This window comes from Sutcliffiella horikoshii (assembly GCF_008180725.1).
In the GTDB taxonomy this organism is placed as follows: Bacteria; Bacillota; Bacilli; order Bacillales; family Bacillaceae_I; genus Sutcliffiella_A; species Sutcliffiella_A horikoshii_B.
On record NZ_VTEV01000010.1, the window covers coordinates 1 to 115,343 of the forward strand.

Genomic DNA, 115,343 nt, shown 5'->3' on the forward strand with positions numbered 1-115,343 from the left:
CCGTAGGAGTCTGGGCCGTGTCTCAGTCCCAGTGTGGCCGATCACCCTCTCAGGTCGGCTACGCATCGTCGCCTTGGTGAGCCGTTACCTCACCAACTAGCTAATGCGCCGCGGGCCCATCTGTAAGTGATAGCCGAAACCATCTTTCAATAAAGAACCAGGAGGTTCCTTATATTATCCGGTATTAGCTCCGGTTTCCCGAAGTTATCCCAGTCTTACAGGCAGGTTGCCCACGTGTTACTCACCCGTCCGCCGCTGACCTTTCAAAAGCAAGCTTTTGAAAGGTCCGCTCGACTTGCATGTATTAGGCACGCCGCCAGCGTTCGTCCTGAGCCAGGATCAAACTCTCCAATAAAGAGTCTGAGCTTTTGCTCAAAATTTGCTAGCTTGTGTTACTTAAATCATTTTGTCGTGTTCCGTAGAACCGACGTTATGACGCTGTTGTTTTGTTTAGTTTTCAAAGATCATTCAATATTATGGAGCGGGTGATGGGAATCGAACCCACGACATCAGCTTGGAAGGCTGAGGTTTTACCATTAAACTACACCCGCAATATTCAATATCGGGAAGACAGGATTTGAACCTGCGACCCCTTGGTCCCAAACCAAGTGCTCTACCAAGCTGAGCTACTCCCCGTTCACTTTAAAAGTAATGGCGCGCCCGAGAGGACTCGAACCCCTAGCCTTTTGATCCGTAGTCAAACGCTCTATCCAATTGAGCTACGGGCGCTTTGTATAAGTTGTTTATTTGATGTCCCTCTCAGAGGCGACTTAACTATAATATCAAATCTAGTATTTCATGTCAACACTTTTTCGAAATTATTTTTTCGGTGTTTTTGGTGCGGCCGAGAAGAGTCGAACTTCCACGGGGTTGCCCCCACTAGGCCCTCAACCTAGCGCGTCTGCCATTCCGCCACGACCGCGAAAATGAATGGCTAGTGTAAATGTATGGTGCGGGTGAAGGGACTCGAACCCCCACGTCAAAGACACTAGATCCTAAGTCTAGCGCGTCTGCCAATTCCGCCACACCCGCATACATTTTATAAAGTTGGCTGGGCTAGCTGGATTCGAACCAACGCATGTCGCAGTCAAAGTGCGATGCCTTACCGCTTGGCTATAGCCCATCGAAGATGTGTAAATAATAAGTTCCCTCTGGTGGAGGATGACGGGATCGAACCGCCGACCCCCTGCTTGTAAGGCAGGTGCTCTCCCAGCTGAGCTAATCCTCCAGATAGAAATGGGAAACAAAACAAGAATGTTTTGCATCCCACTTTGTAGTGACCCGTACGGGATTCGAACCCGTGTTACCGCCGTGAAAGGGCGGTGTCTTAACCGCTTGACCAACGGGCCATATAATATGGCGGAGAAGGAGGGATTTGAACCCTCGCGCCGCTTACACGACCTACACCCTTAGCAGGGGCGCCTCTTCAGCCACTTGAGTACTTCTCCATATGGCTCCACCAGTAGGATTCGAACCTACGACCCTTCGGTTAACAGCCGAATGCTCTACCGCTGAGCTATGGTGGAATAATGTTGCGGTATGTCGGATAACGTTGTCTTTCGTCGCAACCGACTGCTTTTATTTTAATAAGCTTGTACTTAAAAGTCAAGTTTTTTTGGAACAAAAATGATATATTATCATAATTGCCAACCAGCCGCTATTTAAAACAGCGACTAGAATAATTTATCATATTTTATAGTTGTGTGTCAACACGCTTTTCTATTTCTCTTAACTTCCCTCTACATTTTCCACATCTATACTTGTTTGTATTCACCCTTCTTACTCTTTTATATTGGAGGTGACAATCTACACATTCATATATACGAAAAGTTTTCTGCTTGGATTCTTGGGTATGGATTGGTGTGCAAAATCTTGGAGCCCCCACTTTTTTCAATAGTAATCGGAAATCAGCATCTCTGTGTTTGTATCCTTTACCTTGAATGTGCAGGTGATAGTGACATAGTTCGTGTTTGATGATACCTACTAGTTCGTCCATACCTAGTGCATCGTAATACTTCTTGTTGATTTCAATGTTGCTAGTGGAAGTGAGGTATCTCCCTCCGGTTGTTTTCAGGCGGTGATTGAATGATGCTTTGTGAAGGAACGGTCTGTTGAAATGCTTTAGTGAGATTTCTTCTATTAACTTCTGTAGATCTTTGTCGTCCATTTTCGTCCCCCACCTTTCATTCGAACCCTCCCCATTATACTGCATAGTATAGAAAAAAATAAGTCATTTATGTTTGGCTGTTTTCTAAGAGATTGTTGTTTACTCTTTGGAGTTTTGCCGTTCCTTTCCGCTGCAGGCACTCTCTTTCCGCGGGGCGGTGCTTGAGCCTCCTCGGCTTCGCCTGTGGGGTCTCAACCTACCGCTTTCTCCCGCCGGAGTCGAGTACCTTCCGCTCCAATCCACTCATACTCTCACTATATTGGTCATTAAACAATCTTTTGTTAAACAGCCCCACATTATGAGCCTTCAAGTAAAAGATTGAAGGGGGTAGTGAAAAGATGCCGACTTGGTTTAGGAAGCAGATGCAACGCGCATACCTGGAGAAAGATCGATATCAGATAAAAATGTTGAATCAGTGCTGGTTTTTCTATCATAAAAAGAATAGTTGAATGTAGAAAACCCCCACACAGTTTTTCCAGCTGTGCGGGGGCTATTTTAGCTTCTTATACTTCTTGCTTTTGTGGTTGTAGCATCGTCAGGGAAACGCGCCCTTTGTTTACTTCTACTCCGTCGACCCAGACTGTGACAATGTCACCGACAGAGACAACGTCAAGCGGATGTTTCACAAAACGATCGCTGAGTTTTGAGATATGGACAAGGCCGTCCTGCTTCACTCCGATATCAACAAATGCGCCAAAGTCCACAACGTTTCTGACTGTCCCTTCTAGTTCCATTCCCTTTTGAAGATCTTCCATTTTCAATACATCCTGCTTAAGAAGCGGGGTAGGCATGTCATCACGAGGGTCTCTTTCCGGTCTGATGAGAGAATCGATGATGTCCTGAAGTGTAATAGGACCGATATTCAAATCCTCGGCAAGCTTTGCGACATCTACACCTTTTAAAGCCTGCTGCAACTTTTCGGTTCCAATTTCTTTTTCAGATGTCCCCAATTGCTTCAATAACTTTTTCACATCACTATACGTTTCGGGGTGGATGCCCGTTCTGTCTAATGGTTGTTTTCCGTCAATGATTCTTAAGAAGCCGATACATTGTTCATAGGTTTTTGCCCCAAGCCTTGGAATGCCCTTTAAGTCAGACCTGCTAGCGAACTTCCCTTCTTCTTCACGTTTCTTTACGATGTTACTAGCAACCGTCTTGGATAACCCTGCTACATATTGCAATAAAGAGGAAGATGCAGTGTTCACATTCACCCCTACTTGGTTTACAACTGTTTCTACAACGAAATTCAAGGATTCCGCTAAGCGCTTTTGCGCCACGTCATGTTGGTATTGGCCGACTCCGACTGATTTTGGATCTATTTTCACAAGCTCCGCCAACGGGTCTTGCAGTCTTCTGGCAATAGAGACGGCACTTCTTTCTTCTACTTGTAGGTCAGGGAATTCTTCTCTCGCCAAATCAGAGGCCGAGTACACACTTGCTCCTGCTTCATTAACAATCAAGTAAGAGATGCTCTTCCCACTTTGTTGAATGACATCAGCGAGTAATTGCTCCGTCTCCCTAGATGCAGTTCCGTTTCCTATAGCCACTACTTCAATTTCAAATGTAGATAGTACGCCCAATAGCTTTTGGATGGACTCTTCTCGTTTCTTCTCCCCTGAAGTATGCGGATAGATAACACTTATATGAAGGACTTTTCCTGTTTCGTCGACAACTGCAAGTTTGCAGCCTGTTCTATATGCAGGGTCTACTCCTAGTACCACTCGTCCTTTAAGAGGCGGTTGAAGAAGGAGGTTTCTTAGGTTTTCTGAAAAAATATGAATTGCTTGTTCTTCTGCTTTTTCTGTAAGCTCTTTTCTAATTTCACGCTCGATCGCAGGCTCAATCAACCGCTTATATCCGTCCTCCACCGCTTCTTTTATAAGAGGTGTTGCAATGGAAGATTCTCGTTTAATCACTTGTCTATTAAGATATTCAACGATTCTTTCTGTCGGAGCAGCGATGGAGATTCGTAAGACTTCTTCTTTTTCTCCTCGATTTACTGCTAGGATTCGGTGTGGAAGAATTCTTGAGATCGCTTCTTCATACTCATAATACATAGCAAAGACTTCTTTTTCGTCTTTTTCCGCTTTCTTAACCGCTGATACAACCTTGCCTTGCTTAAAGGTAACGTCACGAATATATTGGCGATAAGCTGGTTCATCAGAAAAAGTCTCTGCAAGAATATCCTTTGCTCCTTCTAACACCTCTTCAACCGTCGCCACTTCCTTTTCCTCAGAGAGAAAATCTGCAGCTTTTTCCTCGAGTGAAGGAATGGACGGGAACGTGAGAAGCCACTCGGCATAAGGTTCCAATCCTTTTTCTTTTGCAACTGTCGCTTTCGTGCGGCGCTTTTGTTTGTATGGTCGGTAGAGATCCTCTACCTGTTGTAGTTTGGTTGATTTTAAGATGCTGGCTTTTAGTTCTGGTGTAAGTTTCCCTTGTTCCTCTATCAGACGGGTAACTTCTTCTTTTCTATTTTCAAGGTTTTGTATGTATTGCCATTTTTCCATGACGGCTCTAATTTGTACTTCGTCTAGTGAGCCTGTTTGTTCTTTTCGGTATCTGGCGATAAAAGGAACGGTGTTGCCTTCTTCTAAAAGTGCAATTACTTTTTTCGCTTGTCCTTTTGTCACTTCTACGTCTTTCACTAATAGGTTGACCAATTGCTCGTTTTTATCGTTCCATTCCAATTTTGTAGCCTCCCAACATATTAACCCATCTTCTATTTTAGCAAATTATTCGGACAAAGAAAAAAGACTAACATGGAAATGTCAGTCTTGGAATTTGAAAGTTGTATCAATTTGTTGATCTTCGTTCCAGGCAATTCGCTTTTCGCTGGCGGTCCGGAAGCCTCCTCGGCAAGCCTGAGGCCACTGAGAAATCTTTGATTTTAAAATTTTTTTAAACACCGCTGTTAATTTCCGCAAAATTCTCCCTAGTGGATTTCACCTGAGATGATAGTGACGTCGTCCATGCCGTTGCTTGTGAACATCGCTGCGATTTCTAGCAGGGATGTAGCGGATGGGATGTCTTTGATGTATTTTTTTACAGACGGTATATTTAATCCATCTGAGTAGATGAAAAACTTCATATTGGAACTGTAGGGAAAACGATGGGTTTTGAGTGTTTGAGGTCTCCCAGATAAGTAGCCTTTGACTGGAAGTGGGTAAATTAGCTTTTCTGTCGGAGGATATAGGAAAAATCGAATATTCCCAACACAGCTGTACACAACTTCTTGCTGGTCATAGTTGACTTTCAACACAGATACCGCTGCCCCACGCTTATTTCTCATCGCTTCATTACAAGCTTTCATGATCACGGAAACGTCTTCTGTTTCATGGTCTTTGGCAGCGGAAATAACTGCCTGAGATGCGTCGTGGGCATATTCTCCGCTACCTAAACCATCTGCTACTACACATAAAAAGTAGTCATCTGTTGTACTCACATAGTAGCTGTCCCCACAGAAATACATTCCGTTTTTCGCATTCTGGTAGGCATTCACGTTCGCTCTTTCATGTTTGAACTGTTCAATCATGAAAAAATCTCCGTGTTTGCATTATCTTCCAAAAACGCTTGTTTGAGCTTGGTCAGCGCTTTACGTTGCAGCCTTGAGACATGCATTTGCGAAATACCCAATTTTTCCCCTGTTTCTTTCTGACTCATATTCTTAAAAAATGTGCAATCGATAATCTGTTTTTCTCTTTCTGAAAGCACATGGAATATTTTTTGTAGTAGAAGCTGCTGATCCACCTGATCGAATCCAGCATCCTGGTTTCCTACGATGTCCAAGATGGTTACTGTACTTCCATCAGAGTCAGCCTCGATTGCATTATCGACAGACAGAGCTTGATAGTTTTGGCTCATCTCCATCGCTTCCAATACTTCTTCTTCGGTTACTTCCAAGTAATCAGCAATTTCAAAAACTTTTGGTGAACGTTGAAGTTCATTTGTCAGTTCTTCTACGGCAGATTTTATCTTCGGTCCAATTTCCTTGATTCTACGCGGAACGTGGACGCTCCATGTTTTATCCCGAAGGAAACGTTTAATTTCTCCGATAATTGTCGGAACAGCAAATGCTTCAAAGCTTCGGCCAAAACTAGCATCAAAACGCTTCATGGCTCCAAGCAAACCGATCATCCCTACTTGGGAAAGGTCTTCGTGAAAGGCTTTGCCTCTCGAATATTTACGAGCGATGGATTCAACAAGTGCAGTATAATGCTCTACTAATTGCAACTGCGATACTTCACAACCATCTTGTTGGTACCGCTCTAATAGCATATTAACATCCAGCTTACTGGACGGAGATTGATTCTGCATCCCTTTCCACCTGCTCTCCTTGTACATACTTTGTCATGAAGACTGTAACGCCTTGATTGCTGTGCACCTTCACATCATCCATCAGCGTTTGGATTAAGAATAATCCTAGCCCTCCTTCTGGCAAAGTTTCTACTGGTTGCGACTCGGTGTATGGACCCAGTTCTTCCCTTACTTTGTCAAAATCAAAGCTTTGTCCATTGTCAGCTACGACTAACTCGAGTCGGTCTTTATAAATACCGAATCCGATTCGAATATTTCCTTTTTCGTCTTGCTTATAAGCATGCTCTACCGCATTGGTACACGCTTCACTTAATGCAATTTTAATATCTTCAATTTCATCGTATGAGAAGCCCATTCGATTCGCAATTCCAGATAAAGTAAGACGGATAACTCCTACGTACTCCGCTTTTGCTGGAAAAGCCATTTCTATATAGTCATAAGCCCGGTTCATTGTTCCCCCACCTTTAAGTGAACTTATTTAACGGCTGCTAAAAGAGCCTATTTAATTTCCATGATTCCTGCTAAACCAGTAATATCAAACAATCTCTTTAATCGATCCGATAAACCTACCAGACGAAAGACACCGTTATTTGCTTTTACGGTTTTAAAGAAACCTACAAACATCCCTAAGCCTGTGCTGTCCATATAATTAACATTGGATAAATCAAATACTAGTTCCCCAGTAAATCCTTCTAATAGAGGGGCGACTTTTTCCTTTACCTTCGGAGCAGTATAGGCGTCTATTTCCCCTTCCAGGACGACAAGCGTCTGATTTAACTCTTCTTTTATTTGAATGTCCATATTCATTCTTTCGTCACCTCAAACATGAATTAGAATTCCACTTTTAGGTCATCCCAATACTAAATACCCGCTTCTCAAACATTTAAACCTTTCTTTTTAAAATAATTAAGGTAAAGTCATCTCTGAGCTGAAAGTCCTGAATTTTCTCCAGATCCCTGTATACAAGCTCAACAATGGCCTGAGGGGGTAAGTCAATATAAGACCGGATTAAATCTATTATTTTATCAACCTCGATAAATCCTTCATCTGTACGGCATTCTGTTACTCCATCTGAGAAGAGAATCACCATATCATCAACTTCAATTCTTTTTTCATACTGTTGATAGGTTGCAAGTCTGTCAATACCAAGAACAAGCCCTCTGGCATCCAGCTCATAAAATTCATTTCTCTTCGCATCGAAATACAACGGTGGTTCGTGCCCCGCAGAAGAGAATGAGAAGAGGTGTTTGTGAAGGTCATACATCCCGTAGAACATCGTGATGAACATGCTGGCATCCACATTTTGTTCCACCACTCTATTTAAGTTCCCAAGTACATAGCTTGGAGCAACTCTAGTATCTGGTAAACTATCCATTGCATATTTGATCATACTCATACACATCGCAGCCGGGATGCCTTTACCGATAACATCTGCAATAGCCACACTGAACGAATCTTTCTCGTTATGGACAAAATGGTAGTAATCTCCGCTCATATGTTTAGCAGGTACACTGATCGCACCAATCTCTACTGAGTCCGTTTCAGGAATCTTTGTTTCGAGTAGCGTTTGTTGGACATTTGCTGCAATTTCAATCTCCGTCTGAATTTCCTGTTGTCGGTGGCGCAGGCTTTGGTGTTCCCGGTAAGCAACCCCATAGCCAATCATCACTTCAAGTAGAAAGTCCAAGGAATGCAATATATTGTCCGGGATGTCCGGAGAAAGATCTTGCAACATGGATTTATGCACACTGATAATTTCTTCCGGAGAAACTTTCTCCCCAAGCAATCTGCGACTGAACTCCTGCCCCTTATAGAGAGCTTCCTCGGACTGACGGTTTAAATAGGCAGAGAGTATTTCTTTATATTCTGATTCGAATTTATCGTAATTCATGGGTTATCCCCCCCTCTAGCGAACCCACTTTACGGCATGGATTGTCGTTCCTTCCCCAGAAGTCGAATCAATTTGAAACGAGTCCATTAACCGCTTAACTCCAGGTAATCCGGCACCAAGGCCTCCTGATGTAGAATAACCATCCTCCATCACTTGTCGGATGTCGGAAATTCCAGGACCATCATCTGTAGCTATCACTTTCAGCCCTCTTTTTCCGTAATCATCCATTTCTTCTACACAAATTTGACCTGTACCTGCATACAAATAAATATTACGAGCCAACTCCGAAATAGCGGTAGTTATCCTCGCTTGGTCTACTGTTCCGAAACCCAGATCTTTGGCAACATTCCTACCCATTTGCCGGGCAGCTACGATGTCCCATTCGTTTCTTATTTTTACACAGGATTGGACAGTCATCATTTACTCCCCCAGTTCCTGTTGTAATTTCTCTAGACCCTTTTCTAAATCTAATGCCGTGAACACTTCATCTAATTGGATTCCAAGTTCAACTAAAGTGATGGCTACAGCAGGTTGAATACCTGTCAGAACGACTTGCGCTCCCATAAGTTTTGACATGCTGATGACATCTCCAAGCACTTTTGCAATAAATGAATCAATCATATCAACGGAGGTCAAGTCAATGACAACTCCATTTGCACCTGTTTCATGTATTCTATTTAGAAGATCTTCTTGAAATTGCAACGCAGTTTGATCATCTAGTTCCCATTGGATAGATATTAAAAGGCAATTGTGAAGCTTTAGTATAGGTATTCTCACTCTTGATCCCCCACAGTCACAATTTGTCTGTTTGTCATTTCAAGCGCTGTTTCAATCCCTTTTTTCAAGGAATTTTTCGTAATAATTTGGTCTAGATTAATTCCCAAATTGACAATAGTTTGGGCAATTTCAGGACGAATGCCAACCAACAAGCATTTCGCACCGACAAGTCGAACCGCTTCTGCAGCCTGAATAATATGGTGAGCTACCATGGTATCGACAACAGGTACACCTGTAATATCAATGAGAACCACTTCTGCACGATGTTTCACCACACCTTGAAGGAGGTTTTCCATGATTTGTCTTGCACGTTCTGTGTCAATAGTTCCTACAAGCGGCATGACAGAGATCTTGTCAAATACCGGGATAAGAGGCGCCGCTAATTCTTGCAACGCAATTTTTTGCATGGAAACCGTGTGCTCCCATGAACCTGTATACGATTTTAAAATTTCATTACCTACCGGACGAAGCCATTGATCAAAATCGTAAATTAAAGAGACTTTACGGCTGTCTTCGACCTGATCTGTCATCCCTTCATATACGATTTTCCCAAAAAGCGATAAGCCTTCTGTTACATATACAAGCGGCCAGCCAAAACGAACAATCTTCTCAGCAAAGTCCGTCAACACATTCGATAGGTCGTCGGAGTTTTTGCTAATATTGTTCAAAAGCAAATTGATGTATTCACGGCTTGTACTTAAATAGACCTTATCAGAGATAGCTTTAAACTCTTTCTTTTCGCCGATCTCGTCCATCCCATCAATCCACTGATTAAAGATTGTTTCGCGATTTTCCTCAATGTAATTAATTATCTCTTGATTCATTATCCCGGCTCCTTTATTCGGTAATAGATATATTTTAAAAATTGACAATAATTATAGCTATACTAATACCACTATAAAATTTTATCATTTTAAAAGTCAAATATGTTTAATCCCATTTCACCCATAATTGTGGTTTATTTACCTATTTTTGGTGGTACCTTTGTAGGAAAGGATACTACATATAACGCATCTGCAAAATAAAAAAGCTACTCACGCGCTTGTGAATAGCTTCTTATCGATAAAACGGATTCAACATATTAAAAGTCAATAAGTCCTAAGCTTATTTGAAGCGCCTCATCCACTTTGTCCATCATCTCTTCGTCAAGATGAGTGATTTTGTCCGTTAATCTTTGTTTATCAATTGTTCGAATTTGTTCGAGCAGAATAACAGAGTCACGTTCAAAACCGTAACGCTTCGCATCGATTTCTACATGTGTTGGAAGTTTGGCTTTTTGGATTTGAGCAGTAATGGCAGCTACTATAACGGTCGGGCTAAATCGATTTCCGATATCATTTTGGATGACAAGTACTGGTCGAACGCCTCCTTGCTCAGACCCAACAACCGGGGATAAATCAGCAAAATAAACGTCACCGCGTTTGACAATCAAATGATTACCCCCCGCTAACTAAGCGTTCAACCGTATGCTCCGCCTCATATTCAGCCAAGAAAGCTTCAGATGCAATGTTTAGATTAATTTTAGACATTTCCATGTAGCCACGTCTCATGGACTCGCGAATCTGACGCTTTTTGCGCTCGCGAAGGTACATCTTTGTTGCTTGAAAGATTAATTCATTTCGATTGCCGTTTTCTTGTTTTACCAAACCATCTAATTCCGACACTAAGTTTTGAGGTAATCGAATCAAGATTTCAGTTGTTGCGCTGGATTCAGACACAGCATACACCTCCAAGAACTACAGACACATAATACTATTCCATATTCCATAATACCATCATTGCTGTTAATTGCAAAGTCCATTTAGCGAATTCTTCTCTATTATCACTATATAATCCCTTTTTTATGCAGAAAATTACCATTTACTATTCTAATGGTTTGTCTTGCAAATAGTTTCTCACTTCCATTATACTCCCTTTGCGCCAAAACATGCGGGGTACACGGTAACTGATCATACACGGCACCTCGTAGTTAATGGTATCTAGCTTTGCCGCTACATCGTTGGAGCTGATCTTCTTCCCGTCCTGCTCGCCGATAAGTGTCACTTTGGTACCGATTGGAAGTTCATGAGGCAATTTAATCATAAATTGATCCATGCAAATTCTTCCAACAATTGGAGCGAGTTTCCCGTCTACAAGAATGTTCATCCCTTGCAATTTTCTGATCCAACCGTCTGCATAGCCAACAGGCACCGTTCCGATCCACTCTTCTTCTTTTGTTGTGTAGGTAGCTCCATAGCTGACACTTTCGCCAATCGATAATTTTTTGACATGTACGAGTTTGGTATGCAAGGAAAAGGCCTCTTTTAATGGAAAAGGTAATTCTGGTTCCATCTCCGGTGATGGTGTTAATCCATACATAGCAATTCCTACACGCACCGCGTTGAAGATCCTCTTTGGAAATCTTAGCGTTGTAGCACTGTTACCGCAATGGATCATTGGGATTCTGTATTTGTTTGTGATTTGATTTAACAGAGTGTGAAACCTCTCAAACTGCCGTTCCACATAATCTGATTGCAACTCATCCGCGGTGGCAAAGTGCGTGTATATCCCTTCCATTTGCAGGTTAGGGGCTTTATCAATCAACTCTAATATTTGCGTTACTTCTTCTTGTGTTCTCGCACCGATTCTTCCCATGCCAGTATCGAGTTTCAGATGAAGTTTCACCACTTCAATGCCGTGATATGCAATACTAGCTTCCTCTATCCATTCTTGACGGAAAACCGTGAGCGTAATGTTTTCCTTAGCAGCAAGCGGCAGGTCGGAAACCCTTGAAGCACCAAGCACAAGGATCGGTGCGGTTATTCCTTGCTGCCTTAAAGACATGGCCTCATCCAAAAAGGATACAGCAAGATACTTCGCACCGGCTTCCAAAGCGACATTGGCAACTTGCGCATCTCCATGCCCATATGCATTCGCCTTGACGACCGCAATCACCGTGACATCCTTTGTCACATGCTCCTGTATCGCTTGCACATTCTCATAAATACAATCCAAATCTACCTCAACCCACGTATCCCTATGAAAGCTCGACATCTACCTAAGCACTTCCTTTACCAATCTACAACCTCAAATTAATATGTTCCTATCATAACGAAAAAATCCCCGAAAGTCATGTGAAGAACGGCCCCTTCGACACGGAGAGCGAAAATCCTTTGGGGGTCTGACCCCTTTTCACAAAAAATACAGGCCCGTCTGCAACGGGCCTGCTAGGTTGTTATTTGGTTATTTGATGGCTGCGCCTTGGACGGAGCGGGCGACCATGAGCATTTCTTCTTGGGAGAGGTCTTTGGATGCAAGGGTGAAGTCGACGCCTTGGTAGGTCCAGGTTAGGCTGTTTTCTGTCATGGCGCCGACTGTGAAGCCTAGGTCAGCTGGGTTACCATTGACAAGCTGCGATGTCGGTACTTCCGAGTTACGCGCTTTCTCTTGGATCAATGTGAAGGTCTTCGTGCCTTCATATGTCATCACAACACGTTTTCCGTTCGCTGTTTCCACGACGGTTTCTTCCTTAAGGTCCGTACCAGCAGGCGTATCAAGCGGTGTCATGGCGGAAAATTCATCCGATTCTTCCGTAACAGGTCCAGATGCAGGCAGCTCTAAGCTTGCACGAGCACCAGTCATATTCTTTTTCACATCAAATGCATCAGCATCAAAGCTTGCATCAAATTTGAAATCAGAGAACTCTACTAAGACAAGCGGCTTTTTATCCGGATCCATCACTTTTACTGATACAGGTGACAAATCTTTTTTGCTCAATGTAATTTCCTGAGTCGGAAGGAGCTTATTATTTTGATAATTCGTTTTCGTTTCAAATACATAATGTTCTTCTGTTGCAGTGAACGTTGCTTCCGGGTCATTCTTGATGTCATTCACAAGTGATTCAAACAGATAGGCTTGGCTGCTGTTTTGCGGCCATTCGCTGTGGAAACGGAAGCTTTTGTTGAGCGCCGGCGTCAAAACGAATACACCCTCATCATTACGGATAATGATTTGACTTTGATCCTTTTCCGCATTTTTCAAATTCACTTTGTAGTAGTTCGGTTTGTTATGCCCAATTTGCACCTCGTACACTTGTGGTTCCGCGCCAGTTTGAAGGGTCATTTTCGCATTCGATTCATACCCTTTCATCTCTTCTACTTTCGCACTAAGAGAAGCTGTTACATCTTCTTTCGATTTTGTACCGCACCCTGCGAGAACAAGGATACTCACAAGGCCAACCACTACCAATAGCCATGCTTTTCTCAAATTATTCATCCCCTTTGCCTTCATTACATGATTATCTTAGAGAAAAGTGAGAGTGCAGAGATACCGGACCATCCTGTAGTACGCAGGTTGTCTGGAGCTCTACTTGTACACCTTGTCTCCTTTCTGAACTATGTATATGAGCAAGCTTTGGGGAATATGCAGACTAGCTTGACAAGCTTTCGATAATTACTTGCGCGATGGCGTATTGTTCACTATGAGATATGGACAGATGAACATTCCTGTCTGCCATTTGGGGCTCAGAAAAATACGGCCTCCCTTTTTCTGTTGACACTATCGTCATGTCCTGAAAACTTAATTCTTTTCCAATCCCGGTTCCTTTCGCTTTAGAAAAGGCCTCCTTTGCAGCAAAACGACCTGCAAGGAATTCCACTTTTCGTTTCTCACTAAGCGTAGAAAACCTCTCTTTCTCTAGCGATGTGAGGATACGGTTCACAAAGCCGGGCTGGCGATTCATCAATTTCTCAATGCGGCCAAGCTCCACAATGTCTACTCCAGTTCCGATAATCATACTTTGACCAACCTCTTTCATATAGTAATGATATATTTTCTAATTCTCCTAAAAAGACTTTTCGGTGCCAACATGGTAATCTGAAAAGAGCCTATTTAAAGAAGAAGGGGTGAAGCGGATGTTCGTCCGAACGGAAAACTTTCGTGCTTTTAGAAGATTATATCCTATTATTACCACAATTGTTGCCATCCATCTTATTCTTTGGCTGGTTGTCCAATTCTCTTCAACCGTTCTTAATCTCACAATCGGGTTCAATTTGCTTGTATGGCAAGGAGAGTGGTGGCGGCTAGTTACTCCTATTTTCCTACACGCAAGTCTGACTCACTTCTTATTTAACTCCCTGTCGCTCGTCCTGTTTGGACCTGCCGTGGAGCGGATGCTAGGGAAAGTGAAATTTATCATTTTTTATTTACTTGGTGGAATTCTAGCAAACGTCGCCACCCTACTTTTAAAACCTGACATTTACAGTCATCTTGGAGCTTCTGGTGCCATCTTTGCGATATTCGGCCTCTATTTTTATATGGTGTTCCTGCGACCAGACCTATTGGATCGAGCAAATTCCCAAGTTATCTTAACCATTTTGGGAGTCGGGCTTGTGATGACCTTCCTGAACTCCAATATCAATGTGATTGCGCACTTATTCGGATTCTTTGCCGGTACCGTTTTAGCGCCTTTCTTCTTAGGAAGAGGGCATGCTACCTCACCAAGGTCGTTACGCGCCATATTTCCTAACATCGGCAGACCGAGCGCACCGAGGAGCGGGAAGCAAAACATCTTTTGGATTGTGATAGTGGTATTAGTGCTGTTCGGGATCCTTTCAAGGTTTATGTAATTCCATATTCAAAAACAAAAGCAAGGGTTGTCATATCACATGACATCTCCTTGCTTTTTTTCATAAGAATACCACTCATAGATTTGTTCCCCGTCATCCTGCTCCACATCCACCACTTGAAAGTTCTTCCCTCCAAGTCCAGTTTTAATGGCAGCTTTGATTGTAAACAGCTTTCTTTTTCCCTGAAAGAAAGATTCCCTCAGTTCAAAAGACTGTATCCTTTTTTTCCGGACGAGGACAGTATTTTTACTCAGATGGCGGTAAGAAAGTTGCAATTGCTCCTTGCCGACAGCCCAACCCGCATTTTTATATTGGCTGTATCCTAATAAACCGCCAATCGCTACAGAAAGAAAGGCAACATATCCATATGGCTGAAAAAAATAGGCAATCGGAACAGAAAGCAGTACTGCCGGCACCATCAGGCGGACAAGATAGCGAATCATTGACCTCTTCGGAAGACCGTGAACACTTTGTGTAAGCATGTACGACGGGACGAACTCCCCCAAGTGCGCTTCCACATCAGAGACCTTCAACAACGGAAAAAGAATCGTGGAAAAATCAGATTCCTTTCCTCCCGAACTCCCTGCACTCTCCACAAAAACGGTGGCGTATCCGAAAGGTTGTCTTAAGGGGTTTTGTGAAATCCTTATCGCCTGTATTCTTTTCAGAGATATCGTTAATTGACGTTTTTCAATAATCCCCCTGGAGATCAATAGCTCATCGTCATTTTTGACAACAGTGAAGTTACCATATTTAAACATGGTCATGACAATAGAAATTAGCCAAGACAAGAACAATACCACAAAAACGATAGAAGCAATCAAGTACACACTCGTTTGCAAGACCATTCCGAAACGGTTGATAATATCCTCATAGGGGACAAACTGATCGAATTGGGAAGTAAACGCGATGACTGCTGACAGCACAACACCAATCCCCCCTGAAGTTGTTCCCACAATAAAGAGTGTTTTCCAGGATGCTTTATATGTCGGTTTTTCTACAGGTTCCACGCTTGATTCTTGCTGAACTCGCAGCTTCGATCCATATACATCAGCGTTTTCTTCTTTATTTTTGTAATACAATAAAGCTTCCCTCAGTCTGCTTGCCTCTTCCTTTGTCACGGCCGTCAAACTTGCTTCCGCTTCTGTTCCCCCACCAGCTGTTTCAATTTGCACCTTTACTAGTCCGAAGACCCTTTGCACAAGCCCTTCCGAAGTATCCAAAGTCTGAATTCTCTCTTGCGGAATGAAACGGCGTTTTCTTACAAAAACTCCATATTCCATCCGGAGCTCTCCATCTTCTATCCAATAGTAAAATCGATACCAAGAAACCACGCCGATTGCGATTAACCCTGCAAACCACAAAACCATCACAGCTATGTAAATAATCCCAAAAAAACCTTCCCCAGAACTACTTCCAAAAAATACGAAAATAATAATTGGAAACAATAGCTCACGCAGTTGTTTGAAAAAAGCTACAACAATGGCCGCAGGATGCATCCTCTTTTTTTCAGACATCATCTTCTGTCACCCTCGCAAGCCTTGATATGTAATCCCTGACCTGGTCTGCCTGCTCTTCATCAAGAGCCGGTATTTCATGAATGGTCGCCGCTGTTGAAATGAGAACGGTTGATAGGTGAAACTTTTTTAAAATTGGGCCCTGACGCGTATCTACATGCTGCACACGAACCATCGGCACCAAGGTTCTTTTTTTGATAAAAATGCCATGTTGCAGATCAATCTCATGTTCATGCACTTCGAATCGCCAGCGCTTCCACTGCATGGTTGGGAAAATAACGACGGTAAATAAGAAGATAAGTACAACAAGCGCTCCCGCTATCAGCAGTGTCCACCAAGGGAATTCAAAGGAACGTTGTATAAACCAAAAGCCCCCAAAAAGCAGGACGTAAAATAAGGAATTCAGTGCTGCGGAGATCCTCCATACCGACAAAGCTTTTCTATCTATCATCTGTTTAGGCTCCGGCCTCATTCGCTCTCCCTCCACATCGTGTTCTAGTTGTCGCTTTTCCTAGTATACTATGGATGTCCTCTGTTGGAAAATTCTATTTAATTCTGAAGGAAGCTCCGTCGATAATTTCTATTTCAGCATAATTTTTCATCTCTTCCATCAGCTGAAATAGTGCTTCATCCTTTTTCTTCGCCTCAATCATGCAATGAATCTCCGGCACACTTCCTTTTATAGGCTGGAGAAAATCCATAAACATTTTTGGATCCACATAATCTGCATGAGCACGGAAGTTTTTTTCGTCCCTCGGGCTTGAAATATGCATCTTCACAGGTAGCGGAGAATGCTCCCAAGTCTGCACCACTCGCCCCCATTCATTCTCCCACCCCTCTGCTTTCTCTTCAAAGTGAGCAAGGTGATGATGGTAATCAAAAACTAGCGGTACATTCAGTTTTTCACAAACATATAAAGCATCCCGCAAGTGAAATGTTGTATCATCATTTTCAAGAATCAGCATTTCCTGGATTGGTTGTGGGACAAGCGCAAAATTATGAATGAACTGCTCAAGCGCCAGCTCTCTATCATCATAGCCCCCTCCAATATGCAGGACACAACGATGCTGAGTGGGTACCCTCATTCCTTTTAAAAGAGAACGGTGCATACTGAGCGTCTTGATGGTCTGGTTGATGATATCTTTGTTTTTAGAATTGAGCAGCACAAAATGATCGGGATGAAAATCTACCCGCATCGGGTTTTCATCAATATAGTCACCTATTTCGGACAGAATTTCTTTAAGCGGCCGCATGAACTTCCAGTCTTTCACTTCTTCATGGTTTGCGAGTGGAATTAGTTTGGAGCTGAACCGGAAAAACCGAATGTCGTTCGCGACATTGTGCTTAAGCAAACGCAGACAGTTTTCTAGGTTTTCGATTGAAATGCGTTCAAGCTTTTCAATCGCCGCTTCCCGATCCTTGATCTTGCTGAACTGGGCATAGGTCATCGTTTTGGACGGGGAGGCATTGGTGAGCTGCACGCTCATGGCGACGTAGCCGAGTTTGACGATGGTCATGGGTGGGGGAACCTCCTTTTGGTTGAGAATTGGTTAGAGGTAGTATGCCCAAGTGTGGTGGGTTTTGTTCTTTTTTGGGGATTGGTTGGGTGAAATGGAGTATATGGAAAATATTAGAATTCCATTGCTCAGTTTCCTTGATCTCTGTGGTCGTTCGGGTTAATAGAGACGGGCTATTAGACATTTCACCACTTTTCCGCAGCTGTTCGGGCTTATAGAACCGTTCTATTAGACAYTTCACCACTTTTCCGCAGCTGTTCGGGCTTATAGAACCGTTCTATTAGACATTCACCACTTTTCCRCAGCTGTTCGGGCTTATAGAGCACCAACCACCCAGCCCCTAAACCCAAGCTCCCCCACACACAACAAAAAAAGCCCGAAAACCAACCAGTTATCCCAGTCAGTTCTCGAGCATTCTCAAGTGAAAGTTAATTATACGCGCTCTTTACGAGAAGAGCGTTTGTAGCCTTGGCGCTTAGCGTTTGCGTCTCTTGAACCAGATCCGCCACCGGATTTGCCGCCACGGTTATCGGAGCGTTTGTTCCAGCCGCCTTTTCCGCCGCCGCCATGACTCTTTCCGCCACCACGGTTACGGTCGCCGCCACGGCCACCGCCACCACCGCCACGTCTTGAGTGCATTGGTGCTTCTTCAGTAAGACGGATTGGAGTTTCATCCGGCTCTTTTGTGAACAATTTCAGCGCTGCAGATACAAGTGTTACTGCATCGTGCTCTTCTAATAATTGTTCTGCTGCATTGCGGTAGAAACCAAGGTTTTTCGCTTCAACAGCTTGCGTTAATTTTTCCATAGACATTTTTTGTTGGCCTTCTAGTGCTTCGTCTAGAGTTGGTGCCTTCATTTTGTCCATTTTACGTTTTGTTACACGTTCTACATGGTGCAAGTAGCTAACTTCACGAGGGCTAACGAATGTGATCGCCAATCCGCTCTTACCAGCACGACCTGTACGTCCAATACGGTGAACATAGCTTTCAGGGTCTTGTGGGATATCGAAGTTGTATACATGTGTAACACCAGAGATGTCAAGTCCACGAGCTGCTACGTCTGTTGCAACAAGTACATCGATGGAACCTTCTTTAAACTTGCGAAGTACGCTCATACGCTTCGCTTGAGAAAGGTCACCGTGGATTCCTTCTGCAGAATATCCGCGCACGTTCAATGCATCAGAAAGCTCATCCACACGACGCTTTGTACGACCGAAGATGATCGCAAGTTCTGGAGATTGAATGTCAAGAAGACGAGTCAATGTGTCGAACTTCTTCTTTTCTGGAACTTCCACGTAGTATTGTTGGATGTTAGAAACTGTTACTTCTTTCGCTTTTACCTTTACACTTACAGGCTCGCTCATGAAACGCTCAGCGATCGCACGGATAGGTGCAGGCATTGTAGCAGAGAAAAGTAATGTTTGTTTTTGTTCTGGTGTTTCAGCAAGGATCTTTTCAATATCCTCGATGAATCCCATGTTTAGCATTTCATCTGCTTCATCAAGAACAACCGTGTTCACATTTTGAAGACGAAGAGTCTTACGGTTGATATGGTCAAGTAAACGACCTGGCGTACCAACAACGATGTGAGGGTTCTTTTTCAATGAACGGATCTGTCTGCTAATGTCCTGGCCTCCAAATACGGAAAGAACACGAGCACGTTTATGATATGAAGCTTTATAAATTTCTTCAGCAACCTGGATAGCTAATTCACGAGTCGGTGCAATAACGATACCTTGGATAGAGTCGTTTGTTACATCTACATTTTCAAGCAATGGAAGACCGAATGCAATCGTTTTACCTGTACCTGTTTGAGCTTGACCGATAACATCTTTACCAGTTAACGCAACAGGAATTGTTTCCGATTGGATTGGGGTAGCTTCTTCAAACCCCATTCTGTCAATAGACTTCATTATATCTTCTGATAAACCTAATTCTTTAAATAACGCCAAATTATTCCTACTCCTTTATCTATACAAATTAATAAATTAGGCACGCGTCTGAGCGCTTGCCTAATCTTTATAAGTAGACATTATTAAACACATTACCTGTTATCATAACACTTCGGTTGCTAAATAGCAATAAAGGTTAATGCCAACTTATAGGAGGTTACGCTTTCAATCGCGCTCCTCTGCCGAATAAATCGGCGAAACTTTTTTCTCTCCGTACTATTCTTAGCAAATGCAGCACGCTTACTTCTAATTTTCTCATTTTAAGAACTTTGTATTCCTTTGAAAATGGATATTTATTTTATTGCTTCAATAACCTCTTCTAGTTTCATGCCACGAGAACCTTTTACCATCACCACATCACCGGACTCTAAAACAGGCAGCAATTCACGTGTTAACTCCTGCTTGTTCATGAACGGTTTAACATGAGAAGCATCCATTACTTCTTGAGCCCCTTTAGCAATCTCCATAGCGAGGGCACCAAATGTAAATACATAATCGACATTTTTCCCTTTTACATATTGACCAACTTCATGGTGAAAAGTCTTTTCCATGTCACCAAGCTCAAGCATATCACCAAGCACCGCAATCTTTTTCCCATACCCATCCAGGCTGCCCAATAGATCCAACGCTGCTCTCATGGAAGTAGGGCTTGCGTTATAGGCATCGTTGATCACTGTCCACCCACCAGATGTCTCCACCACTTCATTTCTCATGCCCGTGATAACAAGTTGCTCCAAGCCTTTTTTTCGGTTCTCTTCTGACACGCCGAATAACTCCCCGACAATGATGGCAGCAAGGGCATTGGTCACATTGTGGGCACCAAGTACCGGGATGAAATACTCTGTTTCTTCTATTATAAAATGAGTGCCTCTGCCTTTTAAAGTAATGTCACTTGCTTGATAGTCGTTGGTAGATTTTAGCCCAAATGGAATGACATTTGCATTCCCCCCAACTCTATCAGTTAAAAGCGGCTCATCTCCATTGATGATTAGCTTGCCGTCTTCTTTCAGGCCAGCTGCAATTTCAAGTTTAGCCTCCGCGATCCCTTCACGTGAACCGAGGTCCTGCATATGAGATTCCCCGATATTGGTGATAACGGCAGCATCGGGCTTGGCAATGTTAGAAAGCAACTCGATTTCGCCTCGACCGCTCATCCCCATTTCCAACACAGCAACCTCCGTGTCCTCTTTCATAGAAAGAATCGTTAGCGGCAATCCAATATGATTGTTGTAGTTTCCTGCTGTTTTGTGCACGCGGAAGGTGGTCTCTAATACAGAAGTGACCATATCTTTGGTGGTGGTTTTCCCGTTGCTTCCGGTAATGCCCACAACTTTCATGCCGATTTCCTTTCGATAACTGCTTGCCAGGTGCTGCAATGCTTCGATGGTGTCGTCCACCATTATCAGGTTCAAGTCTGCCGGTGGTTCTGGTTGATCTTTTTGCCAGAAGGATGCGACTGCTCCTTTTTTCTCGATGGCATCACGGACAAATGCATGGCCGTTAAAATTCTCCCCGATAATCGGTATGTACAATTTTCCGCTCATATCCTCGCGTGTGTCTTTTGAAACGCCTTCCACGACGATGGCGTTGTATTCGGATGAGATCGGCTGTCCTTTAGCCATTTCTTGTATTTGTTTAAGTGTTCTTTTAATCATTTTGGGTTTCCCTCCTATTCTTTTTACACAGAGAAGGGGCTGACATCACTTGTTTAACCTTTTCTCGTGATGACCCAACCCCTGCCTTGTGTGTATGATTTAACTTCCTGTATATTTCCGTTCCAGGTGTTCGCTTTTCGCGGGACGGTGCTTGAGCCTCCTCGGCTTCGCCTGCGGGGTCTCAACCTACCGTTACTCCCCCGCTGGAGTCTCACACCTTGCACTCCAATCTACAGGAGAAATCTTTTTCATTAGAATGTATGCTTAATTTTTTGTTTTTCTTCGTGGCGTTGTTGTGCGTATCCTACTAGTTTTTCGATTAGTTCTGGGTAGGAAACATCAGTATGCTGCCATAATAGTGGGAACATGCTGAATGGAGTGAAACCTGGCATCGTGTTCACTTCGTTGATGTACAGTTTACCCTCTTTTGTTAAGAAGAAGTCTGCGCGCACAAGTCCTGCTCCATCAATAGCCTTAAAAGCAGTGATTGCCATTTCTTTTACTTGCTCATAGATGTCATCACTGATCTCCGCAGGGATAATCATGGCCGTATCGCCATCTTCATACTTTGCTTTGTAGTCATAGAACTCTGTCTTAGGAGCAATTTCTCCTACAACAGAACATTCTGGCTCATCGTTACCAAGTACGCCAATTTCGATTTCACGAGCACCTTCCAAGCCTTGTTCCACAATGATTTTGCGATCATAGTCGAATGCTTCGCGGAATGCCGCTTCCAATTCTTCACGATTTTTTGCCTTACTGATCCCGACACTTGATCCTAAGTTTGCAGGCTTAACAAAGCATGGATACCCAAGCTCTGATTCTACCTTTTCATAGGTTGCATCTGCAGCCTTTTCCCACTCAGAGCGCAGGAAGTGTGCATAGCCGACTTGTGGCAGCCCTGCTTGGTCGAAAAGGTTTTTCATAATAACTTTATCCATCCCTGCAGATGATGCTAAAACGCCGTTCCCTACATACGGAAGGTTTAAAAGTTCCAACATACCTTGAACTGTTCCATCTTCCCCGTTCGGACCGTGTAAGAGAGGGAATACAACTGTTGGCGTTTCTTCCGACTCTTCCTCATTAGTCAATGCAAGGGGAGCGATTGTTGTACCGCCACCTTCAAGCTTCAATTGGTGTACGCTTTCTGCCGGCCCATTTAACAAGCCACCGCGTTTCCATTCCCCTGATTCCGTTATGTATAACGGATATACTTCAAATTTATCTGTATCTAATGCCTTTGTTACAGCCAATGCTGTTTGTAAAGAAACTTGATGTTCTGCTGATTTCCCGCCGTACAATAAATGCAATTTTGTTTTCATATTGCTTCCCCCTCAAAGAGATGATCTATTTTATATTTTTAGTTTAAATGTCCTTACTTCAATTATTTCATTATAGCACCTACATACAAGAATTCGAAACTGCTTCGTCCATTTAAGTAGGTGGAAAATATAAAATCTTTTTCCTTAATATATGAATGTCATTCCACAGGCGTGTAGAACGCAAACCTAATTGCCTAGATTATTTTCGACAGGTTTCTTTTCCTAGGAAATAAAATGCCGGCGAATGTTGTCATTATTTCCTGCATTTTCGTAAAAAAAGAGAGCGGAATGACTCGCTCTCTTGCAGCTTACCTACCATGTAATTTTGGTCGCCTTTACTTCTTTTGGTGTAACGGTGTACAGGTGGTCATCGATATACAGGATTCGTTGGACCATGTTCTCCCAGTCTTCATATAAAGTGTTTTCTTGCTGATGCGTTATTTTAGTGTGCAAGGTAAATCCTTTTTCCGGGTCAATTCCATAAACCATCGCACCTTCAAAGTCGAGACGGTAGCTTCCATCTTTTTGATTTTCATTGTACTTTGTGATTGGGAATGCGAAAACATCCTTATCCTTGTAGAAAAGAAGGGCTTTATGATCGTGATTTAATGGGGAGTGTGTGGACTGACCGCCGATAATTTCCGTGTGTTTTTCCAACGGATTTGTCGGGTCACTCACATCAAACAAGGATATTTTAACACCGTTTGTTGTCACTCTGGTTCCCCATTGGTCTTTTTCCACTTTTGTATCATAACCAAAACCAATAAGATGATTTTCATCATACGGGTGCAGGTAATTACTGAAGCCAGGTATCTTTAATTCCCCAAGCACTTTCGGTTCATTTGGATTACTCAGGTCAAAGACGAAAAGCGGATCTACTTCCTTAAACGTGACCACATATGCTTTATCCTGCATGAAGCGGACAGAATAGATGCGCTCGCCCCTTGCCAAGTCTTCTACACTACTGATTACATTCATTCCTTCATCCAAAATAAAGAGGTGGTTGCTTGACGGAGAGTGTTTATCCCAAGCATGCCCCTTGGTTGCCGCCACTCGGAAATGCCCCTTATACTCATCCATGGAAAATTGATTTAAAAGATGACCAGGGATTGCTCCATTTGCACGAAACTCGACACGCATGCCATCTACAGCAAATTTATAAACTTCTGTACTTTCATTATTTGTCCAATGTGGCCCATACCCATAGTTTGGTACCGCGACATATAGATTTTCTTTTGACATATAAATTTGGTTTCCGCTACCTACATACGTGGTAATAGACGCATCTTCTTGAGGTTGGTTTAGGTCGATTGTGGCAATCGTCATAAAATTATCTTCTGTTGAGTCAGGGAAATAACGGATATCCTCATACGGGACTCCTTTCAATTCTCCTTCTTCCTCACCTTGTGTATCGGATACTCGCGGTCTTAAGTCTGCCTCAGGATGTTCCTCAAGCATCCAAAAATCTGCGTACTTATTTGTGATCAAATAAACACGGTTATCAATCTTTCTACTGGAAACATAACCCCCTTCTAAGGTGACTGTTTTTTGGACAGTTGGGTTGGATCGGTCCGTAATATCATAAATGATGGCTTTTGTTGCTTCATGCATTGGCATGATCATTTCGCCTTCACTACTTTTATTTTCGCCATACCCGCCATACATCATCTTTTCATCCCAATAATAACCGATGACCACTAGTTGATTGCCATCCAAAAACAGTTGATACGGATTAAAATCCTTATAACGGATCTCTGTCACAACGGTCATTTCCTCTACAGGTTCTGCCTTAGTGATTTTTAACTTTTGGTCGGTTGCTTGGTAAATGAAGTTTCCATCTGTTTTCACAATGTCCGCTTCATCTACTCCTTGAACCTGGACGTTTGTTTCTGAATGGCCACCTGCACTACCATTCGATTCACTTTCAGTTGCCATATCGGCACTTGCAGCCCCATCACTATCGTCAGAGCCTGAAGTCGATTCATCTCTACCAAAGCTAAACAGCTGTTTACTTTCTTCCCTCTCTTGTTGCATTTGTTTGAGACGGGCGGTGAACAATGAATTTAGTTCTTTATTGGAAGCAACCGTCGGCAATTGTTTCATAGCTGTGAACTTAATTTTCTTTTGTTTTCCGAGCGTTTTGCCGTCCACCGATTCAATATCCCCGCTGATGTGAAGCTCATACGGCCCTTTGCTTGGATCATAGCCACCCTCAGGAGGAGAAAGCGATACAAAGTCTTTGGAAACCTCAAGCACTGTCTCTACCTTATTACCGTCTTTATCCGTAACATAGATAGACTCATTCTCTTTGATGCTGTCCTGCTGAAACTCTTTGGTAAAAGTCAGTAACCATTTTTTATCTGACAGTACTGTTTGTGTGTCTTTTTCAGAGTAGGGATTGCCGGTGCCATTGACCGCAAAAGGTTCTCTTGATTGGTAGATGAACGCGAAGATGATGGCCAGGCCTACTATAATAGAAGAAAAGATAATTACCTTTTTTTTCATGTAACTGCCCCCTTTTATACGGTTAGACGAGGGAGATGTTAAAAGGTTACATAGGAGGGGGAATTGTTTATGAGTTGGTCAACTGAGGCTTCTCTGTGACGTGATGGGGGGTTTTTATAGAAAATAGGTGAAAATGCTTGTGAAATACCTACCTTTTGAGCCAAAAAAAAATGGTTCGGACACTTTTAGAATTGCTTCGGCCAATTTCCTTATTTGGATAGGGTTTGTTCAGACAAATTAAGACTCCGTTTGGACAACAATTCGATGGGTTTGGTCATTTTAAAAATTGGTTCGGTCACTTTCGGGGAAACTTCGGTCAAAAACACAAAATCTTCGGCCAACTTTCCCAAAACTTCGGTCACTATCGGAAAATCTTCGGACATTTGACTTTCTCCCCCAAACCCCTCTCACTGCCGCACCGAAAATCAACCAAAAACAAACCAGCAACCCATTTTAAAAGCACAAAAAGCCAGCAGATTATCAAACTCATCCGCTGGCTTCCAGGGCACCCATATCTCCCAAACCCCTATGCCATTATCTGCTCCTTCAACTCATCAAGCCCGTAACGGCCGACAAACTTGGCAAACTGCTCACGCTTCTTGCCCTCTGCTGCATATATATCTATCAATCTATCAATCAACACATACAGTGCGCCTTCCTCCAACCCACTTGCAAACAATACTCCTGTTCTGGCGTCGAGCCCCTTTGCTTTGCCGCCCACATAGAGATCGAATCGTTCACCGTGTTGCTTGATTACGCCAATATCATTAACCAACGGCTCCCCGCACCCAACCGGACACCCTGTATAGGCCGGTTTCAAAGTAAAAGGGACCGCTCTTCCAGCAATGCGGCGGTTGATTTCTTTAGCCACAGGCATTCCTTCTTCCAGCTCCCCTTTACAGAAGTTGCAGGTGCGAAGGCTTTTGACATAATTGCCGACCGGATAGCAGCTCAGACCAACGCTTAAAAAGTCGGCCTTCGCTTCTTCTAGCTGCCCTTCTGGAACATCCACATACAATTGTTGAAAAGTGGTGACTTCTAACTCCTGGTCGTCTCCCATATAGCGCGCAAGCATCAATAGCTGTTTGCCGTTCAATTTGGCGCCAAAATTTATTCCACCGTTGACCGCGAGCTTAATTAGTTTTTCTCCCATATCACCAATTCCCCTTTATTCCGTAATTTCCAACACATAAGGGAAGGCATATACTTTCCCGTCCAGTTTGAATTCTGCCCACAGTTTATACATGCCAGGCTTGCTAAAGTGGGCCTCAAACACAGGTTCTTCTCCTTCGCGCGGATGTACGTGGATAAATTCATCTAACCCTTCATCCACTACAACCACATGTCCTAAGGCACCAAGATAATCTTCAGGCTCTGCTCCTTCAATATCAAAAGAAAGGACCACGTTTTCTTTTACGGAAAAATTGTTCACATCAAGTGTTACGGAATAGCCCTCTTGTACCTTCGTCCATTGTGTTTCTGGATCTAAATGGACATGAGCATCCTCGTGACTGTCATGTTCTCCAACCATCACTGGGTGGGCTTCATTTACATACTCCAGCTCACTCGGCTTGATATCTACAAACGCCTGATACATGCCTTCTTCCAAATCGGCCTTCGCTGTGAAAACACCCTCAGAAACCTTTTCTGGATGTAAATGTTGGAACTGTTCCAGGTCTTCACTGATTACAATTAGATGCATCAATTTTTCATGATTCATTTCAAGGCTATCCATTGCATTGCCATCAAGGTCTGTCAGGGTAATGGTCATTTTTTTACCATCCAGCTTAACGTCTACTTGAACTTCACTAGTAGACTCGCCTTCGTGGTCGCCGTGCCCACCGTCATGACCTTCTCCTTCATGCTCACCATGTTCCACTTCCTCACCGTGCGCCTCTTCACCCTGATGCTCCTCATGACTGCCTTCATCACCTTGAGATACACCTTCACCTGCATAAAACGAATACGCTGTGTAGCCTCCGACAATCAACAACAGATAAACAAGCGCAGATCCAATCCATTTTTTCATCGTGTTCCCACCTTATTAAAATTTCACTTTTTGCAATCTGAGTGCATTCAATACAACCGATACAGAGCTAAATGCCATCGCTGCTCCTGCTACCCATGGGGCCAAGAAGCCTAATGCCGCAATCGGTATTCCCATAGAGTTATAAGCAAATGCCCAGAACAGATTTTGCTTGATGTTCTTAATTGTTTTTTTGCTCATAACAATGGCATCTGCAATGCTGTTCAGGTCTCCGCGCATCAACGTGATGTCGGCTGCTTCCATCGCGACATCTGTTCCCGTTCCAATTGCCATTCCGATATCTGCTGTTACCAATGCTGGTGCGTCATTTATGCCATCGCCGACCATCGCGACTTTCTTGCCTTGCTTTTGAAGCTTTGCTACTTCTTCCGCTTTTTGTTCTGGAAGTACTTCAGCAATGACCTGATCAATTCCGGCATGTTGGGCAATTGCATATGCTGTGCGTTTGTTATCTCCTGTCATCATGACAACTTCCAGACCCATATCTTTCAGTCGTTTAACGGCTTGTTTGGAAGTATCTTTTATGGTATCTGCAACCGCAATAATGCCTTTGTACTCTCCGTTCACTGCAATAAGCATTGCCGTTTTACCATTCGTCTCAAGCTCACGGACCATTTCTTCTGCATGCTCGACAGCTATATGGTGCTTGTTCATCAATTTACGTGTACCAACCACCACTGTGTTTTCTCCTACGACCGCTTCGATCCCATAGCCAGGTATCGCTTCAAAAGAATCCACAGTGCCAAACTTGACCCCTTTTGCTTGGATTCCTTCCACAATCGCTTGCGCCAGTGGATGTTCGGATTGCTTCTCTGCCGCTCCCACCATTGCAAGGATTGCTGCTTCATCCTCACCAGGCTCCAGTTGTACATCTGTTAAAACAGGCGCCCCATTTGTCACTGTCCCTGTTTTGTCCAGCACAACAGTGGTAATGCGGTGTGTCTGCTCTAAGTGCTCTCCGCCTTTAAAAAGGATGCCAAGTTCCGCTGCCCGACCGGATCCCGCCATGATGGATGTCGGCGTTGCAAGGCCAAGCGCACACGGACAAGCAATGACCAGAACTGCAATCAAGTTCACCAACGCTTGTGCGAAGTTTCCAGGATCGACGATAAAGTACCAAACTAAAAACGTCAGGATTGCAATTCCGACGACGATTGGAACGAAGATGCCCGAAATTTTATCTGCCAGTCGCTGAATTGGTGCTTTGGAACCTTGTGCCTGCTCTACAATCCGAATGATTTGTGCAAGAGCTGTTTCTTTTCCGACTTTTGTCGCTTTCACTTTTAAAAAGCCATTTTTGTTAATAGTAGACCCATAGACAGAGTCCCCATTCTTTTTGTCAACAGGGATACTCTCTCCAGTCAGCATGGACTCATCCACAGCCGATTGTCCCTCCACAATTTCCCCATCCACAGGTACTTTTTCCCCTGGCTTAACGGAAACAATATCTCCTACAAGGACTTCTTCTAATGGAATTTCTATCTCTTTTCCATCCCGTAAAACGAGGGCTGTTTTCGCTTGCAGGCCCATCAATTTTTTAATTGCTTCTGATGAACGCCCTTTCGCTCTCACTTCAAAAAGTTTTCCTAAAATAATAAGGGTAATAATCACTGCACTCGCTTCAAAATACAACTCGACCATATGGGCATCTGAGCCAATGGATTCAATCGATAAATACAAGCTGTACACATATGCGGCTGTCGTTCCAAGTGCAACCAATACATCCATGTTCGCGCTTTTATTTTTCAGCGCTTTATATGCACCCGTGTAAAATTGCCAGCCGATGAAAAATTGCACAGGGGTCGCAAGTGCGAGCTGCACCCATGGATTCATCAGCATATCAGGCAGATAGATAAAGGATGTAAAGGAAAAGTGACTCACCATTGCCCAAAGCAGCGGGATTGTGAGAATTAACGAGAAAACAAATTTCCCTTGTTGCTTTTCCAATTCCTTTTGACGGAAGCTCTCGGCACTTTCACTTTTCTCTACTTTTTCCGTAGCACCGTAACCCGCTTTTTCAATGCGGGCAATGATGTCAGACGGCTTTAGCTTGGAGGGATTATATTCTACTGTTCCACTTTCCAGGGCAAGGTTCACATTAGCTGAATTTACGCCTTCCATTTTTCCGAGTACTTTTTCAATTCGACTAGAACAAGCGGCACACGTCATGCCGGTGATAAGAAACTCTACTTTTTCTTTTACCACATCATAGCCAAGATCCTGAATTTTTTTCTCTATTTCTTTTTCAGATACTTGTTCCGGGTCATAGGTGACAGATGCATTTTCAAGGGCAAGGTTCACATTGGCCTTTTCGACTCCAGCCAGTTTGTTCAGCCCTCTTTCCACGCGTGTGGAACAAGCCGCGCATGTCATTCCCGTTATCTGCAACCTGGTTTCTTTTTTCTTTTGATCACTCATCACGCTGACCTCCTTTATACCTATAGGGGGTATGTCATTTTTCAAATAAAACGTGCTGTTCTCGTAAGAAAAGCACGTATCTGACTTTGGTTAATTATGCTACTTCATAACCTTCTTCGTCGATTGTTTCCTTAATTTTATCCACTGTTACTTGCTCGCTTTTGTATTCTACTGCAACAGTTCCAGATGCAAGATCCACTTTAACCGAATTCACGCCTTCCAATTCTCCAACGCTTCCTTCCACTGCTTTTACACAATGACCGCAACTCATACCATTTACTTTTAACGTTACTTGTTCCATTTTAATCTCCCCTTATTTCATCAGTCTTTTAACTGTTACTAATAATTCATCTATCACTTCTGTATCGCCATCTTGAATTCTCTCCACGATACAGGATTTCATATGTCCCTCTAAAAGCATTTTTCCAAGGCCATTTAGAGCAGACTGTACTGCTGAGATTTGAGTGAGCACATCGTCGCAATAAGTGTCCTCTTCAATCAAGCGTTTTACTCCTCGCACCTGACCTTCAATACGGTTCAAGCGTGAGATCAACGCCTTCTTTTGCTCTGCGGAATGGTGACTCTTCCGTTCACCCTTGTCTGTATGGCAACACGCTTCATTTACTGTTTCAACTGGAAGGTTTTCCATTGTTCTTGACCTCCTATCCCTTATAAAGTAACATACCCCTATACGGTATGTAAAGAAACTGAATTTATAATTTTAAAATAATTTACGAGAGGGACTTTTTCATGTGGAAGGATCAAGTGTTGGAATGGTTTGCAGCAGTGGGACCGTTTGCCATTCTACTTAGTATTTTAATCAACACCATCATAAGCATACTAGCTTTTATGCCAAGCGTTTTCCTTACGGCTGCCAACCTGGCATTCTTCGGCTTTTGGCGGGGAACGTTGATTTCTTTTTTAGGGGAGTCGTTTGGGGCAGTCGTAAGTTTTTGGTTGTACCGAAAAGGCATAAAGAAATTTGCCCCGGATGCGTTGATGAAAAATAAATGGCTGATAAAATTGCAGGAGACTGGTGGCAGGGAAGCTTTTTTACTGGTTCTAGCTTTGCGGTTATTCCCATTTGCGCCGTCTGGACTTGTGACGCTCGCTGGGGCAACAAGCCGGATCAGCTTGGTCGGGTTTGCAGTCGCAAGTACAGTCGGAAAGATACCAGCATTGATGTTAGAAGCATTCTCTGTGTATCAGGTACTTCAGTGGAATACGGCTGGGAAGGTCATCTTGGCTTTGGTTGCGGTTGGCGTTGTAGTGGCTGTATTACGTGGGCGATTGAAGAAGTAGCAGCGAAAGGCAGGGCAATTTTAATTGGTTAATCGACGCTGTTCCTTTCTCCCCCGCTGGAGTCTTCGCCATTTGCTCCAATTCACAGCTAGAAACTATGTTAAAGAAGCGTTACTGGTACTTCAGTAACCTCGATTTAGATAGCTTTTTTTGACTAATGTGAATGAAGTCACCCAGTTGATTGGAGTGGAAGGCGCGCAGACGCCCGCGGGAGGAAGGGACAGGGAAGACCCCACAGGGCGAATGCCCGAGGAGGCTTCCGGACCGCCCGCAGGCAAGCGAAGCGCCTGGAACGGAATCAACCGGATTATAAGTTTTCCTATCTTAATAAAAACAGAGCCTCTTTTAAAAAGGCTCTGTCTCATTTCTTTTATTCTTGTATTACAAACTTCCCACCTGAGACATGCCCAAGCAAAAAATCTCCTATGTCGTTTCCGTAAAAGCTTAAATGATGCAGTGGCCGTGTCATCGCCACATATAACAGCTTTACGTCAATTTCGGTTTCTGTGAAAACTTCATCTAGCGTACACAACAGCACTGCGTCAAACTCCAGTCCCTTTGCCAACTGGGCATGAACGATGACGACATCCTCTTGGTTGATTTCTTCATTTTCCAAGAGCAATTGCACCTTTAAGTCTGTATACTTGCGGAGCATCCCCTCGATTTTCTTACACTCTTTCTCGGTTTTGCCGATCACCGCAATTGTTTTTCGACCATCTTTATATAACTTCTCTATTTCTGCTTCTAGCATGTTCGCCATTTCAGCTGCACCACCAAGTGTAGACCATTTATGGAAGGTTGGTTTCGCACCATGTCTCACCACAGGCTCCACTTTCGGCAGTTCAAAAGGCAATAGCTTTAATACGTCATTGGCTGTTTCCATAATTTCCACTGTTGTACGATAACTTTTTTGCAACGTAGTGTAAGCAGCCCTTGGGAAAATTGCTTCCTTCACCTTGTTCCAATCCTGAATGCCACGGTATGAATGAATACCTTGCGCCAGGTCTCCCACGATAGTGAACATATCAGTTTCCAACGCACTTTTCAAAGCTGCCAGCTGAAAATAGCTATAATCCTGCGCTTCATCAATGACCACATTTCGAGCACGCAGATCTTTATCTATTCCGTACAAATGATGTTGCAGATAAAGTAGTCCCGCCAAGTCTTCTAGCTCATACTGCTTCTGTCTATGCAATTTCACTTGATAGTCAACAAAGTACTTAATCTGATAGTCATCCAAATAATCACTAGCATACTTCGCAAAGGTAGCCCGATCTGTTACTAGCTCTTTAAAATAGTGAAAAAGAGTGTGCTTTGGAAGCTTGCGGATGAAGGCGTTAACGGCGGTTCTGGATTCCCGTTTTATCTCCTCTATCATCGCATCCTTTTTATCCATTGCTTTTGTCACATAACTTTTTCGTTTAGCAGGATCAAGGTTCATGTTGAATAGAGCTTTGTCTAGTTTGTTGTCGTAGAATCTCTCCACTTTATGCAAGATCACTTTTTTCTCTGTACGCACATAGTTTTGCAGTACACTTTTCACCTTTTCTACTCGGCGATAATACGGGAGGTAGGTATATTCGTTGCGAATCAGGTTTTCCATTTTTTCAGCGGTGTAGAGTTTGAATTTAGAAGTCAGGTAGAAATCTTCTGTTGGAATGAGTGTTTCTAAGATGTCAGATAAATAGCGGTCCATGATTTCCTTGAATTCTAGCGAACCTTTGAAGCTTGCCAGCCATTGGACCATTTCAGGATCCTGATATTCATGGTTAATGAAGCCCATCAATTTCTCCGACGGAGGTCGCAATTTCACCTTTTTGCCGATGCAGCTTAAGACAAAGTCAATAAAGGTCGTCTGTAAGATCCGGTCCACCCCAAGCTCTGGGAGCACTTCAGAAATGTAGTCGATGAATAGATTGTTCGGTGCGAGGATCATCAGTTGTTCCGGTCGGAATTGATCCTGGTAGGTATAAATAAAATAAGAAATTCGGTGAAGCGCAATGGTAGTCTTTCCGCTTCCTGCCGCTCCTTGCACAATAATCGGTTTATTTAAGTCAGCCCGGATGATTCGGTTCTGCTCCTCCTGAATCGTAGAGACGATATCAGTGAGGCGGTTGCTGGAACTGCCCGAAAGTGATTCTTGTAACAGCTCGTCCGTCGTCGTCAAATCAACATCCCTTATATCTTGGAGCTCGCCGTCTTCCATAATATATTGCCGTTTCAGAGAGAGGTAGCCGTCATACGTTTCCCCTTCCGCCTCGTACTCTACTTCACCAAGTCTGCCGTCATAGTAGAGGTTGGCTATTGGGGAGCGCCAATCGACAATGATCGGGTCTTGCGTTTCCCTATCAAAAAGCGATGCTTTACCAAAATAAAGGATCTCCTCTTCTTCTTTGCCTGCCCGCTTATAGTCAATTCTGGCAAAGTAGGGCTTATGGTAGATTTTCTTGAGGCTGCGGATCTCTTCGTTCGTCCGCTGGAGCATGTTCGCATTGGTGAGCATGTTTAAATAACTTAAACTACTGTCTGAAAAATCAGTTCCATCCAACGCCTCTTTAAAACTGGATTTAAACGATTCCTCATCCAACTCTGTTGCTTTGATGACAATGTCCATATACTTTTTGGTAAAGATAAGCCGTTCCACTTCCTGATCAAAATCAGGATGCCTTTTCTTCATTTCTGCCAAACTCTTCACACTCCCGAGGTTTATGTAGAGACGCAAAAAACCATGAACTAGAGTTTTCTCCATTCATGGTAACTATCCCTTTAGGAACCTTTTCAAAGTACGCAACGGTTTTCTGTTCTTTTTGCCGGAAAAACAATTATAACCGCTTACAAAACAATTTGCAATTTTCCATCAGATTTAGCTCTTTTCCTTGTCAGTTTCTATTTTTATATGTAAACTTTTGTTGTTGGTAAGTTTACATATAAATTACACAGTAACATTGTTGATTGTAGTGGAAGGCGCGCAAACTCCTACGGGAGGAAGGGACAGGGGAGACCCCGCAACGAAGTGAGGAGGCTCCCGGACCGCCCGTGGAAAGCGAAGCGCCTGGAACGGAAATCAACAGTTCATCCAAAAACTCAGTAGGAGTGATTATTTTGACTTGGAAACAGCTTGCAGAAAAAGTGGTAGAGGGCTATCACATAACACCAGAGGAAGCCTTACAAATTTTAAACGAAGACGACGACAACGTATTAGAACTCATCCAATCAGCCTTTCAGATCCGAAAACACTACTACGGAAAAAAAGTAAAACTGAACCTGATCATCAACGCCAAAAGCGGCTTATGCCCAGAAGATTGCGGCTACTGCTCCCAATCCATGAAAGCCGACACCGAAATTGACAGCTACCCGCTTGTCAGCAAAAAAATTATTGTCGACGGAGCCAAAGAAGCCAAGAAGAATAAAATTGGTACCTACTGTATCGTCATGAGTGGCCGCAAGCCGACAAATCGAGACGTGGACACGGTGGTTCAGGCCGTCCAGGACATTAAAAAAGATGTGGAAAATATGAAGATTTGCGCCTGTCTGGGTCTTGTAAACGACGCACAAGCGAAACTCTTGAAGGAAGCCGGCGTGGACCGTTTCAACCATAATATCAACACAAGCAAAGGACACCATAGCGAAATCACTACGACACACGATTACGAGGATCGCATCCGCACACTCGAAACATTGAAAAGTGCAGGAATCTCCCCTTGTTCTGGTGTGATTTGTGGAATGGGTGAAACGCTTGAGGATATTGTAGAAATGGCATTTTCGCTGAAAGAATTAGATGCCGACTCCATTCCAGTTAACTTTCTTCACCCAATAGAAGGAACGAAGCTTGCCGGCATGGATGATTTAACTCCATTAAAATGCTTGAAGATCCTAGCCATGTTCCGATTTGTGAATCCCACAAAGGAAATCAGGATTTCCGGAGGCCGTGAATACAATCTTCGAACACTTCAAAGTATGGGGCTTTACATGGCAAACTCCATCTTTGTTGGGGACTATCTGACCACTAGCGGTCAAGCATCTAACCAGGATTACCAAATGATCCAGGACCTTGGTTTTGAAATTGAAGAAAATGCATTTGAAACTGAAAGCCAGCAATTTGCAGGGGTATAAGCGGAGATAATAATCATGGACAGTGGTACATTACGAGCCACTGTCCTTTTATTAAACACCTATAGAAAACTTTTCATTCATTAACGCAAGGCGGTAAGGAGACAATTCCGCTGTCATAATTTCGCTTAATACAGCGGGGTCGTTATTCATAAACCTTTCTGCTTCCGCTTCGTTTCTAGCCAAAAATATAACGATTCCAAAACCGGTTTCATCCGTCTGTTCGGTTCTTCCCGCGAGGACGACTACTCCCTTTTCTACATTCTTTTTTAAGTAGGTGAAGTGCCGAGATACGATGGTCTTTTCCTCCTCTGTCCACCGCTCCGGGTCATATAATCTTTCAGGCAACCTAAGTAAATAAATATACGTTTGCAGGCTCATGGATTTCCCCACTCCTTTCCTTCCCTTAAATTTCTACAAATTCTGAGGAAATCCTTTTATAGAATGAAGAAAAACATTAAGGACTTCATATTGGTGATGAGGACCTCTCTCCTCCATTTTCCTTGTCACTCAGGTCTTCATACCGGCGATGAGGACCTCTCTCCTCCTTTTTCCTCGTCACTCAGGTCTTCATCCCAACGAACACGAATGAATCTAAAGACTATTCCAGCATTCCATTATTTTATAATTTCATAAACAACGAAAAAAGGGACAGTTCGCACTGTCCCTGAAAATAAGTAGTATTATCCGTTCACAACCGTTCCGCCGTTAATGTGCATCATTTGTCCGGATACATAAGAGGAATCCTCCGATGCCAAATAAACATAGGCCGGAGCCAATTCAGCAGGTTGGCCCGGACGCCCCATCGGAGAATCGGTACCGAACTCCTCCACCTGTTCTCCGTCAAAGGATGCTGGAATAAGCGGAGTCCAAATGGGACCAGGAGCTACACCGTTCACCCTGATTCCGCTGCCAACGATATTCTCTGACAAGGAACGCGTTAACGCTACAATTGCTCCTTTGGTTGCGGAATAGTCCATTAATACAGGCATTCCTTTATAGGCCACCACAGAAGCCGTGTTAATAATAGAACTTCCTTTATCCAGATAAGGCATGGCCGCCTGGATAAAATAAAAATAGGAAAAGATATTAGTCTGGAACGTACGCAACAATTGCTCTTCGGAAATATCCTCGATCTTCTCCTGCACATGCTGTTCAGCGGCATTGTTCACGAGAATATGTAATCCTCCCAGTTCTTCCGCTGTCTGCTTCACAACATCTGTGCAGAAATCCTTTTGACCAATGTCGCCAGAATACAACAGACATTTGACGCCATATTGCTCTACCATTTGTTTTGTTTCTTTTGCATCCTCATGTTCGTCAAGGTAGACAATGCTGACATTTGCTCCTTCTTTTGCATAGGCAATGGCGACTGCCCTGCCAATCCCGCTGTCCCCGCCAGTGATGATGGCATTTTTACCTTTTAGTTTGCCGCTTCCCTTGTAGTTTGGATTGTCGCAGATTGGTTCTGGAATCATTTCGTTTTCGTCACCAGGTTGTTTGCCTTGTTCTTGTGGTGGTTGGCCTTCTGTTTGTACGGTATAAAATCGTTCTTCACTCATTTTTCCCACTCCTTTTTTTGGGGTTTTATAAACGACGCTGTTGATTTCCGCAAATGGCTTCGCTTTCCTAGGGGCTGACGAGAGCCTCCTCGGCTTCGCCTGTGGGGTCTCCACCTAGCGCTATCCCCCTCAGGAGTCTTCGCCATTTGCTCCACTCCACAGCTGAGAATCTATTTCTAAATGATAAAGAGCAGCCTTTGTTTAATCGGCTGCCCTTATGGTTCTTATCTATGGTTGTGGCACATGTTAATTTGAGTTCGAGTTGTTACCGCCTTTTTGCCCGATCTCTTCGAAGTGCTCCTTGCCATGTTCGTTCAGCGTCTTGTTACCGCCTTTTTGGCCGATTTCCTCGAAATGCTCTTGACCATGCTCCTGTTTTGTCTTCTCTCCACCCATTCGTCCGCGCTCCTCATACGTCATTGTGGAGCTGTTAGAGCTACTGTTGTTTGAGTTATTAGAGTTGTTGCTGCTGTTATTATTGTTATTGTTGTTATTGTTGTTGTTAGCCATCTTAAATCCTCTCCTTTAAGTAATTTTTAAAAGATGCTTAAGTACTGACCTACATCCAACCGTCTACTTCACGTTCCGCCTCTTCCCTCGACTTCCCGTGGCGTTCCTGAATTTTGCCTACCAGCTTATCACGATCTCCTTCAATTTGTTGAAGATCATCATCCGTGAGATTTCCCCATTTCTTCTTGGCGTCACCTTTCATCTGGTTCCACTTACCTTTCATGGTTGTCTGATTCATAATCAACATCACCTCCCACTTCAATTTGTGACATCTGATAGCTCGTCACTAGTTACTTCATTCCTTTTCTACATAATTTAAAACCTAATTTTTGGAACAAACTTTTTTTCCAACTTTCGTCCTAATCTACACCTTTAGAAACAATTAAAAAAATTATTGGTTTAACATTTTTCACGCTAGGGAATTACCTTCTGTGTAGACGTTGAAAAAAATACCAAAACAATAGAGGAGGAAAATCACATGTTATGGACAATCTTTGTTGTACTTTTAGTTCTATGGTTACTTGGTTTCGCAATGGAAATTGGCGGAGGACTTATTCACATTCTTCTAGTGCTGGCTGTACTGGCTATCGTGTTTAACCTTTTCGGAAGAAGACGTGGCGTCAGGTAACGAATAGCCAATCATTAGCAGGAATACCAGGAGTGGCTGAAGGGCATACCAAACTTACAGCTACTATGTCAGATGTTTAGGAGGCATTTCACTATGTTATGGACAATCTTTGCAGTCTTACTTATTCTTTGGTTACTTGGATTCTCTTTTGATATCGCAGGGAACCTCATTCACATTATTCTTGTGTTAGCACTAATCGCATTAGTCTTTAACCTATTTGCTGGTCGCAGAAGGCCTTAGGTATAGAAAATAAAGAAGAAAGCTGGAAAGAATCAGTGTTGTCACTGAAACTTCCCAGCTTTTTTTTGTGGAGAGCTTACTTTGAAGCCGCTGTTGATTTCCGCAAATGGCTTCGCTTTCCTAGGGGCTGACGAGAGCCTCCTCGGGCTGCGCCCTGTGGGGTCTCCACCTAGCGCTATCTCCCTCAGGAGTCTTCGCCTTTTGCTACAATCAACAGCTAGGATAACTTTGCTACTTCAGTATCCTTTTTGCTTCGAAGAAACGTTGAAGGCCGGTTATTATTTCTACTGCTAAGAAGATTAAGGTGGTCCAGAGGACGAATGCAGGGAGCAATATCATGAGGGTAAGTAAGATAAAGCCTTCTGTTCGTTCCGCAAGTCCGGCCTGATAGTAAAAGGACTTCATTCCCTGCTTTTCCGAAACCGCTCCAACAGTTAAAAAGACTGTAATTGAAAAAATAATGGACACGCTTAACAATAATAACGCCCACTGTATTTCCGGGTAGACAAAGGCCACGCCGAGGATGACACTAATCTCAACCAGCCGGTCAAACGTGACATCCATCACCGTTCCCCATGGAGAAGACTTGGTTTTGCGGGCCATGGTGCCATCTACCGCATCAAGAAAGCCCGAAATCCACAAAACCAATACTGCTATAATTGGCAGACCAAAATAGAAAAATGCTCCAGATGACACGCCGATACAAAATGAAATGACCGTGACCTGATTTGGTGTCAATCCGAACTTCAACAATTGCTCCGCCGTATTAGATATCAGTGGTTGTACATATTTTCGGGCATGTGTATCAAGCATAAAAACCTTCCTTTATAGGGGGAGTATTTTCTAAATCAATTCTTAAAATGAATAAGATCATGTTCTTTTTGCACCGTTACCCATACTTTTTGGGATAGGTTTAAATCTTCCGTTGAAGGAAGGGTGAGCTTTTGATTGAGTTCTTCCATCTGAATATCATAAAAAAGACTGCCATGTTTTACTTTTTTCTGTACTATTGAGCCTTTATATGACTGGTAGCTGGACTCTGAGTGTTCTTTTGTTACTTTTAACTTTTTTGAATGAACAAAGGAACGCTTACCTATCAGAAGACCATCAGAATAAAATTTTGCGACAAAAGGTGTTGCCGGCTCCTCATACACATCCATCGGCGCGCCAACCTGTTGGATTTTCTGTTCGGCAAAAACTACAACCCGATCCCCCATCAACATCGCTTCTTCTATATCATGAGTGATAAAAAGGCTTGCAATACCTTCTTCTTTCAATAAATTTCGCACCCATAACCGTAATTCGTCCCTTTTCTCATTATCGATACTGCTAAAAGGTTCATCTAAGAGCAATAGTTGCGGATTAGTGATTAGTGCCCTAGCCAACGCAACCCTTTGCTGTTGTCCGCCAGAAAGCTCGTAAGGATAATTTTTTCCGTATCCATCAAGTCCGACTTTCATTAAGAAATTGGTAGCCAACTCTTTTCGCTTGGCCTTTGACCCTTTTCTTTTAAAAGATAAACCAATCATGACATTTTCCAAAACGGTCATATGTGGAAACAAAAGGGGCTGTTGAAACATCATGACAATCGGACGCTGATTGGCCTGCATGGAGGTGATATCCTTTTGCCCCACTTTGATGGTCCCAGCTGAAACTGGTTCCAGCCCAGCAAGACACTTCAATAACGTGGATTTTCCGCTTCCTGAAGGACCGACAACACTGATGATTTCACCTTGATTGATGGTCAAATTCATATGACGGATGATGCTTTTCTCTCCATATTTTTTTGATACGTTTTCTATCACTATTTTTTCACTCAATCTAAAAACACCCTTTTCTGATAAGGAATCACCAGTCGAAACACTAGTTCAAACCCGATCATCACACAAATAGGAAGCAATGCAAACACGATGGAAAAGCTCGCAATGACTGCTTCGTCCACTGACGACAGGAACGGAAAGTATAACATAGCCAACGTCAATACGTTTCCGCCACCGATGATGGACGTGAGCGCATATTGACTTAAGGAAATAACAAAAATTAAAAACACCATACTACGGAAGCTTGGCAATAATTGCGGCAAGTAAATTCTGTAGAGGATTGCGCCTTTTGTGCCTCCGAGCGAGCTTGCTTGTTCTTCCCACTTCTGTCCAAGTCTTTCAAAGCCCGATCTTAAAATTTTTATTGAATATGGTACCGTCGGAATGAGGTGGACGAACACAACACCAAGCCACTGGTCCGCCAAACCCAATCGTATCATGGTTATATGAATCCCCATCGCCACTGCTAGACTCGGGATGAGGATTGGGAGGAGAAGTACCACTTCAACCAGCGCTTTTCCTCTGAAAGAGTGAAAGGCAAGTGCCCTTGCGGCTGGTACTGCAATGGCCAAGTTGAGGAGAATAACGACCATTCCAATCAGAAGCGTCATTCCAATCGCTGAGTAAAAACGCGCATCATTAAGCAGGACGGTGAAGCCTCTTCCAGAAAAAGAAGTGGGGATGATTTCCCCCCACCGCCAACCGTAGGATACACTTTTCACCAGCAATAGCAGGACAGGTAGAAAGAGAACGAACGCAAAAATTATATACCATAAGCTCCAGTTTCTATTCCTACTCATCTTACATCCCGTTTCCTTTCATCATCCGATACCTTGATCTTGAAACCAAACTTAATAGGATGATAAGCATCCCAAAGATAATCGCAGTCACTGTCATCATCACAGCAAATGATTCAGGCCTTTTCGTCCAATCTCCTTGGTAAAACCACTCATAGGCAAGGACAGAGACCATTTTTGGATAGGTCGTGCCAAGTAAATAAGGCACCTCAAATGCCGCCAAAATAAAGGCAAAAACAATGAGCCCCGCTTCCATCAGCACTGGAAACAACCATGGCCATTCGACTGTTTTAAACACATGCCATTTGTTGCCGCCAAGCGTCTTTACCACATTCGGCAAATCGCGGTTCAGCTGTGCATAAACAGGGAGAAGCATAAGGACGACAAAGGGAATCTCTTTTAGCGTGTAAGTAATGATGATGCCGATCCCATAGCGGTCATTTGTCAGGACTGGAAACTGATCTGGACTATTTATAATGGACAGTTCATGGAGCAGGGTGGAAAACCAGCCAGTCTGAGAAAAAAGCAAGATCATCATATATCCCCAAACAAAGTGAGGAAATAACAATGGCAGCCAAACAACGGTTCGTGCCAATTGGTTTTTCAAGGTTTCAAATAGAAATTTTGTTAGAAAAAGTCCCAATAAAAGAGACAGCATTGTGGAAACGAAGGCAATCCTGAGACTATATTTCAACGATTCAAGGAATGCCTCGTTACCGAATATTTTTTTATAGGCATCCAGCGAAAAACCGTTCAAGGTTGTCACACTCTCCTGTGCCGCCATAAAAAGTCCATATACGACAAGGCAGAATGTAAAAAGAAAAGCCGGAAGGAGTGCAAGACTCCAGCTATTGCTTTTGAACCACTTCATTGACCCAATGCTCCTTCAACCAGTTCACATATTCCGCATCCACTTCCGGTAACAGGCTTTCACTCAGCTTTTCAGGTGGAAGGACAGATGCTCCGCGATCCATGTTAGCCAGCTTTTCTTTTTGCTCTTCTGGCAGCTTTGTCGGATCCAGTGCCATATTTTCTCCCCAATAGGTGGATTCATACTTGGCAAGCTGCGCATCAGGGGACATCAAGAAATCAATGGCCGCCATCGCACCTGCTTTATTTGGACTGTTAAACGGGATAGCCAGAAAGTGCGTGTTTCCGATGGAACCTGAATCAAACACAAAGGATTTCGTACTTTCAGGGAATACGCCGTCCTTGATAAGACTTTCGGCCCTCGCTTCGTTATACCCCATCGTCATCCACACTTCCCCTTGGCTATAGAGGCGATCCAGATCCGTGAGAGTTGCTGGATAAGTTTCCCCTTTTCTCCATAGGGAGGGTTGGATGTCACGGAGGTAGTTCCACATGTCTTCTTGGTTCTCTGTTAAAATCTCTTCACTGTAGCCGTCTTCTAATAATTTCTCCGGTCCGCCGACCGCATTATACAGGACATGCCTTAAGAACGCGTTGCCTGTAAAATCATTGGCGTCAGGATATGTGAATCTTCCTGGATTTTCTTTTATCCAATCTTTTAGCTCTTCTAGGTTTGCTGGTGGGGTCTGCACTTGTTCTTCGTCATAAAGGAAAACAAATTGCACTTTGCCCCATGGTGCCTCCAGTCCATCTACCTCTGTACCGAAGTCATATTGAATGTCGAGGCTTTCGGTGTCCACAAAGTTTTGGTAGTTCGGGAGTTTTTCACTGAAAGGTCCGTAGAGGAGCTCAAACTCCTTAGCATTCTTGAAGTTTTCCCCGTTGATCCAGACAATGTCGATGGTTCCTTCTTCTTTGTTTGCACGCTTTTCCGTGGACAATTTTTGGAGGATTTCATTGGTATCCATCGGGACTCGCTCTAGTTCGATGTTATGGGCTTCTTTTAAATTTGGTGCGACCCATTCATCCATATAGCGGTTGATCCCTTCATCTCCGCCCCACATGAAAATTCGGACCTTGGAGCCGTTTGCAAGGTCGGTGATGTCGCTCCACTCTTTTTCATTTAGTTCTTCGCCTGCGGTGTCGCTGTTGTTTGAGTTTGTGTTCGAGCAGCCAGCTGCGGCAACTAATAGAACGATTATTAATGATACTGCCAGTAACCTTATCTTTATCATGTGCGTCCCTCTTCTCTCTTTATCGAATCAATCTCTATCTATATATATAACACTATCCTTTTGTACTTTAAAATGTTGGTATGTTTGTGGTGGGTTTAGGTTCTTTAGGAACCTAACGTTTCGGGTGAAGATTTGGATCACTTTTGGGGTAACTTTTAGGTGGGAGGGCTGATGGACGAGGGGCCAGCGGGATGAACTTACTTCCATTTTAGGAAAATGTCCAAAGATTTTCGTTTTTTGGCCGAAGTTTTGACAGAAGTGGCCGAAGATTTTCCGAATTTGACCGAACGAAATTTTCAAATGACCGAACGTCTCGAAATGTTGACCGAACCCGACTATGAAATTGTCCGAGCCATAGCCAAAAAGCTGCTAAAATTGTCCGAAGCATCCACTTTATTGACCGAACGGTTTAAAAGCATCTAAAAACACATAAAAATCATCTGAAAAACTTTCATATTCCCCAAAAAACTAAAAAACGCATGGACCAACTCACCAAAAGAATCAATCCATGCGTCCATCTATCCGAAGATACGTATTATTTTGTTAAAGCATCCGTCAACACAGGAACAACTTGCTTCTTTCGGGATACAACACCCTTCAATAAAGCTGTGTTGTTTTCAAGAGTTACATTGTACGCTTTCTCCACAACTGGCGCTTGGGAACCAAGTGCAAGTGCAACAGAATCATTTTCTAAAATATCCGTCACGACAAGTAGGAATAAATCTAGATCCTTGTCAGCAACGTTGGCTGTGATCACTGCTTCCAACTCTTCCTGTTTTGCAAGAACGTCGTTTGTATCAACCGTGTTTACTTGCGCGATTTCCACTTTGTAGTTGCCCATTTGGAATTCTTTCGCATCTAAGGAAATCAGTTGTTCTACTGTTTTGTCGCTCAGATCCGCTCCTGCTTTTAACATGGCAAGGCCGTACTCTTCTGCATTCACTCCCGCGATTTCCGCAAGTTCTTTTGCAGCTTGTACATCTTGCTCTGTGCAAGTCGGGGATTTGAACAACAGAGAATCAGAAATGATAGCAGAAAGCATTAAACCAGCAACAGGCTTAGAGATTTCCACACCATTTTCCTTGTATAGCTTGTTTAAGATTGTCGCAGTGCAACCAACAGGCTCTGCACGGTAGTATAAAGGATCAGTTGTTTCAAAGTTTGCGATACGGTGGTGATCAATTACTTCCAGCACGCGAACTTGATCGATATCACTTACGCTTTGTTGGCGCTCGTTGTGGTCGACTAAGATTACTTCTTTGACTTCATTTGCAACAGTTTCTACTAAACGAGGCACTTCGCTATTGAATTCTTTTAACGCATATTCTGTTTCACCGTTTAACTCACCTAAGCGAACAGGCTCTGCATCCATGCCTAATTGCTTTTTCAAATCTGCATAAGCGATTGCCGAGCAGATGGAATCTGTATCTGGGTTTTTATGTCCTAGTACTAAAACTTTTGTCATGAGTACTCTCCTTGCGTATATGTTTTATCGAGCTAATTCTACTAACTCTTCCACTTTGTATATTACCTTAAAATATCTTCTGATTCAAAATGAAATTCCTTTTGAAATGTTTCTCTATAAGGTTTTAATGAAAAATACAGAAAAAAGGAACGCCTCCACTGAATGAAGACGCCCTTACGTTTTCCAATTGTTGTATTTAATCTAGTTGCCTAACAGCCGTGTCTTCCGTCATCCTTAACTGACCACGTTCTTCCACACAAGGCTCAACGGTCCGCACTTCCTGGCTCTCTTTTTCATTTGTCAGCACCAATATCCTGCCGTTCTCCACATCAGTTGCATACATTGGCGCATCGCGGTCTGAGAGGCCTAGTTCAAGCAATTTGTTGCCCACTCCTCTTGGTGCATGCGCCTCATCTGGCAAGAAAAGCTTGTCGACCATGGAATCGTCTTCTTCAGATGTAATGTGTTCTACCCTCGTGCCTGTGGGATAGTTGGAACCAATTTCATCTCCAAGCGCAACCACGACAATCTCTTCCGCCCGGTACCCCTGGACAATCAAGCCTTCCACTACATTTCTGGCTTTTTTCTCTGTATCATATACACCTAATATCGTTTTTTTCATTATCGTTTCCTCCTAGGAAAAAGAATAGCTCTTTTCTCTATACATTCCCCCTTGGAAACAGTTGAAACACCCTTACAAAAATTTCCTAACACTTAACCAAACTGGGCATGATGCAATCTGCTATAGATTCCTTCTGCTTCAATCAGCTCTTCATGTCGGCCTTGTTCTGCGATGCCATCTTTTGTCACGACCATAATACGGTCTGCATTTTTGATGGTGGCAAGGCGGTGTGCAATGACCAGCGTTGTCCGGTCTTTAGAAAGCTCCGTTAACGATCCTTGGATAGCGCGTTCCGTTTCCGTATCAAGTGCGGAGGTCGCTTCATCTAAAATCAGGATTGGCGGGTTTTTCAGGAAAATCCTTGAAATGGCAAGACGCTGCTTCTGCCCGCCAGACAGTTTCACCCCGCGTTCACCGATAACGGTATCAAGTCCCTGTGGCTGTGTGGAAATGAATTCATCCAGCTGAGAACGTCTTGCCGCCTCCATGATTTCTTCGTCTGTTGCATCAAGTTTGCCGTATGCAATATTTTCTCGGATCGTTCCTGAAAATAAAAACACATCCTGCTGCACGATTCCGATTTGGCTTCGCAAGGATTCAAGCTTGAGTTCGCGTGTATCATAGCCGTCAATGAGAATGCTGCCTTCTTCTAGTTCATAGAACCGTGGCAAAAGACTGCACAGCGTGGTTTTCCCGGCACCTGATGGACCAACAATCGCAACTGTTTCACCCGCTCTGACGGTGAGGTTGATGTTTTTCAATACTCGCTCGTTACCCTCATAACCAAATGATACATTTCGGTAGTGAATCTCTCCCTCTAATTCGGCATGGACAGCATCAGGTGCATCTGCAATATCCGGTTCCGTATCCATGATTTCTGTATACCGTTTGAACCCCGCAATTCCCTTTGGATAGCTCTCAATCACTGCATTTATTTTCTGAATAGGTCCTAGTAAAATATTAGAGAGCAGGATGAAAGCAACAAATTCCCCATAGCTAAGCTCCCCGCGTATAACGAAAAAGGTTCCGAATAGCAGCGTAAATAATGTCACAAGACGCATTAGCATATAGTTAGCCGTGACATTCTGAGCCATAATTTTATAAGAAGCCAGTTTCGTAGAACGATAGCTTTCATTGTTCACCGCAAATTGCTTCTGTTCGTGTTTTTCGTTCGCAAAAGCCTGCACCACGCGGATTCCCCCGATGCTGTCTTCCACTCTTGCATTTATTTCTGCCACGTCACTGAACATTCTGCGAAACGTACGTGTCATTTTTTTATTAAAATGGATGGCAAGAATCATTAACAGCGGAATGACTAAGAATGATAGAATGGCAAGCTTCCAGTTGATGGTGAGCATGATGAAAAACGCCCCGATAAGCGTCATCAAGGCCACAAACACATCCTCAGGTCCATGGTGGGCAACTTCTCCGATTTCCTCTAAGTCCTTAGTAAGCCTAGAGATAGAGTGCCCTGTTTTATTATTGTCATAATAGCCGAATGAAAGCTTCTGCATGTGCTGAAATAACTTTCTGCGCATGTCGGTTTCAATATTAATCCCAAGCATATGGCCCCAATAGGTAACCACATAATGGAGTCCGGTGTTGATGGCATAAATGGCAAGCAGCCCGATGCACGCCCAGACGATAAGCGTCCAATTTTCCTGTGGCAAAAGTTTATCAATCACCTGGTTTACGGCAACCGGAAACGCCAGTTCCAACAAACCTACTAAAACGGCGCAGGAAAAATCCAAAATAAACAGCCATTTATATGGCTTATAATACGAGAAAAACCGTCGTACCAATACTTTCACACCCTTTTTCAATTGTTATGTATACTGATTGTTTTTATTTCGACCCTCTAATGATAATCATTATCATTTAAACTCTACTATACTATTATTTGCTGATGCACGTCAATGTAATTTATGTTAGAAGTGTACTTTTAGGATGGGAAGGGAACTCTTTGGGATGAACGAGGCAACTCCAGGAGGTGAAGAAGGTTTTTAGCAAATTAGATTTTGGATTTTTGGTTTTTAATTGATTTTGGCGTAAAAAGAAGGGAAAATGATCAACTTTTGAGTGGTAAAAAACCATTCGGACAACTATCCTCCTTGGTTCAGACATTTTATTACCTATTTTGGTGGGGGTTCGGACATTTACAGGCGGATGTTCGGTCAAATATTTGGGGCCTTCGGTCATTTGAAAAATTCGTTCGGTCAAATTCCTCAATACTTCGGTCAACTTTGGAAAATCTTTGGACAACTTCGCGAAATCTTCGGTCAACTTTTCCAAAACTTCGGACATTTGTCATAGCACTTCTATTGATCAAAGCAAAAAAGCCGCCCAAGGGACTACAAACTCCCCCTAGACGACCAAGCTAAAGCTAAAACCCCTCACTTACATAAAAACGCTCTTCTCAATCTCTTTCATCTCATAAAAATACCCTTTCATCCTCATCAGCTCATCGAATGTCCCTGCCTCTACGACACGGCTATTCTCCATGACAATGATCTGATCCATCTTCTCTAAGCCCGTCAAGCGGTGACTGACCAGCACCACTGTATCCTCTGCGGCCGCGTCAAAAAGCTTCTCAAAAATTGCCGCTTCTGTAACAGCATCCACAGAGGAAGTCGGCTCATCCAAGAGCCACAAACGTTCCGCCTTCAACAATGCACGTGCTATAGCAAGGCGCTGTTTCTCCCCGCCGGAAAGGTTCTCCCCTTTTTCCAACACCTCATCATCCAAGGAAAAGCCGTCAAGCTTCACCGCGCCTAATGCTTCCAACATCTCTTCATCACTCAATCCATCCTTGGCAAGCGCAAGATTCTCCCTAATAGTGCCATAGAAAAAGTGATTTTCCTGCAGTACGACATTTGCCTTACTCCACAAGTCCTCTTGTTCCACTGCAGCATAGTCCCACTCACCCAAAGAGACAATCCCTTCCTCTGCCTCATATATCTTCAACAGCAACTGCAACAATGTAGATTTCCCAGAACCGCTTGGGCCGACAATGGCCGTTTTGGATCCAGCAGGCAAACTAACACTCACTTCGTCCAGCGTTGGACGGGATTCTCCAGGATAGCGGAAGGTAACATCCTTCATTTTAAAAGAAAATGCCTGCTGTTCAGGTAGTTTCACAGTTGTCCCAGCAGTCGCGGCACCTACAACCTGCGCCACGTCCACCACATCATCCAACCTAACAGCAGCCCTTCTACTCTCCTCATAATGATTCGGGAAAACAGCCATCGGTGCTGCATTTTCAAACACAGTCAAGGAAATCATCACAAGCATCGCCAGAAACAGTCCGTCAAACTGTCCTTCCACCGTCAGATACGCGCCGAGTGCAAGCAAGGTCCACGAAACAAGCAACGTAATAAACGTGTTCACTGATTGATTGAACATCGCCTGTTTCCCTTCTCGCTCCTGCTCTGCAACATATGATGCCGCCGCTTCCCCCAGCAACTTCTCCTTATCATTCAGTTGCTGATAAATTTTCAAATCGCGGAATCCATAAAAAAGCTCCGTCACCTCTGTCGATAGCGCCCCTCTTTCTTCTCTCACACGACTTTGCAATCGGCGTTGTCCTACTGCAAAGATAGCCGGCACTACAAATCCAGTCAAAATCAATCCGATGAACATCACCAATGCCAGATAAATAGAGAAAAAGGAAATGAAAAATATTGTGCTTAAAAAGACTAGTACCAACACTACCGGCGGGTAAAACACGCGTAGAAAGAAGTTCTGTAAGCTTTCCACGTCCCCCACAATCCGTGCAAGCAAATCACCGCTGCGGTACTTTTGAAAAATCTGCGGCGCAAGCGGCTCGATTTTTTTATAAAAAGAAACACGCAAATTACTTAATATCGTAAAAGTCGCCCTGTGCGAATACAAACGTTCGCCATATCTACTAAATGCCCTCGCGAAGCCGAATAGCTTCAACACAGCAATCATTACAGTCAAGGTATAAATCGGCGGAGCCAAGGCCGCTTTGGAGATAAGATAACCACTAGAGGCAAACAGCCCAACCGCCGTAATCCCTGCTGAAAATCCAAGCAAAATGGAGAGGAGAATATCCTTCTTTTCCAGCATGACTAGTTTCACTACATGTGCTAATTCTCTCATCCCGCACTCCCTCCTTGTTGGACAGAAACCATATCATTGTAAGCCGGCACCGTTTCAACCAGCTCCTCATGCGTTCCTTGGGCAATCAACGCGCCTGATTCAAGCAGTAAAATCGAGTCCGCCTGTTTAATTGTGTGCAATCTATGCGCAACCGTTATAACCGTAGACGTCTTGGCCAGCTCCTTTATAGAAGCCTGCAAAATCCGCTCCGTCTGCAGATCAAGTCCTGTAGTCGGTTCGTCAAACAGGATGACTGATGGCTTTTTCAAAAAAGCCCGCGCCAATGCCAACCGCTGCTTTTCACCGCCAGACAAACCTCTCCCCACTTCACCTATTTTCGTTTCAAAACCTTCTGGTAACGACTCAATCAACGGAAGGATACCTGCTTTCTCCGCAGCATCTCTTATTTCTTCTTTTGTCGCTTCCGCCTTTCCGCCAATCGCAATGTTATCGGCAATCGTTCCGGAAAAAAGATATGGATTTTGGGAGATATAGCTGACGCGGTCAAACCACGCTTTTTCCACATATTCAAATAACGGCTTTCCTTCTACCAAGACTTCCCCTTCTGAAGGACGAATCAACCCTGCCATCAGATTGAGAAGTGTCGATTTTCCTGCACCACTTCGTCCAATCAAAGCAAGCTGCGTATATGGCGGAATATCCACTGTTATATTTTCTATGGCAAAGCCTTTATCTCCATAACGGAAGCCAAGGTTTTTCAGTTGTATTGCAGGAGGACCCTGCTCCACTTGAAATGTTGAGCCTCCCCATTCAATAGGATTCTCCTCTTCTGCCAGCTCATCTGTCACCTTTTTTGCCGCTCCCATACTTCCACGCCCGGTATGAAAGGCGCTTCCAAGCTCTTTCAGGTATAGATAGAACTCAGGTGCCAATACCAATACAAAAAATGCAGTGAAGAACGTAACATTTTCAAAAACAACAAGCTGCAAGCCTACTTCAAGTGCAATCAATCCAATGGCAAGCATGGAAATGAATTCCAGCATTAAAGACGAGAGAAATGCGATTCGCAACACTTCCATCGTCGCATCACGGAAGCTTAAGCTACTGTTTTCGATCGTTTGCTGCTGTTTGGCTGAGCGACCGAAAAGCTTTAATGTCGTGAGCCCTTGCAACGTATCAAGAAACGTTCCCGAAAAAGCATTCAGTTTATCCATCTGCTCTTCTGATTTTTTCTTTGTTTTCAAGCCAACCACAATCATGAAAATGGGAATGAACGGCGCCGTAATCAGAATGATCAAACCTGTATTTACATGCTGGCTGAATGCCGCGATCAAGATCATGATTGGAATGATGCTCGATTGGATGACCTGTGGCACGTATCTGCTGAAATACGGATCTATTTCATCTACCGCATCCATCATAACGCTAACCTTTTGGCCGGACTGACCCTTAAGGGAAGCTTGAACAGGACTGTTGGAAAATTTCTGTAGCAACGCAATCCGGAATTCACGTTTTACTTTGGCAGCAAGCTTCACACCTGTCAAACCGCTCCAATAGGTTAAAGCCGCTCGTGCAGCCAATACTGCTAGAAGTCCCCCCAGGAATGGCAGGATTTCTTGAAAAGTGTGGCCCCTTAGGAACACGCGGTCCACAATGGTGACAAAGAAATATGCCTGCCCGATGACCGTCGCCCCTGTAAGTATAGCAATTAAGATCAGCGTCATCCTTGTGCCTCTATGAGATTTTGCGATTGTTTTTAGATCAGTCATATAGTTAAATCCCTCTTTTCTATTAATGAAAATCGGATTAAAATAGTTAGTTAGTGAAAAGTTTCACATACTTTATAGTTAACATTATATAACACGCTCGGTGGAATTTCCTCTTTTGGGATTGACCATTTTATGACAAAAAAAATTCTTTGCACTCTTCACTTCTACCCCACTCCTTCACCGCATAAAATAATTCATCCAGAAAAAAACATTGCATTTCACCTTGAGCTGTTGTAAATTAGTAAAATAATTAAATTGTTCTGATAATTAAATAGTGAACTTTCTTATCCAGAGAGGTTGAGGGAATGGCCCGAAGACACCTCAGCAACCAGCAACGCCCTATTAAAAGGACGTTGAAAAGGTGCTAATTCCAGCAAGCTGTGATGCTTGCAGAGATGAGAAGAATGTACTTTTCGATAAAAGTCTTCTTCTTATAGAAGGCTTTTTCTTTTTATCCAATAAAGCATTAAAGCCTCTCTCCCTCTGGAAATTAATTGTCACTTACCATATAGGAGGCCACTTCATGTATAAAACGGAAACGAAGCTTGCGCAAATTGGAAATCGTTCAGAAACTGCCACTGGAACAGTGAATCCACCTGTTTATTTTTCCACCGCCTATCGCCATGAGGGCATCGGACAATCGACGGGCTATGACTATACAAGAACAGGGAATCCCACGCGCCATGTGTTGGAAAAAGCCATTGCGGATCTAGAGGGGGGCGATCAAGGATTTGCCTGCAGCTCCGGAATGGCGGCAATTTTGACCATCCTTTCCCTTTTTAAGTCGGGTGACCACCTCATTGTATGTAAGGACCTGTACGGCGGTACGTACCGCCTTTTTGAAGAAGGCTATAAAAAATGGGGACTGTGTTGTAGCTATGTGGACACAACCGACCTTTCAGAGATTAAAAAAGCCATTACTCCACAGACGAAGGCTATTTTTGTGGAGACTCCCACCAATCCCCTGATGGTAGAAACAGACTTAGAAGCAGTCTCTGAGATAGCGAAAGCGCATGGACTTCTATTAATCTGTGACAATACGTTTTACACTCCTGTTCTATTAAACCCCATAAAATTAGGCGCGGACATCGTCATTCACAGTGCGACCAAATATCTTGGCGGGCATAATGATGTGCTTGCAGGGCTCCTTGTCGCAAAAGGCGCAGAACTTTGTGAATTACTGTCGCTTCACCATAACGCGGCAGGTGCGGTACTCAGTCCGTTCGACTCGTGGCTGTTGATCCGCGGCATGAAAACCTTGTCCCTTCGCATGGAACGCCATGAAAAGAATGCGCAGATAATCGCGGAATATTTGAATCAGCATGACTCCATCACGGACGTCCTGTATCCGGGAAGAGGCGGCATGCTCTCTTTTCGCATCCAAGACGAAGCATGGGTCAATCCCTTACTTCAAAGCTTAAAGCTGATTACTTTTGCCGAAAGCCTAGGGGGCGTGGAAAGCTTCATTACTTATCCCGCCACCCAAACGCATGCGGACATTCCAGAAAAGATTCGCATGGAGACCGGAGTTTGCAACAGACTGTTACGCTTTTCAGTCGGCATTGAAGACGCAGAAGACTTGATTCAAGACTTAGAGGCGGCACTGAAAGCTGCTTCCATCCAAAGGGAGGTCCTATCATGAGCCATTCTTTTCAAACGAAGCTGTTACACAACCGCCATAAGTTTGATAAAAGCAATGGAGCAGTCAGTGTGCCCATCCAACACGCATCCACTTTTCATCAGCCTGATATCGATTCCTTTGGCAAATATGACTATGGACGGTCCGCCAATCCGACCCGGGAAGCACTCGAAGAAACAATCGCACACTTAGAAGAAGGAACCAGAGGCTTTGCTTTTTCATCTGGGATGGCGGCGATTTCGACTGCTTTTCTCCTTCTTTCACAAGGTGATCATGTCCTAATCTCAGAAGACGTTTACGGCGGAACCTACCGAATGGTTTCAGAGGTTCTTACCCGTTACGGCGTGGAGCATACGTTTGTGGACATGACCAATTTAGAAAAAGTGAAAGCAGCCATCCAAGCTAACACGAAACTGTTTTATGTGGAAACACCATCCAATCCGTTGTTAAAAGTAACAGACATCGCAGCTATTTCCACACTCGCCAAATCAATCGATGCATGCACATTCGTCGACAACACTTTTTTGACCCCAGCCTTGCAAAAGCCACTGGAACTTGGTGCCGATCTTGTCCTACACAGCGCAACCAAGTTTCTCTCTGGACATAGCGATGTCGTGGCCGGCCTTGCGGTGGCAAAGAATCCTGTGCTTGCCGACCGTTTAGCCTTTTTGCAAAATTCCTTCGGCGCGGTGCTTGGTGTCCAAGATGCATGGCTGGTTTTAAGAGGGCTCAAAACCCTACATGTAAGGCTGGAGCAGTCCCAAAAATCAGCCTACAAGATCGCAAGTTACCTAGAAAAACACCCTGCCGTTAAAAAGGTTTATTTTCCAGGATTGACGACACACCCTGGCTTCACGCTCCAACATAGACAGGCGCAGGGACCTGGAGCTGTCCTTTCTTTTGAACTTCACAGTGAGGAGGACCTCAGAAAGTTTGTCGGCAAGGTCGAGATCCCAGTGTTTGCTGTCAGTTTAGGGGCAGTAGAATCCATCCTTTCCTTTCCGGCGAAAATGTCTCATGCGGCAATGCCGGAAGCAGAACGATTAAAACGAGGCATCTCCAACTCCCTACTCCGCCTGTCTGTTGGACTTGAATGTGCGGAGGATCTTATAGAAGACTTTGAACAAGCATTTCAACATACCAGTACAGCAGCAAGTGAAAACCAAGAGCAACGGAGGATAATCCATGGGAATCTTAGATAGTTTAGCGCAAGACAACATTTTAATTGCAGACGGTGCGATGGGGACCCTCCTCTATTCCTACGGCTCTGATTGTTGCTTTGAAGAATTAAATTTATCGCAACCAAACCAAATCTATAATATTCATAAGGCGTATCTGAATGCCGGCGCTAACCTTATCCAGACTAACTCGTATGCGGCCAACTACCACAAGCTCGAGCGCTATGGACTGCAGGATCAGGTGAAGGAAATAAACAGTGCGGCGGTCAGGCTGGCGAAAAAGGCCGTGGCGAATCACCCTGATGCCCATGTGGTGGGTACAATCGGCGGAATCCGCGCCATCAAGCCGGAAGCCATTCCGCTCGAGGAAATCAAACGCACCTTCCGTGAACAGCTTTACTGCCTGTTGCTTGAAGGAGTAGATGGTATCTTACTAGAAACTTTCTATGATCTGGAAGAATTAGAGACAGTCCTAAAGATTGCTAGAAAAGAAACGAACCTGCCTATCATTGCACAGGTGTCGCTTCAAGAGGTTGGATACTTGCAGAACCGCGTGCATATCACGGATGCCTTAAACCGCTTGGAATTACTTGGTGCTGATATTGTCGGACTAAACTGCCGCCTTGGCCCATATCATATGATTTCCACTCTGGAAGAGGTGTCGATTCCAAAGAAGGCTTATCTTTCGGCTTATCCGAACGCAAGTCTTCCCTCTTATGTGGATGGAAAACTAGAGTATGACAGCGACGCGGAATATTTTAAAGAAACCGCATTAGCTTTTCGAGACCAAGGCGTAAGATTATTGGGAGGCTGCTGCGGAACAACGCCTGCTCATATCCAGGCATTTTCCCGAGCACTTCAAGACGTGGCCCCTGTAAAAGAAAAACAGGTAAAACGAAAAGAACGAACCATCATCATCCCTTCAAAAAAGAAGGAAGTGCCAACACCTCTTTTCGAAAAAGCAAAAAAAGAACGGTCCATTATCGTGGAGCTCGATCCTCCACGCAAACTGAACACAGATAAATTCATGGCCGGCGCTAAAGCTTTGAAGGACGCAGGCATTGATGCGCTCACGTTAGCGGACAATTCCCTTGCCTCTCCTCGGGTCTGCAACACCGCACTCGGATCCATCGTGAAATCAGATATTGGATTGCGCCCGCTGATCCATATTACCTGCCGCGACCGAAATTTGATTGGCTTGCAGTCACATTTGATGGGACTCCATCAGCTGGGCATTCACGACGTACTGGCAGTAACAGGCGACCCAACAAAAGTTGGTGATTTTCCGGGAGCCTCGTCTGTCTATGACGTCACCTCGTTTGGTCTTATCAATATGATCAAACAGTTTAACCAAGGTGTCTCCCTTACCGGAAAAGAACTTGGCGAGCATACCAGCTTTTCTGTCGGCGCTGCCTTTAATCCGAATGTCCGCGTCATTGATAAGGCAGTTGAACGGTTGGAGAAAAAAATAGAAGCCGGCGCCGATTATTTCATCAGTCAGCCTGTTTTTTCCGAAGAAAAACTACTTGAAGTCCATCAGGCTACCAAACATATTGATGCCCCTATCTATATTGGGATTATGCCACTCACAAGCAGTAGAAACGCAAACTTCCTTCATCATGAGGTTCCGGGGATCAAGCTGACTCCACAGGTGCTTGAGGCGATGAATCGTCACCAAAATGATCCACAGCAGGCAAGTCTTGAGGGATTAAATATAGCCAAGGGGCTGCTGGATGCCGCACTTGAACTATTCAATGGTATCTACCTGATCACCCCGTTCATGCGTTATGAACTGACAGTCGAGCTTGCCAACTATGCAAAAAAATACGGTCGGTTCCATTCATCCAGGAGGGTTCAAAATGTCTAAACCTATCACACTACTAGAACAGCAGTTACAAAAGAAGATTCTAATTATGGACGGCGCAATGGGAACGATGCTGCAGCAGGCAAACCTCACGCCAGATGACTTTGGCGGCGAAGAGTATGACGGCTGTAACGAGAACCTGAACATCACCGCACCCGATGTCATCGAGCACATCCATGTGGAATATTTGAACGCCGGTGCCGATATCGTGGAGACGAATACGTTCGGCGGGACTGACCTTGTTCTTGATGAATATGAGCTTGGGTTCAAGGCCTATGAGATTAATAGACTCGGCGCGGAAATTGCCAAGCGTGCGACCGCTCAGGTGTCCACCCCGGAGTGGCCACGTTTTGTTGCAGGCTCCATCGGTCCGACTACGAAAACACTGAGTGTGACAGGCGGGACCACCTTTGATGCTTTAACAGATTCCTATGAAGAGCAGGCTCGCGGATTGCTGGACGGCGGCTCTGACTGTCTTTTAGTAGAGACGAGCCAAGACTTATTGAACGTAAAATGTGCCTTCCTTGGAATCCAGCGTGCTTTTGAAAAGACGGGTGTCACGGTTCCTGTCATCATCTCCGGAACCATCGAACCGATGGGAACCACCCTTGCAGGTCAGGCAATCGATGCCTTCTACGTTTCTGTAGAGCACATGAAGCCCCTTGCAGTCGGTTTGAACTGTGCGACCGGTCCGGAATTCATGCAGGACCATATCCGGACACTTTCCAACTTGTCCAAAAGTGCGGTCAGCTGCTATCCAAATGCAGGCCTCCCGGATGAAGAAGGCCATTATCATGAAACACCACAGTCCCTTGCCACAAAGCTTGGCGGATTTGCAGAACAAGGCTGGCTGAATATCGTCGGAGGCTGTTGCGGTACAACGCCAGATCATATTCGTGCGATTTCGGAAGTGATGAAGGATTACAAACCTCGTGCTTCTGCCTCTGTTCCAGAGCATCACAGCGTTTCCGGAATTGAGTCATTCATTTATGACGACCCTTCCCTCCGTCCAATCATGGTCGGGGAGCGCACCAATGTCATCGGATCCCGCAAGTTTAAGAGACTGATTGCGGAGAAAAAATTTGAAGAGGCAGCTGAAGTGGCCCGTGCCCAAGTTAAAGGCGGCGCCCACGTCATCGACATCTGCCTTGCCGACCCGGACCGCGATGAGCTAGAAGACATGAAAGCTTTTGTACAAGAGGTCGTAAAAAAAGTGAAGGTCCCGCTTGTCATCGACTCCACCGACGAACAGGTCATTGAGGCGGCGTTGAAATACTCGCAGGGAAAAGCGATCATCAACTCCATCAACCTCGAGGATGGCGAGGAGCGCTTTGAAGCTATTATTCCATTGGTTCATAAATATGGCGCCGCGCTTGTCGTCGGAACCATTGACGAAGAAGGAATGGGCGTCAGCGCTGAACGAAAACTTGAGATTGCCCAGAGGTCCTATGATCTTTTGGTAAACAAATACAAGGTCTCCCCTACTGACATCATATTTGACCCGCTTGTTTTCCCTGTCGGTACAGGTGACGAGCAGTATATTGGATCGGCGAATGCAACGGTTGAGGGAATTCGATTGATAAAAGAACACTTCCCTGCCTGTCTGACGATACTTGGTGTCAGCAACGTATCTTTCGGACTCCCACCTGTTGGACGTGAAGTGCTCAACGCTGTTTACCTCTACCACTGCACACAAGCAGGCCTAGACTATGCAATCGTGAACACAGAAAAGCTGGAGCGTTTCGCATCCATCCCAGCCGAAGAGGTCAAGATGGCAGAAAAATTGCTGTTTGAAACGACCGATGAATCGTTGGCAGTGTTTACGGACTTTTACCGTGGCAAAAAGAAAGAAGCGAAGTCCAATATCCCGGATTTGCCGCTTGATGAGCGACTAGCCTACTATGTGGTGGAAGGGACCAAAGAGGGGCTCCTCCCTGACCTTGAGCTTGCGCTTGCCGCTTACCCTACACCACTGGAAATCATCAATGGTCCTTTGATGAACGGGATGAAGGAGGTCGGCCGTCTGTTCAATGATAATCAGCTGATCGTTGCGGAAGTGCTGCAAAGCGCAGAAGTTATGAAAGCGTCTGTTGCCTTCTTGGAGCCGCATATGGAGGCAAGTGATACCTCCTCTTCTAAAGGGAAAGTTCTGCTCGCAACTGTGAAAGGCGACGTGCATGACATCGGAAAAAATCTAGTCGACATCATCTTGAGCAACAATGGATACAACGTAGTCGATCTCGGAATCAAAGTGACTTCCACCGACTTGATTCAGGCTATAAAAAAAGAAAAGCCGGATATCGTAGGCCTATCCGGACTACTCGTAAAATCCGCTCAACAAATGGTGTTGACGGCGCAGGATATGAAGCAATCCGACATCTCGGTTCCTATTTTAGTAGGAGGGGCTGCGTTGTCTCGTAAATTCACAGACAACAAAATTTCCAAAGAATACGAAGGGCTTGTCTTGTATGCGAAGGATGCGATGAACGGCTTGGCGCTTGCTAACCAGTTGCGCTCACCTGAGGAGTTTGAAGTGTTGGTGAATGAGCAGGTGGAGAAACAGAAGCGGTTGCGGGAGGAGGAGGCAGCTGCAGAGAGCGCGCCTGGTGCTACTGAGGACAGCAGTGCTATTGCGACGGCGGTTAAGGTGCGCTCCAATGTCTCTCGGGATGTACGGGTATTCATCCCAAGTGATACAAAACGCCACCTACTGCGGAACATTTCCGTCTCCCATGTGGAGCCGTATATCAATATGCAAATGTTGATTGGCCACCATCTTGGGGTAAAAGGAAAGATTGAGAGATTGATTGCTGAGAAGGATGAGCGCACCCTGCAAGTGAAAGGTGTGGTAGATCAGCTCCTGTCAGAAGTTAAGCTGAATAAACTTATTACTCCAGCTGCCGTGTATCAATACTTCCCGGCTCAGTCTGAGGGCGATACCCTGTTCATCTATGACCCGGAGGACACAAGTAGAGTAATTGAGCAGTTCAATTTTCCAAGACAGGCAAAAGCACCTCACCTTTGCTTGGCCGATTATGTGAAGCCCCGTGAAAGTGGCGTTATGGATTATGTGGGACTGTTTGCCGTAACGGCCGGCCGCGGAATTCGTGAATTGGGTGCCACCTATAAAAAGGAAGGCCGGTTTTTGGAAAGCCATGCCCTGCAGGCTTTGGCGCTTGAGACCGCAGAAGGATTGGCTGAGTTGGTCCATCAGCAAATGCGCGACCGTTGGGGGTTTCCGGATTCTGTCAGCTTTACAATGAAGGAGCGATTTTCTGCTAAGTACCAAGGCCAACGTTTCTCGTTTGGGTATCCTGCATGTCCGAACTTGGATGATCAGCAAAAGCTGTTCAAGTTAATCCAGCCGGAGGATATTGGTGTGGAGTTGACGGATGGCTGCATGATGGAGCCGGAAGCCTCGGTGTCTGCGATTGTTTTTGCGCATCCGGAGGCTAGGTATTTTAATGTGATGTAGATAGGAAACCCCGCGTGGTCGCGCGGGTTTTTTTTATTGAACGAACGTTTGATTAAGCTGGGTAGGTGCTGATATTGTTCGTGAATTTCAGTTTAAACAAACATTTGATTAACTGCCGTTTGGTCAGGTGTATCAACGGGTTGGCGATTTAAACAAACGTTTGATATATATTTTGTTTCTATTAATAGCTAGAGAATTCTTTTTTAAACAAACGTTTGACTAAAGAATTCGTTTCTTTCCTTCGGCTTCCAAAATGACATTGAAGTGACTATCAGATCCTGAAAAAGGCTGCTCCTTTTCCAGTTTTAGCACTCGCTTCACGATAATTGGATTTTCATTTTTGGGTGGGACGATTATATCAAATGGTCCTCCATTATTCATATATTGAGGCCCTTTTAAAAACTCTTCTTCATAGAAAGTGAGTTTGAAAGACACATCTTCCTTACTATGATTCTGAAGATATAATTCGCATTGAGCTGTCATGGTTGTTTCATCTTTGGCCTCATAAGAGCATGTACTTCTTTCTTTGTCATAGGAAATCGCATCAATGCCGGTAGCAAAGGTGGTTTGGTATGCTTCTGCAATCATTAACGGACCAAACATAAAGAGGAGAACTGTCATTATGACGGCGCGTGCGCGGTATTCTTTCAAAGCTATCACCAAGAAGACTATTCCCAATAGTAAAATAGAAACGGTTATCACTCCGACATACACGGTTCCTTCCACTGTTCTCTTAGGAATCGATAAGACAGAGGTCCGCTCTGGCCCATAAGGGGAGTTTAGCTCAAACGGAAAAGACATAATCATTGCGATGACAATCATTGATACAGAAACATATAAGGCTGGCTTACTCTTTAACATGTTAGGTATTACCCGCTTTCTATTGCGTTCTTAGGTAAATATTTCTAGATAAAAAGGTAAATACCTTTGTTTGCAGCATAAGAAAAGGACCACCATAAGTGATCCTCTCCTCCTAAATATTAATAACCAAACTCCTCATTAGCAAACACAAGGTCCACTAAAACAGGACTGATTCCCTTTTTGTAAATGATAGTCAGCTCCGCTCCTGAGATAATATCATAATTTGGAGCCGTCCCGTAGGCAACCCTCAGTACAACCGGCTCCTTCTCTCCTTCTATCAGAAACTCCACTGAATTCTGATCTACTACTCCAGTTATGACAGCGTTGGCTTTTAACATGCCGTCCGACTGGATTTTCAATTCCTGACCAATCAGCACTACGTCCGTCGACATGTGGTTATCTTTCTTTATTTTATGGGCGGACATATTAAACTTTTTGGCTATGCCCCACAACGTTTCCCCTGGTGCTACTGTGTAAAATGCCTTTGTGACTTTTTCCTGTGACTTTTCCACCACATCATGATTAGAAGCAGGGATGATTAACTGTTGCCCTATGTGAATTGTATCTGTTGTGAGGTTATTCTCCTTTTGGATGGAACCAACCGTTACATTGAATTTTTCACTAATCGAGAAGAGAGTATCCCCAGCCATTACTTTATAATAAGTCGCTTTAGTTCCAACCTTCAGGACCTGTCCCACTTTGATCAGGTCCGTTTTCAGGTTATTTACTTGTTTAAGTTCCGTGATGGAAAGACCATATTTCTTCGCTATTGAAAATAATGTATCACCAGATGACACTTCATGTGTTAATTTCTTGTTTTCTTCCACTTCTTTAGTACCAGATTCACTCAACTGTAAGATTTGCCCCACTTTTATGATGTCAGACTTTAGACCATTCAAGTCTTTTAACTCCTTAACGGACACCCCATACTTTTGAGCTAGTGAAAATAACGTATCTCCAGGTTTTACTTGGTGTACCGCCTCATTTGCCAGCACTTCACCTCTAGCATTCACTGTGATAAACGCACTAACCGCAAGCGTTCCAGCTAGGACATAACTAACAATTTTCTTATCTCTTTTCCCCTTGTTGATCCTCTTCTGCGTCTCAATTCTCTCTTTACGAGACCTAACATTCTGACTTTCCACCATAATCCCCCTCGGTTTCTACCAATATATTCTTCTGTTTGAAGTATTTTGTCGAAATCACAGAGATATTTCGTAAAGAGGTGACTAATTATTAGGGTTGGGCGAAAAGTAGGGAAAATAGTAATAATTATTGTATTTTAGTGGGTTTTTGTTGAGTAAATCTACTCAAATGGACGTAGTTTGTATTGTTTTTCGATTGTGGCTATTGTCACAGAGGTGAATTTGCGGTATAAAACTGGATATCCATTGAAACGGATCATTTATCCATTGTAATACAAATATATCAACTGCAAATGGAATATATCCATTGTAAAATTGTTTTATCCATTGTAAACGTGGATATATCCATTGGAGCAAAAAAGTGGCTGCTTAAGGGCCAACGTTCAATGCAAACCAGGGGAATTGAATGCAGGTAGGGGAAAGTTTTGGTGTTTTGGTAGCGAAGTGGCCTAAATAGTTACTCGGAATCTTAAGATACCGGCATAACCATGTACATATCAAGAAATTTAAGGATATATCAAGAAAAAATGAATTATATCAAGAAAACTCACCTACATATCAATAATTTTCAAGCTATATCAAGAAATCTAGCATTATTTCAAGAAAACCCTGCCTCCAAGCCCACCAGCTAGTAAGTGCCACCCAAACACCCCATCTTCCAAACCTGAGCGTGTCTCCCAAAAACTCAAAAACCCCGGCCATCCAATCATCCACCCGGCCGGGGTCCCACAAAAAATCCTACAACTTAAATTTCTTTATCAGTTCACTCAAATTCTCACTCATCGCAAGCAGTTCCTCAGCTGAATACGCAATACTGCTGATTGCCTTCACTTGCTCGTCTGTGGATGCCGCAATTTCTTCCGTACCCGCAGCAGACTGCTCGGCAATGGCGGAGATGCTTTGAACAGAAGCAAGCACTTCTTCCTTTGATTCATTCATGGCATTCATGTTGGTCATGATGTCCTCTATGAATCCAATAATGGAGCGGATATTGGTCGCGATTTCTCCGAATGACTCGCCGGTTTCTGTTACAGCAAGGCTTTGTTCGCTTGAGATTTTGTTCGTTCTCTCCATCTCTTCCAAAATTACAATGGACTCTTCTTGAATGCTCGAAATGGTCTCTTTAATATGCTGGGTCGAGTCGGCTGTTTGCTCTGCCAGCTTTCTTACTTCCGTTGCCACTACCGCAAATCCACGCCCATGTTCGCCGGCGCGTGCCGCTTCGATGCTTGCATTCAACGCCAACAGGTTTGTTTGATTGGAAATTTCGTTGATGGTATACGTAATTTCTTCAATACTTTTAATCTTCTCCGTGAACTGGGTCATCAGCGTATTTAAGCTCATCACAATTTCCGATGATTCATTTGTATGCCCCTGCAGTACTTCCAGTTTCCCCAGACCCGTTTCGTTTGCAGAAATAATCTGCCCAGACAGCACCTGAAGTTCATCTTGCTTGGCTAACACATCCTCAATATTATCCGCGAGATTCTGTGTACGGGAGCTTGTTCCCTCTAAATCAGTTGCCTGCTGGACTGCACCTTTTGTAAGTTCCTCAATCGCGCGGTTCATCTCTTCGCTGGTTGCGGAAACTTCTTCTGTCACGGCACTCATTTCTTCCACAGACGCCTTCACTTTCTGAGAAGAATCTGCCACCGTTCCAATCATTTCGCGCATGTTCACAAGCATCGTTTTAAAAGACGTTGCCAACACGCCAATTTCATCTTTGGAACCAACCTCAATATCCCCCGTTAAATCTCCATTGGCAACTTTGGTAACCTCAGAATTCAACCTCAATATCGGCCTAGTAATATAGCGTGCTAGTAGAATGGTAGAAATACTTGCCACCACCAAAGCAAGCAACCCTACAATAAAGATGGTTCTTAAGATACCGTTTGCTAATTGAAGCATGTCTTTTTCTAAGAAGACCCCGCCTATTTTCCAGCCAGTTTCATCTATCGTATTAAAAGCCATTACTCTTTTCGCGTTATCATATGTATATCGCTGGATTCCTTCTGCTTCTTCTTTGTACATGTTATCTACAAACGGCAGGTCCTGATCCAGTAGGTTCTCCCCAGTCAAAGTAGGATGCACCAATGCCACACCATAATTGTCCAAAAGGATGCTATATCCTCCATATCCTAATTCTTTCTGTGCAACTAGCTCTTCTAAAGCCGTAATGTTAATGTCAGTTGCAAGGACTCCTTGCACCACTCCATCACCCGTTACCGCTTTTGCCAAGGTGATAATTGGTTCACCTGTACTTGAGTCTGTATAGACATCGGTATAGATCACTTCACCAGGACTTTGCATGGCCTGCACATACCATGTGCGCGTAGTCGGATCAAAGTCAGATGGGAGTTCCATGTCCGGAGACGAATAAAAACCTTTTTCCTTGGTTGCTAAGTACAGCACCTGCATGTCAGGGTAATTCCCTAATACTTTACTGAAGCCAGCTAACATTGTCGCCTCATTGGCTGGAGATCCATCTACAAGAAAATCATCCACTAGTGAGGTGCTCCCATAGGAACTAAGTATTTTAGAATAGTTGTCTAGGTAAATATGAATAGTCTTTTCAAGGTCTACCATTGCAGCTTCCGCATTTGCAACGACTTCATGCTCTATTTTTTCCTTTGCTTGACTATATGTAATAGCACCTACACTGGCAATGATTAAAAATATCAGTAACAAAAATGAAAAGACCAGTTTCCCTCTTAATGATGTAAACATATATATGACTCCTTTGTTTTTAACGGATAAATATTTTATCGACATACGATGTTAAATGTTAAGAAACAAAGGAGAAATCAGTATTTTCAAAAAACACTATTAAAGTCGCGCCGTCACAAGCGCTCCCGCTCCAACGACGATAAACAAAATGCTCAGATACACAGCAAGCATTCCCACTTCCACCGTTTGGAAGCCAAGAAGTGCAAGGGTCACGACAATCGCTCCGCTGCCTATGAACACCACATAGAAAGCTCCCAAGAAATAGCGTTTCATCAATAACATACTACGCTCATCAAATTCCGGTAATTTCGGCATTCTTTTTTTATGAAAATACATAATTAATAGCACCAAGACAAGGCCTCCCAAGGTACCTTGAAACATGGATAGTAAAAGACTATAATCAAAAACCCCTTCTTCCCGGCCTATGATATAAATCCCCAAAGCTCCGCCAATCTGCATGCAAATTAAGATAACTACGAATGCCAACCAAAACCACTTCTTATTAGACTTCATTTCCCTACTCCCCCTTTTTCTTCTCGTCTAGATAAAACATTTCCTCAATCGGCACATCAAAGTAGGCAATCAGTTTGAGGGCCAATTCCAAGCTTGGGTTGTATTTATTTTTCTCAATGGCATTCACCGTTTGCCTGGTGATTTGCAGGTCTTCGGCCATCTTGATTTGGGTGATTCCACGCTTTTGCCGAATTTCTTTAATGTGATTGATTACTGCCACGGGCGTCCCCTCCATAAAAGGTAAAGATATCTTTACATACACTATAAACAAAAAAAGGAAATATGTAAAGAAACCTTTACATACTTCCTTGAAAATTTTTACACCGTTGCTTTCCGCTCCATCAGGTTCAATCCTATCCCCATAAAGAGGACACCCATGCAAAATAGTACCGAAGCTGGTAGCAAAAATTGCGACAAGGACCAATCCAACAACGTTGCTCCCTTCAGCATTTCCATCCCATAAGTCATCGGGATTAGTTTGGACAAAGTGAGCAAAGCCTCTGATTGAACGATTTCAAGTGGCCAGTAGGCACCCCCGATCATAGCCATACTCACGGATATTAACGGGATGACCGCATCCAATTGCCTCGGATTGGTGGCAATTGCACTGATTAGTATTCCAAGAGACACTATGGCAAACAAAAATGGGATGATCACAAGGAGAATCATCGGATATCCACCTTTTAGATCCACTCCTAAAACGAAGTGAAAAAAGGAGAAAACCAGAGCCAGCTGTGCGTATCCAAGCAAAAAGCTGAAGCTTACATGCCCCAAGTACAGCTGTACTTTTGTCAATGGAGACAAGATCAAACGGTTCCACATTCCATTTCTCTTTTGCTCCAAAATAGTACTCACCGTATAAGTAACAGTAAAGATGACAAAGAAAAGTGAGAATCCGAACAAAGCCTGCAGAGAAGAATCATAGATGAATTCACTTTCTTTGAATGATTTTTCTGAAACAGCAAACAAACTACTGCTTTCTTCTACTTTTCCGCTCAATTCATCCTTTGACGCATTGAGTCTTTCAGCTGCGTCAGAAAGCGTACGCTCTGACTGCAACACGTTGGCAACATGAGCCTCTATTAAGGTGGTGTTGGGAGTGGTGGCACTAAGGTAAAGTTTGTAGCTCCCCTGCTCCAATTGCAGCCCCATGTCGATGGTGCCTTTTTCGAGTTTATCCTTCACGGCAGACTCTTTTTCGGAAACAAAAACGGTATTCTCCGCTTTGGAATTAAGAGCCCGAATCAGTTCTGCTTGTTCCGCCTCAGAAAGGGTGGTTGAAAATACCGGGAGCTCTACTGGTTCTGCTTGATTCACCTGCCCAAGTGCTAGTGCGAAAACAAATGTTAGAACGATCATGCCAATAACAGCAAATGGCTGTCTTCTCAAGTATTGAAAATGGTTGATTAGAATTGCCCTCATTTATATCAACCTCCTTTTCGGAAAAATAGGAATGGCTATCAGGAGGAGGGCGATACTTACCACTGCCAAGCGGAAAAGATTACTGGTCACTTGCGACAGCTCTCCGCCACTTAATATTTTCAAATAGCCTTGCAGGGCGGCACCGTTTGGTGTGAAGGATGCAATCGTAAACATTGTGTCGGACACCTCATTCCAAGGGACAAAGCTACCACCCAAGAAAGCAAACACACTGACTAGGAATCCAGAAAACATCGTGGATACCCGCTGTGTTTCGAAACGGTAATTTAAGGCGGTGATCAGCACTGCCATCGAGCCTATCACAAAGCTGAAAAATAGTGTGATCGCGAGGAAAGCAAGAATATCCGACCAGATAACTTGGTAGATAATTGCCGCCAAACCATATAACGCACACAATTGAAAGAAGCATATCAAAACAGCGGAAAACCACTTGCTTGACGCGTACATCCAAGGGTTTGTATTGGTGAGCAGAATTCTGTCATACACAAATGTGGCTTTTTCATAATAAGCATAACCCGCTACGAATGACACGACATATAAAGCAAACATCGTACTCATCCCCACAGCAAAATAACCAAAGGAATCTACTGGCACTTTTCCATTCACTGTTACTGTTTCACCTGTGACCTGGACTACTTCCTCAAATTCAGCTGGAGCCTGTTCGGTTTGTTGTGCCTCCCGCGTCAACACCGTTTGCAAACGCATTTGATTTGTAAAATTCTCTACCACATCTGAAATGATACTGGCTTCTAGTCCCTTATCTTCATTTAAGTAGAGTTCCAATTCCTTTGTTGTTTCCTGGTTGAAGAATTGCCCTTTCCAGGTCTCCAAGCGAAGTCCCTCTGAAAATTGCAGAACACCAGCGTATTCATCATTGGCAAGAGCCTCTTCCAGGTCTGTTTCTTCTTTTACGTTCAGCAAATCTTGAAGTTCCTCTTTCATCACAGTATCTACGAGCAACTCCGGCAAGGAGGTCTTTTCGGCGGCTTCAAGGATCTCGGTTCTGGCTTCATCAGGAATGTTTTCTGCTACCATCCATTCGTTGAACTCCTCTAACTCTGCTTGAAGATTCCCTTCGTCAAGTACCGCTACCTGCGCATTGAGCGTAATGTCTTCGTCAGTGTTTCCTCCTAATGCAAACCCAAGTATCGTAATTAACACAAACGGCATCGCAAGCAAAATCAAGACTTCCTTTTTATCCCGCAGCAAGTGAAGGAGGTCTTTTTTAATAAACGCACTTAACACGTTAGATCCCCCCTAATCTCGAAGCTTGCGACCTGTGAGATGCAAAAAGACATCCTCAAGGGTCGGCGCTTTAATTTGTATTCCGTTTAGCGGACTGTCTGTTTGTTTGGCGGCATCAAAGACATCTTCTAAAAGGTTGATTTTCTTCGGAGCCAATAAGATTATTTTCTTATCTAAGGTGGTTACGGATGATATGGCCGGGATGGACTCTAGCTTCTTGATAAAAGTCGGATTGACCTTTTCCACTTCGACCTCAATGGTATGCTCAGAGGAAAGGATATTCTTCACTTCGTCCTTAGTCCCAGAGGCTATCACTTCACCGCGGTCCATAATGTAGAGGCGCTGACAAAGAAACTCCACTTCCTCCATGTAGTGGCTTGTGTAGAGAACGGTAATTCCTTTTTCTTCGTTTAGTTTCTTCACCGTTTCCAGGATGTAATTTCTTGATTGGGGATCGATTCCGACAGTCGGTTCATCCATAATTAGGATTTCCGGTCTGTGAAGCAGTGCCACTGCAATATTAAGTCGGCGCTTCATCCCTCCGGAAAATTGTTTTACCGGTTCTTTTTGACGCTGCTCGAGTCCGACCAGCGTCAGGACTTCTTCTATTCTTTGCTTTAATTCGCTTTTTGGCAGTTTGTAAATCTTCCCGAAAAAGCTCATATTTTCATAGGCGGTCAGTTCCGGAAATACTGCGATCTCTTGCGGAACGACACCGAGAATTTCTCTTAGGTGCTGCGGTTGCTCTTTGACACTTTCTCCTTTGAGAAGTACGTCCCCGCTTGTCGGCTGGACGAGGGAGGAAAGGATGGAGATAGTGGTGGACTTGCCTGCTCCGTTAGGCCCAAGCAGCCCCACCGTCTCCCCTTTCTCCAAGTATAAGTTGACGCCTTTAACGGCTTGCGTGTTTTTGAATATTTTTGTTAGTTGAATGGCTTCTAGCATGTTCGTGGCCCCCTTTGTTACTTTTACTATACTATCGTCTTGGGGGAAATTAACCTGAAGAAGGTCATTAGTTTGCGGGGGTTGGGGTGACTTTGGTCACTTTTGTGGTGGGGGATTATTAGGTGTTCTATTAGACAGAACGGGTGGATTCTCTTGGACTTCGGGTGTTTAGACGACTTCTATTAGACAAAACACGCTGCTTCCTCTGGTCTTCGGGCGTTTAGACGCCTTCTATTAGACAGAACACGCTGCTTCCTCTGGTCTTCGGGCGTTTAGACGACTTCTATTAGACAAAACACGCTGCTTCCTCTGATTTTCGGGCGGTTAGACGACTTCTATTAGACAAAACACACTGCTTCCTCTGATCTTCGGGCGTTTAGACGCCTTCTATTAGACAAAACACGCTGCTTCCTCTGATTTTCGGGCGTTTAGACGCCTTCTATTAGACAAAACACGCTGCTTCCTCTGATCTTCGGGCGTTTAGACGCCTTCTATTAGACAGAACATGCCGGTTCACTTGGACTTCGGGCGTTTAGACGCCTTCTATTAGACAGAACATGCCGGTTCAATTGGCCTTTGGGCGTTTAGACGCCTTCTATTAGACAAAACACGCTGCTCCCTCTGGTCTTCGGGCGTTTAAACAGTCTAGACGACAAAAAGCCCGAATAGATTTTCGAGCTTTAAGCATGCTTCATAAAAATCCCCTGGTGCTTCATGCCTTTCCGCAGTTTCACCAGCTTCACACCATCCCCCACAGTCTCCAAAGCAAATCCCTCCGTGGAAGTAGGTAAATTCCACGTCTCCATCACCGCTTGCTCGGTACATGCAATCACATAAGGATGCCTTATTGCATGCTGGTGTATAATTTGTCCGAACGTCATGGAAGGAATCATCACGTTCTCCACCTTAATCCTAGCTAAAAGCATCATTCCTGCGTACAATTGTTGCTTGCCCTCTCCTGAATTCATCACAATATACGATGGATTCCCGAGTTTCTTAATATTCACCAGAATGGAAAAAGAGATGTTGTGCTTCGTGGCATAATGCAGAAGAAACGCGATGCCCCGCATTTTTTCCTCAAAGCTGCTGGTACTGATATCAATGACAAATAGCCAAGATAGCTGGGTGGTCCGGTCGTACACCTTGGACTGCAGGCTATTCATTCTAGCCGTGGCTTTCCAATGAATGTTACCGAAAGGATCACCAGGCACATAATCCCTTGTGCCAAGCACTCTACTTTTCTCTTCAAACAGGGAACTTCTACTCGGCTGCTCTCCTTGCTTCTTTGGAAAGATTTTTTCAAGCCCCGCTACCTTCTCGCTTCTCGGATAAACAATGACCTCAAACTGCATTTTATCTCTTGTCTGAAGATATACTTTTCCCCAACCAAAGAAAGAATCGATTTCCATGTCGAACAGGTGAAGCTGGGCCACGCCTCTCTTCACAGCCGTGAAAGGAAGTACGACCTCCCATTGACTCCGCCCAACCTGGTGAAAGTTAAAATGTAACTGGTTCATATGTATTTGCTCTTCCCCATGTTGAAAAAGTATGTTTTTGTCCGTTCCCAATCTAAGCCTTCCGAAAAATATCGGAAGCAAACTGTTGTGAGTGATCCTAAGTCTTAACATCCCCTCATCTTCAGTGAACAGCTTCAACTTCTCTTCCAGTATGTGAATCTCAAGCTTTTTGGCCACATGGGTGAGATAGTAAAAGTTCCCCCACATATAAGCTAATATAGCGAAAAAAAGGAAAAATAACGGAGTAGATCCTAAAAAGAAGGATACAGACAGCAGGAGAAAAAGAACGGCATTCATCATCCGTAGCCCTCTCTCGTTCTCTATTTGTTGCACCCATCCACTCCATTCGTCATTTGAATAGGTTCCGGACTTCTTACCCCTGACTCGTTGCTTTATCCGTTGAAACCGTGTTTCCATATGCAAATCATATTGGTTTGGATCCATTTATCGTCCTCTTTCTATTAGGCTAGGGGTGCCCTTAGGTGTTTCTGCGGGCAAATTGCTTTTGTTTCACGCTGAATGGAGCGCTCTATTAGTCGGAACGTGCAGTGTTACTTCTGCTTCGGGCGTTTAGAACCCTTCTATTTACCCGAACTCTAGTTTCACTTCTGCTTCGGGCGTTTAGAACCCTTCTATTTACCCGAACTCTCAGTTTCACTTCCGCTTCGGGCGTTTAGAACCCTTCTATTTACCCGAACTCTCAGTTTCACTTCTGCTTCGGGCGTTTAGAACCCTTCTATTTACCCGAACTCTCAGTTTCACTTCCGCTTCGGGCGTATAGAACCCTTCTATTTGACCGAACTCTCAGTTTCACTTCTGCTTCGGGCGTTTAGAACCCTTCTATTTACCCGAACTCTAGTTTCACTTCTGCTTCGGGCGTTTAGAACCCTTCTATTTGACCGAACTCTCATCCCCCGCCTACACAACCCCATTCCGAATCGCAAAGATCGCAAGTTGTGTTCGGTCCCTCAACCCAAGCTTTTGTAAAATTACCGTCACATGATTTTTCACCGTGCCAATAGAGAGATGCAAGGCTTCTGCAATTTCCTGATTATTTTTCCCGTCCCCGACAAGCTGTAAAATGGACCGTTCCCGGCTGGTCAACTCAACCATCTCCACACCAGAGGGTTCAGAAATCCGATTAATCAACCGTGGCACCACCTTACCCGCTACAGACGCATCGATGGAAATTCCTCCATTCAAGCAGCTTTCGATTGAAGACAAAAGACTAGCCGCATCCGCATCCTTCAAAAGATAGCCCAATGCCCCAAGCTTCAACGCTTCCAATGCATATTCCTCATCAGCAAACGTCGTGAGTATCAGCACTTTCGCTTCCGGATCACGCTGCCTGATAATCTTTGTCGCTTCAATCCCCGTCATGACGGGCATCCGAACATCCATCAGCACCAAGTCCACCAGATGTTTCTCATATGCCTCCACTGCTTCCTTCCCGTTTGCGACCTCAGCCACAACCCGAAATGAAGGATGCTGCTCAATCATCATTTTTATTCCTTGGCGGACCAACGCCTGATCCTCTGCTAGCAAAATATTAATCACTTAATATGTAACTCCCTTCAAAGGGAAAATCCCCTTCACTGTAAAATAACCCTCGGTGACTTCCCGCTCCATCCGACCGTTCAGACCTTCCATGCGCTTTCGCATATTTTGCAGTCCAAATCCTTCTTCTACGTACCTTGTAACCTCCACTTTATTTTCCACTTTCACCTGAAAGCTGTGTTCTCCGATGATCTCAAGTGTTATGGAAATTTCCTTGGAGCTACCGTGCCTCATCGCATTCGTAATTCCCTCTTGGACAAACCGATACAAGGCAATATTCTGCTCGTTGCTTAAAGGCTGCGATAGAACGCCCGTTTTAGTCGTCAACTGTACCCTCATCTGACTTTCCGCTTCTAACTTTCTGATCAAATGAATGACAGATGCGATTCCCTGTTCCTCTTCCCCCTGCAAAGCTTTCACTGCTTTTCGCATCCCATCCAAGCTTTCCCGGGCCAGTTGCTTGGACTGCTTCACAATGGAGGCAACCTTCTCTTCTCCTGCTGCTTGCTCCGCCACTGCCAGCTGCATCATCAGCGCCGTAAGCTGGTGCCCAACAGAATCATGAATATCCCGTGCAATTCGGTTCCGTTCCTCGACCCTTGCGACCTCCTCATTTTCAAGGACCTGCCTTTTCAACACACGATACTCCACCAACAAACTTTTCCACTCTCTATCAAACTTCTCATTATCACGGTAGTACCGATGAATAAGCGACCCCACACCGATCAACATGATGAAAAGAAACAGATGATAGAAAAATAGATCAGAAATTGCTAGATCACTAACGGTTAACATAACTGGCAAGAGAACAGCCATTGTCGTGAGAACTGCCTGCTTGGTAGCGGAAGATTGCATTCCCTCCAGCAATAAAACATAGACCAACAGCCAAGGCAACACATCAAATGGCGTCAGGATAAAGTGTTGTATCAACACCACTGTTCCAGTTGCCAATAAATACGCCATCCATTTTATCTTCCAAATCGGCATGGAAAAATAAAGCCCCAAATACATTCCTGCCGCCAAAAGATAGGCAGCCAATAGCGTGCCTGTTAACGAATAGTAGATTGGCAGGATGAAGAGAATCGTGCACACAAAGCAGAGTTTGATCCACAGTAAACTAATTTTGTTACCCATAAAACATTCCCGCCTTTATTTTATGTGAATTCTTGTTGTTCCATGAATTCTCCTTTTGAACAAACGTTTGACTAAAAAATCTTCTTTAACTTTTTCATTGCCGCTTCTGACGTAAAGCTTTCAAAGTGGTTCATTAGTTTTTCGGCTGCCTCTTCCCTCTTCCATTCCGACGTTTCAATTAGGTTTCTGTCACACCAATGCTTCATTGTCTCATAGGACGTACTGCTCCACCCATTTTTCTCGCCATTTTCGTCCTGCTTTTCTTTTGTGCCCGATACCACAATATCTAAGTTGCCTTGCAGCTCCAATAATGCCTGGTCGAAAGTTTTCTTCTTTTCTTTTTCCTTCATTCCAGCTTGTGCCCGCAGTACTCTCGTATCAATTCCTTGGTTCTCAGAAATAAGAGTGAAAAGGGTTAAAGCCTCACGTGATACTACTCCTTTTTCGTATCGCTTCTCCATGGTTTCATGACTTGCAAGTGCAGCAAGCATCAGAGGAAGTAAGTCCTTCGAAATGAACACCGCTTTTTTCTTAATGAATTTTCCATAAGCCGCCACCCCATCTGCAGCAAACTGCGTCCTCCACATCCACGGATCTTGCTCCGAGTCGGAATGCCATGCCTCTTTCGGCGTGATGCCTCCGAGCGATGGGTAATCATCAAATAATGGCGCAAGCGGGAGCAATCCCACTTCTTTAATCACAGCAACAGCTTCTTTATATGTATGGATAGTGCTAGTTTGCGTAGTCAATGTAATCCTCTCCTTATATTTTAGAAATTCTACATACACAGCAAAGAGTCCTTTAAAATTTTTCCATATATACCTTGCATTACAAGATAGCCACGCATATAATGAGAGTATCATGTAATACAAGATAGCTACTCATTTCGACTCAGTACCTTGTTATACAAGATACCTTATATATATTACCTTTTACCACAACCAAAGTAGGTGAACACATGGCAGCAAGAAGCCAGCTATTAAAAGGAATCCTCGACGCCTGCGTGATGGCAATTGTCGAGGAGAAAGCAGTCTATGGGTACGAATTGTCCCAGCAGCTGCAAAAAGTCGGGTTGCCGGACATCAGTGAAGGCACTATCTATCCGGTTCTGCTCCGACTTCAAAAGAACGGATTCATCATAGGGGAAATGCGTCCTTCTGCATCCGGTCCGAATCGAAAGTATTATTATCTAACCGATGCCGGAAAAGAAGAGCTTGAACGGATCTCAAGCGAATGGATGCTGATTGCAGGTCCTGTAAGTCAATTATTGCAAAGAGGGGAAAACGGATGAGAGAAACGAAGAAGTTGATTGAAGAGAACAATGAAAAACGGAAGCTGTTGAGTGATGATAATTTGGGGTTGTATGAGGATTTTCTTGTCTATATTCGCACCGACCTGCGAGTGGCGGAGCGTGAAGGCGAAGAACTATTGATGGAACTACTTGATCATATGCTAGAAGCACAACATGAAGGGCGGCAAGCAAAAGATTTGTTCGGGGAAGATCCTAAAGCATATGCAGATGAAATAATTGAAAGCTTGCCAAGCGAAAAGAAACGAGAAGCCATTCCATTTATAACGACAATCCTTTGCAACCTGTTAGGCTGGGGAGCAATCAATGTCGGCCTTGTTTATTTAGTCCTTTCCCAATTCGTTGATGTGAAAGATTCTATCTCACTTAGCAGCTTGCTGACCATATTTCTTCCCATCCTTTTTTCCACCATTCTTGGTATTAAAGTAATCTTTAGTTTGGTAAGGTCTACATTATTTCAAGAAAAGAAAAGCTCCAAAAAGGCTTATTGGAAAGCAGGATTATATGGAGGCGGGTCTTTCGCTGTTATTTTACTGATTGCATGGTTAATTCCTGACTTCGGTCCGAGAGTACAAATCATATGGTGGATTGCTATGATTGTAGGCCTTGTCTTGATCCTTACAGGAAAGTTTATACAACGCCAATTTAACACCCATTAAAAGAAAGGAGCAACCCAAAATGAACCAATTACCTTTATCTAAAAAGAGCCAAACATTCATAGAAAATCTACGGATCTACCTATTTTCCTGCGGTAAAAAAACAAATGAAATTGATGAGATAACCGATGAGTTAGAAGTCCATTTATACGAAGCGGAAAAAGAAAATAAAAATGTGGAGCATATTATCGGAAGCTCTCCGAAAGAGTACATGGAGCAGCTCTCTAGTGAAATGTCCTTTGATGTACGAGGCTGGGCTAAATATGTTCCTATCATCATACTTGGTGCTTTTTCCGGCATCGTCTTGAAAGATATCGTCTTTGGCGGGTTTCAATACTCGTTGGTCGAGCTGATTGGTTATCCGTTAGTGTGCATTATTCTGTTACTTTCCTACATGTGGACATTCAGGCAAATTGCCAGCCATACTTTTTCCAAGTCAAAGGAGTATTTTTTCTTTGGTTTAGCGAGCTTTCTATCGACATCATTGTTCCTAGGATTAATGTTTCTGCCAAACTATATCGATTCACCGATTATCATGCTAGGCTATTACGGTAACCTCATTGTCGCAAGTATGGCCATTTCGTTTCTAATTGGAATCTCTATTTGGAGTAAAACGATTGTTTCCATTGTGCTTCCTATTTTTTATATTGTTCCGGAATACTTGGTGGGCTTTGCCGACTTATCGGTAGAAAATCAGCTTTGGATCAGCAGTCTGATAATGTACGCATTAATCGGCGCTTATTTATTCTTCGAGCTTAAGAGGACATCTACCTCTCCAAAATAAAACCAGGGAGCTGCGCATTTTATTTTGCGTCAGCTCCCTTTCTATTTCAGCGCTTCCGCTTCTACGCGGTCCATGTACTCCTGCACAACCTTATTGTTGCTCTTCTCGCTGCCAAGCTTCAACATCGCCCGCCCTACAAAATTGACACCTTTATTATGTCCCGCATAAATAAAGCGTGTATGCGTCTCATCTACCTTTTCCAGCGTAAAAGACAAATTAATGTCAAATGCCTTACCAAGTACAAACGCTATTTGTTTATGTTTCCTGTCGGGCTTGTCCTCATAAGCCAGGGTCTCCACGATATATGTTTCTACCCGTTTGCCCTCACGGTATTTCTGTTGGTGTTTCGCGCCGACCTCGGTTTCTGTTTTTTCTATCAGCTTGTGCTCCTCCACTTTCGGCATGGATCTCTTGATATTTTTATCAAAGAACAGCTCCCATACTTTTTCGATATTGGCAGGTATCACTCGTTCTTCTGTCCACTGAATCATTGTTCTTCCTCCATTCCTGACACCAAAAAGGCATCGATTTCTTCTGTTTTTTGTTGCAGCTCTTCCATTTGGATGCGAATCGTTTCTTTCTTTTGTATTAGCAAGTCCTCTAGGTGGGCAAATGATTCATCTTCCATCACCGAAATCATCTCTTGGATGGTAAACCCGAAGCTCCTAAGTTTTATTAAAAGCATGGCCAGAAAATAACTGCCATCATCGTAATATCGGTAGTTATTCTTTGGATCGATGTAGGCGGGCTCCATCAGCTTCACTTCCGCATAATAGCGCAGAGTTTCCTTGCTGAGGCCAGTCATCTCGGAAAACACGCTTACTTTGTACAATATTCGCCCTCCTTTGTTCAGTTTAAACTGTGTGGTGCACCACATAGTCAATAAGAAATTTTGTTTTGCTTGTGTTTAGAGAATTTTCAAGCTCTATACAGTCAGAATCACACGTTTTGATGCAGCTTTAGAAGCGTTCGGTCATTTCTCCCCTCGGTTCGGACACTTTCTTCCCTTATTTGTAAGGGGTTCGGTCAATTGGGGGTATCCCTTCGGTCAACTTTTGAACACCTTTGGACAACCCAAAATTTCGTTCGGTCAAAATCACAAAATCTTCGGTCACTTTTGCTAAAACTTCGGTCAACTTTGAAAAATCTTCGGTTAAAATCCGGAAATCTTCGGACATTTGGTCCTCCCCGCCAATTCAAACCTCAAACCCATAAACCTTAAAACCTAGTTTCCAAAACCCACTTTTAAAAAAACACCCAAGTGCAGCAACTACCGCATCCTTAGGTGTTTATCATTACTCCTGGCCTACCAACTCTACCAAGGTATACTCCTCAGTATCCAAATCATATTCAAAAGAAATTGTATACTCTTTTCCTTCCTTAAACTGGCCACAGAATGCTTCAGCATCCTCTTTCGTCGCCGCTTCATAATGATAAGTCAGCCCATTATAATCCGTCTCGGTAACCGAACAACGAAAAGCGCCGTCCTCACCCTCCGTCACTGCCACACTATCCACTGTAATTTTATCCTCACCGGATGCGGAAGGGAAATATGTGTACATAACAAACGTGGTAATAAGAAATAACGTACCAACAACAAGCGAGATGCGCCCTTTTTTCTTTTCCGATCTGACTAGTGTAGTGAACACACCGAATCCAATTAGACCAAAGCTAATTGCAAATAAAACTAACCCAAATATATACATCTCTGTACCCCCGTTTCTATTCTCTACTTCTCATTATATATCAGACAACCCGTATCATTCATACTTTTTCATGGAGTTCAAAAAACCCTCACCACTCCAAGCAGTAAGGGTCTTCCATCAATCATTCAAAAAAATACTTCCTAGTCCTCATCTGTACATTCAACACAATCCCGACTGCTATCATATAGGTCAGAAGCGAACTCCCTCCGTAGCTGAAAAATGGCAGTGGAATTCCTGTAATTGGGAGCAGTCCAATGGTCATTCCAATGTTTTGGAACACTTGGAAGGTTAGCATGCCAATGACTCCCGCGCAAAGGTAAGTACCGTACGTATCATGGCATTCCATGGCGATGAAGGTGATTTTATAGATCAAGAAAAAGAATAACGAGATGACAACCGTCGCGCCCATAAAGCCGAACTGGCTGGCGATGGCAGCAAAGATAAAGTCAGTGTGTGCTTCAGGCAGGTAGACATTCATCTGACCGTAACCTGAACCTGTGTACTCCCCGGATCCGATGGCAAGCAGGGACCTTACGAGCTGGAATCCTTGTACGTCCTGGTATTCATAGGGATTCAACCAGCCGTAGAAACGGTCTAATTGATATTCAGGGATTAGGTACGTATGGAAAAACGTTGGATGTGCTATGAAAATATATAGAAATGTTGCAATGAATGCTATCGCTGCGCCGACAAGCGAGAGGATGATGCTCCATTTAATTCCTGAAACAAGAATCATTGCTGCAATGATGGCACAATACACTAGGGTTGTCCCCATATCCGGCTGTTTTGCTACAAGGAATAATGGAATACTGGAGGCCGCGATTATTTTCCCAAGTAGCAAATAACTGTCGCGCAAGGTCGCTATTTCATATTGTGCACGATGGTCGGCAATTATTTTACTTAAGACTAGAATGATCGATATTTTCATTAATTCGGATGGCTGGATATTGCCAAGGCCAGGTAGTGTGTACCAGCTTGTTGCCCCTTTGATGGTGCTGACAAGGGAAGACGGGACGTTAAACTCTAGCCCAAGTAACAGCACAACTCCTATGCCGTATGTAATCCAAGCCAGATTTCGCAAGTAGTCAAAATGGATTAACAACGATACTCCAATCCCAATTGCTCCGACTACAAACCACATTAATTGCTTTTGCATAAAATTTATGTTTTGTAACACTGGCGGTAATGTAGGTTCTACGCTCTTCAAGGCAAAAAGACTTGCTACTACCATAATCCCCATAAGAAAAATCAACGTGGTATCCAACTGAGGTTTATAGTCTTTTTCCACTGTTTTCTCTCCTATCTCTACTTAAACTTTTTCTTTTTAGCTTGTTTATATTATTATTTAAATTATTGATATGTTTAATAATAGAATAACCTATAAAGCATATTAGAGAAAAACATAAAGGTCAATCCATAAAATTATGGATAATGCATGCGGAAATATAAAAAGGGGAAATTAGAACTAACTGATTTTAGGAGGAATACATACTTTGTTTATTGCGATTGCTTTTTTCTTGTTTATGTCCTTTTTCTTGTCGGGTAGCGAAACGGCACTGACAGCTGTTAACAGGATGAAAATCCAAATTCGTGCAGAGAACGGTGATTTGGCTGCTCAAAAACTGTTGAAACTGATTGAGCGCCCTGATCAGTTTATTACAGCTATTCTGATAGGTAATAATATAGCCAATATCATGCTGCCGACACTTGTGACACTTATTGCCATTAATTACGACTGGAACGTTGGAGTTGCGACAGCCGTATTGACTGTAGTGCTGATAATTTGCGCTGAGGTGGTGCCAAAATCCATTGCCGCTACTTTCGCAAATAAAGTGGCTTTCATTGTAGCACCTGTCATTTCTATCCTTCTTTTTGTTTTAAAGCCTCTGATTTTTTTACTTTCCATCCTGACTAATTTTATCATCCGCCTTCTATCAAGAGGAATGGTCCAAGAAGCGACCCTTTCTAAAGAAGAGCTTAAAACGATGGTAGATATCGGACGGACGGAGGGTACATTTTACGAGGAGGAATCACAGCATATCATTGGCGCCATCGACTTTTACACGAAAGATGTGCGTGATGCATTGAAGACTCCGAGGATTGAAATTCACGGACTGCCGTGTGATGTAACGTTTGAAGACGCAAGAAACTTTGTGATGGAAAGCAGTTATACCCGTTATCCCGTTTATAAAGACAATATGGATAATATCATTGGGGTGTTTCATGCCAAATTTTTATTGAATTGGTCATTAAATCCGGACTTAGAAATCAAGGACTTCATGGATACAAGTCCACTGTTTGTAGCAGAGTCCACTTCCATTGAGAAAGTATTTAAAATGATGCTCAAAGAGAAAAAACATATGGCGATTGTTATTGATGAGTACGGCGGGACGACAGGAATCATCAGCCACGAGGATATCATTGAAGCCATGATCGGTCAGGAGATAGAGGATGAGACGGATGAATCCGGTGAAATTCTTATTGAAGAATTAACGGACACTCAGATCATCTGTCATGGTAAACTTGCCATCAGACGCTTTAATGAAGTGTTTAAAACAAAAGTCCCAGAAGAAGAGGACACGATTGCAGGGTTTCTTTTCAAAGAGCTTGGCCATATTCCGACAGAGGGCGAATCGCTTGAATATCATCATCTTCATTTTAATATATTGAAGATGGAGGACAATGTTATTAAGCAAGTCAAAGTAAAGAAAAAAGCGAATTGAAACAGGAAAAGGTGCCGCATTCCATCACGGAGTGCGGCACCTTTTTTACTAAATTTAAGATTGATGCTGGTTGGATAATGCATTCAACTGAAGACCAACTTGCTTTACCTGGTGATTGTCCATTTCGAGTACTGTCCAAACGTTCTCACCATGCTTAATGTGTTCTTCTTCCTCTTCTTCAAGATCCTGTAACATTACTTGCATCCAGCCACCGATTGTATCAATATCATCCTTCTCATCAAAAGTTACTCCGAATTGTTGCTCAATATCTGTCAACAAGACAAGGCCATTAATATGATAAAGGTCTGTTTCGATTTCTTGAATATCCGGTACTTCATCTGCATCAAATTCATCACGGATTTCCCCGACGATTTCTTCTAAGATATCTTCCATTGTGATGATCCCGGCCGTACCACCGTACTCGTCAATGACCAGTGCGATATGAACCTGTTCTTCCTGCATCTTTAATAGGGCATCTTGCAGGGAGGTCACCTCATGAATTAGTGGAAGCTCGTGAAGGAAGTCTTTCATCTCGCCTGCTCTACCGGCAGCGAAGTTTGTGAGCATTTCCTTTACGTTCACGAACCCGAGAATATTATCTTTGTCCCCATCCTCTGTAACAGGATAGCGAGTGTATTGGTGTTCATCCAATACGCTGATAATTTCTTCTCTGGACATGCTATTAGATAAAGTGACGATTTGCACACGCGGGATCATGATGTCCCTTGCGACTCTTTCGTCAAAAGTGAATATGTTTTCCATGTAGGATAGTTCTGTTTGATTAATTTCTCCACTTTCAAAACTTTGCGTCATAATGATTTTAAGCTCTTCTTCCGAGTGGGCCTGCTCATGACTTGCAGGCTGTACCCCGAACATGCGAAGTAACACACGCGCTGAACCGTTCAATGTCCAGATTAACGGGTACATCAGCTTACCGAACCAGTATAAAGGTCTCGCAATAAGCAATGTCATCTTTTCCGCAAACTGAATTGCAAGGGTCTTCGGTGCAAGCTCCCCGACTACTACGTGTAAGAACGTTACAAGCGAGAAAGCGACAGCAAACGAAACAACCGTAGAAACGGACGCAGGTACTCCTAAGCTATCGAATAAAGGATACAGAAGCCTTTCCACAGTCGGTTTTCCTAACCAACCAAGACCTAATGCTGTCACCGTAATACCGAGTTGACATGCGGACAGGTAATAATCCAGATCTGCAATAAGCTTTTTGGCCACTACCGCAGTCTTGTTGCCTTCTGCAATCAATTGATCCACTCGGGACATACGTACCTTTACCACTGCAAACTCCGATCCAACGAAGAACGCTGTTAAACCTATTAACAAAGCCACTAAAAGTAAGTTCATGATTAATATACTGTCAATATCCAATTGTTTCCCTCAAAAAAAGGGATTCACCTCCGAAAATTTCCACTTTTATTTTTTCTACCTTTACCTTTAACTATTCCACCTAATTTTAGATTAGAACTCTCCCCCTGTCTGAATATAAAAAAGCCTCCACCAAAAACTGGTAGAGGTTTATTTGTAAAGTTATTGAACCTATACCTAAGTGGCAAAGGTCTCGCAAACAACATGTAACATGTTGCCAGTTAAGCCGGTGACTTTATTGTCACGGAATGACGACATAACTGTCAGCTACTCCCCTTTGGAGTATTATAAGCTCTTTATATTAAGAGCGATAGTTTAAACTCATAAACTATCAAGAGAAATTCTATTATAGTTTCACTGTAAAGTCAATATTTGTAGATTAGTAGAAAAATCCCGACTCCCTTTGAAAGGAGTCGGGACTGGGTATAAGTTACTGTTTTTGCATTCCCGTATAGATATAGATGGCATCTCTCAGGAACTCAGCTGTACCAGGTTGCTTTTTATCATAGAATGCTGTAAATCGCTCATCATCCACATACATCTGTGCAAGGCCGGCATGTGCTTCCTTGGAGTAGGAATCCCAGTAAAATCCTAACCACTGACGGTGCAAGTCCGCCGCTTTTTGGGCAAGATCTCCAGCAGGGTCTCCGGTTTTGAATGCCTCGTTTAAAACTTGGAGTACTTCTTCTCCCAGCTTTTCTCCTTGTTCGTACTGATTCTTTGACATGCCTTTTAACTTGGCATTTGATTGATCAATCGTCTCATTGCCGTATTTCCCTCTGATTTCTTTTCCATATTTCGCTTCATTTTCATCTATCATGTTCTGCTTGAATGCTTCAAACTTTTCTTTATCACTCATGGTAATGCTCCCTTCTTTCGCGGCGAGTGTCCGGTCTACACTTTCAATGAGACCCACAAGCCGTTTTTGCTTTGTCAGAAGTTTGTCACGGTGTTCTTTTAGTGCTTCCACTTCATTAAAAGTTGGAGCATTGATGATTTTTTGGATACTTTCAAGGTCCAATTCGAGCTCCCGATAAAAGAGGATTTGCTGCAGCTTATCCACTTCCGCCTGCCCGTAAATTCGATACCCTGAAGCACTGATTCTCGCCGGCTTGAGAATTCCAATTTCATCATAATAGCGCAGCGTCCTGCCTGTCACTCCAGCCATTTTTGCTAATTTCTGTACGGTGTATTCCACCTCTGATCACCTCCTGACAAATTCAGTGTACACCTTGACGTAGCGTAAAGGTAAATAGGTTTTATTAAAAAATAAGCCTAATGTACCAATAAACAGTTTAGAATATTCTAAATTTTAATTCTTTTGTCTTATATCCCATATTTGTCATTACTTTTATAATAAAAACAGAAATAATATTTCAATTTTTCTGTTTATTGTTGAAATATTATTTCAACAATTGTAAGCGTTAACAAATTAAAGATGAGAAAGCGAGGGGCTACAAATGAAATTTGGACAAGCATGTAAGTACATAATGATTACGGCATTATTATTTTCCTTCACTCTCCCTCTTTTGACAGGGAAAGGGAGTGCAGAAATGATTCAGCAACCCAAGCATGAGATGAGAGCAGCCTGGATTGCCACCGTTCAAAACATCGATGTGCAAGCAGGCATGAGCGAAGCAGAATATACCGCATGGGTACAACAGACACTTGATTTTCTAAAAAGTAAAAACTTTAACACCATCATTTATCAGGTAAAACCTACCGCAGATGCTTTTTATCCTTCTGAAATTGACCCTTGGTCTAAATATGTCACTGGTGGGGCACAAGGAACAGACCCCGGCTATGATCCGCTCCAAATCATGATTGATGAATCTCATGCGCGCGGTATTGAAGTGCATGCATGGGTGAACCCGTATCGTGTGACGATGCCTTTTGAAACTCTAGAAAGCCTATCTGAGGACAATGTCGCAAAGGAACATCCAGAGTGGGTAGTTAGATACGGTTTTCAATATTACTTGAATCCTGGAATTCAGGGAGTACAGGATTACCTGCTTTCTACTGTTGAGGAGCTTGTGACGAACTATGACATTGAAGCGGTTCATATGGATGACTACTTCTATCCATATCGCAGAGCTGGAGAGGAATTCCCGGATCAAGCACAATTTGAAGCAGATCCGCGCGGTTTTGATAATATCGGGGACTGGAGGCGCGACAATGTAAACAAACTAGTATCTGCCATCAATGACACAATCAAAGAAACAAAAAGCTGGGTTCAGTTTGGAATCTCTCCGTTTGGTGTGTGGAGAAACATTGCGATGGATCCAACAGGAAGCAATACACAAGCTGGCCAAACTAACTATGATGACCTATATGCCGATACAAGACAATGGATCAAGGACGGCAGTATCGACTATATGACACCGCAAATTTACTGGTCCCGCGGTCTAGCAGTAGCTGACTACTCCATTTTACTTGACTGGTGGAGCAACGAAGTCGAAGAATATGCCAATAACCATCCAGTAAACCTGTATATCGGAACAGCGGATTACAAGGTAGGAGACAACTTTGACCAAAACTGGTATGACCCGTACGAACTACCTGGACAAATACTAGACAACCGCCAAGATGAAAATGCATTGGGACAAATGCACTTCTCGCTTAGACAAATTATAAAAAATAACCTAGGCTATGCCGACATCCTTACAAACGAAATTTATTCGGAGCCTGCACTCGTTCCTGCAACTCCTTGGAACGGCGAACAGCTTCCACAAAAACCAAATACGGTAAAAGCAGACAAAAAAGACGGCAGCATCACTCTTACCATTGATGATAAAAAGCATTCCGATGCAAGAAAGTATGTCATCTATCGCTTTGACGGGCTTCAAGAAGGAGATTACAACAATCCTGCCAATATCGTGGATGTGGTATATGCAACAGAAGGTGTTACCACTTATGTGGACACCACCACCGAGGAAGGCAAGCGCTACACGTATGGGGTGACTTCGGTTTCCAATACCGGAGTGGAAAGTAAGGATGCGAAGATTGTGAAGGTTGTAAAATAAAGATACCTCAGAAGCAAGCGCCGGGTAAGCTATGTGGCTAACCAAGCGCTTGCACTTTTACTGTATCTTATTCAACCGTTACCGCCGTTCCGTACGCAATTATTTCAGACGCATTCGTCATCACGCTCGAGGTCTCCAAGCGCACACAAATAATGGCGTTCGCTCCTTTGCTTTTCGCATCCTCCACCATCCGCCCGATTGCTTTTTGACGTGCTTCCTGCATCATTTCTGAGTATTCCTTAATCTCCCCACCGACAATGGTTTTTAATCCAGCCAATAGATCTTTCCCAATATGCTTGGACTGCACCGTGCTTCCTTTAACAAATCCCTTCAAATCCACAATCTTTTTCCCAGGTACCGACTCAGTAGTCACTATAATCATTTTTGTCATCCTCCTCTTTTTCCTTGGCCCGCTCCACAATCAGCACAATGAAGAGTGCGATAATTGCAAGCACGTAGAATATGTAAAATAAAACCCCCAGCCAAATATTAACGACAAGCAGAGCCAATCCAACCACTTGTCCCAATACTGATACCAGCAATAGCACCTTCTTCACAGTTTCAATCATCTTTATCCCTCCACCAATAACTATTCACCACCTAAGATGAAACTCCTGTCCACTATGGAAAGTATATTTTCTCCCAATCCTTTTCATACATGATTAGGCCAATTTTGCTCATTATAAAAAAGAATGCCACTTTAAGGAGAGATGAAAACCATGCAAAACCAAAACCAACCAAACCAGCAAGGTCAAAATCAAATGCCGCCTAACATGAATATGAATATGCCTGGTTCACAAACGGCAAGCACAAATCACGGTGGACACGAGCTTTATGATGCTCATGAAGTAATTGCCGGCATCATCAGTATGCTAGACCAGTACCAAATGTATGAGCAGCATATTCAGGATCCTGTACTAAAAGATATTGTGACACGCCAGACAACATTTACTACCCAGATGTACAACACAATCGTGGAAAGTTTTCGAACAGGTCAGAAGCCATCCGTCTCTACTCAAGTTTATAAGATGACACAAACACATGACGTAGTTTACGGCATCACGCCTTCACAACCGAAAAAGCCAAACCAATCCGTTAGTGAGCTTGCGGATAAAGGCCTTTCAGCATACATGTTAGGACAAACAAAAGGACTTGCAACATTGCTTGCCATGACGGCACTGGAAATGACCAATCCTGTCCTTCGCCGTGTTATTGCCGACAGTGTTCCTAACTTCATTGAAATGAGTTATGAAATTTTCCTTTATCAAAATAAACATGGTTACTATCAAGTACCACAACTTGCTATGCAAGATATGAACGCCATGCTGCAAAGTTATGGAACGATTCCAAATCAGGGGAATATGCCTCATTAAGAACAAAATCGCTAACGAGACCTAAAACCACGTCCCAAGACCTTAATCTCTTGGGACGTTTTCTTGCTTTGCGCATAGCTTTGAAATATTGGCCTTGGCAGGATCTTTTCTTTTCGCTACCTTTGACTATTTCAGTAAAATTACTTGTCACCAAGGGCTTCATAACGCTGATGAGGACCTCCCTCTGCTTTATTTTTCTTCACTTAGGTCTTCATAACGCCGATGAGGACCTTTCTCTTCCTGATTTCTCGCCACTGAAGTCTTTATAACGGCAATGAGGACCTCTCTCCTTCTGATTTCTCGCCACTGAAGTCTTCATAACGGCAATGAGGACCTCTCTCCTCCAAATTTCCCATCACCGAGGTCTTCATCCCGACGAACCAGAGTTACTCTGAAGACTATCCACAATTCGATTGTTTTATAATTTCCTAAACAACAAGAAAAACCGGCTCAAGTCACAAGCTTGAACCGGTTTTCTTCTTTATTATTTTAAATTCTTCCCAATGTATTTCACAATTTTTCTAAGTTCAGATACAGACGGTCTGCCAAATGGACTTGTCTGCCTTTGTTGATAGAGGAGTTTTCCTTTTTCATCTACAAGGAAATAGGCTGGTTCCCCATGAACACCATGGTCTTCATATGGAGCATCTTCTCCATGATAATAAACACCATATGCCTCTAAAGCTTCAAGCTTCGGGTCCGAAAGAACAGGCATAGTCAAATCATATTCCGATACCATTTCCTTTAGTTTTTCCACTTCTTCTGTAGAAATGGCCAGAACATGTACCTTTTTATCCTCAAAATATCCTTTGCTTTCCTCTAACTCCTTCAATTCATTTTGACAGACAGGACACCATGATCCGCGGAAAAACACGATCAAATGCCATGCCTCATGCTCCTTCTGGTGAGCATCAAACGAGAAAGTCTCCCCTGTTGTTTGAGTAAGTTTAAATTCAGGTGCTTTGTCTTTTAATTTAAGAGATCCCATATTCGTTTCCTCCTTTTATTTTAGATCCAAAATAGCATCTAGTGAATCAAATGTGTAATCTGGGGCTAATCCCAATTCTTCTTGCGGCAAATGATTTCGGTTAATCCAAGCAGTATGAAAACCAAAATTTTTGGCACCGCTAATATCCCATCCATTTGAAGACATGAAAAGGACCTCTTCTCTTTTCACACCTAACACTTTCAACACACTTGTATAGGAAGCAGGTGTAGGTTTATACTGCTTGATGTCATCCACACTGATGATGCGTTCGAAATAGTTGCTCAATCCTGCTTGTTCAACCAAAGGCTCCAGCATGTCACGTGACCCGTTGGAAAAGACCGCAAGAACCTTCCCATTTTCCTTAAGGGTGCTTAATACATCCTGCACTTCTTCATAGGCACGCAGAGAAATATATTGTTCTAAGAGAGAATCCACTTCTTTTTTAGAATAAGAAATGGACAGTTGATTTAGAGCATATTTCAGAGAATCCTCTGTTACATCGGAGAACTTTTCATAATTCCCCATCATTTGACGAAGGAAGGAATACTCCAATTGTTTTCTCCTCCATATATCACTGATCTCCGTCCCTCTCCCGTCAAATAATTCATCCGCTTTTTCTTTTACAGAATGAACATCGAACAGCGTCCCATACACATCAAACACGAAAGTTGTGATAGTTGAGTGCAATATCAAACACTTCCTTTAATCATGGTCTCTTTTTAAATTTCCCCCTGTAGGAAAATGTAAACAGTTTAATATGCTAAAAATGGTATTAATAAAAAAATAACACACCTGCAGGTAGTTAGTAGGTGTGTTTGTTAGAATTCATCCTCAACCTCTCACCGTAGGCTTCGTCAGCTTACAAGCCGGATAGCTAATAGATGGTGCGTAATAAGAAAGCTTTCTCATAAAATAACACGACTCTGGAAAATGATGTTCGAGGAATCGAAGGGTGCTTTGGTTAATGAGTTCGTCGTTTAGATAAAGTTCCAGTACTTCAGCTACCAAATTATTAAATTTCACTACCTCCACCGACACTTCCTTCGCAAATCGCATCTGGGCCGGAAAGCCAGGTTCTGCAAAATGGAGGTAGCCTTCCATCATGTCATTTTTCACAATGAATTGTGAGAACCTTCCTCTCACTTGATTGGCCCTTTCAACCAATGCGAATTCTACCCCGTCTAACATTCTCAATAACAGGGAAGCGTGCCCTAATTGATCATCCAGCCACATGCTTAACAGTTCGACTAGCGTCAAAGCAGGATAATCTTCCCCCTGGACATAGCTTTCTAGTATCCTCAAATATTCCCTATTTTCCAAAAGCGTTCCGTTCAAATAGGTTGGAGTCAAATTCAAATTGACCTTATTGAAAAGTCTTAGGTTTAATAAATTCCCCTCAAACAAGTAATACTTGTAAGCCACCTCATTTGCCATTTCGGAAAGCCTGATCATGGGTCCCGAATCCACAGGCGCGTCTCTCGGGACCTTCTTCAGCTCCCGCTCCACCTTTCCAAAAGTTTCAATAAATGTTTCCGCCTGCTTGACCCATTTCTTTTCTTCAGGAGATAGATAATCTCTTATAAAATAGGCATGGTCCTTTAAGATGCCAAGCCAGAATTCATGCTCTTCCCACGGAGTAATCGGTTCATAGCTCATTCTGTCCCCTCCTCTTAATACAACTTATTTAATAGGAGAGGTTTTCATGATAAGGAAAAGCGCAGTTTGCATGAACGAAGCTGCGCTTTTTGGGATCAATCTATATCTTCCATATTAATGGTACGGTTTTTGAGCGCTCCAGAATGAATGACCTTAACATTTAAATCAATTTCCTCCAACAAATTCTCTGATAATATAAATTCTCCATCATCTAAAATTGACTTCCATAACTCATTCTTATACCTGTACAGGATATGCTCTAAGCGGAAAAAATCCGTATCATTCTGTATACCTGGTTTGTATAAATCCTTCATTTCCTTCTGTATCTCTTCCCGCAAATTTGATTCCATTTCTTTTAAATTTACAATTTTATTTGCATCTCTATTTGCTATGACTCCCTCAAGAGAAACCTTCACATCGAATCGAGGCGAACCAACACCTTCAAGTGGTTTTATATCCACCTTATTTTTTTCAAAAACAATATTAAAGTCTGGCTCTCCCTTATTGTCCATTACTTGTATTGCAGCTCTTTCCATCTCCGGGGCAATCCAGCGAAGTCCTTTAAGGACCTCGAGCGTATAAAACCCTTTAAATTCTTTATTTTTCAAGAAAAAAGCCCCATCTATTTCCAGTTTCGGATCAGGTTTCCTATTATGAACCCAATGATTCTCGTTTATATGGATCGATGGAAGGTAGGTGGTGAGAGCCGGTTCATATAGTTCTCTTACAAATTCTTGAAGTTTTATTGGACGGATTGTAGAACTTTGTTCAAAAGTACCCATAGGACGGTGCATAATGGTTGCTAACGCTGATTGATTGAAGAAGCTTGTCGTAGAAAAGACCTCCTTAATGGGGGCCTTTGTTCCAAAAATCCACGTGGTTAAACGAAGCTCATAATACCTTGTCAGCACATCAAAAATATGATGGAATCCCTCTTCCAATGCGGTTTCACTGACGAGAATCGTATTTACGTGTGCCCAAAGCAGCCGTTCTTGTGAGGTATTATATGCTTGGGAGAGGGCTTCATCGAAAGTTTTTCCTTTAGTTTCTGAAACCCATACAGATGGTTCCCCACTGCTGCCGTTAGTTCCTTGAGAATTGAAACTGATTAACTGAATATACCCTATATATTCATCATCCTTGAAATCTACTCCAATTGCGGTAACATAGTTCAAGTTTTGAACCTCTTTGATATCTGTGCAGCTTGTTAGAAACAAAAGAGGGATTACCAGTAATCCCTTCAGCATGCTTTGAAGATTCGCTCTCATTCTTCCTGTCCCCCTTTCCGTTGCACCATTTGTGATTTAAACTGACGGTTTTTAAAAGGGTTAACAAGCAAAGCTGATAAAATATCCTTAAAATTTAATGTGGAGACAGGTTCCAGATACCCCACCTTAAAGGACTCCAGTCGTGCCAAGTAAAATAAGATACTAAATAAACCTAAAAACACTCCATAGATACCCATAAACACACCTAACAACATTATATAAATTCGTAACACACTTACGGTCCCTGTCAGTGATTGGTTTACCAGAGTGAAAGTGGCTACCGCCGTCAAAGCAACCACCACAATCATGGTGGCAGATGCCAACCCTGCCCTTATGGCAGCATCCCCAATAATTAATCCCCCTACTATCGCAACAGTCTGTCCCACTGCTTTTGGCATCCTGATTCCGGCCTCTCTTAGCAGTTCAAACAACCCAAGTATAAAGAACGCTTCCAACCCTAACGGTATCGGCAACCCTTCTCTGGATATGGATACGGTATTTAAGAGTTGAAAAGGAAGCTGATCCACGTTTACAGAAGATATGGCAATCCAAAAACCTGGCAGCATAATCGCTATTAGAAAACCAATAATTCGAAATATCCTTTGGAAGGCCACAGTATGATAAGGATAATGAATGTCTTCGGGTGATTTTAACAAAACAAAAACATTATTAGGCCCAATCTATATCATCGGCGAACCATCTACAATGACAATAAACCTTCCCCTCAATATACACTCCACCGCAAAGTCAGGGCGCCCGATGTAATCAAATAACGGAAATAATGAAAAGGTGCGGTTTGATAACCATTGCTCCAGTTGTCCACTGCTTACCAAGCTTTCTGTTTCCATTTGTTCGAGCCTACTTCTTACCTCGCTCAGCATCTCCTTATTTACTCTATCATTCAGGTACATTAGGGAAACTGCTGTTTTACTTAGCGTTCCAATTTCAAAGTTTTCATTAAATAAATAAGGTGATTTCAACCTTTTACGGATAAGGGCTGTGTTGACGTTCAGCTCTTCAGTAAATCCGTCTTTGGGCCCTTTGATGGAAACCTCTGTATTGGATTCGGAGGGCTCCCTTTTTGGCACATCAGCAAGTTCAAAAGCCAGAAAATAATTCCTATGTGGTTGAAATAATATAAAATACCCTGAAAAAAGTTTATCGATTAACCCACTGATGGAACTCACTTTTTCCATCGGCGGCAATTCGCTATCCACAATAACTTCCTTTTGAATTTGAACATACTCGACAATAGCATGAAAATACTTATTTACTTGGCTGATATCCACCATTCCCATGCAATAAAAAGCGGAAAGTTCCCTGTTTTTCTCTTCCATTGATATAAAGTGGACATCGGCATAATTCTGAAAGTAAGCTTCCAATTCATCATTTAGAAGGTTGTGTTCCTTCAAAAGGGTATCTATTGTTTCCAGTCTTAATGGTGATGATGAATTCTTCATATAGTACCCGTTCCTTTCACCTTTTGAGGAATAAAACTTACTACAAGCAAGCCTATGGTAAGAATCACTCCAATCAGCAGTAACCCAGGATAAAAATAATTACCAATGGCATTTTGCATCCAAAGATCGCTAATTGGCAAAATGCCTACAAAGAGTAGACACGAGGAAGATGTCCAGAATATGATAGACTTCACCTTATTGGATGTAAACGCGATATCCTTAAGGAAATACAAACATAAAGAAACCCTGATCACCGAACCTGATATTAATTGAAAAACTGCAAAAAAATCTAAATGGGAAACATGCTCCCCAAGCTCTACTAATCGCCACTGTTCTAATGCCGGAAAACGCAAGACCGCTGCAATATTTGGTCCAAATGAAGCAATAGCCCCAAGTAACGGTCCTAAAATAAGTCCAATTAATATTGTAACCAATAACAGAAGCTGCCAAAGCACAAACGCCTTCTTCAAATAATGTTGCAAAAGTAGTATCAGCAGAATATCGACACTTCCTCCAAGCACGACCGTAATACCGCTAATGATTGGAGAACTGCCATTCACAAGGATTGGAAACATATAAGAGTAATCCTTATTAGAGATGGTAGAAAATGCAACAAAATAGCCAAGAACCCATACTATTGGCAATAAAAATGTTGCACTGTACACAATAGTCTTTAGATTTGAACTAGCCCCCCATACACATAATAGGAGGAAAGGAAGGACGACGATCCATTGAGGAGTGAGAGGAAGAAAATATATCTTAATGGATGTAATAAAATCATAAAATGATATAAAAGCAATGATGGAAATATGAAAGAAATAGATGAACATGACACTGGCGGAAACAACTCTTCCCGCGCGTTTAGTAATCCAGGTAGAGAGCTTCATATTTTGTTTGTTTCGAGACATGATGAAAAAAAGGACCATCCCCCAAATCAGCAAGATACCATACCCCGCCAACACACAAACCCAAGCATCGCGCTTTGCTACAAATAATAGATGAGGCAACATAAGAACATGATTAGAAATCCCGATAAACAGAATAAAGACAAATGATAGTTGCAGACGGGAAAAAGTCATGTTGTTTCCTCTCTTCCAATGCATATTAGTATTTAGTAGTATGAGTGGAAACACTTTAATTATTCAAATCTAATAGTAAAAAAACCGTATTCTACATGTAGAATACGGACTCCCATTACTTCTTATTTCTCCTGTATAGATCCATCGATTTATGACCTTCGTCAATAACTGCCACCATTTCGTGCAGTCTTTTTTCTTGTGTTTCTGCCCTTTTTGCACTATAGACATAACGCGCCCAATCCTTTTGGTAGCCATATGTCAGATCGTTATATTTCGCTAATACCGCTTCATTGTTTTTTAGGAAGCTCTTGATGTCATCGATGTGTGCGATGTAGTCATCCACACATTGGCTCTTTGCACTTGTCTTCTTTGTTGCTTTCTTAGGGGTGGATTTCAACCCCACTACCGTAAAGACCTCGTTCAGGCTGACCATTCTGGAAAATTTAAGATTACTGTTCGGCAAGTACTTTTCCTCATCTAGATTTAGGTCTGCATAAAAGCTGTCTCGCTCTATGTATTCTGGATAAACCGGGTTACCCTTTTTCGGATAGGCCACATACATGTAGCCGTTATCAGAAAGCAGCTGCTTTTCATTAACAGTTTGGACGTATTTATTGAAATCATCCATGGAGAACATAAACAAGAATATCAGGTCATACTTGTCCTTTTCAATGGCAGTATCAAATTCAATACCATTAAACTCTGCCGCTACATCTTTAGGCAAATTCAAAAATAAACGGTTCTCATATTTTTGCAGATTCAATTTATCAATAATGGTTTTTTCGGCATTCATCCCTCTTCCATCCTCCTCTGGCTCCTTATATTTCTTACTACTATTATATCAAAATCCTGCAAGGTCAAACCCTGTTTCCCACTTTGCTCACTTGTTAACAAAAAGTTCACCTCTTCTTCTAAATATTTATCACACTTTTAAATCCCCTCACCTTTTACAATGAAGGTGCATAGATAATGGTGGAGTGAGCAGTGGGAGAAAGGGGTCCCGCTGCTTTTTATATTTGGGGGATAACGATGAAGACCTCTGTGATGCAGATTGGGCGGGACGGAGGTCTTCATTCGGGTGATGAGGACCTCGCTGATGTGGATCAAGCTCGACTAAGGTCTTCATTCAGGCGATGAGGGCCTCGCTGATGTGGATCAAGCTCGACTAAGGTCTTCATTCAGGCGATGAGGACCTCGCTGATGTGGATCAAGCTCGACTAAGGTCTTCATTCAGGCGATGAGGGCCTCGCTGATGTGGATCAAGCTCGACTAAGGTCTTCATCCGGGGGATGAGGGCCTTTCTGACAGCACACGAGCTAACCAAAATTCTGCACCCTTTCTTTTTGTCCCCTCCCCCTCTTATAAGCTTTTGCGCTTGCCATTTCTTGTGTTACAATATTGACTATCATAAATGTGGGGAAAACTGCTGAAATGGCCCGCTATCCCCCGGCATTCTTATATAAGGAAGGTTGAAAAACTTGGAACATAACCCAGCAAACTCGAATTTTATTCGAAATATCATAAAAGAGGACCTGGAATCCGGCAAGCGCAACCATGTCATCACCCGCTTCCCTCCAGAGCCAAACGGTTACCTACATATCGGACACGCAAAATCCATCGTCATCAACTTTGACCTTGCTGACGAGTTTAACGGAAAAACGAATCTGCGTTTCGACGACACCAACCCTTTAAAAGAAGACGTTGAATATGTTAACTCCATCAAAGAAGACGTAAAATGGCTTGGCTATGATTGGGACGGACTTTTCTTTGCGTCTGATTATTTTGAAGAGATGTACAATCGCGCCGTTCTTTTAATCAAAAAAGGCAAAGCATATGTGGATGACCTTTCTGCTGATGAGATCCGCGCTTACCGCGGCACGTTGAAAGAACCGGGAAAAGACAGCCCGTACCGCGACCGCTCTGTGGAAGAGAACCTTGACCTGTTCGAGCGCATGCGCAAAGGCGAATTCGGTAACGGAGAAAAAGTGCTTCGTGCAAAAATTGACATGAAATCACCTAACATTAACCTGCGCGACCCGGTTATCTACCGTATTTCTCATGCAACGCACCACAATACAGGAGACAAATGGTGCATCTACCCAATGTATGCCTTCGCACACCCGATTGAGGATGCGATTGAAGATGTGACACACTCTATTTGTACGATTGAGTTTGAAGATCAACGTCCATTATACAACTGGGTAGTGGAAGAAACAGAAATGGCGGGAACGCCACAGCAAATCGAGTTTGGCCGTTTGAACATCACCAATGCGGTGATGAGTAAACGTAAGCTACGCAAGCTTGTGGAAGAAGGCATTGTAGACGGCTGGGATGACCCTCGTATGCCTACAATTTCCGGATTGCGCCGTAAAGGGTACACGCCGGAAGCAATCCGCTCATTCGTTCGTGAAACAGGTGTCTCTAAAGGATCCGGATTTGTTGACTCGCAAATGCTCGATCACTTTGTGCGTGAAGATCTGAAATTGAAGTCCCCTCGTACGATGGGTGTGGTACGTCCGTTGAAAGTGGTCATCACCAACTACCCTGAAGGAAAAGTGGAAATGCTGGATGCGGAAATCAACCCGGAAAATCCGGAAATGGGAACAAGACAGATCCCATTTTCCCGCGAGATTTACATTGAGCAAGAAGATTTCATGGAAGATCCACCGAAAAAATACTTCCGCCTCTTCCCTGGTAACGAAGTACGTCTGAAGCATGCTTACTTCATTAAGTGTGAGGATTTTATTAAGGATGAGGATGGCAATGTGGTGGAGATCCATTGTACGTACGATCCAGAAACGAAGAGTGGCACTGGCTTTACAGGCCGTAAAGTAAAAGGGACCCTGCACTGGGTGGAAGCAACACAAGCGGTGCCAGCTGAGTTCCGTTTGTTCGAACCTTTGTTATTGGATGAGGAGCCTGAAGAGGAAGTCGAAACTGAGGTGGCAAATGTTGCTGGCACAGAAGAGGAGGAATCGGTGGAAGTGGAGAAATCCTTCCTTGACCACGTGAACCCGAACTCTATGAAAGTGTTAAATGGTTTTGTGGAGGAAAACATGAAGGGTGTGGCGCCGCAGGAGAAATTTCAATTCTTCCGCCACGGTTACTTCAATGTGGATCCAAAGCATACGACTGCAGATAAGCTTGTGTTTAATGAAATAGTGTCGTTGAAGAGTTCGTTTAAATTATAAGTGGTTTGATGGAGTGGCCCCCCGTTTTGGTTGAACGGGGGGTTTTTTGTGTGGGGTGGGATGTTGGGTGGGGCGGAGAGCCTAGGTTGATTGGAGGGGAGTGACGGGGAATTGGGCTTGGGGGTGCGAAATGTGTCGGCCGGTGTCGAATGGCCTTTATTTTGAGGTAAATGGACAATATATTGAGAAAGTGGACAATAAAATTAAAAAGTAGACAATATAATCGAAAACTGGATAATAAAATTAAAAAGTGGACAATATAATTCTCCCACCCCCCGCGGCCAACCAAAACTCATAGTCAAAAAAAACCTCCACGTTCCTACAAAACGGGAGGATAATTACCTTATTTTAAACAAACCACCTTAGATAAACGAAAAATCCAGCTATAATTACAACAAACAGCGCTGCATAGATGAAGCTGAGCCGTCTCACATTCCCCTTTGTTTCTTCACGGTATTTTTTATCCCCGCTTCCCGCTACTTGGATCGTCACAAACAGTCCTCCAACTAAAATAATGATGCTGAGTATTCCTAATGCTACCATCATGGCCGCTCTCTCCATTCAAAGAATTTTATCTATCATGAAAGTAGCGTATTTTGGCAACTTTTTCAATAGAATGGGCTTACTGTCATCCATCCAAACCACCGGAACCTCCGCTGAGCGAAGTTACCTCACCCTGCAATCCTCCGCTCACTACGCATCAACCTCGCCATCGGAATATAAGTGAGTAAGAAGATGAAAAGGGCCGCCAATTCCAAGTTGATGTAATACCAGACCCCTGACCCGAAGAAGGAAAGGATGGTTTTTGATTCCGTTGGGTTTGCTAAATAGAAGAAATTTGTACCTAGGAACATATTGATGAAAAAGATTGGGGCCGCCAAGATGTTTAAAGCAACGAAGCTTCTGATGATGGCTTTCTTCGGGACTCGGTATCCTTCATAGATAATGAAATATAACACTGCCAATGGGATTGCGGAATGATGTAGAAAATATTTAAGGAAGCGGTAGTGTGGAAACTGGTACACCATCTCTGGAGTGACCATGCTTAAGATAGGCGGAATTAATCCAATGAAATAAAGTAAGTGGAAAAGTTTTTCGTTTGATTTTAGAAAAAGGTACATGGCAATAAAGGTGCTAACAGAGCAAAGCTGAATGGGCAGGTCCTCCACTCCCCATTGATTCGTAGATAGCACCCAGATCTGATGTGAGATCTCGCATACTAGTAGGATAATGAATAATGTCCACTTAATTTTCGTCTGATGCGGCTTTAGGTCCTTCCTGAAATGAACTAACATAAAGCAAATGCCTACAAACACGAAAAAGGTAAGGATATGTTCAACAGAAAACAATTCAAATGATTGCATGGCGTTAACGGAAAACATTCAATGTCCCCCTTTCTAAGGCGCTTGTAAGTATTTTATTCTTCGCAAGTGGCAGATAAGACTGTTGATCGGGAATTTTTTGGGGGATTCGATGTGGTTCCGGTGGTGCGAATTGTGTCGTTCGGTGTCGAATGGCCTTTATGCCTTAATTGGACAATAAATGGAGACAGTGGCTAATATATCAAAAAAGTGGACAATAAAATCAAAAAGTGGACAATATAATTCCCCCACCCTGCCATTCCAAAAACTTAAATGAAATAAATTCCATATTCAGCAGGAACTCCGCAATCCAGTAGCGAAATAGAGTGAAGAATTCAATGAAAAGGAGAAAACTATGATAATAAAAGAAAGAGAGAAACCATTCAAATTGCTCGCACATGAAGCTGCCATCAGACGAGTTCCAAAAAACCACCCAAAATACCCCGAAATCGAAAAAGAATACTTTCGTTTGCACTATGGATATCTAGGTGAAAAGGCAATGGACTACTTTTCCTCCTTCCTCCCCCATGAAAACTATAAAATACTCCATGGTTTAAGAATCCCAGATACAAAAGGCCGCTACTTTCAGATGGACTCACTCCTGATCACACCAACTCACTGCCTCATCTTAGATTCAAAATACATTAAAGGAAAACTTGAATTCGATGAAGATACCGGGATTCTTATACGGCACCATGAAGATAGCCATCAAAGGGTTGGCGATCCCCTGGCACAACTTGCCCGACACAAAATACAGCTTTCTGGCCTGATAGATAAACTTAAATTACCTTCCATTTCTATCGAAACACAAGTAGTCATCTCGCACAAAAGTGCCACCTTATTTAAAAAATCCCCCACACTACTTAATAAAATTGTCTTTCACACAAATCTTCCCACTAGAATACAAGCTATCGACCATACACAAAAAACCACTAGATTTTCAGCTAAGGAAACTAACAAGCTAGTGAAAGTGTTACTAAACAGGCACAAAGATGATTCAACGTTTAACTTGATGGTATACTACGGCCTCACTCCTTCTGACTTTATAAAAGGAGTTATATGTATAAAATGCTCACATGCTCCCATGAAAAAATACTATAAAAAATGGACGTGTGTTTCATGCGGGCATACAGAGTTGGATCCGGTTTCGCGAACAATCAAGGACTATCCTTTGATTGGGCTTGGCAACACCATCACAAACAAACAGTTCAGAGAGTTTGTCTGTATTCCTTCTATAAGTATCGCTTCCAAATTCCTTTTTACTCTAAACCTCCCCCAAAAAGGCACTAACAAAGGCCGGATTTACTATTTAGAATAAACCGCTCTGTCATCTCATCCTTATTGCATAAACTAGTAAAATAGTTATATACTTAATTGAGAATGATAATCAATTTTATTTATTTTTCAGTTGGGAGTGATGAGGTTGAACATAGACGTGTTTGATGTAACAATTATTGGCGGAGGTCCGGCTGGGCTTTATTCTGCTTTTTATAGCGGTCTTAGAGAAATGAAAACGAAACTGATTGAGTATCAGCCACAATTAGGTGGAAAAATTCATGTATATCCGGAAAAAATGATTTGGGATGTTGGCGGATTGACGCCTGTTCCAGGTGCTAAGTTAATGGAACAGCTGGTGGAGCAGGGGCTAACCTTTGATCCGGAGGTTGTTTTAAATAGAAAGGTAGTTTCCATTACACGAAATGAGGACGAACTCTTTGTTCTAGAGGATTCACATGGTGAACGGCATTTTTCTAAAACGGTTATTGTAGCGGTAGGAGGAGGTATTCTCCACCCACAAAAGCTAGATATTGAGGGTGCGGACCGGTTTGAAGTGACAAATTTAAACTATACGGTTAAATCCTTGAAGCATTTTAAAGATAAAACGATCATCATTTCTGGTGGTGGGAATTCGGCGATTGATTGGGCAAACGAGCTAGAGCCAATCGCCAAGCAGGTGTATGTAACCTATCGAAAGGAAGCATTATCCGCACACGAGGCCCAGGTATCTCAGCTGTTAAACAGTTCGGCGGAATGCTTTTTCCAAACCTCGATTACTAAGTTAATCGCAAGCTCTAACCATGAGGTTATTGAACGAGTGGAGCTCACCAATCATCAAACAGGAGAAGTTTCTTACTTAGCCGTTGATGAAATTATTGTCAGTCATGGGTATGAAAGAGACGGAACATTGATAGAGAACAGTGAACTGCCTATTGAAATGGTGGACACCTATTATGTTAGTGGAAATGCCAACAGCGAAACGACGGTACCTGGCCTTTATGCTGCAGGGGATATATTAAAGCATGATGGAAAGTTGCATCTTATAGCAGGTGCATTTCAGGATGCTGCAAATGCGGTTAACAAAGCAAAGCAATATATTCAACCACAGGCAAACAGTTACGCCATGGTATCCTCACATAATGATATCTTTAAAAGCAGAAACAAAAAATTAATAAAGCAATTGGTAAAATAAATGCACTGCCAGTCTGCAGTCCTCTCTACTAGTAGGAGGACTTTTTTTATTCACGACAAAAACACTTCCCCATGCACTGTACTAGTATAATACTATTTCCAAAACAGTTTAGCATTTTACAAAATAAGGTATTTAACCAAAAGAGACAAAGTATGAAGGGGTTGGTTCATTTGGCAGAGGTGAAGCAAAGAGAAAAAAGAGGCTGTCTGGAATCAATACTTGGTGGCACCTCTACCCTATTCACCATTGTTGCATTTCTGGCCGTTGGTGTGATAACAGGGATTTCCTCTATCGAATTTTTTTTAGAAGGCAGTTTCATATATGGCTTGAGATTTGGTGTTTTATGTTTATTTTCAGCCGGTATGATTTGGGTTTCCTACCTTGATTTAATCGGAAAAGAGTAGAAAGGATGTTCACTTGGAGTAGAGTTTGTTTTATCTATTCGAGCTTTCTAGCATGGTCCTCGCGCTGTTTGCGTTTTATCCTTCCAATTTCCTCACTTTCTCGGATAAATAATTGGAAAAATGTTCATACTATCTTTTCGTAAACTAGTAAAAAAGAAGCAAAAATACCTTACCTTGGCAAAAGTTATTGAAATTTCTGCATATTTCTTTTTATTTACCAGATTATTTATTATAATTACAATGTAAGAATTGATGTTGTCTCATTTTGTGGTTTCGTACGTTGTAAGGCAAGTTAGTGTGCTGTTTACTTCTCTCAAAACAGAAAGGGGAAAAGATGTATGGACAATGAGAACGTTGGAAAGTGCCCGTTTACTGGGGAAAGTTCCGAAAAGCCTGTTGTAGTAACAAAAAACAAGGACTGGTGGCCAAATCAACTAGATTTACATGTGCTTCACCAGCATGACACGAAGACAAACCCACTAGGGGAAGATTTTAACTACGCAGAGGAATTTCAAAAAATTGATTATGCAAGTCTAAAAGAGGACTTACATAATCTTATGACAGACAGCCAAGACTGGTGGCCAGCGGATTATGGACATTACGGGCCCTTCTTTATTCGTATGTCCTGGCATGCTGCAGGTACATATCGCCAAGCAGATGGACGCGGAGGCGGCGGAAGTGGTTCGCAACGCTTTGCTCCGTTAAACAGTTGGCCTGATAACGGAAACTTGGACAAGGCACGCCGACTGCTTTGGCCTATTAAAAAGAAATATGGCAACAAGCTCTCTTGGGCAGACTTGCTTGTTTTTGCAGGAAACGTAGCAATTGAATCCATGGGTGGAAAAACGATTGGATTCGGTGGCGGCCGTGAAGATATTTGGCAGCCTGAGGAAGATGTAAACTGGGGTCCGGAGAAGGAATGGCTTGGCGACAACCGTTATTCCGGTGAGCGCGACCTGGAGAACCCGCTTGCTGCCGTGCAAATGGGATTGATTTATGTAAATCCTGAAGGACCAAACGGCGAACCAGATCCGAAGAAGAGTGCCTTTGATATTCGTGATACCTTCAAACGGATGGGAATGAACGACGAGGAAACGGTGGCATTGACTGCCGGCGGTCATACATTTGGAAAAGCCCACGGTGCTGGTGATCCATCTCATGTGACAGAAGAGCCAGAAGGTGCTGGCCTTGAACATCAAGGTTTCGGTTGGAAGAGCAGCCATGAAACTGGACATGGCGCATTCACAATCACAAGTGGAATTGAAGGTGCATGGACGCCTACTCCAACGAAATGGGATATGAGTTATTTTGATTTGCTGTTTGGGTATGAGTGGGAGCTGACAAAGAGTCCAGCCGGGGCCTACCAATGGGCACCAATTGATCCAGATAAAGAGCATTTAGCTCCAGACGCTCACGATCCTTCCAAAAAAGTAAAAACAATGATGACCACTGCGGACATGGCAATGCGCATGGACCCAGAATATGAAAAAATCTCTCGCCGCTTCCATGCAAATCCGGATGAGTTTGCCGATGCTTTTGCACGCGCATGGTTTAAGCTGCTTCACCGTGACATGGGGCCTCGCGACAGATACTTAGGACCTGAAGTGCCAGAAGAAGAATTCATTTGGCAGGATCCAATTCCAAAAGTGGACTACACATTAACAGATGCGGAGATTGAGGATCTTAAAGCAAAACTATTAGATTGCGGACTTTCTGTCAGCGAGCTTGTGAAAACTGCTTGGGCTTCTGCCAGCACATACCGTCATTCTGACAGACGTGGTGGAGCAAATGGTGCCCGAGTTCGCCTCTCCCCTCAAAAGGACTGGGAAGCAAACGAGCCAGAGCAGCTAGCAAAGGCTATAAATGTGTTAGAAGACCTGCAAAGTAGCCTAGATAAAAAAGTCAGCCTTTCAGATTTAATCGTGCTTGGCGGAAGTGCAGCCGTTGAAAAAGCTGCCAAGGACGCCGGCTTTGATGTAAAAGTTCCATTCACACCAGGTCGCGGTGATGCCACACAGGACCAAACAGACGTGGAAAATTTCGAAGTGCTGGAGCCTGTATCGGATGCATTCCGCAACTACCATAAGAAGGAATACTCCTTGAAACCAGAAGAGTTCATGGTGGACAAAGCTCAACTCATGGACCTTTCTGCAAAAGAATTGACCGTCCTTCTCGGAGGCTTGCGTGTCCTTGGTGCCAACCACGGCGATACGAAGCACGGTGTCTTTACGGACCGAGTAGGCACGCTCACCAATGACTTCTTTGTGACCTTGCTTGATATGGGTGTGGAATGGAAGCCAGTAGAAGGAGAAGGCTACTACGAAGCACGTGATCGCCAAACAGGTGAACTTGTGCGGACTGGTACGAGAGTAGACCTTGTCTTCGGTTCCCACTCCGTTCTTCGTGCCCTTGTCGAAGTGTACGCACAAGACGACAGCCAAGAAAAGTTTGTAAATGACTTTGTGGCTGCATGGGTGAAAGTAATGGATGCAGATCGCTATGATGTGAAAGTGAAAAAATAAAACATAAAATCCGGATGGAGAGGTCAACCTCCACCCGGATTTTTTTGTGCAGTCCTTTTCGCATACAGTTTAATCGAACCACCGCCTGGTCCATAAACAATCCCGCTATTTTTCCAACCATATCTCTCATAATAATGCTCTATATCTGTCGTTAAGTACAGACTCTCATAGCCTTTTTCAGCAGCCACGCTTAACCCGTGCTCCAAAAGCTTGGCACCTATCCCCTTCCCTCTATGCTCCTCTGCCACATAAAGGCAAGCCAACCACGGACACAAGTCCTGACGGCTATTTATATCATTTCGTAAAATCGCATACGTACCAATGATTTCACCATCTTCCACTGCCACATAAAATCGTGGTATATCAGAAGAGGTTGTAGCAGAATGGAGAATCGCATCTTCATAAAATTTGAAGTTCTCCTTACTCCCCCATTGCTGCCAAAACACACGGATTGCCTGGTCAAGCAATGGATCCTTGTTGCTTAGTTCGTTAATTTTCATTATAATTGCTCCGTTCTAACTTTAAAATTTTTTCCATAAATCCGAATCTGCAACATTTACCTAATTATACAATAACAACCCGTGGATTTAATGGTTTCACCATTTTTTCTTTTCACTAACTTTCTTCTGTGTACAGGTAATGTCTAAACAGTTTTTTGTCATAGTTCTTAAACTACTCCCATTGTTACTCCTCGCTTCATCAAATGCTGTCTGTAAACAATACTTACTCTGTCACAAACTAAAGAAAGCTGAACCTCACCTATAAACACTCCGGGGGGTCCAGCTTTTGCTATTTTATATTCTCGTATTATCTATGAAGATTAATGGCCTTCATGATTATTTAATACACTAGCTTACTATCTTTCTAGTTAATTAGCTGTCTCTTACTTTAATCTGTATGCTTTAATGACTTCCTGCTTAATGGTATTGCCGGCATCATCCCATGCACTGGCACGGAAGGAAACAGATCCGCCAGGGTTATTCGGATGTTTAATTTTGGCTTTCCACTGTGAACCGTCAGCTGACAAATTGACCGGTTTCCATGTTTGACCTTCATCAAAGGAGATTTCCAACGTGGCTCCTTCTACTTTTCCGGCACCCACAGCTTCCTCAATATGAATGGCTGATAGAATTAGCTCGGTGGTTCTGTTTGCCCGCACCTCATTCTCCATGTCTGTTTTCACGTTGTAGTTCAGTTCCAGCAGAGGTACTCGGTATGGGTGGATACAGTTGTGTTCCAACGTTTAGGATTACGGTTATTTTCTGAAATAAGTCGATATTGGTTACGTTCGCTCGGATTTATGTTACCTCTGAAATCCCTTGTCCTTTTCCTTCTTTGCTCAGGGGTATCTCCTTTGTAAACTTGCATAAATATGATTTATTTCTTTGCATGTACTGCAAAATCTCTTTGCAAAGAAACTCCTATTTAGCGTGATAATACATAAACTCTATCATTTTTTGTTGGCACAAAAATTGCATTAAAAGAAATATGCACTATTATTAGTCTATTTAAAAATATGAAAGAGAGGAGCTTACATAACGCGTTCCCAAATTTCAGAAAGCGCTTTCAATAATTAGTTATGCTAAAAATATATTAATTGAGGTGAATTCTTTGGACAATCAGCTTCAACAAGAAAAGATTCAGGATACTGGGCGACCAATACCCAAAAAATCTTATAGCATGCAAGAGTATTTACAGTTTATCCTTCCTAGTTTTATTGGTATTGTTCTATTTATTATCCCTTTTCCATTTAATGGTGAAATTACAATTCCTGTTGCAATATTAGCTAAATTAGTGCAGAACAGTTTTACAAGTATTCTACCTTCTGTTATGACAGGTGTCATTGTGCTGACAACAATAATCACTATATTGGTAAAGTTATCTAAACCGTTTCTGATTGAAAGATCTCCGTTTCTTTCCAAATTATTTGATGTCTCTCCTACCTGGCTTATTGCTAGAGTATTAGGGATGATCTTTGCACTTATGACGTTATTTCAGTTTGGTCCAAGTTGGATTTGGTCTGAAAATACTGGTGGGTTGTTACTTTACGACTTAATTCCCGTACTGTTTTCCGTTTTCCTTTTCGCAGGGTTATTTTTACCGCTATTACTGAACTTTGGTCTTCTTGAATTATGTGGTGCCTTATTAACAAAAGTCATGCGACCACTCTTTAAACTGCCTGGTCGTTCTTCCATTGACTGTTTGGCATCTTGGTTGGGTGACGGTACGATTGGTGTCCTATTAACCAATAAACAATATGAAGATGGATATTATACAAAAAGAGAAGCTGTTATTATAGGGACAACCTTTTCTGTTGTATCAATTACGTTTACAATAGTTGTCATCTCGTACTTAAATCTTCAACATGTATTTGGACCATTTTATCTTACAATTGTCATCGCGGGCCTTGTAGCAGCATTTATATGTCCTAGAATCCCACCATTATCTAGAAAGCCAGATACCTACTATGAACAAGCTGAAAAAAAGATAGATGAACGTCTACCAAAAAACATGACACACTTTTCATGGGGCTTGAATCAAGCTATTCAACAAGCGAAGAAAAATAAAAGTTATGCTACAGTATTGAAGGGAGGAATCCAAAACGTACTAGATATGTGGATGGGCGTTATTCCTATCGTCATGGCAATTGGAACGACAGCACTAATCATTGCCGAATACACCCCTGTCTTTAAGTATCTAGGAATTCCGTTTATCCCGCTTCTCACTCTCATGCAAGTGCCGGAAGCAGCGGCTGCTTCTCAAACAATGGTTGTAGGTTTTGCAGATATGTTTCTACCAGCTATTATTGGCAGTTCGATTGAAAGCGAACTAACCCGCTTTGTCATTGGCTGTGTATCTGTCACACAATTAATCTATATGTCAGAAGTAGGTGGACTGTTATTGGGATCTAAGTTACCTGTTCGTTTTTTTGAATTGGTCATCATTTTCCTTCAACGTACGATTATTACGCTACCTATAATTGTCTTAATGGCTCACATTATTTTTTAAATCTAATCTGTATATTTGTGTTACTGTTTACATACTGTTGTGGATGGTCTCGGGAGTCTTGTGCCTTTCGCTTTTAACAAAGACTTTTATATAAAAATGGCTGTCTAAAAATCAGTAAAAGCTGATTTTTAGACAGCCTCTTTTGGTGGAAATCAACAGCGTATTGATACGTGTTCAAATAAGAAAAAGGCTTGGGTTATCCCAAACCTTGTAATCGCTATAAAAAAGATAAAATCAATCAGATCCTGTAATAATGAAATCATCTTGTAAAGAAGCTAATCGCATATTCCGTCTTACCTGATCCCCTTGATTTACTACGAGGGAGGTGATGTGTCCACTTGCACCTACTGAGATTCCCTCTATCTTCCCTTCTGTTGTTTTGATTAAGAAGAGATTTTCCCACTCATATACATGGCAATTTCCACGAACGTACATTTTTTCAATTATTCCATCATATGGACACTTAATTAAATGATATCGTTGGATCACATTCTTCACTCCTTGTAAATTCATTGAATCAGTGGATTATAATTAAATCCAACCTCGGAATTGTGATGCTTCTGCCATTTTTCGAACACCAACCATATAAGCAGCTAAACGCATGTTCACATCTCTGTCTTGAGAAACACGAAAAACTTGATTAAATGAATCAACGATAACTTTATTAAGTTTTTCAATAACTTCTTCTTCAGGCCAATAGAAACCTTGATTATTTTGCACCCACTCAAAATAAGAAACGGTGACACCACCCGCACTTGCAAGCACATCTGGAACCAGAAGTACGCCACGTTCTGTTAAAACCTTGGTTGCTTCTAGAGTGGTTGGACCATTGGCTGCTTCCACGACAATTGCCGCTTTAATTTTATGGCAATTTTGAGCGGTAATTTGGTTGGAGATTGCCGCAGGAACTAAGATATCACATTCAAGTTCTAATAATTGTTCATTTGATATCGTATGTTCAAAAAGAGTCGTTACTGTTCCAAAGCTATCTCTTTTATCAAGTAAATAATCAATATCTAATCCTGCTGGATCATACAAAGCACCATAAGCATCAGATATCCCAATCACTTTTGCTCCTGCATCATGCATAAATTTTGCTAAAAAACTACCAGCGTTGCCAAATCCCTGAATGACCACGCGAGCACCCTTCAATGGAATTCCCTTTTTGGCAGCAGCTTCCTCTATACAGATGGTGACACCAAGTGCCGTCGCTTTTTCTCTACCATGCGACCCACCAAGTACGAGGGGCTTACCCGTTATAAAGCCGGGCGAATCAAATTCACGTAATCGACTATATTCATCCATCATCCAAGCCATAATTTGTGAATTGGTATATACGTCAGGAGCAGGGATATCCTTGGTAGGGCCGACAATTTGACTGATTGCCCTGACATAACCTCTACTAAGTCGTTCTAACTCCGTAGCAGACATCTTCCTTGGATCGCAAATGATTCCTCCTTTCCCTCCTCCATATGGTAAATTAGCAATGCCACATTTAAGGCTCATCCACATGGAAAGTGCCTTCACTTCCTCCTCATCCACCTCAGGATGGAAGCGTATTCCCCCCTTTGTTGGACCAACCGAGTCATTATGTTGTGCACGATATCCTGTAAATACTTTTGTTGATCCATCATCCATTCTGACAGGAATTCGTACTGTCAACATTCTAAGAGGTTCTTTTAATAGTTCAAATAGCTGATGTGAATATCCTAGTTTTTCTAATGCTTCTTTAATTACAACTTGAGTGGAAGTAAATAAATTTAAAGATTCTTCTTGGACATTTTTAACAACAGTACTCATGGTTGGCCCCCTTGGATCATTATTTAGTTAACACGCGTTGAATACGTTCAATCGCCCAATCTAGCTCCTCAATCGTGATAATGAGTGGTGGTGCAAAGCGAATGACTGTATCATGGGTTTCTTTACATAAAAGACCGGTTTCTTTCAAAGCTTCACAGTATGGTCTCGCCTCTTCATGAAGTTCGACACCAATAAATAAACCTCTTCCGCGAATATCCTTGATCATTGGGTTATTAATCTCTTTTAAACGATTTATGAAGTAGTTTCCTAGGTCCATGGAACGTTCTGTAAGTTTTTCTTCTTCAAGCACTTCAAGAGATGCGATGGAAACTGCACATGCCATTGGGTTTCCTCCAAAAGTGGAGCCATGGGACCCAGGATTAAATACACCTAAAATCTCTTTGTCTGCAACAACACATGATATTGGGAATACGCCTCCGCCAAGTGCTTTCCCTAAGATATACATATCGGGTACGACATTTTCCCAATCACAAGCAAACATTTTACCTGATCGTCCAAGCCCTGATTGGATCTCATCTGCGACAAACAATACATTCTGTTCTTTACATAAGTTGTAGGCTTCCTTTAGAAATCCAGCGGGAGGAATAACAATCCCTGCCTCACCTTGAATAGGCTCTAGCAAAAATGCGGCAGTATTAGGAGTGATTGCCTCACGCAGTGCCTCTAAATCACCATAGGGAATTAATTTAATTCCCGGTAACATCGGACCAAAGCCTTTCTTATATTCAGACTCTGAAGAAAGTGATACCGCTGACATTGTTCTGCCATGAAAGTTTCCGGTACATGCGATTATTTCGGCTTGATTTTCAGCAATTCCCTTTACATTGTAGCCCCAGCGTCTAACCGTTTTTATCGCTGTTTCCACCGCCTCTGCTCCAGTGTTCATCGGAAGCGCCATGTCTTTTTTTGTTATCTTTGCTATTTTTTCGTACCACGGTCCTAATTGATCGTTATGAAATGCTCTTGATGTAAGAGTTACTCGGTCCGCTTGACCTTTTAGCGCTTGGATGATCTTGGGATGTCTATGTCCTTGGTTCACTGCGGAATATGCACTTAACATATCCATGTATTTGTTTCCTTCAGGATCTTCCACCCATACACCTTCAGCTTTTGAAATGACTATTGGAAGTGGATGATAATTCTTTGCACCGTACTTTTCTGTTTGCTCAATTAGACCTTCTGTCAATGTTGGCATTTAATATCCCACCTAATTTTTTTCTTTATGCTAGCCTGAAATCAACGCAAATCTAACATTGCTTTTCTTTAAAGCGTTTCAGACGTTGTTTTCCCTTGTAAGTGAAGTAATAAGTAGTCCGGTCCTCCGGCTTTAGAGTCTGTTCCAGACATATTAAATCCGCCAAATGGTTGATATCCTACAATTGCTCCTGTGCAGCCCCTGTTAAAGTAAAGGTTACCGACGTGGAAGTCTTCACGTGCCTTCTCTATGTTTTTGCGATTATTTGTAATCACCGCTCCGGTTAACCCATATTCTGTGTTGTTTGCAATATCAATGGCATGGTGAAAATCCTTTGCTTTACAAAACGCAACAACAGGTCCAAAAATTTCTTCTTTCATTATTCGTGCGTTTTCCTCTACGTCAGCAAAAATGGTTGGTTGGATAAACCAGCCTTTTTTATCTTCACATTCCCCACCGAACATTAACCTGCCTTCTTCTTTTCCAATCGCAATATAGCTCATGATTTTATCAAATGCACCTTGGTCATTTACAGGACCCATCTTATTCGATCGTTGTGTAGGATCTCCTACTGTTAATTCTTTTGTTAACTCCACAACACGCTCTAGCACTTGATTATAAACATCTTCTAGAATAACCGCTCTTGAGCAGGCAGAGCATTTTTGTCCTGAGAAACCAAAGGCAGATGCAACAATTGATTGCGCTGCTAACTCTAGATCTGCTTCTTTGTCCACGACGATTGTGTCCTTTCCACCCATTTCAGCAACCACTCGTTTTAACCAAATTTGCCCAGGGTTTAATTTAGAAGCCCGCTCATAAATTCGCAATCCAACATCACGAGACCCAGTAAAGCTGATAAAACGTGTACGTGGATGGTCGACCAAGTAGTCCCCTACCTCTACACCACTTCCAGGGATATAGTTCACAACTCCTGCAGGCAATCCTGCTTCTTCTAAAACCTCTATAAACTTTGCGGCAATCACTGGTGTTGTACTCGCTGGTTTAAGTAGCACTGTATTCCCTGTAACTAATGCTGCAGTCGTCATTCCGGCCATGATAGCAAATGGAAAGTTCCATGGAGAAATAATGACGCCAACTCCCAATGGGATATAATTAAAACGATTGTATTCCATTGAACGACTCTCAACAGGAATCCCGTCTTTTAATTTCAGCATTTGACGAGCATAATACTCCATGAAGTCAATCGCTTCAGCCGTATCCGCATCCGCTTCATTCCAAGGTTTCCCTGCTTCTTTAACAAGAACAGCAGAGAATTCATGCTTTCGACGGCGTACAATAGCTGAAGCTCTGAATAAAATATCCGCTCTCATTTCGACCTTGGATTTTCTCCAAGTTTGAAATGTACGATCTGCCTCTTTCATCGCTTTTTCAGCCAGCTCTTGTGTCGCTTTTGAAACACGGCCAACCACTTCGTCCCTATTTGCAGGATTAACAGATACAATGGATTCTTCCGTAAGTATTCTTTCTCCGCCTATAATAAGGGGATAATGCTTCCCTAATTCAGATTCTACTTTTTGTAGAGCCGCTTCAAATTCTTTTACATTCCTCTGATCTGTAAAATCACAAAATGGCTCATGTTTATATGGTTGGACCAAACCGCTCATCCCCTTTTAAATTCTTTACACCTACTATATAAGCAAGAATCGTGCCAACTATTAAACTGTGTGTTTATGGGAATGTACGCCATGCAAAGCAATGTTTTTTTGCACGTATCTTACTTTAATATATCAATTCCGCAAAAATACATTGCACCTTATCCATCCATATCCTAAACTAGAAGGTAACTTGTTCGATTAGAGGTGCTTACATTGTGGGAACAAAATGAAAGGTTGAAACAGGATTACAAATCGATGTTAGAAAAATTATTAGATGTGATGGACGTCGGAGTACATGCCATTGATACACAGGGAAAAACCATAATTTATAATCGAAAAATGACGGAAATTGAGGAAATGTGTGAGGAGGATGTGATTAATAAGTCTTTGCTGGAAGTCTTTAGGTTCCCAGAAGAGAAGGATAGCACACTCTTACAAGCATTGCTCCATGGTACTATAACAAAAAATACGAAACAAACGTATTTTAATAATAAAGGACAAGAGATAACAACCATTAATGACACATATCCTATTTTCAATGAGGAAAATCAAGTAATTGGTGCAATCGAAATCGCGAAAGATGTTACAAAGCTTGAACGGATTATTCGTGAAAACATCCTCCTAAAAGGAGATGCAAAGTACACGTTTGATAGCATAATTGGTCAAAGTGAAGCTCTGTTTGAAGTGATTGAAAATAGTAAGCGAGCGACAAGAACCTCCTCCTCTGTTTTGATAATTGGAGAAACAGGAACAGGTAAAGAATTATTTGCCCAAAGTATCCATAACGGTAGTCTTCGATCTTCCAGACCATTCATCAGCCAAAACTGCGCAGCACTTCCAGACAATTTAATTGAAGGATTGCTCTTTGGTACAAAAAAAGGGGCTTTTACTGGCTCGATTGAGCGACCTGGTTTATTCGAGCAAGCCCAGGGTGGAACACTATTACTAGATGAGATTAACTCGTTAAACCCTGCCTTACAAGCAAAGCTATTACGTGTGATACAAGAGAAATCGATTCGTAGAGTCGGAGATATCCAGGATAAAAAAATCGATGTCCGTATTATAGCCACAATTAATGAAGATCCGATAGATGCGATTGCAAATGGCAATTTGCGAAAGGACCTCTATTATCGATTAGGCGTTGTTTCGATTTTTATTCCTCCTCTTCGGGAAAGAAAAGAGGATATTCCTTTACTAGTTAACTCATTTATTGAGAAGTACAATGATCTATTCAGTATGAATGTAAGAGGAATTAGCAAAGATGTGCTTGAATTGTTTTTTGAATATGATTGGCCTGGAAATGTGAGGGAACTTGAACATATTGTTGAAGGGGCAATGAACCTATTAGATTACGAGGATACCATTACTTTTTCCCACCTGCCCCTTCCCTTTAGAAAAAAGACACATTTTAAAGAAACCGGCTTTACTTCTACCAAGAATCAACCAGTTGAACCGGAACCGGAAGACAGCATGCAATCCTTTGAATCACATATGGAGAAAGCTGAAAAAGCATATTTACTTAAAGCTTTGGAGCAACATGACTCCAACATTTCAAAAACTGCCAAAGCGTTAGGAATGAGCCGACAAAGTTTACAATATCGATTAAAGAAATATGGTGTGAAATAAGGTGAAATTTATTATTTTTAAACCTAAAAAAAGAAGACAGGGAACTTCCATGGATAAGAAGGTTCCTGTCTTCTGCAATATTTAAAAGTAAGCTCAAAACACGGCTTACAATCCAAATAATAGGCTAAAATGGTGCTTAACACTAATACTTTCATCTAGCCATTTACTAGGATTAGATAACTGATTAATTTTAAATGTACTGTATATATTTCTTCAGAGTTTCCTTTACCTTTTCATTTGCAAAAGAAGCTTGCACGCTATTCATGTAAATCTGTTTATACTCTACATCACTCATGGAAAACTCATTCCAGACCAAATTACATTCCTTTGCCAATGTTGTGTTCGAAACTGTTCTGTTGTCTGTATTAACAGTTACTTTTATGCCGTCCCTGTGGAATTCATAGATTGGATGATCACTGATTTGGTTTACTGCTTTGGTTTGGACATTACTTGTTGGACACATTTCAAGTACTATCTGTCTTTGCTTTACAATATTATAGGCTTCTTCACAATCATGAATGAACACACCGTGTCCAATTCTTTCAGCACCTAACCATTTTACAGCTTCAAGTACATTTTTCCCGATTCCAGTTTCACCTGCGTGAATCGTGACTCTAAAGCCATATTCTCTAGCCAATTTGATTGGTTCAATAAATTCCCTGCAAAAACCTTCCTCCTCAGAAGCACACAAATCAATTGCGACAACCCCTTTTCCTAAAAATTTCTGCCCCTTCTCAACGACTTCAAAAGCACTTTCCACCGGCATTGTTCTCATACATGACAAAATGATATTTCCATGAATATCAAATTTCTCTTCTGCCTCTTTCATTCCCTCTATCACACTTAGGATAATTTCTTCTATAGATAAACCCTTTTTTGTATGAAGTAATGGCGCAAAACGAACCTCCATATATTTTACATTTTCATTTGCTGCATCTTCAAAAAGCTCAAACGTTATTCTTTTCAAACTTTCTTTTGATTGCATTACTAAATTAGGAATAGAGAATCTTTTAAGATAGTCATCTAAGGATTCACAGTTAAGTGGAGCAATTAGTTCTTCTTTCATCTCTTCCTTATCAAAAGAAGGTATATCGATGCCATCTTTCTTTGCAATGTCAATGATGGTCTCCGGTCTAACACTCCCATCCAAATGGCAGTGCAGTTCAATTTTAGGTATTTTAGAAAAATTCATTGTTGTCCTCCTTTTTTAACAAAAAAATTCCTGATCACGAAGAAAGCACAAGTGAAAATTCTTGTATTTTCTTCGTAATCAGGAATTATTGGTACCTGGTAGAAACCTCCAAACCATATTATTGGAGTTATACGAATTTGAGCATTTTATTAAGTTCTTTATTAAGATAATAAATTATATCCCTATTGTCAATGAGCTAGAATTACTTTCATCTCTCTCATGGAAGATCACTTCTCCTTTTATAACGGTATTTAGATTAGGGAACGCATAGTTTTTAGTTCATGAGTGATAATATATCCATGAAAAGTTATTTGAGGTACCCTCTCTTTTAGCTATAGGAGGTCCCCCAGTGCATATTATTGAATCTATAAAAAACTTTCTGCCAGAAGCAAATATCTATGTGTATACTCTCATTACTCTTTTGGTTCCTTTAGCCTTGTCTAAGGTTAGCGGTTATTTTCATGGTGATAAGACAAAACCAGTCATTGAACAACAGGATACGGAAGTTCCTGCTTTACTTTCGAGTGACCTATCTGCCAATGTTTATGAAATTAACAAAAATTTAGGGACAAACAAGGACATCATTACAAGAGAGTTCACCTTTGGGAAAGAACAGACTAGAGCTGCCATTATTTTTGCAAAAGGTCTTGTAGATACAACTATTATCAATAGTAATATACTGGAACCATTGCTAGTGAATTTTCCCAACAATATTGATCCTTTGACAATCCAAATAAAAAATCTTTTACCAATTAGCGAAATTTCCGAAGAAAACCGGATTAAAGTTATCAACACAAATATTCTTAGAGGGCAAACGGTATTATTCATACAAGATATCGATTATGCATTTATATTAAAAACAAGCAATTCTAGTGGTCGTAACTTGGAAGAACCTGTATCTGAGTTACAGGTTAGAGGACCGCGAATAGGATTTAATGAAAACTTGATAGATAATGTGACCCTGCTTCGGAAAGCGGGAGTTAATACAGAACTAAGGTTTATCACCCTTCAATTAGGTAAACGATTCAACAAAGAATTAGTCATTACCTATGTTGAAGGTATAGCAAACCCTGAAATCATTGAAAATGTGAAACAAAAAATTGAATCTATCGATATCGACAATTTACCTGAATCAGGATATGTAGAGGAATTAATTGAAGAGAATAATTTCTCTCTGTTTCCACAGGTTCAGAGTACAGAACGTCCTGATCGGGTTGTCGCTGCCCTCACTGAAGGAAGAGTTGCCATTATATTAGACGGGACTCCTTTTGCATTAATTGTACCTGCTACTATTAATATGTTTTTGCAATCCCCGGAAGATTACTATGAGCGTTGGATTGCTGGCAGTTTAGTCAGATTCCTAAGGTATGTAGCTGCTTTTATAGCAGTTTTCACACCTGCATTATACATATCTTTCGTATCGTTTCATCAAGGGTTAATACCTACAAAACTCGCCCTTTCCATTATTAGTTCCAGGGAAGGCGTTCCCTTTCCAATCCTTATTGAAGCTCTTTTGATGGAGGTATCTATTGAGATACTGAGAGAAGCAGGTTTAAGGCTACCGAAACCAATAGGCCAAACGATTGGAATCGTTGGTGGTTTGGTAATTGGGGATGCAGCCGTTCAAGCTGGTATAGTAAGCCCAGTAACTGTTATTGTCGTAGCTCTTACTGCGATTTCTTCCTTTTCTCTTCCACAATACAATATAAGCATTTCGTTAAGGATTTTAAGATTCATTGCCATGTTCCTTGCTGCAACATTGGGATTGTATGGGGTTATAGTCTTTTTTATATTTTTCAGCATACACCTTGTACGCTTAAGAAGCTTTGGAGTTCCTTACCTCAGCCCTGCAGTACCTTATCAGACCAATGATTGGAAGGATTTTTTAATACGACTTCCTATATCAGCTATGAAAAAAAGACCAAAGATTTTCAAGCCAACAAACACTATCCGGAAAGGGTAATTCATTTATTTATTAGGGAAGGATCTATTGAATATGAACCCACAACAGGAAAATCTCATTTCGCCTGCTCAAGCGATTATCATCATCATCAACTATATTCTAGGTGTAGGGATACTTACTTTACCTAGAGCACTTGCTGATGAAGTCGGAACTCCTGATATATGGATTACCATCCTGATTAGCAGCTTCTTTCCTTTGGCAGTAGGCTTCATTATTTTAATTCTTAATAATAGATACCCTAAGAAAACATTCTATCAATACAGTGCCAAAATTGTAGGAAGAATACTAAGCACCATCATTTGTCTATCGATGGTCACATATTTTATTACCTTAACAAGTTTTGAAGTAAGGATTTTAGCTGAGGTTACGGAAACTTATTTACTGGAAGACACTCCTATCCAAATCTTAGTTATTCTTTTTTTATGGCTTACCCTTTATTTGAATGTAGATGGCCTTAATTCAATCGCACGGATGTTTCAGGTCATATTTCCTCTTACCGTTTTTATTTTTATACTACTAGCGTTAATGAGCTTAGGTTTATTTGAATTGAAAAACTTAAGGCCAGTTCTTGGCGGTGGTATTGGCCCTGTATTAAAAGGAATTAAAACGACTTCTTTGTCTTATATCGGCATTGAAATACTAATCATTCTCTCTGCCTTTTTAACTGATCCCAAGAAAGGCAAGAAAGTTGTATTTATAGGAGTATTAATGCCGACTATTTTTTATCTTATTACTATTGTGATAGTAATTGGAGCCTTATCGCTTGATGGAGTAGGCAATTTAACATGGCCTACGATAACACTGATCCACTCTTTTGAATTTCCGGGAATATTCTTTGAAAGATATGATTCCCTCTTTTTAACGATTTGGATATTACAAATTTTCGCGACAATATCCATTACGTTATATGCAGCATCTTTGGGACTATCTCAGCTTTTTAATAAAGAGATAAAAACCTTTATGTACATGCTCCTCCCCGTTGCTTTCTTTATTTCGATGTTACCCCAAAATCTGCAACAAGCTTTTTCACTAGGTGACATGCTGGGAAATGCAGCAATTGTTTTATTTGGCATCATCCCCATTATGCTATTAGTACTCTCTTTTTTGAGGAGGAAGCACCGTTGAAGCATTTATTTATTCTCTTAAGACGCTATTTCCGACTGGTTATATTTATTCCGCTACTTACCGGATGCTGGAGTTCCAGGGATATTGAAAAATTGGATCTTTTGATTGGGGTTGGAGTGGATACAGCTCAAGAAGAAAATATTACTTCTTCTTACTATGGGACTGATTCCCTTCTAACTGTTACCTATCAAATGGCAAAAATTAAAAGCAATCAAGGTCAAGATAAAAAGCAAGCAGAAAAACCCTACACCAACGTGGAACAGACCGGAGCCTCCATTATTGAAACAGCTCGAGATGTTATACAGTTAAGAAAAAACACAGTGAACGGTCAACACCAAAGATTAGTTATAATAAGTAGAGAGGTAGCAGAAAATCGAAGTATAAGAGAAATCCTTGATTTTTTTATCCGTGAACCTGAGGCCCGAATGAGTATGCTTGTCATGATTACAGACGGGCTGGCAAAGGACATATTAGGTTATATGGAGACAGACGATA

Annotated in this window: 106 protein-coding genes, 10 tRNA genes, 1 rRNA gene, 1 pseudogene and 2 riboswitches (1 of these 120 running past the window's edge); of the genes and pseudogenes, 26 read left to right on the forward strand and 92 right to left on the reverse strand. The window is 42.6% G+C overall.

Annotated elements, in window-relative coordinates:
* The 12 genes from FZC76_RS19485 to FZC76_RS19540 form a co-directional block, all read right to left on the reverse strand.
* Positions 1-355: ribosomal RNA gene (locus tag FZC76_RS19485) — 16S ribosomal RNA — on the reverse strand; the annotation flags it as partial.
* Between the two features lie 122 nt (positions 356-477).
* Positions 478-551, reverse strand: a tRNA-Gly gene (locus tag FZC76_RS19490).
* A gap of 11 nt (positions 552-562) precedes the next feature.
* Positions 563-636 (reverse strand) — tRNA-Pro (locus tag FZC76_RS19495).
* A gap of 16 nt (positions 637-652) precedes the next feature.
* Positions 653-729 (reverse strand) — tRNA-Arg (locus tag FZC76_RS19500).
* 107 nt (positions 730-836) lie between these two features.
* Positions 837-922: transfer RNA gene (locus FZC76_RS19505), tRNA-Leu, on the reverse strand.
* 26 nt (positions 923-948) lie between these two features.
* Positions 949-1,032: transfer RNA gene (locus FZC76_RS19510), tRNA-Leu, on the reverse strand.
* A gap of 16 nt (positions 1,033-1,048) precedes the next feature.
* Positions 1,049-1,123, reverse strand: a tRNA-Gln gene (locus FZC76_RS19515).
* A gap of 29 nt (positions 1,124-1,152) precedes the next feature.
* A tRNA-Val gene (locus tag FZC76_RS19520) sits at positions 1,153-1,228 on the reverse strand.
* Between the two features lie 49 nt (positions 1,229-1,277).
* Positions 1,278-1,349, reverse strand: a tRNA-Glu gene (locus FZC76_RS19525).
* 8 nt (positions 1,350-1,357) lie between these two features.
* Positions 1,358-1,448: transfer RNA gene (locus FZC76_RS19530), tRNA-Ser, on the reverse strand.
* A gap of 3 nt (positions 1,449-1,451) precedes the next feature.
* A tRNA-Asn gene (locus FZC76_RS19535) sits at positions 1,452-1,526 on the reverse strand.
* Positions 1,527-1,693: 167 nt separating this feature from the next.
* On the reverse strand, positions 1,694-2,167 hold the full coding sequence (locus tag FZC76_RS19540; RefSeq protein ID WP_148989844.1) for a SprT family protein: 474 nt from the start codon (positions 2,165-2,167) through the stop codon (positions 1,694-1,696).
* Between the two features lie 338 nt (positions 2,168-2,505).
* Between FZC76_RS19540 and cmpA the strand changes: the two genes are divergently transcribed.
* Positions 2,506-2,616 carry a cortex morphogenetic protein CmpA gene (gene cmpA / locus FZC76_RS19545; protein ID WP_088016780.1) on the forward strand — a complete coding sequence of 37 codons (111 nt, stop codon included), beginning with the start codon at positions 2,506-2,508 and terminating at the stop codon, positions 2,614-2,616.
* Positions 2,617-2,670: 54 nt separating this feature from the next.
* On the opposite strand, the gene FZC76_RS19550 is transcribed toward cmpA, so the two are convergent.
* From FZC76_RS19550 to acpS, 14 genes are all read right to left on the reverse strand, one after another.
* Entirely contained in the window at positions 2,671-4,857 is a 2,187-nt protein-coding gene (locus tag FZC76_RS19550) for a Tex family protein (protein WP_148989845.1), read from the reverse strand.
* Positions 4,858-5,102: 245 nt separating this feature from the next.
* Positions 5,103-5,702: a PP2C family serine/threonine-protein phosphatase gene (locus FZC76_RS19555; RefSeq protein WP_148989846.1), complete on the reverse strand. Its 600-nt coding sequence runs from the start codon at positions 5,700-5,702 to the stop codon at positions 5,103-5,105.
* Entirely contained in the window at positions 5,699-6,484 is a 786-nt protein-coding gene (sigB, locus tag FZC76_RS19560) for an RNA polymerase sigma factor SigB (protein WP_060666175.1), read from the reverse strand. Before sigB ends, FZC76_RS19555 begins: the two co-directional genes overlap by 4 nt.
* Positions 6,459-6,935, reverse strand: a complete 477-nt coding sequence (gene rsbW, locus FZC76_RS19565) for an anti-sigma B factor RsbW (RefSeq protein WP_148989847.1) — start codon at positions 6,933-6,935, stop codon at positions 6,459-6,461. The genes sigB and rsbW overlap by 26 nt, the downstream gene beginning before the upstream one ends.
* Before the next feature lie 47 nt (positions 6,936-6,982).
* Positions 6,983-7,291, reverse strand: a complete 309-nt coding sequence (locus FZC76_RS19570; protein ID WP_060666173.1) for an STAS domain-containing protein — start codon at positions 7,289-7,291, stop codon at positions 6,983-6,985.
* Positions 7,292-7,367: 76 nt separating this feature from the next.
* Positions 7,368-8,375: a PP2C family protein-serine/threonine phosphatase gene (locus FZC76_RS19575; RefSeq protein WP_148989848.1), complete on the reverse strand. Its 1,008-nt coding sequence runs from the start codon at positions 8,373-8,375 to the stop codon at positions 7,368-7,370.
* A gap of 15 nt (positions 8,376-8,390) precedes the next feature.
* Positions 8,391-8,792, reverse strand: coding sequence for an anti-sigma regulatory factor (locus tag FZC76_RS19580; protein ID WP_148989948.1), 402 nt, complete (start codon positions 8,790-8,792; stop codon positions 8,391-8,393).
* A gap of 3 nt (positions 8,793-8,795) precedes the next feature.
* Entirely contained in the window at positions 8,796-9,152 is a 357-nt protein-coding gene (locus FZC76_RS19585) for an STAS domain-containing protein (protein ID WP_010195165.1), read from the reverse strand.
* Positions 9,149-9,976, reverse strand: a complete 828-nt coding sequence (locus tag FZC76_RS19590) for an RsbT co-antagonist protein RsbRA (RefSeq protein WP_148989849.1) — start codon at positions 9,974-9,976, stop codon at positions 9,149-9,151. The genes FZC76_RS19585 and FZC76_RS19590 overlap by 4 nt, the downstream gene beginning before the upstream one ends.
* A gap of 257 nt (positions 9,977-10,233) precedes the next feature.
* Positions 10,234-10,584 carry a type II toxin-antitoxin system endoribonuclease NdoA gene (ndoA, locus tag FZC76_RS19595; RefSeq protein ID WP_010195163.1) on the reverse strand — a complete coding sequence of 117 codons (351 nt, stop codon included), beginning with the start codon at positions 10,582-10,584 and terminating at the stop codon, positions 10,234-10,236.
* Positions 10,585-10,588: 4 nt separating this feature from the next.
* Positions 10,589-10,870, reverse strand: coding sequence for a CopG family ribbon-helix-helix protein (locus FZC76_RS19600; RefSeq protein WP_010195162.1), 282 nt, complete (start codon positions 10,868-10,870; stop codon positions 10,589-10,591).
* 145 nt (positions 10,871-11,015) lie between these two features.
* On the reverse strand, positions 11,016-12,185 hold the full coding sequence (gene alr / locus FZC76_RS19605) for an alanine racemase (protein WP_148989850.1): 1,170 nt from the start codon (positions 12,183-12,185) through the stop codon (positions 11,016-11,018).
* Positions 12,186-12,374: 189 nt separating this feature from the next.
* Positions 12,375-13,397, reverse strand: a complete 1,023-nt coding sequence (locus FZC76_RS19610; RefSeq protein ID WP_187442160.1) for a LolA family protein — start codon at positions 13,395-13,397, stop codon at positions 12,375-12,377.
* A gap of 163 nt (positions 13,398-13,560) precedes the next feature.
* Positions 13,561-13,926: a holo-ACP synthase gene (acpS, locus tag FZC76_RS19615; protein WP_148989852.1), complete on the reverse strand. Its 366-nt coding sequence runs from the start codon at positions 13,924-13,926 to the stop codon at positions 13,561-13,563.
* 118 nt (positions 13,927-14,044) lie between these two features.
* Here acpS and FZC76_RS19620 point away from each other — a divergent pair, with 118 nt between their 5' ends.
* Positions 14,045-14,758 (forward strand): rhomboid family intramembrane serine protease, encoded by a 714-nt coding sequence (locus tag FZC76_RS19620; protein ID WP_148989853.1) that lies wholly within the window; start codon positions 14,045-14,047, stop codon positions 14,756-14,758.
* A 35-nt stretch (positions 14,759-14,793) separates the two neighbouring features.
* On the opposite strand, the gene FZC76_RS19625 is transcribed toward FZC76_RS19620, so the two are convergent.
* From FZC76_RS19625 to FZC76_RS19685, 13 genes are all read right to left on the reverse strand, one after another.
* Entirely contained in the window at positions 14,794-16,278 is a 1,485-nt protein-coding gene (locus FZC76_RS19625) for a PH domain-containing protein (protein ID WP_148989854.1), read from the reverse strand.
* The gene (locus tag FZC76_RS19630; RefSeq protein ID WP_148989855.1) at positions 16,268-16,747 is read right to left on the reverse strand and encodes a PH domain-containing protein; all 480 of its coding nucleotides are present in this window, start codon (positions 16,745-16,747) and stop codon (positions 16,268-16,270) included. Before FZC76_RS19630 ends, FZC76_RS19625 begins: the two co-directional genes overlap by 11 nt.
* Before the next feature lie 73 nt (positions 16,748-16,820).
* Positions 16,821-17,792: a UV DNA damage repair endonuclease UvsE gene (uvsE, locus tag FZC76_RS19635; protein ID WP_148989856.1), complete on the reverse strand. Its 972-nt coding sequence runs from the start codon at positions 17,790-17,792 to the stop codon at positions 16,821-16,823.
* A 432-nt stretch (positions 17,793-18,224) separates the two neighbouring features.
* Entirely contained in the window at positions 18,225-19,745 is a 1,521-nt protein-coding gene (locus FZC76_RS19640; RefSeq protein ID WP_148989857.1) for a DEAD/DEAH box helicase, read from the reverse strand.
* Positions 19,746-20,038: 293 nt separating this feature from the next.
* Positions 20,039-21,400, reverse strand: coding sequence for a UDP-N-acetylmuramoyl-tripeptide--D-alanyl-D-alanine ligase (locus tag FZC76_RS19645; RefSeq protein ID WP_148989858.1), 1,362 nt, complete (start codon positions 21,398-21,400; stop codon positions 20,039-20,041).
* Positions 21,401-21,651: 251 nt separating this feature from the next.
* The gene (locus FZC76_RS19650) at positions 21,652-22,722 is read right to left on the reverse strand and encodes a D-alanine--D-alanine ligase (protein WP_148989859.1); all 1,071 of its coding nucleotides are present in this window, start codon (positions 22,720-22,722) and stop codon (positions 21,652-21,654) included.
* Positions 22,723-23,034: 312 nt separating this feature from the next.
* Positions 23,035-25,227: a beta-propeller domain-containing protein gene (locus FZC76_RS19655; RefSeq protein ID WP_148989860.1), complete on the reverse strand. Its 2,193-nt coding sequence runs from the start codon at positions 25,225-25,227 to the stop codon at positions 23,035-23,037.
* A gap of 209 nt (positions 25,228-25,436) precedes the next feature.
* Complete coding sequence (locus FZC76_RS23275; RefSeq protein WP_187442161.1) at positions 25,437-25,610, reverse strand: hypothetical protein; 174 nt, start codon at positions 25,608-25,610, stop codon at positions 25,437-25,439.
* A 143-nt stretch (positions 25,611-25,753) separates the two neighbouring features.
* Positions 25,754-26,380: an NAD(P)/FAD-dependent oxidoreductase gene (locus tag FZC76_RS19665; protein ID WP_148989862.1), complete on the reverse strand. Its 627-nt coding sequence runs from the start codon at positions 26,378-26,380 to the stop codon at positions 25,754-25,756.
* 15 nt (positions 26,381-26,395) lie between these two features.
* A complete protein-coding gene (locus FZC76_RS19670; protein WP_148989863.1) occupies positions 26,396-27,256 on the reverse strand; it encodes a hypothetical protein in 861 nt (286 codons plus the stop codon).
* 15 nt (positions 27,257-27,271) lie between these two features.
* Positions 27,272-29,692 carry a heavy metal translocating P-type ATPase gene (locus FZC76_RS19675; protein WP_148989864.1) on the reverse strand — a complete coding sequence of 807 codons (2,421 nt, stop codon included), beginning with the start codon at positions 29,690-29,692 and terminating at the stop codon, positions 27,272-27,274.
* 94 nt (positions 29,693-29,786) lie between these two features.
* Positions 29,787-29,993: a copper chaperone CopZ gene (gene copZ, locus FZC76_RS19680; RefSeq protein WP_010195133.1), complete on the reverse strand. Its 207-nt coding sequence runs from the start codon at positions 29,991-29,993 to the stop codon at positions 29,787-29,789.
* 12 nt (positions 29,994-30,005) lie between these two features.
* Positions 30,006-30,341, reverse strand: a complete 336-nt coding sequence (locus FZC76_RS19685; RefSeq protein WP_262372733.1) for a metal-sensitive transcriptional regulator — start codon at positions 30,339-30,341, stop codon at positions 30,006-30,008.
* Positions 30,342-30,442: 101 nt separating this feature from the next.
* Here FZC76_RS19685 and FZC76_RS19690 point away from each other — a divergent pair, with 101 nt between their 5' ends.
* The gene (locus FZC76_RS19690) at positions 30,443-30,994 is read left to right on the forward strand and encodes a TVP38/TMEM64 family protein (protein WP_148989865.1); all 552 of its coding nucleotides are present in this window, start codon (positions 30,443-30,445) and stop codon (positions 30,992-30,994) included.
* Positions 30,995-31,364: 370 nt separating this feature from the next.
* Here the strand turns inward: FZC76_RS19690 and helD are convergent, their stop codons facing one another.
* Positions 31,365-33,671, reverse strand: coding sequence for an RNA polymerase recycling motor HelD (gene helD, locus FZC76_RS19695; RefSeq protein WP_148989950.1), 2,307 nt, complete (start codon positions 33,669-33,671; stop codon positions 31,365-31,367).
* Between the two features lie 422 nt (positions 33,672-34,093).
* On the opposite strand from helD, the gene bioB reads away from it, so the two are divergent.
* A complete protein-coding gene (gene bioB, locus FZC76_RS19700; protein WP_148989951.1) occupies positions 34,094-35,107 on the forward strand; it encodes a biotin synthase BioB in 1,014 nt (337 codons plus the stop codon).
* A gap of 51 nt (positions 35,108-35,158) precedes the next feature.
* Here the strand turns inward: bioB and FZC76_RS19705 are convergent, their stop codons facing one another.
* The 4 genes from FZC76_RS19705 to FZC76_RS19720 all read right to left on the reverse strand — a co-directional run bounded on the left by FZC76_RS19705 (position 35,159) and on the right by FZC76_RS19720 (position 37,414).
* Positions 35,159-35,485, reverse strand: coding sequence for a YciI family protein (locus FZC76_RS19705; RefSeq protein ID WP_148989866.1), 327 nt, complete (start codon positions 35,483-35,485; stop codon positions 35,159-35,161).
* A gap of 302 nt (positions 35,486-35,787) precedes the next feature.
* Entirely contained in the window at positions 35,788-36,666 is an 879-nt protein-coding gene (locus tag FZC76_RS19710; RefSeq protein ID WP_148989867.1) for an SDR family oxidoreductase, read from the reverse strand.
* A gap of 246 nt (positions 36,667-36,912) precedes the next feature.
* A complete protein-coding gene (locus tag FZC76_RS19715) occupies positions 36,913-37,176 on the reverse strand; it encodes a stress-induced protein, KGG, repeat-containing protein (protein ID WP_148989868.1) in 264 nt (87 codons plus the stop codon).
* Between the two features lie 49 nt (positions 37,177-37,225).
* On the reverse strand, positions 37,226-37,414 hold the full coding sequence (locus FZC76_RS19720) for a CsbD family protein (RefSeq protein WP_060666147.1): 189 nt from the start codon (positions 37,412-37,414) through the stop codon (positions 37,226-37,228).
* Positions 37,415-37,654: 240 nt separating this feature from the next.
* On the opposite strand from FZC76_RS19720, the gene FZC76_RS19725 reads away from it, so the two are divergent.
* Both FZC76_RS19725 and FZC76_RS19730 read left to right on the forward strand, forming a co-directional pair.
* Positions 37,655-37,804, forward strand: coding sequence for a lmo0937 family membrane protein (locus FZC76_RS19725; RefSeq protein WP_148989869.1), 150 nt, complete (start codon positions 37,655-37,657; stop codon positions 37,802-37,804).
* Positions 37,805-37,897: 93 nt separating this feature from the next.
* Positions 37,898-38,044, forward strand: a complete 147-nt coding sequence (locus tag FZC76_RS19730; protein ID WP_010195114.1) for a lmo0937 family membrane protein — start codon at positions 37,898-37,900, stop codon at positions 38,042-38,044.
* A 231-nt stretch (positions 38,045-38,275) separates the two neighbouring features.
* On the opposite strand, the gene FZC76_RS19735 is transcribed toward FZC76_RS19730, so the two are convergent.
* The 11 genes from FZC76_RS19735 to cydD form a co-directional block, all read right to left on the reverse strand.
* Positions 38,276-38,857, reverse strand: coding sequence for a CDP-alcohol phosphatidyltransferase family protein (locus FZC76_RS19735; RefSeq protein ID WP_148989870.1), 582 nt, complete (start codon positions 38,855-38,857; stop codon positions 38,276-38,278).
* Between the two features lie 35 nt (positions 38,858-38,892).
* The gene (locus FZC76_RS19740; RefSeq protein ID WP_148989871.1) at positions 38,893-39,864 is read right to left on the reverse strand and encodes an ABC transporter ATP-binding protein; all 972 of its coding nucleotides are present in this window, start codon (positions 39,862-39,864) and stop codon (positions 38,893-38,895) included.
* The gene (locus FZC76_RS19745) at positions 39,861-40,664 is read right to left on the reverse strand and encodes an ABC transporter permease (protein WP_148989872.1); all 804 of its coding nucleotides are present in this window, start codon (positions 40,662-40,664) and stop codon (positions 39,861-39,863) included. Before FZC76_RS19745 ends, FZC76_RS19740 begins: the two co-directional genes overlap by 4 nt.
* 1 nt (position 40,665) lies before the next feature.
* Positions 40,666-41,532 (reverse strand): ABC transporter permease, encoded by an 867-nt coding sequence (locus FZC76_RS19750; RefSeq protein WP_148989873.1) that lies wholly within the window; start codon positions 41,530-41,532, stop codon positions 40,666-40,668.
* On the reverse strand, positions 41,510-42,766 hold the full coding sequence (locus FZC76_RS19755; RefSeq protein WP_148989874.1) for an ABC transporter substrate-binding protein: 1,257 nt from the start codon (positions 42,764-42,766) through the stop codon (positions 41,510-41,512). The genes FZC76_RS19750 and FZC76_RS19755 overlap by 23 nt, the downstream gene beginning before the upstream one ends.
* Positions 42,767-43,301: 535 nt before the next feature.
* Positions 43,302-44,231 carry a manganese-dependent inorganic pyrophosphatase gene (locus FZC76_RS19760; RefSeq protein ID WP_148989875.1) on the reverse strand — a complete coding sequence of 310 codons (930 nt, stop codon included), beginning with the start codon at positions 44,229-44,231 and terminating at the stop codon, positions 43,302-43,304.
* Between the two features lie 196 nt (positions 44,232-44,427).
* The gene (locus FZC76_RS19765; protein ID WP_148989876.1) at positions 44,428-44,853 is read right to left on the reverse strand and encodes a general stress protein; all 426 of its coding nucleotides are present in this window, start codon (positions 44,851-44,853) and stop codon (positions 44,428-44,430) included.
* 92 nt (positions 44,854-44,945) lie between these two features.
* Positions 44,946-46,655: an ABC transporter ATP-binding protein gene (locus FZC76_RS19770; protein WP_148989877.1), complete on the reverse strand. Its 1,710-nt coding sequence runs from the start codon at positions 46,653-46,655 to the stop codon at positions 44,946-44,948.
* A gap of 121 nt (positions 46,656-46,776) precedes the next feature.
* Positions 46,777-47,157, reverse strand: coding sequence for a hypothetical protein (locus FZC76_RS23280; RefSeq protein WP_187442162.1), 381 nt, complete (start codon positions 47,155-47,157; stop codon positions 46,777-46,779).
* 93 nt (positions 47,158-47,250) lie between these two features.
* Positions 47,251-48,975: a thiol reductant ABC exporter subunit CydC gene (gene cydC / locus FZC76_RS19775; RefSeq protein WP_148989878.1), complete on the reverse strand. Its 1,725-nt coding sequence runs from the start codon at positions 48,973-48,975 to the stop codon at positions 47,251-47,253.
* Positions 48,972-50,705, reverse strand: a complete 1,734-nt coding sequence (gene cydD / locus FZC76_RS19780) for a thiol reductant ABC exporter subunit CydD (protein WP_148989879.1) — start codon at positions 50,703-50,705, stop codon at positions 48,972-48,974. The genes cydC and cydD overlap by 4 nt, the downstream gene beginning before the upstream one ends.
* Positions 50,706-50,986: 281 nt before the next feature.
* Positions 50,987-51,107: riboswitch (SAM riboswitch) on the forward strand.
* A gap of 121 nt (positions 51,108-51,228) precedes the next feature.
* On the opposite strand from cydD, the gene FZC76_RS19785 reads away from it, so the two are divergent.
* The 4 genes from FZC76_RS19785 to metH are packed head-to-tail and all read left to right on the forward strand — an operon-like array spanning position 51,229 to position 58,861.
* Positions 51,229-52,347, forward strand: coding sequence for a methionine biosynthesis PLP-dependent protein (locus tag FZC76_RS19785; RefSeq protein WP_148989952.1), 1,119 nt, complete (start codon positions 51,229-51,231; stop codon positions 52,345-52,347).
* Positions 52,344-53,546: a cystathionine beta-lyase gene (gene metC / locus FZC76_RS19790; protein WP_148989880.1), complete on the forward strand. Its 1,203-nt coding sequence runs from the start codon at positions 52,344-52,346 to the stop codon at positions 53,544-53,546. Before FZC76_RS19785 ends, metC begins: the two co-directional genes overlap by 4 nt.
* Entirely contained in the window at positions 53,530-55,389 is a 1,860-nt protein-coding gene (locus tag FZC76_RS19795) for a bifunctional homocysteine S-methyltransferase/methylenetetrahydrofolate reductase (RefSeq protein ID WP_148989881.1), read from the forward strand. Before metC ends, FZC76_RS19795 begins: the two co-directional genes overlap by 17 nt.
* Complete coding sequence (gene metH, locus FZC76_RS19800; protein WP_187442169.1) at positions 55,382-58,861, forward strand: methionine synthase; 3,480 nt, start codon at positions 55,382-55,384, stop codon at positions 58,859-58,861. Before FZC76_RS19795 ends, metH begins: the two co-directional genes overlap by 8 nt.
* A gap of 219 nt (positions 58,862-59,080) precedes the next feature.
* Here metH and FZC76_RS19805 read toward each other — a convergent pair whose 3' ends face one another.
* The 12 genes from FZC76_RS19805 to FZC76_RS19860 all read right to left on the reverse strand — a co-directional run bounded on the left by FZC76_RS19805 (position 59,081) and on the right by FZC76_RS19860 (position 72,694).
* Entirely contained in the window at positions 59,081-59,722 is a 642-nt protein-coding gene (locus FZC76_RS19805) for a hypothetical protein (RefSeq protein WP_148989882.1), read from the reverse strand.
* A gap of 119 nt (positions 59,723-59,841) precedes the next feature.
* Positions 59,842-60,870 (reverse strand): LysM peptidoglycan-binding domain-containing protein, encoded by a 1,029-nt coding sequence (locus FZC76_RS19810; protein WP_148989883.1) that lies wholly within the window; start codon positions 60,868-60,870, stop codon positions 59,842-59,844.
* 735 nt (positions 60,871-61,605) lie between these two features.
* Positions 61,606-63,594, reverse strand: coding sequence for a methyl-accepting chemotaxis protein (locus tag FZC76_RS19815; RefSeq protein WP_187442163.1), 1,989 nt, complete (start codon positions 63,592-63,594; stop codon positions 61,606-61,608).
* Positions 63,595-63,693: 99 nt separating this feature from the next.
* Positions 63,694-64,107 (reverse strand): hypothetical protein, encoded by a 414-nt coding sequence (locus tag FZC76_RS19820; RefSeq protein ID WP_148989885.1) that lies wholly within the window; start codon positions 64,105-64,107, stop codon positions 63,694-63,696.
* Between the two features lie 4 nt (positions 64,108-64,111).
* Positions 64,112-64,327 carry a helix-turn-helix transcriptional regulator gene (locus tag FZC76_RS19825; protein ID WP_148989886.1) on the reverse strand — a complete coding sequence of 72 codons (216 nt, stop codon included), beginning with the start codon at positions 64,325-64,327 and terminating at the stop codon, positions 64,112-64,114.
* 98 nt (positions 64,328-64,425) lie between these two features.
* On the reverse strand, positions 64,426-65,529 hold the full coding sequence (locus tag FZC76_RS19830; protein WP_148989887.1) for an ABC transporter permease: 1,104 nt from the start codon (positions 65,527-65,529) through the stop codon (positions 64,426-64,428).
* Positions 65,530-66,792: an ABC transporter permease gene (locus FZC76_RS19835; RefSeq protein ID WP_148989888.1), complete on the reverse strand. Its 1,263-nt coding sequence runs from the start codon at positions 66,790-66,792 to the stop codon at positions 65,530-65,532.
* Between the two features lie 12 nt (positions 66,793-66,804).
* Entirely contained in the window at positions 66,805-67,737 is a 933-nt protein-coding gene (locus tag FZC76_RS19840; protein ID WP_148989889.1) for an ABC transporter ATP-binding protein, read from the reverse strand.
* Between the two features lie 680 nt (positions 67,738-68,417).
* The gene (locus tag FZC76_RS19845; protein WP_148989890.1) at positions 68,418-69,698 is read right to left on the reverse strand and encodes a DUF58 domain-containing protein; all 1,281 of its coding nucleotides are present in this window, start codon (positions 69,696-69,698) and stop codon (positions 68,418-68,420) included.
* A 474-nt stretch (positions 69,699-70,172) separates the two neighbouring features.
* The gene (locus FZC76_RS19850; RefSeq protein WP_148989891.1) at positions 70,173-70,811 is read right to left on the reverse strand and encodes a response regulator transcription factor; all 639 of its coding nucleotides are present in this window, start codon (positions 70,809-70,811) and stop codon (positions 70,173-70,175) included.
* On the reverse strand, positions 70,812-71,945 hold the full coding sequence (locus FZC76_RS19855) for a sensor histidine kinase (RefSeq protein WP_148989892.1): 1,134 nt from the start codon (positions 71,943-71,945) through the stop codon (positions 70,812-70,814).
* A gap of 71 nt (positions 71,946-72,016) precedes the next feature.
* Positions 72,017-72,694 carry an AlkZ-related protein gene (locus FZC76_RS19860; RefSeq protein ID WP_148989893.1) on the reverse strand — a complete coding sequence of 226 codons (678 nt, stop codon included), beginning with the start codon at positions 72,692-72,694 and terminating at the stop codon, positions 72,017-72,019.
* A 209-nt stretch (positions 72,695-72,903) separates the two neighbouring features.
* On the opposite strand from FZC76_RS19860, the gene FZC76_RS19865 reads away from it, so the two are divergent.
* Genes FZC76_RS19865 through FZC76_RS19875 form a run of 3 tightly spaced genes read left to right on the forward strand, consistent with a single transcriptional unit; the run spans position 72,904 to position 74,694 of the window.
* Positions 72,904-73,236, forward strand: coding sequence for a PadR family transcriptional regulator (locus FZC76_RS19865; protein ID WP_148989894.1), 333 nt, complete (start codon positions 72,904-72,906; stop codon positions 73,234-73,236).
* Entirely contained in the window at positions 73,233-73,913 is a 681-nt protein-coding gene (locus tag FZC76_RS19870) for a DUF1129 family protein (protein WP_148989895.1), read from the forward strand. Before FZC76_RS19865 ends, FZC76_RS19870 begins: the two co-directional genes overlap by 4 nt.
* A 19-nt stretch (positions 73,914-73,932) precedes the next feature.
* Entirely contained in the window at positions 73,933-74,694 is a 762-nt protein-coding gene (locus FZC76_RS19875) for an HAAS domain-containing protein (protein WP_148989896.1), read from the forward strand.
* A gap of 41 nt (positions 74,695-74,735) precedes the next feature.
* Here FZC76_RS19875 and FZC76_RS19880 read toward each other — a convergent pair whose 3' ends face one another.
* The 5 genes from FZC76_RS19880 to FZC76_RS19895 form a co-directional block, all read right to left on the reverse strand.
* Positions 74,736-75,185, reverse strand: a complete 450-nt coding sequence (locus FZC76_RS19880; RefSeq protein ID WP_148989897.1) for an SRPBCC family protein — start codon at positions 75,183-75,185, stop codon at positions 74,736-74,738.
* Positions 75,182-75,526: a MerR family transcriptional regulator gene (locus FZC76_RS19885; protein WP_148989898.1), complete on the reverse strand. Its 345-nt coding sequence runs from the start codon at positions 75,524-75,526 to the stop codon at positions 75,182-75,184. Before FZC76_RS19885 ends, FZC76_RS19880 begins: the two co-directional genes overlap by 4 nt.
* Positions 75,527-75,701: 175 nt before the next feature.
* On the reverse strand, positions 75,702-75,872 hold the full coding sequence (locus FZC76_RS23285) for a hypothetical protein (protein WP_187442165.1): 171 nt from the start codon (positions 75,870-75,872) through the stop codon (positions 75,702-75,704).
* 117 nt (positions 75,873-75,989) lie between these two features.
* A complete protein-coding gene (locus FZC76_RS19890; RefSeq protein WP_148989899.1) occupies positions 75,990-76,400 on the reverse strand; it encodes a hypothetical protein in 411 nt (136 codons plus the stop codon).
* Positions 76,401-76,521: 121 nt separating this feature from the next.
* On the reverse strand, positions 76,522-77,688 hold the full coding sequence (locus tag FZC76_RS19895; RefSeq protein WP_262372734.1) for an FtsW/RodA/SpoVE family cell cycle protein: 1,167 nt from the start codon (positions 77,686-77,688) through the stop codon (positions 76,522-76,524).
* A 205-nt stretch (positions 77,689-77,893) separates the two neighbouring features.
* Here FZC76_RS19895 and FZC76_RS19900 point away from each other — a divergent pair, with 205 nt between their 5' ends.
* Positions 77,894-79,123 (forward strand): hemolysin family protein, encoded by a 1,230-nt coding sequence (locus tag FZC76_RS19900; protein WP_148989900.1) that lies wholly within the window; start codon positions 77,894-77,896, stop codon positions 79,121-79,123.
* A 54-nt stretch (positions 79,124-79,177) separates the two neighbouring features.
* Here the strand turns inward: FZC76_RS19900 and FZC76_RS19905 are convergent, their stop codons facing one another.
* On the reverse strand, positions 79,178-80,503 hold the full coding sequence (locus FZC76_RS19905; RefSeq protein WP_148989955.1) for a hemolysin family protein: 1,326 nt from the start codon (positions 80,501-80,503) through the stop codon (positions 79,178-79,180).
* A gap of 433 nt (positions 80,504-80,936) precedes the next feature.
* Positions 80,937-81,704 carry a MerR family transcriptional regulator gene (locus FZC76_RS19910; RefSeq protein ID WP_148989901.1) on the reverse strand — a complete coding sequence of 256 codons (768 nt, stop codon included), beginning with the start codon at positions 81,702-81,704 and terminating at the stop codon, positions 80,937-80,939.
* Between the two features lie 262 nt (positions 81,705-81,966).
* On the opposite strand from FZC76_RS19910, the gene FZC76_RS19915 reads away from it, so the two are divergent.
* Entirely contained in the window at positions 81,967-83,529 is a 1,563-nt protein-coding gene (locus FZC76_RS19915; protein ID WP_148989902.1) for a glycoside hydrolase family 10 protein, read from the forward strand.
* Positions 83,530-83,596: 67 nt separating this feature from the next.
* Here FZC76_RS19915 and FZC76_RS19920 read toward each other — a convergent pair whose 3' ends face one another.
* Positions 83,597-83,911: a YbjQ family protein gene (locus FZC76_RS19920; RefSeq protein ID WP_148989903.1), complete on the reverse strand. Its 315-nt coding sequence runs from the start codon at positions 83,909-83,911 to the stop codon at positions 83,597-83,599.
* On the reverse strand, positions 83,892-84,098 hold the full coding sequence (locus FZC76_RS19925; RefSeq protein ID WP_148989904.1) for a hypothetical protein: 207 nt from the start codon (positions 84,096-84,098) through the stop codon (positions 83,892-83,894). Before FZC76_RS19925 ends, FZC76_RS19920 begins: the two co-directional genes overlap by 20 nt.
* A 150-nt stretch (positions 84,099-84,248) precedes the next feature.
* Between FZC76_RS19925 and FZC76_RS19930 the strand changes: the two genes are divergently transcribed.
* Entirely contained in the window at positions 84,249-84,902 is a 654-nt protein-coding gene (locus FZC76_RS19930; protein ID WP_187442166.1) for a spore coat protein, read from the forward strand.
* 484 nt (positions 84,903-85,386) lie between these two features.
* On the opposite strand, the gene FZC76_RS19935 is transcribed toward FZC76_RS19930, so the two are convergent.
* From FZC76_RS19935 to FZC76_RS19965, 7 genes and pseudogenes are all read right to left on the reverse strand, one after another.
* The gene (locus tag FZC76_RS19935) at positions 85,387-85,890 is read right to left on the reverse strand and encodes a peroxiredoxin family protein (protein WP_148989906.1); all 504 of its coding nucleotides are present in this window, start codon (positions 85,888-85,890) and stop codon (positions 85,387-85,389) included.
* A gap of 15 nt (positions 85,891-85,905) precedes the next feature.
* A complete protein-coding gene (locus tag FZC76_RS19940; protein WP_148989907.1) occupies positions 85,906-86,577 on the reverse strand; it encodes a haloacid dehalogenase type II in 672 nt (223 codons plus the stop codon).
* Between the two features lie 144 nt (positions 86,578-86,721).
* Positions 86,722-87,546 carry a DUF2935 domain-containing protein gene (locus FZC76_RS19945; protein ID WP_148989908.1) on the reverse strand — a complete coding sequence of 275 codons (825 nt, stop codon included), beginning with the start codon at positions 87,544-87,546 and terminating at the stop codon, positions 86,722-86,724.
* Between the two features lie 95 nt (positions 87,547-87,641).
* Positions 87,642-88,814: a Ger(x)C family spore germination protein gene (locus FZC76_RS19950; protein ID WP_148989909.1), complete on the reverse strand. Its 1,173-nt coding sequence runs from the start codon at positions 88,812-88,814 to the stop codon at positions 87,642-87,644.
* A pseudogene (locus tag FZC76_RS19955) lies at positions 88,811-90,274 on the reverse strand (spore germination protein). The gene FZC76_RS19950 and the pseudogene FZC76_RS19955 overlap by 4 nt, the downstream one beginning before the upstream one ends.
* On the reverse strand, positions 90,271-91,353 hold the full coding sequence (locus FZC76_RS19960; protein WP_148989910.1) for an endospore germination permease: 1,083 nt from the start codon (positions 91,351-91,353) through the stop codon (positions 90,271-90,273). The pseudogene FZC76_RS19955 and the gene FZC76_RS19960 overlap by 4 nt, the downstream one beginning before the upstream one ends.
* A gap of 115 nt (positions 91,354-91,468) precedes the next feature.
* Positions 91,469-92,146, reverse strand: coding sequence for a YdeI/OmpD-associated family protein (locus FZC76_RS19965; RefSeq protein ID WP_148989911.1), 678 nt, complete (start codon positions 92,144-92,146; stop codon positions 91,469-91,471).
* 685 nt (positions 92,147-92,831) lie between these two features.
* Here FZC76_RS19965 and FZC76_RS19970 point away from each other — a divergent pair.
* Entirely contained in the window at positions 92,832-94,544 is a 1,713-nt protein-coding gene (locus FZC76_RS19970; RefSeq protein ID WP_148989912.1) for a glutamine--tRNA ligase/YqeY domain fusion protein, read from the forward strand.
* A 348-nt stretch (positions 94,545-94,892) separates the two neighbouring features.
* Here FZC76_RS19970 and FZC76_RS19975 read toward each other — a convergent pair whose 3' ends face one another.
* On the reverse strand, positions 94,893-95,090 hold the full coding sequence (locus tag FZC76_RS19975; RefSeq protein ID WP_148989913.1) for a hypothetical protein: 198 nt from the start codon (positions 95,088-95,090) through the stop codon (positions 94,893-94,895).
* 125 nt (positions 95,091-95,215) lie between these two features.
* On the reverse strand, positions 95,216-95,926 hold the full coding sequence (locus tag FZC76_RS19980) for a YwaF family protein (protein ID WP_148989914.1): 711 nt from the start codon (positions 95,924-95,926) through the stop codon (positions 95,216-95,218).
* A 334-nt stretch (positions 95,927-96,260) separates the two neighbouring features.
* On the opposite strand from FZC76_RS19980, the gene FZC76_RS19985 reads away from it, so the two are divergent.
* The 4 genes from FZC76_RS19985 to katG all read left to right on the forward strand — a co-directional run bounded on the left by FZC76_RS19985 (position 96,261) and on the right by katG (position 101,301).
* Positions 96,261-97,223 (forward strand): nuclease-related domain-containing protein, encoded by a 963-nt coding sequence (locus FZC76_RS19985; RefSeq protein ID WP_148989915.1) that lies wholly within the window; start codon positions 96,261-96,263, stop codon positions 97,221-97,223.
* Positions 97,224-97,322: 99 nt separating this feature from the next.
* The gene (locus FZC76_RS19990) at positions 97,323-98,375 is read left to right on the forward strand and encodes an NAD(P)/FAD-dependent oxidoreductase (protein ID WP_392396860.1); all 1,053 of its coding nucleotides are present in this window, start codon (positions 97,323-97,325) and stop codon (positions 98,373-98,375) included.
* A gap of 152 nt (positions 98,376-98,527) precedes the next feature.
* A complete protein-coding gene (locus FZC76_RS19995; protein ID WP_148989917.1) occupies positions 98,528-98,779 on the forward strand; it encodes a hypothetical protein in 252 nt (83 codons plus the stop codon).
* 338 nt (positions 98,780-99,117) lie between these two features.
* Positions 99,118-101,301 (forward strand): catalase/peroxidase HPI, encoded by a 2,184-nt coding sequence (gene katG, locus FZC76_RS20000; protein ID WP_148989918.1) that lies wholly within the window; start codon positions 99,118-99,120, stop codon positions 101,299-101,301.
* Between the two features lie 23 nt (positions 101,302-101,324).
* Here katG and FZC76_RS20005 read toward each other — a convergent pair whose 3' ends face one another.
* Both FZC76_RS20005 and FZC76_RS20010 read right to left on the reverse strand, forming a co-directional pair.
* Positions 101,325-101,801 carry a GNAT family N-acetyltransferase gene (locus tag FZC76_RS20005; RefSeq protein WP_148989919.1) on the reverse strand — a complete coding sequence of 159 codons (477 nt, stop codon included), beginning with the start codon at positions 101,799-101,801 and terminating at the stop codon, positions 101,325-101,327.
* Between the two features lie 383 nt (positions 101,802-102,184).
* On the reverse strand, positions 102,185-102,460 hold the full coding sequence (locus FZC76_RS20010; protein ID WP_148989920.1) for a hypothetical protein: 276 nt from the start codon (positions 102,458-102,460) through the stop codon (positions 102,185-102,187).
* Positions 102,461-102,981: 521 nt separating this feature from the next.
* Between FZC76_RS20010 and FZC76_RS20015 the strand changes: the two genes are divergently transcribed.
* Positions 102,982-104,310, forward strand: coding sequence for a YjiH family protein (locus FZC76_RS20015; RefSeq protein ID WP_148989956.1), 1,329 nt, complete (start codon positions 102,982-102,984; stop codon positions 104,308-104,310).
* A 234-nt stretch (positions 104,311-104,544) separates the two neighbouring features.
* On the opposite strand, the gene FZC76_RS20020 is transcribed toward FZC76_RS20015, so the two are convergent.
* The 4 genes from FZC76_RS20020 to pruA all read right to left on the reverse strand — a co-directional run bounded on the left by FZC76_RS20020 (position 104,545) and on the right by pruA (position 108,942).
* Positions 104,545-104,799, reverse strand: a complete 255-nt coding sequence (locus tag FZC76_RS20020; protein ID WP_148989921.1) for a hypothetical protein — start codon at positions 104,797-104,799, stop codon at positions 104,545-104,547.
* 42 nt (positions 104,800-104,841) lie between these two features.
* Positions 104,842-106,110 (reverse strand): Glu/Leu/Phe/Val family dehydrogenase, encoded by a 1,269-nt coding sequence (locus tag FZC76_RS20025; RefSeq protein WP_148989922.1) that lies wholly within the window; start codon positions 106,108-106,110, stop codon positions 104,842-104,844.
* 19 nt (positions 106,111-106,129) lie between these two features.
* Entirely contained in the window at positions 106,130-107,326 is a 1,197-nt protein-coding gene (locus FZC76_RS20030; RefSeq protein WP_148989923.1) for an ornithine--oxo-acid transaminase, read from the reverse strand.
* Positions 107,327-107,394: 68 nt separating this feature from the next.
* Positions 107,395-108,942 carry an L-glutamate gamma-semialdehyde dehydrogenase gene (pruA, locus tag FZC76_RS20035; RefSeq protein WP_148989924.1) on the reverse strand — a complete coding sequence of 516 codons (1,548 nt, stop codon included), beginning with the start codon at positions 108,940-108,942 and terminating at the stop codon, positions 107,395-107,397.
* Between the two features lie 255 nt (positions 108,943-109,197).
* On the opposite strand from pruA, the gene FZC76_RS20040 reads away from it, so the two are divergent.
* The gene (locus FZC76_RS20040) at positions 109,198-110,568 is read left to right on the forward strand and encodes a sigma-54 interaction domain-containing protein (RefSeq protein ID WP_148989925.1); all 1,371 of its coding nucleotides are present in this window, start codon (positions 109,198-109,200) and stop codon (positions 110,566-110,568) included.
* 190 nt (positions 110,569-110,758) lie between these two features.
* Here FZC76_RS20040 and add read toward each other — a convergent pair whose 3' ends face one another.
* Positions 110,759-111,760 (reverse strand): adenosine deaminase, encoded by a 1,002-nt coding sequence (gene add / locus FZC76_RS20045; RefSeq protein ID WP_148989926.1) that lies wholly within the window; start codon positions 111,758-111,760, stop codon positions 110,759-110,761.
* Positions 111,761-111,815: 55 nt separating this feature from the next.
* Positions 111,816-111,915: riboswitch (purine riboswitch) on the reverse strand.
* Positions 111,916-112,109: 194 nt separating this feature from the next.
* On the opposite strand from add, the gene FZC76_RS20050 reads away from it, so the two are divergent.
* The 3 genes in view from FZC76_RS20050 to FZC76_RS20060 are tightly spaced (at most 33 nt apart) and all read left to right on the forward strand, a layout consistent with a single transcriptional unit that may run on beyond the window.
* Positions 112,110-113,723 carry a spore germination protein gene (locus FZC76_RS20050; RefSeq protein ID WP_148989927.1) on the forward strand — a complete coding sequence of 538 codons (1,614 nt, stop codon included), beginning with the start codon at positions 112,110-112,112 and terminating at the stop codon, positions 113,721-113,723.
* Between the two features lie 33 nt (positions 113,724-113,756).
* Positions 113,757-114,848 carry a GerAB/ArcD/ProY family transporter gene (locus FZC76_RS20055; RefSeq protein ID WP_148989928.1) on the forward strand — a complete coding sequence of 364 codons (1,092 nt, stop codon included), beginning with the start codon at positions 113,757-113,759 and terminating at the stop codon, positions 114,846-114,848.
* Positions 114,845-115,343, forward strand: partial view of a Ger(x)C family spore germination protein gene (locus FZC76_RS20060; RefSeq protein ID WP_187442167.1) — the beginning only. Its footprint extends 680 nt past the window's final position; 499 of the gene's 1,179 nt are visible here — the first part of the coding sequence; it begins with the start codon at positions 114,845-114,847; its stop codon lies beyond the right edge, outside the window. Before FZC76_RS20055 ends, FZC76_RS20060 begins: the two co-directional genes overlap by 4 nt.

Excerpts from the sequence above, each read along its gene's own strand:
- add (WP_148989926.1), bottom strand. The coding sequence starts at position 111,760 with ATGAATTTTTCTAAAATACCTAAAATTGAACTGCACTGCCATTTGGAT.
- FZC76_RS19590 (WP_148989849.1), bottom strand. The coding sequence starts at position 9,976 with ATGAATCAAGAGATAATTAATTACATTGAGGAAAATCGCGAAACAATC.
- FZC76_RS23280 (WP_187442162.1), bottom strand. The coding sequence starts at position 47,157 with ATGTCCGAAGTTTTGGAAAAGTTGACCGAAGATTTCGCGAAGTTGTCC.
- FZC76_RS19925 (WP_148989904.1), bottom strand. The coding sequence starts at position 84,098 with ATGATTGAAACTGTGAAGAAGGTGCTATTGCTGGTATCAGTATTGGGA.
- metH (WP_187442169.1), top strand. The coding sequence starts at position 55,382 with ATGTCTAAACCTATCACACTACTAGAACAGCAGTTACAAAAGAAGATT.
- FZC76_RS19810 (WP_148989883.1), bottom strand. The coding sequence starts at position 60,870 with ATGGTGGAAAGTCAGAATGTTAGGTCTCGTAAAGAGAGAATTGAGACG.
- FZC76_RS23285 (WP_187442165.1), bottom strand. The coding sequence starts at position 75,872 with ATGTCCGAAGATTTCCGGATTTTAACCGAAGATTTTTCAAAGTTGACC.
- FZC76_RS19985 (WP_148989915.1), top strand. The coding sequence starts at position 96,261 with ATGATAATAAAAGAAAGAGAGAAACCATTCAAATTGCTCGCACATGAA.
- FZC76_RS19760 (WP_148989875.1), bottom strand. The coding sequence starts at position 44,231 with ATGACAAAAGTTTTAGTACTAGGACATAAAAACCCAGATACAGATTCC.
- alr (WP_148989850.1), bottom strand. The coding sequence starts at position 12,185 with ATGTCGAGCTTTCATAGGGATACGTGGGTTGAGGTAGATTTGGATTGT.
- FZC76_RS19930 (WP_187442166.1), top strand. The coding sequence starts at position 84,249 with ATGCAAAACCAAAACCAACCAAACCAGCAAGGTCAAAATCAAATGCCG.
- FZC76_RS19540 (WP_148989844.1), bottom strand. The coding sequence starts at position 2,167 with ATGGACGACAAAGATCTACAGAAGTTAATAGAAGAAATCTCACTAAAG.
- FZC76_RS19725 (WP_148989869.1), top strand. The coding sequence starts at position 37,655 with ATGTTATGGACAATCTTTGTTGTACTTTTAGTTCTATGGTTACTTGGT.
- FZC76_RS19735 (WP_148989870.1), bottom strand. The coding sequence starts at position 38,857 with ATGCTTGATACACATGCCCGAAAATATGTACAACCACTGATATCTAAT.
- FZC76_RS20040 (WP_148989925.1), top strand. The coding sequence starts at position 109,198 with ATGTTAGAAAAATTATTAGATGTGATGGACGTCGGAGTACATGCCATT.
- FZC76_RS19935 (WP_148989906.1), bottom strand. The coding sequence starts at position 85,890 with ATGGGATCTCTTAAATTAAAAGACAAAGCACCTGAATTTAAACTTACT.
- FZC76_RS20025 (WP_148989922.1), bottom strand. The coding sequence starts at position 106,110 with ATGAGTACTGTTGTTAAAAATGTCCAAGAAGAATCTTTAAATTTATTT.
- rsbW (WP_148989847.1), bottom strand. The coding sequence starts at position 6,935 with ATGAACCGGGCTTATGACTATATAGAAATGGCTTTTCCAGCAAAAGCG.
- FZC76_RS19830 (WP_148989887.1), bottom strand. The coding sequence starts at position 65,529 with ATGAGGGCAATTCTAATCAACCATTTTCAATACTTGAGAAGACAGCCA.
- FZC76_RS19620 (WP_148989853.1), top strand. The coding sequence starts at position 14,045 with ATGTTCGTCCGAACGGAAAACTTTCGTGCTTTTAGAAGATTATATCCT.
- FZC76_RS19815 (WP_187442163.1), bottom strand. The coding sequence starts at position 63,594 with ATGTTTACATCATTAAGAGGGAAACTGGTCTTTTCATTTTTGTTACTG.
- FZC76_RS19890 (WP_148989899.1), bottom strand. The coding sequence starts at position 76,400 with ATGTATATATTTGGGTTAGTTTTATTTGCAATTAGCTTTGGTCTAATT.
- FZC76_RS19555 (WP_148989846.1), bottom strand. The coding sequence starts at position 5,702 with ATGATTGAACAGTTCAAACATGAAAGAGCGAACGTGAATGCCTACCAG.
- FZC76_RS19855 (WP_148989892.1), bottom strand. The coding sequence starts at position 71,945 with ATGGGTAACAAAATTAGTTTACTGTGGATCAAACTCTGCTTTGTGTGC.
- FZC76_RS19630 (WP_148989855.1), bottom strand. The coding sequence starts at position 16,747 with ATGAGGCCGGAGCCTAAACAGATGATAGATAGAAAAGCTTTGTCGGTA.
- FZC76_RS19575 (WP_148989848.1), bottom strand. The coding sequence starts at position 8,375 with ATGAATTACGATAAATTCGAATCAGAATATAAAGAAATACTCTCTGCC.
- helD (WP_148989950.1), bottom strand. The coding sequence starts at position 33,671 with ATGAAGAAAAGGCATCCTGATTTTGATCAGGAAGTGGAACGGCTTATC.
- uvsE (WP_148989856.1), bottom strand. The coding sequence starts at position 17,792 with ATGACCATCGTCAAACTCGGCTACGTCGCCATGAGCGTGCAGCTCACC.
- FZC76_RS20015 (WP_148989956.1), top strand. The coding sequence starts at position 102,982 with ATGCAAGAGTATTTACAGTTTATCCTTCCTAGTTTTATTGGTATTGTT.
- acpS (WP_148989852.1), bottom strand. The coding sequence starts at position 13,926 with ATGATTATCGGAACTGGAGTAGACATTGTGGAGCTTGGCCGCATTGAG.
- FZC76_RS20030 (WP_148989923.1), bottom strand. The coding sequence starts at position 107,326 with ATGCCAACATTGACAGAAGGTCTAATTGAGCAAACAGAAAAGTACGGT.
- FZC76_RS19580 (WP_148989948.1), bottom strand. The coding sequence starts at position 8,792 with ATGACTGTCCAATCCTGTGTAAAAATAAGAAACGAATGGGACATCGTA.
- FZC76_RS19840 (WP_148989889.1), bottom strand. The coding sequence starts at position 67,737 with ATGCTAGAAGCCATTCAACTAACAAAAATATTCAAAAACACGCAAGCC.
- FZC76_RS19705 (WP_148989866.1), bottom strand. The coding sequence starts at position 35,485 with ATGAGCCTGCAAACGTATATTTATTTACTTAGGTTGCCTGAAAGATTA.
- FZC76_RS19950 (WP_148989909.1), bottom strand. The coding sequence starts at position 88,814 with ATGAGAGCGAATCTTCAAAGCATGCTGAAGGGATTACTGGTAATCCCT.
- FZC76_RS19990 (WP_392396860.1), top strand. The coding sequence starts at position 97,323 with ATGAGGTTGAACATAGACGTGTTTGATGTAACAATTATTGGCGGAGGT.
- FZC76_RS19715 (WP_148989868.1), bottom strand. The coding sequence starts at position 37,176 with ATGGCTAACAACAACAATAACAACAATAACAATAATAACAGCAGCAAC.
- FZC76_RS19785 (WP_148989952.1), top strand. The coding sequence starts at position 51,229 with ATGTATAAAACGGAAACGAAGCTTGCGCAAATTGGAAATCGTTCAGAA.
- FZC76_RS19655 (WP_148989860.1), bottom strand. The coding sequence starts at position 25,227 with ATGAAAAAAAAGGTAATTATCTTTTCTTCTATTATAGTAGGCCTGGCC.
- copZ (WP_010195133.1), bottom strand. The coding sequence starts at position 29,993 with ATGGAACAAGTAACGTTAAAAGTAAATGGTATGAGTTGCGGTCATTGT.
- FZC76_RS19690 (WP_148989865.1), top strand. The coding sequence starts at position 30,443 with ATGTGGAAGGATCAAGTGTTGGAATGGTTTGCAGCAGTGGGACCGTTT.
- FZC76_RS19755 (WP_148989874.1), bottom strand. The coding sequence starts at position 42,766 with ATGATAAAGATAAGGTTACTGGCAGTATCATTAATAATCGTTCTATTA.
- FZC76_RS19625 (WP_148989854.1), bottom strand. The coding sequence starts at position 16,278 with ATGATGTCTGAAAAAAAGAGGATGCATCCTGCGGCCATTGTTGTAGCT.
- FZC76_RS20055 (WP_148989928.1), top strand. The coding sequence starts at position 113,757 with ATGAACCCACAACAGGAAAATCTCATTTCGCCTGCTCAAGCGATTATC.
- FZC76_RS19965 (WP_148989911.1), bottom strand. The coding sequence starts at position 92,146 with ATGAATGCCGAAAAAACCATTATTGATAAATTGAATCTGCAAAAATAT.
- sigB (WP_060666175.1), bottom strand. The coding sequence starts at position 6,484 with ATGCAGAATCAATCTCCGTCCAGTAAGCTGGATGTTAATATGCTATTA.
- FZC76_RS19870 (WP_148989895.1), top strand. The coding sequence starts at position 73,233 with ATGAGAGAAACGAAGAAGTTGATTGAAGAGAACAATGAAAAACGGAAG.
- FZC76_RS19915 (WP_148989902.1), top strand. The coding sequence starts at position 81,967 with ATGAAATTTGGACAAGCATGTAAGTACATAATGATTACGGCATTATTA.
- FZC76_RS19730 (WP_010195114.1), top strand. The coding sequence starts at position 37,898 with ATGTTATGGACAATCTTTGCAGTCTTACTTATTCTTTGGTTACTTGGA.
- cydC (WP_148989878.1), bottom strand. The coding sequence starts at position 48,975 with ATGAGAGAATTAGCACATGTAGTGAAACTAGTCATGCTGGAAAAGAAG.
- cmpA (WP_088016780.1), top strand. The coding sequence starts at position 2,506 with ATGCCGACTTGGTTTAGGAAGCAGATGCAACGCGCATACCTGGAGAAA.
- FZC76_RS19960 (WP_148989910.1), bottom strand. The coding sequence starts at position 91,353 with ATGACTTTTTCCCGTCTGCAACTATCATTTGTCTTTATTCTGTTTATC.
- FZC76_RS19710 (WP_148989867.1), bottom strand. The coding sequence starts at position 36,666 with ATGAGTGAAGAACGATTTTATACCGTACAAACAGAAGGCCAACCACCA.
- FZC76_RS19645 (WP_148989858.1), bottom strand. The coding sequence starts at position 21,400 with ATGATTAAAAGAACACTTAAACAAATACAAGAAATGGCTAAAGGACAG.
- FZC76_RS19975 (WP_148989913.1), bottom strand. The coding sequence starts at position 95,090 with ATGATGGTAGCATTAGGAATACTCAGCATCATTATTTTAGTTGGAGGA.
- FZC76_RS19845 (WP_148989890.1), bottom strand. The coding sequence starts at position 69,698 with ATGGATCCAAACCAATATGATTTGCATATGGAAACACGGTTTCAACGG.
- FZC76_RS19795 (WP_148989881.1), top strand. The coding sequence starts at position 53,530 with ATGGGAATCTTAGATAGTTTAGCGCAAGACAACATTTTAATTGCAGAC.
- FZC76_RS19675 (WP_148989864.1), bottom strand. The coding sequence starts at position 29,692 with ATGAGTGATCAAAAGAAAAAAGAAACCAGGTTGCAGATAACGGGAATG.
- FZC76_RS19865 (WP_148989894.1), top strand. The coding sequence starts at position 72,904 with ATGGCAGCAAGAAGCCAGCTATTAAAAGGAATCCTCGACGCCTGCGTG.
- FZC76_RS19995 (WP_148989917.1), top strand. The coding sequence starts at position 98,528 with ATGAAGGGGTTGGTTCATTTGGCAGAGGTGAAGCAAAGAGAAAAAAGA.
- FZC76_RS19750 (WP_148989873.1), bottom strand. The coding sequence starts at position 41,532 with ATGAAGTGGTTCAAAAGCAATAGCTGGAGTCTTGCACTCCTTCCGGCT.
- FZC76_RS19765 (WP_148989876.1), bottom strand. The coding sequence starts at position 44,853 with ATGAAAAAAACGATATTAGGTGTATATGATACAGAGAAAAAAGCCAGA.
- cydD (WP_148989879.1), bottom strand. The coding sequence starts at position 50,705 with ATGACTGATCTAAAAACAATCGCAAAATCTCATAGAGGCACAAGGATG.
- FZC76_RS19665 (WP_148989862.1), bottom strand. The coding sequence starts at position 26,380 with ATGGGAGAAAAACTAATTAAGCTCGCGGTCAACGGTGGAATAAATTTT.
- katG (WP_148989918.1), top strand. The coding sequence starts at position 99,118 with ATGGACAATGAGAACGTTGGAAAGTGCCCGTTTACTGGGGAAAGTTCC.
- FZC76_RS19875 (WP_148989896.1), top strand. The coding sequence starts at position 73,933 with ATGAACCAATTACCTTTATCTAAAAAGAGCCAAACATTCATAGAAAAT.
- FZC76_RS19570 (WP_060666173.1), bottom strand. The coding sequence starts at position 7,291 with ATGAATATGGACATTCAAATAAAAGAAGAGTTAAATCAGACGCTTGTC.
- metC (WP_148989880.1), top strand. The coding sequence starts at position 52,344 with ATGAGCCATTCTTTTCAAACGAAGCTGTTACACAACCGCCATAAGTTT.
- FZC76_RS19745 (WP_148989872.1), bottom strand. The coding sequence starts at position 40,664 with ATGAGTAGGAATAGAAACTGGAGCTTATGGTATATAATTTTTGCGTTC.
- FZC76_RS20005 (WP_148989919.1), bottom strand. The coding sequence starts at position 101,801 with ATGAAAATTAACGAACTAAGCAACAAGGATCCATTGCTTGACCAGGCA.
- FZC76_RS19920 (WP_148989903.1), bottom strand. The coding sequence starts at position 83,911 with ATGATTATAGTGACTACTGAGTCGGTACCTGGGAAAAAGATTGTGGAT.
- FZC76_RS19880 (WP_148989897.1), bottom strand. The coding sequence starts at position 75,185 with ATGATTCAGTGGACAGAAGAACGAGTGATACCTGCCAATATCGAAAAA.
- FZC76_RS19720 (WP_060666147.1), bottom strand. The coding sequence starts at position 37,414 with ATGAATCAGACAACCATGAAAGGTAAGTGGAACCAGATGAAAGGTGAC.
- FZC76_RS19805 (WP_148989882.1), bottom strand. The coding sequence starts at position 59,722 with ATGTTAAAGAGTAAGCCAGCCTTATATGTTTCTGTATCAATGATTGTC.
- FZC76_RS19945 (WP_148989908.1), bottom strand. The coding sequence starts at position 87,546 with ATGAGCTATGAACCGATTACTCCGTGGGAAGAGCATGAATTCTGGCTT.
- FZC76_RS19820 (WP_148989885.1), bottom strand. The coding sequence starts at position 64,107 with ATGAAGTCTAATAAGAAGTGGTTTTGGTTGGCATTCGTAGTTATCTTA.
- FZC76_RS19670 (WP_148989863.1), bottom strand. The coding sequence starts at position 27,256 with ATGAAAAAATGGATTGGATCTGCGCTTGTTTATCTGTTGTTGATTGTC.
- FZC76_RS19980 (WP_148989914.1), bottom strand. The coding sequence starts at position 95,926 with ATGTTTTCCGTTAACGCCATGCAATCATTTGAATTGTTTTCTGTTGAA.
- FZC76_RS23275 (WP_187442161.1), bottom strand. The coding sequence starts at position 25,610 with ATGTCCGAAGATTTTCCGATAGTGACCGAAGTTTTGGGAAAGTTGGCC.
- FZC76_RS19650 (WP_148989859.1), bottom strand. The coding sequence starts at position 22,722 with ATGAAAACAAAATTGCATTTATTGTACGGCGGGAAATCAGCAGAACAT.
- FZC76_RS19685 (WP_262372733.1), bottom strand. The coding sequence starts at position 30,341 with ATGGAAAACCTTCCAGTTGAAACAGTAAATGAAGCGTGTTGCCATACA.